The 113762-nt window shown below is 62.6% G+C and carries 106 protein-coding genes (2 of these 106 running past the window's edge); 53 read left to right on the forward strand and 53 right to left on the reverse strand.

The annotated features are described in order from the left end of the window. On the reverse strand, window positions 1–1062 hold the 5' portion of the coding sequence (locus tag HBO12_RS01525; RefSeq protein WP_170041232.1) for a PhoX family protein. 969 nt of this gene lie to the left of the window's left edge; 1062 of the gene's 2031 nt are visible here — the first part of the coding sequence; its start codon is at window positions 1060–1062; the stop codon falls past the left edge of the window. A 232-nt stretch (window positions 1063–1294) separates the two neighbouring features. Between HBO12_RS01525 and HBO12_RS01530 the strand changes: the two genes are divergently transcribed. From HBO12_RS01530 to HBO12_RS01615, 18 genes are all read left to right on the forward strand, one after another. Next, on the forward strand, window positions 1295–2947 hold the full coding sequence (locus HBO12_RS01530; RefSeq protein WP_170041233.1) for a bifunctional UDP-sugar hydrolase/5'-nucleotidase: 1653 nt from the start codon (window positions 1295–1297) through the stop codon (window positions 2945–2947). Beyond that, window positions 2920–3363, forward strand: a complete 444-nt coding sequence (locus HBO12_RS01535) for a pilus assembly protein PilZ (protein ID WP_170041234.1) — start codon at window positions 2920–2922, stop codon at window positions 3361–3363. The genes HBO12_RS01530 and HBO12_RS01535 overlap by 28 nt, the downstream gene beginning before the upstream one ends. A gap of 7 nt (window positions 3364–3370) precedes the next feature. After that, a complete protein-coding gene (gene gspD / locus HBO12_RS01540) occupies window positions 3371–5320 on the forward strand; it encodes a type II secretion system secretin GspD (protein WP_463671598.1) in 1950 nt (649 codons plus the stop codon). A gap of 5 nt (window positions 5321–5325) precedes the next feature. Further along, window positions 5326–6774, forward strand: a complete 1449-nt coding sequence (locus HBO12_RS01545; RefSeq protein WP_169953306.1) for a GspE/PulE family protein — start codon at window positions 5326–5328, stop codon at window positions 6772–6774. Next, complete coding sequence (gene gspF / locus HBO12_RS01550; protein ID WP_170041235.1) at window positions 6774–7976, forward strand: type II secretion system inner membrane protein GspF; 1203 nt, start codon at window positions 6774–6776, stop codon at window positions 7974–7976. Before HBO12_RS01545 ends, gspF begins: the two co-directional genes overlap by 1 nt. A gap of 29 nt (window positions 7977–8005) precedes the next feature. Continuing rightward, a complete protein-coding gene (gene gspG / locus HBO12_RS01555) occupies window positions 8006–8464 on the forward strand; it encodes a type II secretion system major pseudopilin GspG (RefSeq protein ID WP_371128903.1) in 459 nt (152 codons plus the stop codon). A 2-nt stretch (window positions 8465–8466) separates the two neighbouring features. Then, window positions 8467–8916 carry a type II secretion system minor pseudopilin GspH gene (gspH, locus tag HBO12_RS01560; protein ID WP_169952998.1) on the forward strand — a complete coding sequence of 150 codons (450 nt, stop codon included), beginning with the start codon at window positions 8467–8469 and terminating at the stop codon, window positions 8914–8916. Next, entirely contained in the window at window positions 8913–9278 is a 366-nt protein-coding gene (locus tag HBO12_RS01565; protein WP_169953000.1) for a type II secretion system protein, read from the forward strand. Before gspH ends, HBO12_RS01565 begins: the two co-directional genes overlap by 4 nt. Continuing rightward, window positions 9275–9865 (forward strand): prepilin-type N-terminal cleavage/methylation domain-containing protein, encoded by a 591-nt coding sequence (locus tag HBO12_RS01570; RefSeq protein ID WP_169953002.1) that lies wholly within the window; start codon window positions 9275–9277, stop codon window positions 9863–9865. The genes HBO12_RS01565 and HBO12_RS01570 overlap by 4 nt, the downstream gene beginning before the upstream one ends. Before the next feature lie 14 nt (window positions 9866–9879). Continuing rightward, window positions 9880–10989, forward strand: a complete 1110-nt coding sequence (locus HBO12_RS01575) for a GspL/Epsl periplasmic domain-containing protein (RefSeq protein ID WP_169953003.1) — start codon at window positions 9880–9882, stop codon at window positions 10987–10989. Continuing rightward, window positions 10986–11417: a type II secretion system protein GspM gene (gspM, locus tag HBO12_RS01580; RefSeq protein WP_170041236.1), complete on the forward strand. Its 432-nt coding sequence runs from the start codon at window positions 10986–10988 to the stop codon at window positions 11415–11417. The genes HBO12_RS01575 and gspM overlap by 4 nt, the downstream gene beginning before the upstream one ends. Further along, window positions 11414–12085 carry a type II secretion system protein N gene (gspN, locus tag HBO12_RS01585; protein WP_170041237.1) on the forward strand — a complete coding sequence of 224 codons (672 nt, stop codon included), beginning with the start codon at window positions 11414–11416 and terminating at the stop codon, window positions 12083–12085. The genes gspM and gspN overlap by 4 nt, the downstream gene beginning before the upstream one ends. A gap of 46 nt (window positions 12086–12131) precedes the next feature. Beyond that, window positions 12132–12350 (forward strand): hypothetical protein, encoded by a 219-nt coding sequence (locus tag HBO12_RS01590; protein WP_262376872.1) that lies wholly within the window; start codon window positions 12132–12134, stop codon window positions 12348–12350. Window positions 12351–12354: 4 nt separating this feature from the next. Further along, window positions 12355–14256, forward strand: coding sequence for an acyl-CoA synthetase (locus tag HBO12_RS01595; protein WP_170041238.1), 1902 nt, complete (start codon window positions 12355–12357; stop codon window positions 14254–14256). A 126-nt stretch (window positions 14257–14382) separates the two neighbouring features. Next, window positions 14383–16947: a bifunctional diguanylate cyclase/phosphodiesterase gene (locus HBO12_RS01600; protein ID WP_170041239.1), complete on the forward strand. Its 2565-nt coding sequence runs from the start codon at window positions 14383–14385 to the stop codon at window positions 16945–16947. Between the two features lie 80 nt (window positions 16948–17027). Beyond that, window positions 17028–17969 carry a transcriptional regulator FeaR gene (gene feaR, locus HBO12_RS01605; protein WP_170041240.1) on the forward strand — a complete coding sequence of 314 codons (942 nt, stop codon included), beginning with the start codon at window positions 17028–17030 and terminating at the stop codon, window positions 17967–17969. Window positions 17970–18082: 113 nt separating this feature from the next. Beyond that, window positions 18083–20182, forward strand: coding sequence for a PQQ-dependent dehydrogenase, methanol/ethanol family (locus tag HBO12_RS01610; protein WP_170041241.1), 2100 nt, complete (start codon window positions 18083–18085; stop codon window positions 20180–20182). Window positions 20183–20268: 86 nt separating this feature from the next. Beyond that, window positions 20269–21114: a transporter gene (locus HBO12_RS01615; protein ID WP_169953013.1), complete on the forward strand. Its 846-nt coding sequence runs from the start codon at window positions 20269–20271 to the stop codon at window positions 21112–21114. A 10-nt stretch (window positions 21115–21124) separates the two neighbouring features. Here the strand turns inward: HBO12_RS01615 and HBO12_RS01620 are convergent, their stop codons facing one another. Continuing rightward, window positions 21125–21460: an ArsR/SmtB family transcription factor gene (locus tag HBO12_RS01620; RefSeq protein ID WP_169953015.1), complete on the reverse strand. Its 336-nt coding sequence runs from the start codon at window positions 21458–21460 to the stop codon at window positions 21125–21127. Between the two features lie 57 nt (window positions 21461–21517). Between HBO12_RS01620 and HBO12_RS01625 the strand changes: the two genes are divergently transcribed. Continuing rightward, window positions 21518–22609 (forward strand): NADH:flavin oxidoreductase/NADH oxidase, encoded by a 1092-nt coding sequence (locus tag HBO12_RS01625; RefSeq protein ID WP_170041242.1) that lies wholly within the window; start codon window positions 21518–21520, stop codon window positions 22607–22609. A gap of 105 nt (window positions 22610–22714) precedes the next feature. On the opposite strand, the gene HBO12_RS01630 is transcribed toward HBO12_RS01625, so the two are convergent. After that, window positions 22715–23260 carry a hypothetical protein gene (locus tag HBO12_RS01630; protein WP_169953021.1) on the reverse strand — a complete coding sequence of 182 codons (546 nt, stop codon included), beginning with the start codon at window positions 23258–23260 and terminating at the stop codon, window positions 22715–22717. A 281-nt stretch (window positions 23261–23541) separates the two neighbouring features. Between HBO12_RS01630 and HBO12_RS01635 the strand changes: the two genes are divergently transcribed. Next, window positions 23542–24711: a p-hydroxyphenylacetate 3-hydroxylase oxygenase component gene (locus HBO12_RS01635; RefSeq protein WP_170041243.1), complete on the forward strand. Its 1170-nt coding sequence runs from the start codon at window positions 23542–23544 to the stop codon at window positions 24709–24711. Window positions 24712–24774: 63 nt separating this feature from the next. Then, complete coding sequence (locus tag HBO12_RS01640; RefSeq protein WP_169953026.1) at window positions 24775–25716, forward strand: p-hydroxyphenylacetate 3-hydroxylase reductase component; 942 nt, start codon at window positions 24775–24777, stop codon at window positions 25714–25716. Between the two features lie 4 nt (window positions 25717–25720). Here the strand turns inward: HBO12_RS01640 and HBO12_RS01645 are convergent, their stop codons facing one another. Continuing rightward, a complete protein-coding gene (locus HBO12_RS01645) occupies window positions 25721–26614 on the reverse strand; it encodes a LysR family transcriptional regulator (protein WP_169953029.1) in 894 nt (297 codons plus the stop codon). 131 nt (window positions 26615–26745) lie between these two features. On the opposite strand from HBO12_RS01645, the gene HBO12_RS01650 reads away from it, so the two are divergent. Next, entirely contained in the window at window positions 26746–27171 is a 426-nt protein-coding gene (locus tag HBO12_RS01650; RefSeq protein WP_169953031.1) for an ester cyclase, read from the forward strand. Window positions 27172–27224: 53 nt separating this feature from the next. Here the strand turns inward: HBO12_RS01650 and nfsB are convergent, their stop codons facing one another. The 4 genes from nfsB to HBO12_RS01670 form a co-directional block, all read right to left on the reverse strand. Further along, window positions 27225–27878, reverse strand: coding sequence for an oxygen-insensitive NAD(P)H nitroreductase (nfsB, locus tag HBO12_RS01655; RefSeq protein ID WP_169953034.1), 654 nt, complete (start codon window positions 27876–27878; stop codon window positions 27225–27227). 86 nt (window positions 27879–27964) lie between these two features. Further along, window positions 27965–28276 (reverse strand): putative quinol monooxygenase, encoded by a 312-nt coding sequence (locus tag HBO12_RS01660; RefSeq protein WP_169953036.1) that lies wholly within the window; start codon window positions 28274–28276, stop codon window positions 27965–27967. A 127-nt stretch (window positions 28277–28403) separates the two neighbouring features. After that, the gene (locus HBO12_RS01665; RefSeq protein ID WP_170041244.1) at window positions 28404–29297 is read right to left on the reverse strand and encodes a glycine betaine ABC transporter substrate-binding protein; all 894 of its coding nucleotides are present in this window, start codon (window positions 29295–29297) and stop codon (window positions 28404–28406) included. A gap of 47 nt (window positions 29298–29344) precedes the next feature. Then, on the reverse strand, window positions 29345–30508 hold the full coding sequence (locus tag HBO12_RS01670; RefSeq protein WP_170041245.1) for an L-dopachrome tautomerase-related protein: 1164 nt from the start codon (window positions 30506–30508) through the stop codon (window positions 29345–29347). A 316-nt stretch (window positions 30509–30824) separates the two neighbouring features. Here HBO12_RS01670 and HBO12_RS01675 point away from each other — a divergent pair, with 316 nt between their 5' ends. Both HBO12_RS01675 and HBO12_RS01680 read left to right on the forward strand, forming a co-directional pair. After that, the gene (locus HBO12_RS01675) at window positions 30825–31784 is read left to right on the forward strand and encodes an AMP-binding protein (protein WP_170041246.1); all 960 of its coding nucleotides are present in this window, start codon (window positions 30825–30827) and stop codon (window positions 31782–31784) included. A gap of 92 nt (window positions 31785–31876) precedes the next feature. Then, window positions 31877–33310: an FAD/NAD(P)-binding protein gene (locus tag HBO12_RS01680; protein WP_170041247.1), complete on the forward strand. Its 1434-nt coding sequence runs from the start codon at window positions 31877–31879 to the stop codon at window positions 33308–33310. Here HBO12_RS01680 and HBO12_RS01685 read toward each other — a convergent pair. The 9 genes from HBO12_RS01685 to HBO12_RS01725 all read right to left on the reverse strand — a co-directional run bounded on the left by HBO12_RS01685 (window position 33284) and on the right by HBO12_RS01725 (window position 42786). Next, window positions 33284–34216, reverse strand: a complete 933-nt coding sequence (locus HBO12_RS01685; protein ID WP_170041248.1) for an ornithine cyclodeaminase family protein — start codon at window positions 34214–34216, stop codon at window positions 33284–33286. The genes HBO12_RS01680 and HBO12_RS01685 overlap by 27 nt on opposite strands. Before the next feature lie 7 nt (window positions 34217–34223). Beyond that, complete coding sequence (locus HBO12_RS01690; RefSeq protein ID WP_169953048.1) at window positions 34224–34760, reverse strand: MaoC family dehydratase; 537 nt, start codon at window positions 34758–34760, stop codon at window positions 34224–34226. Next, window positions 34757–35620 carry an HpcH/HpaI aldolase/citrate lyase family protein gene (locus HBO12_RS01695; protein WP_170041249.1) on the reverse strand — a complete coding sequence of 288 codons (864 nt, stop codon included), beginning with the start codon at window positions 35618–35620 and terminating at the stop codon, window positions 34757–34759. Before HBO12_RS01695 ends, HBO12_RS01690 begins: the two co-directional genes overlap by 4 nt. A gap of 1 nt (window position 35621) precedes the next feature. Further along, window positions 35622–36788 (reverse strand): MFS transporter, encoded by a 1167-nt coding sequence (locus HBO12_RS01700; RefSeq protein WP_170041250.1) that lies wholly within the window; start codon window positions 36786–36788, stop codon window positions 35622–35624. A gap of 43 nt (window positions 36789–36831) precedes the next feature. Then, entirely contained in the window at window positions 36832–38016 is a 1185-nt protein-coding gene (locus tag HBO12_RS01705) for an aminotransferase class I/II-fold pyridoxal phosphate-dependent enzyme (RefSeq protein WP_170041251.1), read from the reverse strand. A gap of 143 nt (window positions 38017–38159) precedes the next feature. Then, window positions 38160–39419 (reverse strand): efflux RND transporter periplasmic adaptor subunit, encoded by a 1260-nt coding sequence (locus HBO12_RS01710; protein ID WP_170041252.1) that lies wholly within the window; start codon window positions 39417–39419, stop codon window positions 38160–38162. Next, a complete protein-coding gene (locus HBO12_RS01715) occupies window positions 39409–40890 on the reverse strand; it encodes a TolC family protein (RefSeq protein WP_170041253.1) in 1482 nt (493 codons plus the stop codon). The genes HBO12_RS01710 and HBO12_RS01715 overlap by 11 nt, the downstream gene beginning before the upstream one ends. After that, entirely contained in the window at window positions 40883–42082 is a 1200-nt protein-coding gene (locus tag HBO12_RS01720; RefSeq protein WP_170041604.1) for an ABC transporter permease, read from the reverse strand. The genes HBO12_RS01715 and HBO12_RS01720 overlap by 8 nt, the downstream gene beginning before the upstream one ends. Next, window positions 42079–42786 (reverse strand): ABC transporter ATP-binding protein, encoded by a 708-nt coding sequence (locus HBO12_RS01725; protein ID WP_169953061.1) that lies wholly within the window; start codon window positions 42784–42786, stop codon window positions 42079–42081. Before HBO12_RS01725 ends, HBO12_RS01720 begins: the two co-directional genes overlap by 4 nt. Before the next feature lie 354 nt (window positions 42787–43140). Here HBO12_RS01725 and HBO12_RS01730 point away from each other — a divergent pair, with 354 nt between their 5' ends. Beyond that, window positions 43141–43896, forward strand: a complete 756-nt coding sequence (locus HBO12_RS01730; RefSeq protein ID WP_057445041.1) for a TetR/AcrR family transcriptional regulator — start codon at window positions 43141–43143, stop codon at window positions 43894–43896. Window positions 43897–44038: 142 nt separating this feature from the next. Here the strand turns inward: HBO12_RS01730 and HBO12_RS01735 are convergent, their stop codons facing one another. After that, window positions 44039–45103 carry an FUSC family protein gene (locus tag HBO12_RS01735; RefSeq protein ID WP_170041254.1) on the reverse strand — a complete coding sequence of 355 codons (1065 nt, stop codon included), beginning with the start codon at window positions 45101–45103 and terminating at the stop codon, window positions 44039–44041. A gap of 139 nt (window positions 45104–45242) precedes the next feature. Next, window positions 45243–46868, reverse strand: coding sequence for an NADP-dependent glyceraldehyde-3-phosphate dehydrogenase (locus HBO12_RS01740; protein ID WP_170041255.1), 1626 nt, complete (start codon window positions 46866–46868; stop codon window positions 45243–45245). A gap of 140 nt (window positions 46869–47008) precedes the next feature. Between HBO12_RS01740 and HBO12_RS01745 the strand changes: the two genes are divergently transcribed. Continuing rightward, complete coding sequence (locus tag HBO12_RS01745; protein ID WP_169953067.1) at window positions 47009–47872, forward strand: Dyp-type peroxidase; 864 nt, start codon at window positions 47009–47011, stop codon at window positions 47870–47872. Between the two features lie 28 nt (window positions 47873–47900). Here HBO12_RS01745 and HBO12_RS01750 read toward each other — a convergent pair whose 3' ends face one another. Beyond that, a complete protein-coding gene (locus HBO12_RS01750; protein WP_170041256.1) occupies window positions 47901–48422 on the reverse strand; it encodes a DUF3087 family protein in 522 nt (173 codons plus the stop codon). A gap of 150 nt (window positions 48423–48572) precedes the next feature. Between HBO12_RS01750 and HBO12_RS01755 the strand changes: the two genes are divergently transcribed. Next, entirely contained in the window at window positions 48573–48779 is a 207-nt protein-coding gene (locus HBO12_RS01755) for a DUF6021 family protein (protein ID WP_346266481.1), read from the forward strand. Window positions 48780–48853: 74 nt separating this feature from the next. Here HBO12_RS01755 and HBO12_RS01760 read toward each other — a convergent pair whose 3' ends face one another. Further along, window positions 48854–49096, reverse strand: a complete 243-nt coding sequence (locus HBO12_RS01760; RefSeq protein WP_169953073.1) for a DUF6555 family protein — start codon at window positions 49094–49096, stop codon at window positions 48854–48856. Window positions 49097–49256: 160 nt separating this feature from the next. Between HBO12_RS01760 and HBO12_RS01765 the strand changes: the two genes are divergently transcribed. The 5 genes from HBO12_RS01765 to HBO12_RS01785 all read left to right on the forward strand — a co-directional run bounded on the left by HBO12_RS01765 (window position 49257) and on the right by HBO12_RS01785 (window position 54194). Then, window positions 49257–50090 (forward strand): arylamine N-acetyltransferase family protein, encoded by an 834-nt coding sequence (locus tag HBO12_RS01765; protein ID WP_170041258.1) that lies wholly within the window; start codon window positions 49257–49259, stop codon window positions 50088–50090. A 148-nt stretch (window positions 50091–50238) separates the two neighbouring features. After that, window positions 50239–50991: an outer membrane beta-barrel protein gene (locus HBO12_RS01770; protein WP_170041259.1), complete on the forward strand. Its 753-nt coding sequence runs from the start codon at window positions 50239–50241 to the stop codon at window positions 50989–50991. A gap of 154 nt (window positions 50992–51145) precedes the next feature. Then, complete coding sequence (locus HBO12_RS01775; RefSeq protein WP_170041260.1) at window positions 51146–51511, forward strand: c-type cytochrome; 366 nt, start codon at window positions 51146–51148, stop codon at window positions 51509–51511. Between the two features lie 74 nt (window positions 51512–51585). Beyond that, entirely contained in the window at window positions 51586–52914 is a 1329-nt protein-coding gene (locus HBO12_RS01780) for a D-arabinono-1,4-lactone oxidase (protein WP_170041605.1), read from the forward strand. A 68-nt stretch (window positions 52915–52982) separates the two neighbouring features. After that, complete coding sequence (locus HBO12_RS01785; RefSeq protein WP_170041606.1) at window positions 52983–54194, forward strand: DSD1 family PLP-dependent enzyme; 1212 nt, start codon at window positions 52983–52985, stop codon at window positions 54192–54194. A gap of 56 nt (window positions 54195–54250) precedes the next feature. Here the strand turns inward: HBO12_RS01785 and HBO12_RS01790 are convergent, their stop codons facing one another. Further along, complete coding sequence (locus tag HBO12_RS01790) at window positions 54251–55189, reverse strand: SphA family protein (protein WP_170041261.1); 939 nt, start codon at window positions 55187–55189, stop codon at window positions 54251–54253. A 225-nt stretch (window positions 55190–55414) separates the two neighbouring features. Here HBO12_RS01790 and HBO12_RS01795 point away from each other — a divergent pair, with 225 nt between their 5' ends. Further along, window positions 55415–56452: an AraC family transcriptional regulator gene (locus HBO12_RS01795; protein WP_170041262.1), complete on the forward strand. Its 1038-nt coding sequence runs from the start codon at window positions 55415–55417 to the stop codon at window positions 56450–56452. A gap of 57 nt (window positions 56453–56509) precedes the next feature. Next, window positions 56510–57331: an aldo/keto reductase gene (locus HBO12_RS01800; protein ID WP_169953085.1), complete on the forward strand. Its 822-nt coding sequence runs from the start codon at window positions 56510–56512 to the stop codon at window positions 57329–57331. A 37-nt stretch (window positions 57332–57368) separates the two neighbouring features. Here the strand turns inward: HBO12_RS01800 and HBO12_RS01805 are convergent, their stop codons facing one another. Together HBO12_RS01805 and HBO12_RS01810 are read right to left on the reverse strand one after the other, a co-directional pair. Further along, window positions 57369–57707 (reverse strand): DUF6388 family protein, encoded by a 339-nt coding sequence (locus tag HBO12_RS01805; RefSeq protein WP_169953087.1) that lies wholly within the window; start codon window positions 57705–57707, stop codon window positions 57369–57371. 32 nt (window positions 57708–57739) lie between these two features. Further along, a complete protein-coding gene (locus tag HBO12_RS01810) occupies window positions 57740–57952 on the reverse strand; it encodes a hypothetical protein (RefSeq protein WP_346266482.1) in 213 nt (70 codons plus the stop codon). Between the two features lie 432 nt (window positions 57953–58384). On the opposite strand from HBO12_RS01810, the gene HBO12_RS01815 reads away from it, so the two are divergent. The 3 genes from HBO12_RS01815 to HBO12_RS01825 all read left to right on the forward strand — a co-directional run bounded on the left by HBO12_RS01815 (window position 58385) and on the right by HBO12_RS01825 (window position 63016). Beyond that, window positions 58385–60487, forward strand: a complete 2103-nt coding sequence (locus HBO12_RS01815; protein WP_170041263.1) for an EAL domain-containing protein — start codon at window positions 58385–58387, stop codon at window positions 60485–60487. A gap of 478 nt (window positions 60488–60965) precedes the next feature. Continuing rightward, a complete protein-coding gene (praB, locus tag HBO12_RS01820; RefSeq protein WP_169953093.1) occupies window positions 60966–61475 on the forward strand; it encodes an alkane oxidation protein activator PraB in 510 nt (169 codons plus the stop codon). A 98-nt stretch (window positions 61476–61573) separates the two neighbouring features. After that, window positions 61574–63016, forward strand: a complete 1443-nt coding sequence (locus tag HBO12_RS01825) for an outer membrane protein transport protein (protein WP_169953096.1) — start codon at window positions 61574–61576, stop codon at window positions 63014–63016. A 159-nt stretch (window positions 63017–63175) separates the two neighbouring features. Here HBO12_RS01825 and HBO12_RS01830 read toward each other — a convergent pair whose 3' ends face one another. The 11 genes from HBO12_RS01830 to HBO12_RS01880 all read right to left on the reverse strand — a co-directional run bounded on the left by HBO12_RS01830 (window position 63176) and on the right by HBO12_RS01880 (window position 72161). Then, window positions 63176–64636 (reverse strand): cytochrome D1 domain-containing protein, encoded by a 1461-nt coding sequence (locus HBO12_RS01830; RefSeq protein ID WP_170041264.1) that lies wholly within the window; start codon window positions 64634–64636, stop codon window positions 63176–63178. Next, window positions 64633–65466: a uroporphyrinogen-III C-methyltransferase gene (gene cobA / locus HBO12_RS01835; RefSeq protein WP_169953101.1), complete on the reverse strand. Its 834-nt coding sequence runs from the start codon at window positions 65464–65466 to the stop codon at window positions 64633–64635. Before cobA ends, HBO12_RS01830 begins: the two co-directional genes overlap by 4 nt. 67 nt (window positions 65467–65533) lie before the next feature. After that, window positions 65534–66712, reverse strand: coding sequence for a heme d1 biosynthesis radical SAM protein NirJ (gene nirJ, locus HBO12_RS01840; protein WP_169953103.1), 1179 nt, complete (start codon window positions 66710–66712; stop codon window positions 65534–65536). A gap of 14 nt (window positions 66713–66726) precedes the next feature. Beyond that, window positions 66727–67245 carry a siroheme decarboxylase subunit beta gene (ahbB, locus tag HBO12_RS01845; protein ID WP_170041265.1) on the reverse strand — a complete coding sequence of 173 codons (519 nt, stop codon included), beginning with the start codon at window positions 67243–67245 and terminating at the stop codon, window positions 66727–66729. Further along, window positions 67220–67663 carry an Lrp/AsnC family transcriptional regulator gene (locus HBO12_RS01850; RefSeq protein ID WP_169953107.1) on the reverse strand — a complete coding sequence of 148 codons (444 nt, stop codon included), beginning with the start codon at window positions 67661–67663 and terminating at the stop codon, window positions 67220–67222. Before HBO12_RS01850 ends, ahbB (HBO12_RS01845) begins: the two co-directional genes overlap by 26 nt. Further along, window positions 67656–68171, reverse strand: coding sequence for a siroheme decarboxylase subunit beta (gene ahbB / locus HBO12_RS01855; RefSeq protein WP_169953109.1), 516 nt, complete (start codon window positions 68169–68171; stop codon window positions 67656–67658). The genes HBO12_RS01850 and ahbB (HBO12_RS01855) overlap by 8 nt, the downstream gene beginning before the upstream one ends. After that, window positions 68168–68626 carry an Lrp/AsnC family transcriptional regulator gene (locus HBO12_RS01860; RefSeq protein ID WP_169864180.1) on the reverse strand — a complete coding sequence of 153 codons (459 nt, stop codon included), beginning with the start codon at window positions 68624–68626 and terminating at the stop codon, window positions 68168–68170. Before HBO12_RS01860 ends, ahbB (HBO12_RS01855) begins: the two co-directional genes overlap by 4 nt. Window position 68627: 1 nt before the next feature. Further along, entirely contained in the window at window positions 68628–69800 is a 1173-nt protein-coding gene (locus HBO12_RS01865; protein WP_170041266.1) for a cytochrome D1 domain-containing protein, read from the reverse strand. Next, window positions 69797–70123, reverse strand: a complete 327-nt coding sequence (locus tag HBO12_RS01870) for a c-type cytochrome (RefSeq protein ID WP_169953114.1) — start codon at window positions 70121–70123, stop codon at window positions 69797–69799. Before HBO12_RS01870 ends, HBO12_RS01865 begins: the two co-directional genes overlap by 4 nt. A gap of 16 nt (window positions 70124–70139) precedes the next feature. Continuing rightward, on the reverse strand, window positions 70140–70454 hold the full coding sequence (locus HBO12_RS01875) for a c-type cytochrome (RefSeq protein ID WP_170041267.1): 315 nt from the start codon (window positions 70452–70454) through the stop codon (window positions 70140–70142). Between the two features lie 24 nt (window positions 70455–70478). After that, window positions 70479–72161, reverse strand: coding sequence for a nitrite reductase (locus HBO12_RS01880; protein ID WP_169953118.1), 1683 nt, complete (start codon window positions 72159–72161; stop codon window positions 70479–70481). A 188-nt stretch (window positions 72162–72349) separates the two neighbouring features. Between HBO12_RS01880 and HBO12_RS01885 the strand changes: the two genes are divergently transcribed. Genes HBO12_RS01885 through HBO12_RS01895 form a run of 3 tightly spaced genes read left to right on the forward strand, consistent with a single transcriptional unit; the run spans window position 72350 to window position 73894 of the window. Continuing rightward, window positions 72350–73126, forward strand: a complete 777-nt coding sequence (locus HBO12_RS01885; protein WP_169953120.1) for a CbbQ/NirQ/NorQ/GpvN family protein — start codon at window positions 72350–72352, stop codon at window positions 73124–73126. Beyond that, window positions 73110–73676, forward strand: coding sequence for a cytochrome c oxidase subunit 3 (locus HBO12_RS01890; protein ID WP_170041268.1), 567 nt, complete (start codon window positions 73110–73112; stop codon window positions 73674–73676). The genes HBO12_RS01885 and HBO12_RS01890 overlap by 17 nt, the downstream gene beginning before the upstream one ends. Further along, window positions 73673–73894, forward strand: a complete 222-nt coding sequence (locus tag HBO12_RS01895; RefSeq protein ID WP_463671599.1) for a cytochrome C oxidase subunit IV family protein — start codon at window positions 73673–73675, stop codon at window positions 73892–73894. The genes HBO12_RS01890 and HBO12_RS01895 overlap by 4 nt, the downstream gene beginning before the upstream one ends. Window positions 73895–74899: 1005 nt before the next feature. Here HBO12_RS01895 and HBO12_RS01900 read toward each other — a convergent pair. From HBO12_RS01900 to HBO12_RS01910, 3 genes are all read right to left on the reverse strand, one after another. Further along, a complete protein-coding gene (locus tag HBO12_RS01900; RefSeq protein ID WP_170041270.1) occupies window positions 74900–76756 on the reverse strand; it encodes an ABC transporter ATP-binding protein in 1857 nt (618 codons plus the stop codon). Then, on the reverse strand, window positions 76749–78515 hold the full coding sequence (locus HBO12_RS01905) for an ABC transporter ATP-binding protein (protein WP_169953129.1): 1767 nt from the start codon (window positions 78513–78515) through the stop codon (window positions 76749–76751). The genes HBO12_RS01900 and HBO12_RS01905 overlap by 8 nt, the downstream gene beginning before the upstream one ends. Window positions 78516–78629: 114 nt before the next feature. Further along, complete coding sequence (locus HBO12_RS01910; RefSeq protein ID WP_169953132.1) at window positions 78630–79862, reverse strand: acyl-CoA dehydrogenase family protein; 1233 nt, start codon at window positions 79860–79862, stop codon at window positions 78630–78632. 351 nt (window positions 79863–80213) lie between these two features. Between HBO12_RS01910 and HBO12_RS01915 the strand changes: the two genes are divergently transcribed. The 8 genes from HBO12_RS01915 (at window position 80214) to HBO12_RS01950 (ending at window position 89224) form a co-directional block, all read left to right on the forward strand. Next, window positions 80214–81257 carry an ABC transporter substrate-binding protein gene (locus tag HBO12_RS01915; RefSeq protein ID WP_169953135.1) on the forward strand — a complete coding sequence of 348 codons (1044 nt, stop codon included), beginning with the start codon at window positions 80214–80216 and terminating at the stop codon, window positions 81255–81257. Window positions 81258–81272: 15 nt separating this feature from the next. Further along, complete coding sequence (locus HBO12_RS01920; protein ID WP_170041271.1) at window positions 81273–82004, forward strand: class II aldolase/adducin family protein; 732 nt, start codon at window positions 81273–81275, stop codon at window positions 82002–82004. Between the two features lie 160 nt (window positions 82005–82164). Beyond that, complete coding sequence (locus HBO12_RS01925; RefSeq protein ID WP_169953139.1) at window positions 82165–83352, forward strand: LLM class flavin-dependent oxidoreductase; 1188 nt, start codon at window positions 82165–82167, stop codon at window positions 83350–83352. 2 nt (window positions 83353–83354) lie between these two features. Beyond that, window positions 83355–84911: an ABC transporter substrate-binding protein gene (locus HBO12_RS01930; RefSeq protein ID WP_169953141.1), complete on the forward strand. Its 1557-nt coding sequence runs from the start codon at window positions 83355–83357 to the stop codon at window positions 84909–84911. Next, on the forward strand, window positions 84904–85974 hold the full coding sequence (locus HBO12_RS01935) for an ABC transporter permease (protein WP_170041272.1): 1071 nt from the start codon (window positions 84904–84906) through the stop codon (window positions 85972–85974). The genes HBO12_RS01930 and HBO12_RS01935 overlap by 8 nt, the downstream gene beginning before the upstream one ends. Next, window positions 85971–86807, forward strand: a complete 837-nt coding sequence (locus tag HBO12_RS01940; RefSeq protein ID WP_169953145.1) for an ABC transporter permease — start codon at window positions 85971–85973, stop codon at window positions 86805–86807. The genes HBO12_RS01935 and HBO12_RS01940 overlap by 4 nt, the downstream gene beginning before the upstream one ends. Further along, window positions 86804–88582, forward strand: coding sequence for a dipeptide ABC transporter ATP-binding protein (locus tag HBO12_RS01945; protein WP_170041273.1), 1779 nt, complete (start codon window positions 86804–86806; stop codon window positions 88580–88582). Before HBO12_RS01940 ends, HBO12_RS01945 begins: the two co-directional genes overlap by 4 nt. Window positions 88583–88765: 183 nt before the next feature. Then, entirely contained in the window at window positions 88766–89224 is a 459-nt protein-coding gene (locus HBO12_RS01950; RefSeq protein WP_170041274.1) for an REP-associated tyrosine transposase, read from the forward strand. 32 nt (window positions 89225–89256) lie between these two features. On the opposite strand, the gene HBO12_RS01955 is transcribed toward HBO12_RS01950, so the two are convergent. The 6 genes from HBO12_RS01955 to HBO12_RS01980 form a co-directional block, all read right to left on the reverse strand. Further along, window positions 89257–90345 carry an LLM class flavin-dependent oxidoreductase gene (locus HBO12_RS01955; protein WP_169953152.1) on the reverse strand — a complete coding sequence of 363 codons (1089 nt, stop codon included), beginning with the start codon at window positions 90343–90345 and terminating at the stop codon, window positions 89257–89259. Window positions 90346–90357: 12 nt separating this feature from the next. Then, complete coding sequence (locus HBO12_RS01960; protein ID WP_170041275.1) at window positions 90358–92919, reverse strand: TonB-dependent receptor plug domain-containing protein; 2562 nt, start codon at window positions 92917–92919, stop codon at window positions 90358–90360. 129 nt (window positions 92920–93048) lie between these two features. Then, window positions 93049–94605: an ABC transporter substrate-binding protein gene (locus tag HBO12_RS01965; RefSeq protein WP_432754218.1), complete on the reverse strand. Its 1557-nt coding sequence runs from the start codon at window positions 94603–94605 to the stop codon at window positions 93049–93051. A 4-nt stretch (window positions 94606–94609) separates the two neighbouring features. Beyond that, on the reverse strand, window positions 94610–95812 hold the full coding sequence (locus tag HBO12_RS01970; RefSeq protein ID WP_170041277.1) for an LLM class flavin-dependent oxidoreductase: 1203 nt from the start codon (window positions 95810–95812) through the stop codon (window positions 94610–94612). Between the two features lie 13 nt (window positions 95813–95825). Continuing rightward, window positions 95826–97049 (reverse strand): alpha/beta hydrolase, encoded by a 1224-nt coding sequence (locus HBO12_RS01975; protein ID WP_170041278.1) that lies wholly within the window; start codon window positions 97047–97049, stop codon window positions 95826–95828. A gap of 14 nt (window positions 97050–97063) precedes the next feature. Next, window positions 97064–98122 carry an ABC transporter substrate-binding protein gene (locus tag HBO12_RS01980; protein ID WP_170041279.1) on the reverse strand — a complete coding sequence of 353 codons (1059 nt, stop codon included), beginning with the start codon at window positions 98120–98122 and terminating at the stop codon, window positions 97064–97066. A gap of 403 nt (window positions 98123–98525) precedes the next feature. On the opposite strand from HBO12_RS01980, the gene HBO12_RS01985 reads away from it, so the two are divergent. After that, window positions 98526–99602, forward strand: a complete 1077-nt coding sequence (locus tag HBO12_RS01985; RefSeq protein WP_169953164.1) for a sigma-54 interaction domain-containing protein — start codon at window positions 98526–98528, stop codon at window positions 99600–99602. A gap of 131 nt (window positions 99603–99733) precedes the next feature. On the opposite strand, the gene HBO12_RS01990 is transcribed toward HBO12_RS01985, so the two are convergent. The 9 genes from HBO12_RS01990 to HBO12_RS02030 all read right to left on the reverse strand — a co-directional run bounded on the left by HBO12_RS01990 (window position 99734) and on the right by HBO12_RS02030 (window position 109209). Next, window positions 99734–101047, reverse strand: coding sequence for a carbohydrate porin (locus tag HBO12_RS01990; protein ID WP_170041280.1), 1314 nt, complete (start codon window positions 101045–101047; stop codon window positions 99734–99736). A 192-nt stretch (window positions 101048–101239) separates the two neighbouring features. Next, complete coding sequence (locus HBO12_RS01995) at window positions 101240–102010, reverse strand: SDR family NAD(P)-dependent oxidoreductase (protein ID WP_170041281.1); 771 nt, start codon at window positions 102008–102010, stop codon at window positions 101240–101242. A gap of 71 nt (window positions 102011–102081) precedes the next feature. Next, on the reverse strand, window positions 102082–103140 hold the full coding sequence (gene rhaT / locus HBO12_RS02000) for an L-rhamnose/proton symporter RhaT (protein WP_170041282.1): 1059 nt from the start codon (window positions 103138–103140) through the stop codon (window positions 102082–102084). Between the two features lie 42 nt (window positions 103141–103182). Continuing rightward, complete coding sequence (gene rhaM, locus HBO12_RS02005) at window positions 103183–103503, reverse strand: L-rhamnose mutarotase (RefSeq protein ID WP_170041283.1); 321 nt, start codon at window positions 103501–103503, stop codon at window positions 103183–103185. Next, complete coding sequence (locus HBO12_RS02010) at window positions 103503–104387, reverse strand: amidohydrolase family protein (RefSeq protein ID WP_170041284.1); 885 nt, start codon at window positions 104385–104387, stop codon at window positions 103503–103505. Before HBO12_RS02010 ends, rhaM begins: the two co-directional genes overlap by 1 nt. 69 nt (window positions 104388–104456) lie before the next feature. Continuing rightward, window positions 104457–105890 (reverse strand): aldehyde dehydrogenase, encoded by a 1434-nt coding sequence (gene aldA / locus HBO12_RS02015; protein WP_170041285.1) that lies wholly within the window; start codon window positions 105888–105890, stop codon window positions 104457–104459. A 10-nt stretch (window positions 105891–105900) separates the two neighbouring features. Next, window positions 105901–106701: an HpcH/HpaI aldolase family protein gene (locus HBO12_RS02020; RefSeq protein WP_170041286.1), complete on the reverse strand. Its 801-nt coding sequence runs from the start codon at window positions 106699–106701 to the stop codon at window positions 105901–105903. Window positions 106702–106712: 11 nt separating this feature from the next. Beyond that, window positions 106713–107897, reverse strand: coding sequence for an L-rhamnonate dehydratase (rhmD, locus tag HBO12_RS02025; protein WP_169953174.1), 1185 nt, complete (start codon window positions 107895–107897; stop codon window positions 106713–106715). Window positions 107898–107913: 16 nt separating this feature from the next. Continuing rightward, window positions 107914–109209 carry an MFS transporter gene (locus tag HBO12_RS02030; protein ID WP_170041287.1) on the reverse strand — a complete coding sequence of 432 codons (1296 nt, stop codon included), beginning with the start codon at window positions 109207–109209 and terminating at the stop codon, window positions 107914–107916. Window positions 109210–109331: 122 nt separating this feature from the next. Between HBO12_RS02030 and HBO12_RS02035 the strand changes: the two genes are divergently transcribed. The 4 genes from HBO12_RS02035 to HBO12_RS02050 form a co-directional block, all read left to right on the forward strand. Further along, window positions 109332–110276 (forward strand): LysR family transcriptional regulator, encoded by a 945-nt coding sequence (locus HBO12_RS02035; RefSeq protein ID WP_169953178.1) that lies wholly within the window; start codon window positions 109332–109334, stop codon window positions 110274–110276. Between the two features lie 107 nt (window positions 110277–110383). Next, entirely contained in the window at window positions 110384–110902 is a 519-nt protein-coding gene (locus HBO12_RS02040) for a sigma-70 family RNA polymerase sigma factor (RefSeq protein WP_169953181.1), read from the forward strand. Next, a complete protein-coding gene (locus HBO12_RS02045) occupies window positions 110899–111834 on the forward strand; it encodes a FecR domain-containing protein (RefSeq protein WP_169953183.1) in 936 nt (311 codons plus the stop codon). The genes HBO12_RS02040 and HBO12_RS02045 overlap by 4 nt, the downstream gene beginning before the upstream one ends. Before the next feature lie 174 nt (window positions 111835–112008). Next, a protein-coding gene (locus HBO12_RS02050) for a TonB-dependent receptor (protein WP_170041288.1) crosses the window boundary here: on the forward strand, window positions 112009–113762 show its 5' portion. It continues 637 nt past the right edge of the window; only the first 1754 of its 2391 coding nucleotides appear in the window; its start codon is at window positions 112009–112011; its stop codon lies beyond the right edge, outside the window.

Consider the following 113762-nt stretch of genomic DNA (forward strand, 5'->3'; position numbering starts at 1 on the left):
GCGGAAACGGCCGAGCGCGGTGCGTTTCACCGCACGGGTCGCGGCGTTGTACGGGTCGATCTCGACGATGTAGCCATAGGTGCTGGCTTCGTTGCGGTAGTCATCGGTGGCCGTGGCGCCGCTTGGGGTGACGTTGAAACGGCTGAACTCGCCGTTCACTTCGCTCGGGTCACCCGCGACGCTTTCCCAGCGATAGTTGCCGTTGCTGGTGCCCACGCCGATGCGCACCTGGTCGGCCGGGCGGTTGCCGCTGCGGTTGACGAAAATCCCTGGCCAGTTTTCTTCGCAAGTCAGGTACGTGCCCCACGGCGTGTAGCCATTGCCGCAGTTGTTGTTGGTGCCGCGGGTCTGGGTGCCGGTCGGCGAGAACTTGGTCTTGACGTGCTCGGTGCCTTTCATCGGGCCCGCCAGGTCCATCAGCGTGGCCGAGGTGAAGCGACGGTTCAGCGGGTCGTTTTCCATCACCTGCCAGCGGCCGTTGACTTTAGTCACGCGCATCACGCCCGCGCCGTGGGCGTTGATTTCCTTGCGCACTTCTTCCACCGGGCGTACGCCGCCGATCAGGGTCGCGCCGTTGGGGTGCAGTTCGGACTGTTCGATGTACTCGTGGTTGATCGCGATCAGGCCGTCAGTGGAGCTGCCATTGATCGGGAAGAAACGCATGCCATCGTGGTTCATGCCGACCGAGTTGGCCTGGTCGGTCGAGGTATTGGTGCCATCGCTTTTCCACGGTGCCGCATTGCTGTTGAGCGGCGTGCCCCATGGCGCGAGGATGTGCGCGGTGTAGCCGGCGGCCACGGTGCAGCCGTCGGTGCGCGAGCCGGGGATCGAGTTGAAACCCAGCTTCAGCGCAGGTTTGGTGGGCTCAGTCGGGGTGTCGTGGTCAGAGCCACCGCCGCTGTCAAAGCAGCCCGTCAGGCCGGTGCCGGCAATCATGGCGATCGCGGCGCCGAGTCCGCCCCGTACCACACTGCGGCGGCTCAGGTAGGCAGTGAGTACCGATTCCATCGGCTCATTGAGGCTCAGGTTGCGATTCTGGTTGTCGCCAGTCTCTCGACTCATTTCATCAGGTCCTTTGTAGATCACGATTTTTGAAAGGAGCCCGAACTCTAAGAGTCGAATGTGATGATTCGCGGTCGGTTTTGTTAAAAATGTATTTAAGTGTATTTCTTTTATTTCCTTTTGTTACAAGGATGCATATTTCACTCCTGTTAAAAAACTGACATTAAACCGTCATTAATTGACCCCCACTATGCCGCCCTTAAAGCAGAGTTAGCCCTAGGGTGAGAGAACAATGGCTTCAATGGTGCGGCGCGATGTATTGGGATGGATGACGCTGGGGGCCTGTGCGCCGTGGCTGGCCGGCTGCTCTAGCCTGGGGGCTGCGGCGGGGCCTGCAGACAGCCAGCCGGTCGACCTGCTGTATATCGCCGACACCCTCGATGCACGCCTGCCGGGTCGCCCGGTGGTGCCCGCCACACGCCTGGGGCCGGCGACACGGATCGGCCAGGCGCCGTGGATCACCGGGGCCAATGCGCGTTTTCGCCAGGCTGACGGTAGCCAGTTGGATGGCCTGCTGGATGCCTCCTTAAGTGACGGTGTGCAAACCGGTGGCTACGCGGTACTCGGTGCCGTGTTGCAACGCCTGCGTGATGAGGCAGGGCCTGAGAATAGCCTGACCCTGGAAAACGGCCAGTGCTGGAACGGCAGCGGCCTGGCGTACCTGACCCGTGGCCTGTCCGGGGTCCAGGGCAGCCAATTGCTCGGCAGTGAAGTGCGGGTCAGCAGCGATGAACGCGTGCTGTGGCCCGAACAATGCCAGGGCCTGTATCAGCAATTCGGCCACCCGGTACTTGGCGCCGGGCTGGCCAGCGCCAGTGCGCAACGCCTGGCCACCCCAGGCATGCAGGTGTTCCGCCGGGGCGGCGTGCGCATCGCCGTAGTCGGCATCACCGACCCTTATGCGCGGGACCAGCAAGCCTCCTTGAAACAGTGGTTGCACAGCCTGCAACCGGTGCTTGCCCAGGCCCGTGAAGAAGCCGACCTGGTGGTGGCCCTGGCCGATGTCGGCACCGGGCCGGGGTTCTGGCTGGCCGAGCGCCTGGGCCAGGTGGACTTGATGTTGTGCGCCCGTGGCCAGGACCTGTGGCCGCAGCCGGTAGAAATCCTGCAAAGCACCGGCAAGCGCGTACCGGTGGTGCTGGGCGGGACCCGGGCCAGCGGCGCCTTCCGCATCCGCTGCCAGGCGCAGGCGGGGCAATGGCGCTTCGATGCGCGCTTCTTTCCCGCCCAGGCCAGCGCGTTGGACGCTACCGCCCAGGCCCACGCCCAGCGCCTGCAACCACGCTTGCAACAACAGCGCGCCGCCCACGCCGCCTGGCTCGACCAACCCCTGGCCAAGGCCCCGGAAAACCTCTGGCGCCGCGATGTGCGCGCCGGCAGTTGGGATCGCCTGTTGCACCAGGCCCTGGCCCGCGAGCCCAAGAGCGCGGTGCTGCTGCCAGGCCTGCGCTACGACAGCCCCCTGGCCCGCGGCCAGATGATTACCCGCGAACACCTGATCAGCCTGAGTGCCAGTTACCCAGCGCCGGTCGTGGATGTCCCGGCGCAGCAGGTGCGCCAGGTCCTGGAAAACGGCGCCGAGCAACTGTTTGGCGAGCCACTGCTGCTGGATAACAGCCAGGACCTGCCGCGCTGGCTCGGCCAGCCCTGGCAGGTCACCTATAGCCCTGGCGGCAAGCGGGTCAGTGAGTTTGCCGAACCGCTCGGCACCTGCCGCACCTTTGGCCTGGGCTTTGCCGCCGATGCCGGGCAACCGCTGTGGCAACACCTCGAAGGCTGGTTGCGCGAGCAGCCGGCGGACTGGCAACTGGCGCCGTTGCAACTGCCAGATGTGCGCTATGTGCAGGGGCATCCGGGATGGCATCCACGGAGCCTGGTCAGTTGAGCCGTGGGGGCAACCTGTTGCTGGCAACACTGCTGGCCTGGCTCGCAGCGCAATGTGTGTTGCAACTGTGGCACGGCATCGCCCAGCCGGTCGTGCCTTACGCGCCAGCGGCGCCGGTTGCCGACTTGTTGAGCAGCCACTGGACACCGCGCCAGGCACCCAGCGACGACCTGCCGTTGACCACGCTCAAGGTCGATTACCTGGGCAGCCTCAAGGCCACGCCGTTGCGTGCCACGGTCCTGGTGCTGCGCTATCAGCAACAAGAACGCACGCTGACCCTGGGTCAGCGCCTGGCCCCGGGCATCGTCTTGCAGGACATCGATGAACGCGGGCTGATTTTCGACAATCAAGGGCAGCGCGAGCGCTTGCCATGGCCGACTGAGCGACCGGTGATCGGCCTCAAGCGCAAGGAATGAACCGACGATGCACATGATCAATAAATGCCTGGGCCTGAGCGCACTGTGCCTGGCCTTGAGCGTGACCCCGGCCCACGCCGAAGAAGCGCCGGCCTTGTATGAAGTGAACTTCATCGACACCGAACTCACCGACTTCATCGACAGCGTATCGCGCATCACCAACACCACCTTCATCATCGACCCACGGGTCAAGGGCAAGGTCACGGTGCGCAGCCTGGATATGCTCGGCAGCGAGGCCATCTACGACATCTTCCTCGCCCAGTTGCGCGCCCAGGGTTTTGCTGCGGTCAACCTGCCCAATGGCAGCGTGAAGATCGTGCCGGACCAGGCCGCGCGCCTGGAGCCGGTACCGGTGGAGTCTGCGCGCCAGGCCGTGCAAGCCAACGATGGCATGGCCACCCGGGTATTCAGCGTGCGCAACGCCGCCAGTGAACAGATGCTCAATATCCTCAAGCCGCTGATTGACCCTCGGGTGGGAGTGATCAGCCCGTACCCGTCGGCCAACCTGTTGGTGATCACCGACTGGCGCAGCAACCTCGACCGTATTGACGCGCTGTTGCAGCAACTCGACCAGGTCAGCCAGGAACCCCTGGAAGTGCTGCCCCTGGTCAACGCCGGCGCCAACGACACCGCGCAATTAATGACCCGCCTGTTGGCCCGCGAGCAGGGCGCCGATGGCGCGCAGGTGGTTGCCGACCCGCGCAGCAATGCGTTGCTGGTGCGCGGCAGTGCCGACAGCCGCCAACGGGTGCGTGCGCTGCTCAAGCAATTGGATCAGCCGCAGACTGCCTTGCGTCCATCGAATACTGTGGTGATGTACCTGCGTCATGCCAATGCCGCCGAAGTGGTCAAGGTGTTGCGCGGCTTGAGCCAGGACACCCCAGGCGCCGGAGGCGAGGGCGTGCCCACGGAAGGCGCGCCCAAGCAGATGGCGGTCAGCGCCTCGGGGATTCGCATGGAGTCTGAGGAGGGCACCAACGCCGTGGTGATGGTCGGCCCGGACAGCGAAATCGCCGCCTACCGCACCATCGTTGAACAACTGGATATCCGCCGCGCCCAAGTGGTGGTGGAAGCAATCATCGCCGAAGTCTCCGACACCCGCGCCCAGGAGCTGGGCGTGCAATGGCTGTTTTTGGGCGACTCCTTTGGCGGCGGCGCGGTGAACTTCACCAACGGCGGGACGAGCATCGCCGGCCTGGCGGGCGCCGCTGCCAGCGGCGACACCGCAGGCCTGGGCAAGCTGTTGGCCAATGTACCCGGCGCCACCGCAGGCTTTGGCAAGCTCAACGGCGGCGGACTGAACTTCCTCGCACTGCTCAATGCGCTGAAGAGCGAAAGTGGCTTCAACCTGCTCTCGACCCCGACCCTGCTGACCCTGGACAACGCCGAAGCATCGATCCTGGTCGGCCAGGAAGTACCGTTTGTGACGGGCTCGGTAACGCAGAACAACACCAACCCCTACCAGACCATCGAGCGCAAGGAAGTGGGGATCAAGCTGCGGATCAAGCCGCAGATCAATATCGACAACACCGTGCGCCTGGACATTGTGCAAGAGGTCTCGTCGATTGCCGACAGCACCGGCGCCAGCGATGTGATCACCAACAAGCGCGAGATCAAGACCAAGGTCATGGTCGAAGACAACGGCCTGGTGGTGCTCGGCGGGCTGATCGGCGACGAGGCCAAGAACAGTGACCAGCGTGTGCCGTGGCTCGGCGATATCCCTGGGGTCGGGCGGCTGTTTCGCTCCAACGCCAGCCAGCGCACCAAGCAGAACCTGATGGTGTTCATCCGCCCGCGGATCATGCGCGACGGCGAGACCCTGGCCCAATTGAGCAGCGAGAAATACCGCAACCTCAAGGTCAACTCGAACCTGGCATTGCCCGCGATCTCCGATAACAACGCCTTGCTGCGCCTGTTCCCGGCCAGCCGCGAGCGCCTCGACGAGGGCGTGTGGTGAGTACGTTGTTGCCCTATCGACTGGCGCGCCAGGCGGGCTTGGCGCGGGCTCCGGGTGCGCAGGGCTGGACCCTGTGCCTGCGCGAGGATGTCGACACCGACGCCTTGCAGGAAGTATTGCGCGTGCATGGCCTGCCGACGCTGGTCGAGCACCTCGACCCGGCGCAATACGAACTGCGCCTGGGGGCCTTGTACCAGGCCGGCGAGTCGGCCACGGCGGCGTTGATCGAGGGCATCGGCGAGCAGGTCGATCTCGATAGCCTGATCAACGAACTGCCACGGATCGAAGACCTGTTGGAGAGTGACAACGAAGCGCCGGTGATCCGCCTGATCAACGGCCTGTTCGCCGAAGGCCTGCGCTTGCGCGCCTCGGATATCCACATCGAGACCTTCGAGCAGAGCCTGGTGGTGCGCCTGCGGGTGGACGGCCATCTGCGCGAAATCCTGCGTCCGCCACGGGCCTTGTCGGCCATGTTGGTGTCGCGGATCAAGGTCATGGCGCGCCTGGATATCGCTGAGAAGCGCCAGCCCCAGGACGGGCGCATCACCTTGCGCTCCGGCGGGCGCGAGGTGGATATCCGGGTCTCGACGTTGCCTGGCATCCACGGCGAGCGCGTGGTAATGCGCGTACTGGACAAACAGGCCAACCTGCTGGACCTGAACAACCTAGGCATGCCCGCTGCCGTCGAGCAGGCCCTGCGCGCTTGCCTGTCGCGGCCCAACGGGATCTTGCTGAGCACCGGGCCCACCGGCTCGGGCAAGACCACCACGCTGTATGCCAGCCTCAATGCGCTGAACGACGGCTCGTGCAACATCCTCACTGTCGAAGACCCGGTGGAATACGCGATTACCGGCATCGGCCAGACCGCGATCAACCCGCGCGCCGGCATGACCTTCGCCAGCGGCCTGCGGGCGATCCTGCGCCAGGACCCGGACGTGATCATGCTCGGCGAAATCCGTGACCAGGAGACCGCACAGATCGCCGTGCAGGCCAGCCTTACCGGGCACCTGGTGCTGTCGACGCTGCACACCAACAGCGCGGTGGGCGCCGTCACGCGGTTGCGCGACATGGGCATCGAGCCCTTTTTGATCGCCTCCAGCCTCAAGGGCGTGATGGCCCAGCGTCTGGTGCGGCGCCTGTGCCATTGCGCAACGCCGGCGCCGTTGCAGGCCGCCGAGCGCCAGTTGTGGCCGGAGCTGGCGACGCTGGATCAGAGCTTTCACCCCCAGGGCTGCGACGACTGCCAGGGCAGTGGCTACCACGGGCGGATCGGCCTCTATGAATTCATCACCCTGGATGCCGGCTTGATCAGCCTGCTGTACGACGGCGCCAGCGAAGCGGCCATGCACGAATACCTCGCCGACAAGCGCCAGAGCCTGACCGCCATGGCCACCGAATGCCTGCGCCGTGGCGAAACCAGCCTGGAGCAGGTCCTGCGTGCGGTGCGCGACTGATGCCGACCTACCGCTACCAGGCGCTGGACCTGCGCGGCAATCGCCGCAAAGCCAGCATCCAGGCAGAAAGCGAGCGCCATGCCCGGCAACTGCTGCGCGAGCAGGGCCTGTTTGCCCGTGAGTTGCAGGTGCAGGGCGCAAGCCTGTCGAGCCCGCGCGGGCAACGCTTGAACCATGGACAGCTGTGCGAGTTGACCCGCCAGTTGGCCACGCTGTTGAGCGCCGGCATCCCCTTGGTGGATGCCTTGGCCACCCTGGAACGCCAGTTGGCGGAACCGGCGATTCGCAACCTGCTGGTGGCGGTGCGCGGCGCCCTGGGCGAAGGCTTGAGCCTGGCCCAGAGCCTGCGCCGCCAGGGTGGTCAGTTCAATACGCTGTATTGCGCACTGGTCGAGGCCGGCGAGCGCTCGGGCAAATTGGCGCCGGTGCTGGAGCGGTTGGCCGAGCACCTGGAACAGGTGCAGAAACAACGGCACAAGGCGCGCACGGCGTTGATCTACCCGGCGGTGTTGATCCTGGTGTCGCTGGCGGTGGTGATCGGCCTGATGACTTTTGTGGTGCCCAAGCTCACCGAGCAGTTCAGCCACACCGGGCAAAGCCTGCCGCTGATTACCCGGGTGCTGATCGGCGCCAGCGAGGGCCTGGTGATGCTCGGCCCGTGGTTGCTGGGGCTGGGCTTGCTGCTGGCGCTGGGCGCGCGGGTGTTGCTGCGCCAGGCGGTATGGCGTTTGCGTCGCGACAGCCTGGCGTTGCGCTTGCCACGCATTGGCGTGCTGCTGTCGGTGCTGGAAAGCGCGCGGGTCTCGCGCAGCCTGGCGATTCTGCTCGGCAGTGGCGTGCCGTTGCTCGAGTCCCTGGAGGTGGCCACCGCTACGGTCGGCAACCGGCAGATCCACCAGTCCCTGGTAGCGGTGCGTGCACAGGTCGAAGGCGGTGTGACCCTGTATCGCGCCCTCAGTGCCAGTGGGCATTTCCCGCCGATGCTGCTGAACATGGTCGCCAGCGGCGAGGCCAGCGGCACCTTGCCCGACATGCTGGAGCGCGTCGCCGACAACCAGGAGCGTGGGTTTGCGCGCCAGGTCGACCTGCTGCTGGCGTTATTCGAACCCCTGATGATTCTGCTGATGGGCGCGGTGGTGCTGTTCATCGTGCTGGCGGTGCTGTTGCCGATCATGCAGCTCAATCAGGGCCTGAGCCTTTGAACAGACAACCTGAAAACGGAGAACATGAAATGGAAAAGCACGCCATGCCTGGCAATCGTGCGGTCAAGCGTCGCGAACGCGGCTTCACCCTGATGGAAATCATGGTGGTGATTTTTATCATCGGCCTGCTGATCGCGGTGGTCGCCCCCAGCGTGCTTGGCAGCCAGGACAAAGCCATGCGCCAGAAGGCCCTGGCCGACCTGGCGACCCTGGAGCAGGCACTGGACATGTACCGCCTCGACAACCTGCGGTTCCCCACCTCCGAGCAGGGTTTGCAGGCGCTGGTCAGCAAGCCGAGCCTGGAGCCCTTGCCGCGCAGTTGGCGTGCCGACGGCTACATCCGCCGCCTGCCCGAGGACCCATGGGGCAATGCCTATGGCTACCGCACGCCTGGGCAGCATGGGCGGGTGGATCTGTTCTCACTGGGAGCCGACGGCCAGCAAGGCGGCGAAGGCACCGATGCCGATATCGGTAACTGGGACCTCTAGGCATGCAGCGCAGTCGCGGGTTTTCGCTCCTGGAAATGCTGGTGGTGTTGTTGATCGTCGGCTTGTTCAGCGCCCTGGGGGTGGCCTATCTGGATGCCGGCCAGGCGCCGATGCGCCAGGCCCTGGCTCAACTGGCCAGCGAAGCGCGCAGCCAGGCCGCCCAGGCCCGGCATGCCGGGCAGTTGCTGGGCTTGCGCTGGAACGGTCGCAGCCCGGAGTTTGTGCGCTGGCAGGCCGGGCGCGCAGCGCCTGGGTGGCAGGTTCAAGCGTCGCGCGGCGCACCCTGGCCAGCCGGCTTGCAACCTGACTGGCCGGTGAGCCGCGAGCCCCAGGTGATGTTCACCCCATCGGGGCTGGCCCGCCCGGTATCACTGACCTGGCGCTGGGCCGAGGGCCGCGAGCGCTGGCAATGGCAAGCAGACAACACCTTGCATATCGCGACCCTGCCATGAAGCGCCAGCGTGGTTTTACCTTGCTTGAAGTCATGGTCGCCCTGGGGATTGCCGCGTTGATGGCGGTGATGGTCAGCCAGCTGTTGCGCCAGCGCATCGCTACCCACCAGGCCGTGGCGCAACATCGCCTCGGCAGTTTGTGCGCACGGGAGCTGGAAACGCGGTTTGGCGTGGAGCAGTACTGGCCGCAGATCAATGCAGTGAGCGGCGAGTTGCGCCAGGGGAATGCCACCTGTCATTGGCAACTGACCCTGGGCAATACCGGGGTCAATCGCTTGCGCCGGGGTGAGTTGAGCTTATTTGCCGATCCCCAGCAGCGTCAGCCCCTGGGTCAGTTCAGCCTGTTCCTGGTGCGTCCATGAAGGCGGCGCAGCGCGGCTTGACCCTCATCGAGCTATTGGTGGCGATGGCCCTCACGGCGGTGGTCGGGGTGTTGCTGGCGGCCTTGGTCAATGGCTGGGTCAAAGTGCGTGAGCGTCTGGAGGAGCCGGGCAGCGAACCTCAGGTATTGGAGTTCTGCATGGCCCTGGAGCGCCGCTTCGACGCCTTGGTGTTGCGCCAGTTGTACGAGCAGCGCTTGCCCCTGGACCTGGCCTGGCTGGAGTGGCAGCCGAGCCTTGGGCAACTGCAGTGGGTGGCCCTGGGCGCCTGGCCGCCGGCAGAGGGCGCGTCGCGCGTGCAACGCCAGCGCCTGCTGTTCGATGCGCGCCAGCAGCGCTTGAACCTGTTGGTCTCGGCCGACCTGTACGCCGCCGACAAGCCGCGCTGGGAACTCAAGGCGTCATTGGCGCCGGTCGAGCGCGCCACATTCAGTTTTTACCAGGGCACGCGCTGGCTGGCCTTTCCTTCTACTGTTGCCGCCCAGCCCAATCGCGGCGTGCGGATCGAGTTCGAGCACCATGGAGCCCCTTATGTCTGTACTTTCGCCTTGCCCGATACCCAGCCATGAGCCGGAGCGCAGGCATGTTTGAGCGTCTGCGGGCCAAGCCACGGGAATGGTTGCTGGTGCGCCCGCCGGCCACCGCCGAGGGCCGCTGGCAGTGGTTGCACTACAGCGCGCAACAGGCTTGCGCAAGCGGCACCTGGCCGCCACCGTCCGCACTGCTGCAACTGCCGGGCGCCTTGATTATTCCAGCGCTCGATTGCAGCCATTTCTGCCTGCCGGCGCCGCCGGGGCTCAAGCGTCACGAATGGCCGCAATTGTTTGAAGAATATGCGCAGCAGCCCGCCGAAGCGTTGCTGGTCAGTTGCCTGTCCCGCGAGGCCGGGCAGTTGGAGTTGTTGGTGATGCATCGCGAGCAGGTCCAGCAATGGCTGGCCGAGTGTGCTGCGCTGGGGCTGCACATCACCCATGGCTGGGCGGATTTGCAGTTGTTGCCGCCAGCAGAGCCAGGGCAGGTAGTGGAGTGGCGGCGCGAATCGGTGCGCTACCTCAAGGCGCATTCCCGGCAATGGTTGGTGTGGCCGCCGGTATTGGGTGAGCGCCTGCCCCAGGCCTGGCGCGACCTGCCTGGCGAGACCCAAGAGGGCGACTGGCCGTCACGCCTGGCGCGCCTGGAGCAGTTGCCCAGTGTGCTGGAAGGCACGCGGGGGCCGCGCACACGGGTGACTCGAGCGCCACTGATGAGCGGCGTACAGCGCCGCTTGCTGCTGGCTTGCGTGGCGCTGGCGGCGTGTTGGGGCGCGGTGTATCTGGTGCAGAGCCTGCGCCAGGTTGATGTTTGGAAAGCCCAGGTCCGGGCGCTGGCCGGGCCTGCCAACAACCCGCAACAGGCGCGCGTGGCGCTGGCGCGAGTGCAGGGCGAGGCGAGCGACTGGCAGGTGCGCCAGCAACAGATCGTCGCCCTGGAGCAGGCGCTCTCCGGCTGGCTGCAACAGCAGCCAGGCTGGTCGGTGTCGCGCATCGAGTTTGACGGCAGCCGTTGGCGCCTGGCCTTGCGCGGCAATGGCCCCCGGCCGCTGCCCGGCGAATGGCAGGCCATGGCCCAGGCTGCCGGCGCGCAATGGACTGACGAGGCGCAAAGTGTCGCCGGTCAATTGCACCTGAGTTTTGATCTGGGAGAACAACCATGAAAGCCCGGATGCAGGAGTACCTGGCCCACTTCAACCAACTGCCGCCCAAGCGCCGCTATGACCTGTTGGCTGGCTGGTCGACCGTCGTGCTGTTGCTGCTGGTGCTGTTGACCCGGCCGCTGCTGGCGGCCTGGCAGGATGCACGCCAGTGGCAGGCGTTGGCGCAACAGGCCGGCGCACTGGTACCGCCAGCGGCGTTTTCCAACGAACAGTGGCAGGCCCTGGCGGTGTCGCGCCAATGGGTGCTGACCCGCGTTGAACAGCAAGGCGATCGCTGGCAATTGCAAGGCGAGCTGCCGGGGCCCCAGGCCCTGCAACTGCTGCTGCGGACGGTGCAGGAGCAGGGTGGGCGACCCGTGCAGTGGAGCCTGGAGCAGGGTGGCGGCCAGGGCTATGCCTTCAGCCTGGAAGTGGCGGCGCGGCCATGAGTCGCGCGGTGATCCTGTGGGCGATTGTGGTGTTCAGCCTGACCGTGCTGCTGGAGCTGCCGGCCGCCTTCGTTGCCCGCCAGCTGCCCTGGCCGACCGGCTGGCAGCCCAGCGGCGTGGTGGGCAGCCTGTGGACTGGCCGCGCAGCGCGCGTCGGTGCCCTGGCGCCGGTGGACTGGAACATCCGTCCGTGGGCGGCGCAGGTGAACCTGGGCTTTGCGCAACGCATCTGGGAGCTGTCGATCCATGGCTGGCCGTGGAACTGGCAGGCGCAACTGGCCCCGCGTGCGGTCAGCGCCTTGCCGCCACCGATGTTCGTGCTGGACGGGCGTTGGGACGGGCGATTGCAGGTCAATGGCGCCGGAGCGGGTTGCCGTAACACCGACGGTGAATTGCTGGGGCACGACCTGGCGCTGTTGAGCCCGTGGCTGGTCAAGCTGGGCAATACCCGGATCGAGTTGCAGTGCAGGGATGGCCTGCGATTGCTGGCGGACCTGCAACTGGCGGCCGAGCACCATTTCAAGATCCAAGTCGACTCCCAGCGCGTGCAGGTGGACGGGCAGATTGAACCGGGGGCCGCCGTGACCCCGTTGCTGGTGCAGGCGCGGTGGCTGCAACCGGCTGCACAAAGCTTCAGCAAGGTGCTGGGTAAACCGTTAGTCCAGTAGGCGCCGTTTTGCCGGGACTCGAGCCGACCTTTGGCTACATCCCCACGTGGCCCAGGCGGTAGGGCGCCTGGTGCAGTTGGGCGTGCATGTCGAGGCCGACCCACTGGAGTTGTGCAAAACCGTGGTCTACGCTGGGGCCTTGGATTTGGCAGCGCAACTTTGCAGTGAGCAGAAGGGGTTGCTGGATCCGGGTCTGCTGCGTTTCACCGAGCAGTGCCAGCACACGACCCTGGCGCCCTTTGTAAAAAACACGGAAGAACATTAAACCCATGAACAGTCCTGTTTCCCTTGCCCGGTTGAGCGACATCCAAGTCTTCGAGCAACAATACCCGTTGGCCGAGCGCGACTTGCCTGGCAGTACCTATGAGTTGTTGCAGCGTGCCGCCGAACGCTTTGCCGATCTGCCAGCCTTGTGTTTTCTACCGACGGGCAGCATCGAGGATCAGCCCTGGCGTATCAGCTATGCCGAGCTTTTTGCCAAGGTCACACAAACCGCCAACGCCTTGCATCGTCTGGGCTTGCGCCCGGGCCAGGCGGTATCTTTCCTGCTGCCTAACTTGCCGCAGACGCACTTTGTGATTTGGGGTGCAGAGGCGGCGGGGATCGTCAATGCGATCAACCCGTTGCTTGAGCCTGAGCACATTGCAGAGCTGATCCGTGCTTCCAATACCTCGGTGCTGGTCACACTGGCACCGTTCCCCGGTACCGACCTATGGCAGAAAGTGGCGGCCCTGGCAGACTTTTTGCCACAGATGCCCACGATTGTGACGGTCGACCTCGCCAACCTGTTGCCGGAGCCGCAACGCAGCGCTGTAAGAGCCCAGCGGCCACCGATGCCCGCAGGCGTCCTGGACTTCGATGAACTGCTAGCCGCCGCCCCGGCCGATCACCTGGAAAGCGGGCGGGTTATCCAGCCGGACGATATCGCCTCCTACTTTCACACGGGCGGCACCACTGGCACCCCGAAACTGGCCCCCCACAGCCACTTCAACGAAGTGGCGATGGCCAAGATCATTGGCTTGCATGGGCGCTACGTACCGGACGACGTGCTGCTATGCGGGTTACCGCTGTTTCACGTCAATGGGGTGATGGTCACCGGTCTCGCCGCATTCCATTACGGAGCCCAGGTGTTGCTGGCCGGGCCCCAGGGTTACCGTAACCCGGCCTTGATCAAGGACTTCTGGAAGCTGGTGGAGCGCTACCGGGTCAGCAGTTTCAGTGGGGTGCCCACCATCTATGCGGCACTGCTGCAGATCCCAAATGACGGTATCGACGTTTCCAGCCTGCGCTTTGCGCTCTGCGGTGCAGCGCCAATGCCGGTGGAACTGATCCGCCAGTTCGAAGCCCGCACGGGGCTGCGCATCATCGAAGGTTATGGCTTGACCGAAGGCACCTGCGCCACGGCCTGCAACCCTTATGAGGGCGAGCGCCGGCCCGGTTCCATTGGCCTGCGCCTGCCGTATTGCCAGGTCAAGATCGTGGTGCTCGACAGCGCCGGCAACTATTGGCGTGACGCCGCGACCGATGAGCCGGGGACCCTGTGCCTGCGCGGCCCGACGGTGTTCAAGGGCTATCTGCAAGCGGACAAGAACACAGGTATCTGGCTGGATGGTGACTGGTTCAATACCGGCGACCTGGGGCGCATCGATGCCGATGGCTATATCTGGCTGACCGGTCGCAGCAAGGATCTGATTATTCGCGGTGGCCATAATATCGACCCGCAGATGATCGAAGAGGCGCTGCATCGCCATCCGTGCGTAGCGCTGGCCGCCGCAGTCGGCAAGCCGGATATCAGGGTCGGGGAACTGCCGGTGGTGTATGTGCAGCTCAAGGCCGGCGAGCACGCTAGCGAGGCCCAGTTGCTGGAGCACGCCACACAGCACATTCATGAACGTGCGGCGGTGCCCAAGAACATCTGGTTGGTGGAGCAGATTCCGCTGACCGCCGTGGGCAAGACCTTCAAGCCCGCTTTGCGCCTGGATGCGATCCGGCGGGTGTTCGAAGATGAGGTGTGGCAGGTCGCGGCGGTAAGCCGGGTGGAAGCCCACAGTGACGAGCGCCACGGGCAGCGCGTGGATATTCATGTGCCAAACCTTAGCGCGATCCAGCGCGAGCAATTGGATCAGCGCCTGGGCGGGTTTGCCGTGCGTTATGTGGTGCATTGCGCATAGGGCGGTTATCGGGCTGTTCGAAGCGCAAAAGTTGTCTATCGTCTATGGGCAGGCAGTCGCGCACCTGCGTGTGCGTCGTGTGGTTTTCGGTGCGGGTTGTTAGGGCGCCCTGGCGCCTGGAGCGCTATGGAAAAGCTCAACGTTGGCCCCAAGTCGTCGCTGGAAGGCAAGGTTTCCAATCTCTCTACCGCACGGGCTTATCTGCTCGCCTGTTCACTGCTGCTACTGGCCATGTTTTTGTTGGTCGGGGTGCTGCTGGTGTCCATCGCCGATCATCTGAATCAGGATGCCAGCGAGCACAGCCGGATCGATATCGAAAACGCCTTGCTGTCGGTTGAGCGCATCGCCGCCTCTACGGTCAAGGACTACGCGTTTTGGGGGGACGCCTACACACACCTGCATCAGCAGGTGGATGTGGATTGGGCGTTTGGGCGGCAAAACCTGGGTTCGACGCTGTTTGCCGACCTGGGTTTCGAGGGGGTGTTTGTTGTCGATCCCACGGGCCGCACGGTGTATTCGGTGGTTGACGGCCAGTTGCAGACCGTTGCCGTGCAGGATTGGCTGCACATACCCATCGAGCCCCTGCTGGCCCAGGCCCGGCAGGCTGCCGCCAACAGCCAGTCGGTGACCCGGCTGGTACAGGCCGACGGGACACCGGCGGTGTTGGCCGCCGCAGCGCTGACGCCTGGCACCGATCCGAGCGTGAAGGCCGATAGCGGCCCGGCCTCTGTGTTGATCTTCATTGCCAAGCTGGCGCCGCAACGCTTGGCCGCATTGGGCCAGGACTTTGGTGTGCAGGGTCTGCAGGTTGCCCCGGCTGGCAGGGTAGCGGCGGGCGCACCGAGCCTGAGCCTGCGGGACAACGCCGGCGTTGTGCAATGGACCTCGGACGACCCGGGGCACCAGTTGCTGGTGCTGGTCGTGCCGCTGGTCACGTTCGCCGGCCTGATCTTCGCCCTGATGGCCTGGGTTATCCAGCGCCGCAGCACCGCCGCCGCGCGGATCATGGACAGTAACTACGCCACCCTGCAAGCCAGTCGCGCGGCGCTGGTGGTCAGCGAGGAGCGCTTTCGCGATGTGGCCGAAGCGGCCTCCGACTGGATCTGGGAAGTGGATACCCACTTGCGGTTTACCTACCTGTCGGAGCGTTTCGACGTGATCACCGGCCTCAAAGGGGCCAACTGCCTGGGGACGGCGGCGGATGAGCTGCTGGCCTCGGATCAGGGCCTGTTGTCCAGCTGGTTCAAGGACCACGCCCATCGCCCGAATGCCATCGTGCAGTGCAACTACCTGTCGGGTGAAGGCGAGCCGCGTATCTGCCGGTTGTCGGTGCGCGAGATCCCCGGCCAGGGCTATCGGGGCACCGCCAGTGACATCACCGAAGAGGTCGAGGCCCGGCGGCGTATCGAGTACCTGTCGCAACACGATGCCTTGACGGGCCTGGCCAACCGTACGCGCATGCAGGAATTTCTCGAGGGCAAGCTCAAGGCGGTGCCGACCCTGGAAAGGCCGTTGGTGATGCTCAGTATCGACCTTGACCGCTTCAAGCCGGTCAATGACTTGCTGGGCCACGCCGCTGGCGATGAGGTGCTTAACCAGGTGTCCCGGCGCTTGCAGGGCTGCCTGCGCGGTGACGACCTGGTGGCGCGCATTGGGGGCGATGAATTTATGTTGGTGGTGGCGGGCATGAGCTCGCAGTTGGAGGTGGAAGGCCTCTGCCGGCGGCTGATCGACTGTATCGAGCTACCGTTTCATATCACCGAGCATGAAGTGTTTATCAGCGCCAGCATCGGCATTGCCATGGCGCCGGCGGATGCGACCCTGGCCGAAGAGCTGCTGCGATACGCCGATATCGCGCTCTACGAAGCCAAGGAAAGCGGGCGCAATACCTGGCGTTTTTATGCGGGCGACATGAACGCACGCATTATCGAGCGGCGCCAGCTGGAAGCCGATCTGCGCCATGCGATCAAGAACGGCGAACTGCGCCTGGATTTCCAGCCGCGCTACCGTATCGAAGGCAAGCGCCTGGCCGGCGCCGAGGCCTTGGTGCGCTGGCAGCATCCGCGGCGCGGGCTGCTGGGTCCTGATGTGTTTATTCCTATCGCCGAAGAAACCGGGCTGATCCTGCCATTGAGCAACTGGGTGCTGCACGCGGCCTGCCAGGCAGCCGCTGGCTGGCCTGACGATGTGATGATCTCGGTCAACCTGTCCTCCACCGAGTTCCAGCGCGGGCACTTGGTGGCGCGGGTCAAGGCGGTGCTGATGGAGACGGGCTTGAACCCGGCGCGACTGGAGTTGGAGTTGACCGAAAGTGTGATGCTCAACGACGAAAAGGTCGCCTTGAGCACCATGCAAGGCCTCAAGGCCCTGGGTGTGCGCCTGCTGATGGACGACTTTGGCACCGGCTATTCGTCGTTGAGTTATCTGCGTTCATTCCCCTTCGACGGGCTGAAGATCGACCGCAGCTTTGTTGGTGGCCTGACCGCCAGCGGTGGCGATCAATCGATCATCCAGGCGATTGTCGGCCTGGGCCGCGCGCTCTCGCTGACGGTGACCGCCGAAGGCGTGGAAACCATCGACCAGCTCAAGGCACTGAAGGATGTGCAGTGCGATGAGGCGCAGGGTTTTTACCTCAGCGTGCCGGTGAATGCCCAGGCAATCAGTGCGTTGATCACCGGTCGCACTGACTAGCAGCCCCTTGCCCTGCTTGCACTGACCGCATATAGATAATATGTTAACAATATAACTATAAACGGTCTGTGGGAGGGGGTATGCCTGCTTTGTTGAACCCTTGCGTTGAGTTCGCCAACTGGAATCGTGACTTGCGTGCGGTATGCGGCAATTTCAGCACCGCACGTTCAGATCGACACAGTCTGTTCATTGGCAGCGTCCACGGCCAGGACGTGTGTGGCCTGGAGTTGGCGCATATCCGCACCAATGCCGGGCTGATCAGCCGCCAGCACACCCACGGCGATGGGGACGATGACCGCCACTGTTTTCTGATCCTGCAGGGCAGCGGCCATCAGCGCATCCGCCAGCAGCACCGGGTAATCGATCTGGGGCCGGACGATATCGCCCTGGTGGACTCGGCCCAGGCCTTCGAGATCGAGCCCCAGGGGCTGGTGCAAAATACCTCGGTGCATCTGTCGCGCGCCGAGGTCGCCCGGCAATTCGGCCAGCAGCGGCTGTTTGGCAAGCTGGCGCGCAATAGCGTCGCCACCCATACGATTCGTGCACTGGTGCGCTCCCTGGAGGACGCGCAACTGAGTGAAGGTTATGGCGGCGAGAACGATGGCTCGGCCGTAGAGCAGGCCTTGATCGGCCTGGCGGCTGCCGGCCTGGACGAGCGCGCCGAGGGCCAGCCGGGCTTTGCCTGCGTGAGCCATAACGATATTTATGGCCTGGCCACGCGCCTGGTGGAAGCCTCCCTGCAAGAGACCGACCTTGGCCCCGAATACCTGGCGCGGCACTTGAATGTCTCGGTGCGCCAGCTTTACCGGTTGTTCGAGCAGCGCCATGAAAGTATTGCGCGCTACATCCAGCAACGCCGCCTGGAGCGGGTGGCACAGGACCTGCGCGCCCGCGATTTGCGGCATGAGTCGATCACCCAGATCGCCTTCAAGTGGGGGTTTGTCGACGCCGCGCATTTCAGTCGGGCGTTCAAGCGGCATTTCCAACATGCGCCCCGGGACTTTCGCCAGCAGCCGGCATAGGCAGCGTCTTGGCAGGGAATGCCAAGGGCTTTGGCAGCCTCAGTCAAGTGGGCGGGCGTGGCAGGCCCTCTAATAGAGTGGCCAGATCCGATTAATGTTGGAGAACAATAACAATGAAAATACGCAGCCTGCGCCTAGGCATGCCTTTGCTGGCGACCGCATTCGCCACCCTGGCCCTGGCCGGCCCGGCCCAGGTCGATGGGCCGCGCATCATCGCCGCCGACCGTGAGCCTGGTAACTGGATGAGCCACGGCCGCACCTACGATGAGCAACGCTACAGCCCGTTGGACCGCGTGAATGCCGGTAATGTCGGGCAGTTGGGCATGGCCTGGACCACCAAGCTGGATATCGACAGCGGCACCGAGGCCACGCCGCTGGTGGTCGACGGGGTGATGTACACCACGGGGGCCTTCAGCATCGTTTATGCGATCAATGCCGCCACCGGCGAGTTGCTGTGGAAGTACGATCCGAAAGTACCCGCCGAAAACCTCAGCCAAGGCTGCTGCGGCCCGGTCAATCGCGGCGTGGCAGTGTGGCAGGGCAAGGTCTATGTGGGCAGTTTCGATGGGCGCCTGATTGCGCTGGATGCGGGCACTGGCCAGCCGGTGTGGAGCGTCGACACCATCATCGATCGCAGCAAAAGCTACTCCATCACCGGCGCGCCGCGCATCGTCAAGGGCAAGGTATTGATCGGCAACGGCGGCGCCGAATTCGGTGTGCGCGGCTACGTCACCGCCTACGACGCCGATACCGGCAAGCAAGTGTGGCGCTTCTACACTGTGCCGGGCGACCCCAAGCTGCCAGCGGAAAATGCGGCGATGGCCAAGGCCATGAGCACCTGGGATGGCGACGGTTGGGTCAAGTGGGGCGGTGGCGGCACAGTCTGGGACTCGATGGCCTACGACCCGCAACTGGACCTGCTCTACGTGGGGACTGGCAATGGCTCGCCGTGGAACTATCGGTTTCGCAGCAATGGCAAGGGCGACAACCTGTATGTGTCGTCGATCCTGGCGCTGCGCCCGGATACCGGCGAGTACGTCTGGCACTATCAGGTCACCCCGCAGGACCAGTGGGACTTTACCGCGACCCAGCACATGATCCTCGCCGATATCCAGATTGAGGGCAGCGTGCGCAAGGTGATCATGCAGGCGCCGAAAAACGGCTTCTTCTATGTCCTGGATCGCACCAACGGCAAACTGCTGTCGGCGAAGAACTTCGTGCCCGTGAATTGGGCCAGTGGCATCGACCTGCAAACCGGGCGGCCGATCCTTACCGGCGCAGCGGACTATTCCAAGGAGCCGAAGGTGGTGCAGCCGAGTTTCCTCGGCGGGCACAATTGGCACCCCATGTCCTACAGTCCGAAGACCGGCTACGTGTACATTCCGGCGCAGTACACCCTGGCCGAATTGAAGGCGGCCAAGGCCCCGCAGTTCTTGCCGAATAAATCGGTGGTCAACTTTGGCCTGGATGTGCCGGACCTGCCGGAAGACCCGAAAGCCCTCAACCAGATCCGTGATGCCTGGAGCGGTGAGCTGATCGCCTGGGATCCGGTCAAGCAAGAAGCTGCCTGGAAGCAACCCTACGTCAGCGCCGGCAACGGCGGCACCCTCGCCACGGCTGGCAACCTGGTGTTCCAGGGCACGGCCGATGGGCGGGTGGTGGCCTACCGCGCCGATACCGGCAAGCCACTGTGGGAGCACCGGGCCAACTCCGGCGTGATGGCGGGGCCGGTTACCTATACGGTCAACGGCGAGCAGTACGTGGCGTTTTCCGTGGGTTGGGGCGGGATCCTGCCGCTGCTGACCGGCCCGCTGACCAACAAGGGCAAGGTGCGGGCCGAGTCGCGGGTGATTGCCTTCAAACTGGGTGCCACAGGCCAGCTGCCACCGCCCAAGGCCGCGCCAGTGCTGCCGACTACCCGCCAGGTACTCACGGCGACACCGGCGCAACTGGCCCAGGCCCGTGACATGTTCAACGGCCTGTGCGCCGGCTGCCATGGCCTGAACGCGATCAGCGGCGGGGTGGTGCCAGACCTGCGTTACCTGGATGACAACAAGCATGCGGCATTTCCAGCCTTTGTCAGCGGCGCGTTGATCAATAAAGGCATGCCGAACTTCTCCGACATTTTGCAGCGCGAAGACATGGAGTTGCTGCGCCAATACCTGGTCAAGCGTACCCAGGATCTGCAGGCCGATCTCAGCGCCGTTCACTGATCCCGTTTATCTCATGTGTGCCAGGCGACGCCTTTGGGCGGCGCCATGGCCGAGTGTTGCCTCCAATAACAATAACGGTACTTGCCATGAAAACACTTAGCATCCTGACCCTGCTCTTGAGCCTGGTTCCCTTGGCCCACGCCGACGTCAAGCCGGACCCCGGCGACTACACGGCCTTGCCCCAAGGCACCGATGTGGTGGTGCTGTACCAGCAGAACCCGCGGGGTGACAAGGTTTACTCCGGCGGCAAGAAAGTCGCCGACAACCTTGACCTGGACATGACCGTGGGCGTGTTGCGTCTGATCCACTTCACCGAGTTCTTCAACACCGGCCTGACCTGGGACCCGCAGATCGTGATTCCCTTCGGCTACCAGAAGATCGGCGCCAGCGACAGCAAGAACTCGGGGTTGGGCGACATCACGTTTGGCGGCACGGTGTGGACCATCGCGGACCTGGCCAATAACGAACATCTGGGTTGGTCGGCGTTTGTCACCGCGCCCACGGGCAGCGACAAGAACCAGGGATTTGCCCTGAGCAGCAACCGTTGGGCCCTGGATTTCCAGGTGGGCTACATCAAGGGGCTGACCGACAAAATCACCTGGGATGTGATTGCCGAGACCGAGTTCTACGGCGAGCAGCGCGCCACCGATGCCAAGAAGGACCCGCTGCTGCAACTGCACAACCACCTGCGCTACAACTTCACCCCCGAGACATATGCGGCTGTGTCCTATCGCCACAATTGGGGCGCACGCGAGACGCTGGACCATCAAACCCTGGCCACCAGCCGCAGCAATGGCACGCTGGGCTTTACCGTGGCCACGATGTTGGGCAAGCAAGTACAGGTATTAGGGCAATTGATGCATGACACATCGGTGCGCGAAGGGGTGAAGATCGATAATTCGCTGCAGTTTCGCCTGGCGTATTTCTACTGAAACCGGGGCCTTATTGTTGGGAGAGGATGCTCTCAAGCAACCCTGGAAATCGCTCAGCCAACACATCGGCCCGCAACGAGTTCATATGGGTGGTGCCCACGCTGCGCGTATGCACCAGCCCGGCGTCACGCAAAACCCGGAAGTGGTGAGACATGCTGGACTTCGGCCGCCCGCCGTCCAGCTCGCCGCAACTGGCTTCTTCCACCCCGGCCAGGCAGCGCACGATGTCCAGGCGCACAGGGTCACTCAACGCGTAGAGCAGGCGTTCAAGGGTCAGGTCTTCGGGGGAGGGGTGTTTAAAGGCTCGCATGAAGCGAATGATAACAGGGCTGGCATTGATTACCATAGTTCGATTAAGATCGAACTATCGAATCAAACGTTACTCTCGTTTCAGGAGTTTTTCATGTCTGCATTATTCGAACCCTTCACGCTCAAAGACGTTACGTTGCGCAATCGCATCGCCATTCCGCCAATGTGCCAATACATGGCCGAAGACGGCCTGGTCAACGACTGGCATCACGTCCACCTTGCCGGTTTGGCCCGGGGCGGCGCTGGCCTGGTGGTGGTCGAGGCGACCGCCGTGGCCCCTGAAGGTCGGATCACTCCAGGTTGCGCGGGGATCTGGAGCGATGCCCATGCCCAAGCCTTTGTGCCCATGGTGCAAGCGATCAAGGCGGCAGGCTCGGTGCCCGGTATCCAGATCGCCCACGCCGGGCGCAAGGCCAGCGCCAACTGCCCATGGGAAGGTGACGACCATATCCCCGCAGACGACGCCCGTGGCTGGCAAACCCTGGCACCTTCGGCCATCGCGTTTGGTGCCAACCTGCCGAAAGTCCCCCAGGCCATGACCCTGGAAGACATCGCCCGGGTACAGCAAGACTTCGTCGATGCCGCACGCCGTGCCCGTGACGCTGGCTTTGAGTGGATCGAACTGCATTTCGCCCACGGTTACCTGGGCCAGAGCTTCTTTTCCGAGCACTCCAACCAGCGCACCGATGCCTACGGCGGCAGCCTCGACAACCGCAGCCGCTTCATGCTGGAAACCCTGGCGGCCGTGCGTGCAGTCTGGCCGGAAAACCTGCCGTTGACCGCGCGTTTCGGGGTTATCGAATATGACGGGCGCGACGAACAGACCCTGGAAGAATCCATTCAATTGGCCCGTCGTTTCAAAGATGGCGGCCTGGATCTGTTGAGCGTCAGCGTTGGCTTCACCATCCCCGACACCAATATCCCCTGGGGCCCGGCGTTCATGGGCCCAATCGCCGAGCGCGTGCGCCGCGAAGCCGGTCTGCCGGTCACCTCGGCGTGGGGTTTTGGTACGCCGCAGTTGGCCGAAGGAGCGCTACAGGCTGGTCATCTGGACCTGGTCTCCGTGGGCCGTGCACACCTGGCCGACCCACACTGGGCGTACTTTGCCGCCAAGGAATTGGGGGTGGACAAGGCCTCCTGGACCCTGCCGGCGCCTTACGCGCATTGGCTTGAGCGCTATCGCTAAGCTGTAGGAGCTGGCTTGCCGGCGATGGTCGTCAACGATATCACTGGGCACCAGGATGAATGCGGTGCCTGGTTTTTTTCGCCGGCAAGCCAGCTCCTACAATAACTACGGTTTCAAATTTCGCATTGACGCGAAGGATGTCGCTAGCCGGCGGTAAATCAGATCATCGTCCAGATCGATATCTCCATCGCCGTCGGCATCTTTTCGACTTGTGGCGATAATGCTGCGGTAACTCCAATATTGATCTGGATTTGCCGCGGTCACGGTAAAGTCAGGCCGGGTAAGGTCTCGGTTGCCTTTATTAAAGTGCATGATGTTGACATCTTTTACATTGCTGCCATCAAAGGCAATCAAGATACGGTCAAACAGTCGCTTGCCCTCATGGAATGGGCTCAATGTGACCATCTGCGTTACAAAGTTGGCGGCATTTATGTAATAGCTTCTATCCTCGTCGTCATGTTTTCCGTCGCCATCTGCATCATTGGTCCCGCCAACCGCGTCGTACTGCCAGTTGTCATTACTCGAATAGATCACTACGCGGGCATTGGGGGCATCCAAGTTATAATTGCCTTCGTCATAGCGAGACATTACAACTTCAGGGTTGCCAGCACCGTCCATATCTCTGAATTCATAAAGTTGTTTGTGGTTCATCTCAGCACCCAATCTTTTAAGTAACTGTCGATGCCAAGCTAAGGCTGGTGTGCCTTAAACGTCTACTGTCATATTTCACAGGTGTCTGCTTATCCAGTGACCTTTCATGACGGCCATGAAAAGTACAATCTTCCATCCGGAACGTGCATTTTGCGCTGCGACCAAGCGCCACATACTGGTCGCGTCGTTACGAACGTTCCCGGTTGTTTTAAGCCTCCTGTCCCGTGAGCGGGGTGCAGGCTGGCCAGGAATGGGGATATCCAATAATAAAGAGAGCACCCATGAAAAAGCCAAATCCTCTGCTGGAAGACCTCAAGTCGGTCTTGCCCACCATTGCTGCCAATGCCTTCACCGCCGAGCATGATCGGAGCGTGCCTGCCGAGAACATCGCGTTGCTCAAGGGGATCGGCATGCATCGCGCGTTTTTGCCAAAAAAATACGGTGGCATGGAAATTTCACTGCCGCAGTTTGCCCAGTGCATCGCGCTGTTGGCCGGCGCTTGCGCGAGCACCGCGTGGGCGATGAGCCTGCTGTGTACTCACAGCCATCAGATGGCAATGTTTGCGGCAAAGTTGCAGGACGAGGTCTGGGGCACAGACCCCGACGCAACCGCCAGCAGCAGTATCGCGCCGTTCGGTCGTACCGAAGAAGTGCAAGGTGGCGTGACCTTCAGCGGCGAGATGGGCTGGAGTTCGGGGTGTGACCATGCCGAGTGGGCGATCATGGGCTTTCGTCGCAAAAATGCCCAAGGCACCCAGGATTATTGCTTCGCCGTGCTGCCGCGCAGTGACTACACGATTCGTGACGACTGGTTTGCCGTGGGCATGCGTGGCAGCGGCAGCAAGACCTTGATCGTCGACCAGGCCTTCGTCCCCGAGCACCGTATCCAGAAGGCCAGGGACATGATGGAAGGCCAGTCGGCCGGCTTTGGCCTGTACCCCGACAGCAGGATTTTCTTCGCCCCGTACCGTCCGTATTTTGCCAGCGGCTTCTCTACCGTCAGCCTGGGGATCGCCGAGCGCATGCTCGAGGTGTTCCGCGAAAAAACCAAAAACCGTGTGCGTGCCTACACGGGTGCGGCGGTCGGCGCAGCGACCCCTGCACTGATGCGCCTGGCCGAGTCTACCCACCAGGTGGCCGCTGCCCGGGCGTTGCTGGAAAAGAGCTGGGAGGAGATCGCCGAGCACAGCGAACGCCACGAGTACCCCAGTCGCGGCACCCTGGCGTTCTGGCGGACCAACCAGGGCTACGCCACCAAAATGTGCATCCAGGCGGTGGACCGGTTGATGGAGGCGGCAGGCGGTGGCGCCTGGTTTGAATCCAACGAGTTGCAACGGCTGTTCCGCGACGCTCATCTCACCGGGGCGCATGCCTATACCGACTACGACGTTTGCGCACAGATCCTGGGGCGTGAACTGATGGGCCTGGAGCCGGACCCGGCAATGGTCTGACCGACCACTCTTTACCTATAAGAACAATCAGGGCAGGGCCATCGGCCTGCCCGGGAGTCTTGCATGTCTATTGAAAATCCAAGCAGCGCATTCGATACCCGCGCGTTTCGCCGCGCCCTGGGCAATTTCGCCACCGGTGTCACGGTGGTTACGGCGGCTGATGCCAGCGGGCGCAAAGTCGGTGTGACCGCCAACAGCTTCAACTCGGTGTCCCTGGACCCGCCGCTGATCCTGTGGAGCATCGATAAACGCTCGACCAGCCACGAAGTGTTCGAGACGGCCAGCCACTTTGCGGTGAACGTGCTGGCCGCCGATCAGATCGACTTGTCCAACAACTTCGCCCGGCCCAAGGAGGATCGCTTTGCCGAAGTCGAGTACCAGGCCGGCGAGGGCGGGGCGCCGATTCTGGCTGACTGCTCGGCACGCTTTGAGTGTGAGAAGTACCAGCAGGTAGACGGGGGTGACCACTGGATCATGATTGGCAAAGTGGTCGCGTTCGACGACTGTGGTCGCTCGCCCCTGCTGTATCACCAGGGCGCCTATTCCATGGTGCTGCCGCACACCCGCATGACCAAGCGCGAGGAAGGCCAGGCACCGAGCAGTCATTTCCAGGGCCGCCTGAGCCATAACCTTTACTACCTGATGACCCAGGCGCTGCGGGCCTATCAGGCCAGCTACCAACCGCGCCAACTGAGCACCGGCCTGCGCACCAGTGAGGCGCGGATGCTGATGGTGCTGGAGAACGACGCTGGCCTGAGCCTGGCCCAGTTGCAGCGCGAAGTGGCAATGCCGGCACGCGAGATCGAAGAGGCGGTGAACAACCTCAAGCGCAAGGCTTTGGTACGCGACGATCAGGAACGGGTCAAACTCACCCCCAAGGGCATCGACGAAACCGAGTCGCTGTGGACCATCGCCCGCGAGCAGCAGGACCAGGTCTTCAGCCAATTCAGCGATGAGCAATTGGAGACCTTCAAGACGGTGCTCAAGGCGGTGATCCAGCACTGATTGCTCAGTCCAGGTGCTGGAAATGCTTGACGATAAAGTCGATAAACACTCGGGTCTTGGCCGGCAGGTGGCGTCGTGAGGGATAGACCAGGTTGATTTCCAGGCGGGGCAGGTGCCAGTCGCACAAGACCGGCACCAGGCGCCCGGCGACGATATCGTCGTGTATCACGTAGGTAGGCTGTGCGAGGATGCCCAGGCCTTGCAGCGCCAAGGAGCGCAACAGATAACCGTCGTTGGACTCCAGCGCAGGAGTGACGGGTACGGTGATGGTCTGGTCGTTGCGCTGGAAAGTCAGCTCGTAGGGATCGCTGGCATAGGTGTAGAGCAACAGTGGGTGGTCAGCCAGGGCCTGTGGGTGTTCCGGGTGGCCGCAGCGCTCGAGGTAGTCTGGCGCTGCGGCCAGCAGGCGACGGGTGTCGGTCAGGCGGCGGATCACCAGGCTGGAGTCGGGCTCGCTGTCACGGGTGCGCAGGGCGACGTCGATGTTGTCGTCGATGATGTCGTGGTAGCGGTTCTCGGCCACGATATCCAGGCGCACATCCGGATATTGCGCCTTGAACCTGGGCACCAGCGGCAGGATGTGTTGCAGGCACAGGGACAAGGACGCGGTCACGCGCAACACCCCGGCCGGATGGTTTTTGCTTGCGCTGACCGCCTCGGTCGCACCTTGCATCGCCGTGAGGGCCGCCTTGGACTGGGTATAGAACGCCTGGCCGACTTCGGTGACGAACAAGCGCCGGGTACTGCGTTCTATCAGCCGCACGCCCAGGCGATTCTCCAAGGCCGCCAGGTGCCGGCTGGCGGCGGCACTGGACAGGTCCAGGGCGTCGGCGGCCTTGGTCACGCTGCCCAGTTCCACGACCTTTACAAACAACTCATATTCGGTCCAGCGATCCATCAGCATTGCTCCGCTGCGCGCAAGTGTGTTTTCCATCTACAGAGTTTTTCGGGTGTGTGGTGCCGGTTAACCTTTTTTTGCCCCAGGCAGTCTAGCCGTTGGGTGCAGGGAAAAACTTGATCGGAGTCGAAATGAGCAAGAATCTGGATACAGTGAAGAAGTACTTCAAGTATTGCGTCGATGGGAAGGATGTTGAGCGTGTCGCGCAGTTTTTTGCCGATGATGTGGTGGTTCATCGCCCCGATTGCCCGGCGCCTATCATCGGTGTCGAACCTTTCAAACAGGCCTTGCGCCTGAACGTCACCGAGCGCTACGACTCGATCGTGACCACCTTCCAGAAAGAGGTCGTGGCCGGCGATGTGGTGGTGGTAGCGCTGATGCATCACGCCAAGGGCTCGAACACCTGGCATGGCTTTGATGTGAGCGGCAAGGACTTGGCCTGGAGCGCGCTGACCTATTTTCGCTTCAATGCCCAAGGCAAGGTGGTCGAGGAAATCGTCGAGCGCAATGAGCTGTTCATGGCCAGGCAGCTCGGCATTTTTACCAACGGCGCCTAGCACTTTGCGCGGGGCTGCCGGGCCCCGCGCAAGCGCGCTGATTGTCACGGCGATCAGATAAAATCGAACAGAACCTGGGCAGGCAACCGGGACTTTGACAGGCGCGCGTTGAAGTCTTCGTTGCTGCGATAACCCAGGCTCACCACGACTGTGCTGGTAAACCCGCGTTCGCGCAGGCCCAGTTCGGTATCCAGCACCTTGCTGTCGAAACCTTCCATGGGTGTTGCATCAAGGTCCAGTGCCGCAGCCCCCAGTAACAGGGTACCCAGGGCCAGATACGTTTGTTTTTCCATCCAGTGCTGGACGTCCTTGAGGTCGTAGCGATGCAGGTTGACAAAGTTGCGTCGTCCTCGGTCCTGGCCTGCCTTGGCTTGCGCGTCGTGAAAGCGCCCATCGCTGGCCTCTTGACTGAGCAAGGCCTGCAGGTACTCCTCGGACATCTGGGTGCGGGTACACAGCACCAGCACATGGGAGGCGTCGAGGATTTTTGCCTGGTTGAAGCCAAAGGCACCTTCCACACTGTGGGCAATGCGCGCCTTAGCGTGCTCACTTTCAGCGATCACAAAGTGCCAGGGTTGCGAGTTGACCGACGAGGGACTGTTGCGCAGTTGTTCCAGCAAGGGCTCCAGGGTGGTTTTGGGAATCTTGCGTGAAGCATCGAAGAGTTTGGCGGTGTATCGGCGTTTGGAAAGCGTGAGCATGTCCATCATTAGATCCCCTCTGTTAGCTGAAGGTTTTGAATTGAGTTGCTGTGGTGTCCACCCCCTTGAAGCGGGGGTGGACCGGGCTGCTTTCAGGCAATGGCCTGGTAGAAATTCACTTGTGCCTCATCCAGGTAGGCGAGGATCTTCGCCGGCAGGCGCTCGGTAGGCTTGGCCGGGCCGAAGGCCTTGTAGAGGGTTTCAAAATGCGCGTGCAGGTCCTCGACGCTTTGCCATTGTTCATTGAGGAAAAACTTGTTGGGGTTCTCTTCGTCCTGGTGCCACTGATAGACCACGGCCTTGTCATGCTGGTGCGTGAGCTTTTGCGAAACGGCGGCTACATCACGAAAAAATTCGGCCTGTTTACCGGCTTTGATGGTGCCGCTGAACACTAGATAGAGCATGGTGGAATCCTCTTTGGTGGGGCATTGCAGAAAGCCTGCAACGCCAAGTTATTCCCCGTGGACAAAGGCTTGTAGCCCGCCCGTGGCGAATTCAGAATGCGTGAAGTGCATTGAAAGACGCGCCTGTTCAGGCCAGCGGCACCAACCAGCCACGCAAGGTTTGAGGGTGCCTTGCCAGCCAGTCGCTCGCGGCTTCGTCAGCCGACTGTTCGCCACGATTGAAGGCATCGTCGAGCTCGGCAACGATGGCGTTCGACAGGCGAACATTGTCCAGCACCTGGATCTCGGCGGTCGTCAGCAGCGCCAGGCGATCCTCGCGCGCCAGCAGTACGGCGCGGTCGACGCTGCCGAGCAAACCCTTGGGGTCCTTGAGGTCGCGGATGTGATAGCGATGATGCAGGAACTGTGGATGCCACAGCGGGACGATGCCCCATCGCCGCTGGCGATACAGGGCCTCAAAGGCGTCAATGCAATCATCCTGGGTGCCTGTACGGAACAGGTACCCGGCGCGGCCCAAGCCGTACTCGTCCATGATTTTCAGCGAGAACCGGGTAATCCCGGCGCCTGGCCCGATGCCCTGGATCAGTGGGTTCATCCGGGCGCGGACTTGAGGTTTGAGCAGGTCCTCGATGGAGGCCACTTCGTGCTCGCTCACGTAGTCAGGCACCCCCCACAATGCATAGGGCTCGTAATGCAGGCCCAGTTCACGGGTAGGCGTCACCGCGTCGATCGTCTGCTTGTAGATCCCGTGGCTGAAAGGAATCCAGGCTGAGGCAATCATGTCGATCGTGCCTTCGCGCAGTCGCTTGAAGTTGTCTTCGTGCAGGGCATATTGGCGCTCCACGGTCAGGCCCATGTGTTGCATGACCTGCGCAACTACCGCTGCAGTAGCGCGGTGGAACGACAGGTCGGTGACGCCCAGCCGTATACGCCGTGAGCCGTTGGCGATGTTGGCCCGGGCGAAGTCTTGATGGGTCACGGGCAGTTTTTTACCCGGACGCCTTGGTGTGGTTTTACCCATGGTTGTGCCTTCACGATGATGAGCGGTGAGGGGGGCTGGTCCGTTGCCTAGTGCGTGGGTGCCGGCGCCGCGTCAATCTTCACCCGCAGCAGGCTGTAGGGTTTCTGGCGCAGATCCTTGCCTGCGTGAAAAATGCCCTGGCGATGCAACTGGTTGGCCATGAAATACAGATAGCCGTCGGGGCCGATCGACAGGGTGTCGGGCCAGAGCACACGCGGGTCGTGGACGATGGTCTGCCACTGCCCATTCGCCAGGCGTTTGCGCACGCTGTTGTGTTCATAGTCGCCGGCATAGAGGGCTCCGGAAGCGTCTGCCTCAAGCCCATCGGAGGCGCCTTTTTCGCCAAGGTCCTGGACTGCCATGTCGAGCCGCGTTTCGCTGACCGAAGGATCACGCAGGAGCGCGGTCGGTACCGAGTACAGATGGCGGCTGGACAGCGGGCAGAAGTACAAGGTCTGGCCGTCAGCCGACAGGGCGATGCCATCGGACGCTACTGCAAAGGGCCGGGTGCTGCCGTCGGCGTTGCGAACCTGCAAGACCTGGCCTTCGACCTTGGGTACGAAGGTCGGGTCTACGGAGGTCGAGGTGGCGCCACTGAGGCGGCGGATGGCGGTACCGCTGGCAATGTCCATGACGATGATCGCCCCGGGACCGCTGAGCGAGGAGTCGGTGATATAGATCACGCCTTCGTCCCCCACCCGAAAGTCAAAGCGCATGTCGTTGACGTAGGTGCTGGGCAGCATCACGTTTTTCGGGAAGACCAGGGTCTTGACCACTTTATTGCTGGCCAGGTCGACGGCCACCAGCTTGGCGCCGCCTGGTATTGGCGATGCGAAGCCGGGGGCGGCAGTATCCAGGATCCAGATACGCCCGCGACCATCGGCCACCACACTTTGCACGCTGATAAAACCCTTGGCCGGGTCGTTCGGGTTGGCCTGGTTCATCGCCAGGTCAGGATAGGGCACGACCTTGCCATCGCGCAGCTCCGCGACGGTAAACGGCACGGCATCGCCCCATCGTGGAAAGTTGACAAAAATCCGCCCGTTTTCGGCAACGCTGACGCCAGTGGGCATGGCGTCGTGGAAAGCGAACACCTGCTCGATGACGCCAACGGTTTGTTCACTGGGCAACGATGAGCGCTGGGCCGCATGGCTGTCGAGGGCAATCGTCAGGGCCAGGGCCGACCAGATAAAAGGGTGCTTGAGGTGCATGAAGAGCTCCAGGATCAGCAGGTAAGGGCGCGTTGTGGCCCATGGTGTGCGTTCCCGGCATGTGGAAAAAGCCACTAATGGCGCTAACAGTTTCATCGCAATCGAGAAAGTGCAGGTGTTGTTTGCCAGCCAACAGTCAATCAACAGTTTGCTGGTTTACGGGGCAGTGGAGTGTTCACGGGGCCATTGCGATGCAAGGATTCAAGGGGTTTTCAATCTTGGCGTGACTCCTGCAACGGCGCTTGCCTGGCTGTTTAACGCAAGACCGCGGAGCACGGACCACCGCACGCGCCTTCCAACGATAGGAGCAGTCCCTATGAGCGTGCATAAACTACGACCAGCGCAGGCTGTGAAATGGCCCGCCGAGTGGGTAGCGGGCCTGCCCGAGGCCCTGGAGCAATTGCAGCGCTGGGCCCAGGTCCTCCCGTTGCACTGCGCGTTGCGCCACAAGCGGCATGGCCGGTGGTATGCCTGGCGCTGGATCGATGCCCTGCGTGATGTGGAGCGCCTGGCCGATGGGCTGCGCCAGCACGGGTTTGGCGAGTATTCGCGGTTGGTGGTGAGCGGGCCCTTCGAGCCCAATCTGTTGCTGCTGGCCCTGGCGGCCCAGGCCATTGGCGGGCAGGTGTTGACGCTGTCTGACACCCTGCAACCCAGTGCGCTACACGGGCAAATCTGGCGGGTGCGCCCCAGCCATGCCTATGTCCCGGACCGTCAGCAGTTGCAGCATTGGCTCATGGTCGTCGGTAGCAGCGCCGCCCCGCAGGTGTTGATCAGCGATCAGCAAGTGCCTGGCAGCGAGGTAGTTGGCTTCGCCCGGCTGCTCGGCCCGGTGGAGGCGCTGCAACGCCTGAATCGTTGGTGGCAGCCCAGCGGCGAAACCGCGTTATGGAGCGAGGAGGGCACGCACTGGCAAGGTGGCCTTGCGGTGCTGTTCGAACAATGGCTCAACAGCGGCCAGGGCCTGGCTTTTGCGCAAAGTCCCGGCTCTGCCCGGCGTGACCGCAGCGAGGTGGCGCCCACCGGTTTGCTGTTGTCGCCGGCCAGGTTGCAGCACCTGGCTGACGAGATCCAAGGCAGCCTTGAGCCCCGCAGTACCTGGCGCCGGCGCTTGCACGACTGGGCCCTAGCCCACCCGCAGAGCGGCCTGCACCAGTTGATCAGAAACCAGCTGCGACGGCGCCTGGGTTTGCAGCGGTTGCAGTTTATCTGGCAGGCCTCCAGTGTGCGCCAAGGCGGTCAATGGCTGGATGAACTCAAACGCGATAGTGCATGATCGGGCAATGCGTCACACGGCGGCGTCCCAGGTGTTGGGCGCCAGGCAATTGGCATGATATTTATCCGGGCATACGGTAAGGGCGCATTTACATGAGTGAAACCGAACGCGGACAGGCGACAAAGGCCATCCGCAACGCCGATGTGCTGATCATCGGTGGGGGGCTGAGCGGCACGATGCTGGCCGTGCAGTTGCTGCGTTTGCCTGGCACCCGGCAGATTCTGGTGATCGAGCCGCGCCCGGAGCTTGGGCGCGGTGAAGCCTATAGCGCGGTGGAGCTGGGACACACCCTCAATGGCAACGCGGCGCGCATGAGCGTGGACCCGGACAACGCCGATGACTTGACCCAGTGGTTGACCGAGTACATCGCCGCCGGCGGCTGGCCAGAGTCGGACCAGCAACATGTGCCTGTGAGCGAGCTGTTCCCACCCCGGGGGATTTTTGGCCTGTACGCGCAGCAGCGCCTGGCGCAGGCCCGGGCGGGGTCGGCGTCGACGGTGGAGCATGTTCGCGCCGAGGTCGTCGACGTGCAGGTGGAGCCGGTGGGTGTGCGCCTGACCCTGGATGACGGCCAGCAATTGCGCGGCGCCCAGGCGGTACTGGCCACGGGGATGTTCCCCGCAGCGCGCACGCCACAAACCCAATCCAGCGGCTTGAATGCGGCGGCGGTTGACCCGTGGGATGTGCAGGCGATGACGCAACTGGACCCCCAGTCGACGGTGCTGATCATCGGCTCCGGCCTGACCATGGTCGATGCCGTGGTGTCCCTGGAGCAGGCCTGCCATCGCGGGCCGATCGAGATCTTTTCGCGCCATGGCCTGTTGCCCCATGTGCGCCGACAACCACCGGCCTGGGCGGATTTTCTCGCTGAAGATCACCGCCTGCGCAGCCCGCTGCAATTACTGCGGGCAGTGCGCCGTCAATGCCACAGCGCCCAGGCCCAGGGCATCGACTGGCAAGCGCCACTGGACACCGTGCGTGCCCATATCGGCCGTTTGTGGAGCCAGGCCAGCGAACGCCAGAAACGCCAGTTCGTGCGCCATGTGCGGCCATGGTGGGAGAGCCATCACCATCGCTCGCCACCCCTGAGTGCGGAGTTGGTGGCGCGGTTGCACGAGCAAGGGCGCCTGCGGATCCACGCTGCGTCGTTCCTGGGCCTGGAGCCCACAGTAAACGGCGTGGTGACCCTGCGCCTGCGCCGTCGGGGCGAACAGCACATCACCCACGTCAGTGGCGCGGCGTTGATCAACTCCAGCGGGATCGAATATGACTGGCGCCGCGTGGCCCGGCCTTTGCCCCGGCAACTGCTGGCACGCGGCTTGATCAAACCCGGGCCATTGGCGTTGGGGATTGCTGCGGATGCCTCGGGGGCGGTGCTGGACGCGCAGGGAGTGGCCAGTGAGCGACTCTTCGCCATGGGCCCACCGCTGCGTGGGATGTGGTGGGAGAGCACGGCCGTGACGGATGTGGCAATCCAGGCCAAGGCACTGGCATGTCGTTTAGGAGCCTCCGCTTACCACCTTTAGCTTCTTCAGGATTGCGATGCAGATGCACGCGTCCTGAAAAGCCGTCCCGACCGAAGAAAAAATCGTGGTCTCGCGTTGGTGAACGGCATACTGGCTGTTCAGCATTTGAGCAATGGATATTGAGTTTTGGTGATAATCCCCAGCCTCTTCAATTGCAGCTTTTCGATCCTCCACCATTAAGATCGCCCGGTGCAGAAGCTCCAACGGGAACTCACGCGACACCAGTGTGTGCTTGCCTATCGCGTTTATATGGGCGCCCTTTGCTACGTCGCAGGCAGAGAACAAGGGGGCTGCGCAAGTGGTCGCCGTGCAGATGATGTCGGCGCCTGAGACTGCCTGGCGCACGCTATGGTGGCTGATGTATTCAATCTCACGGACGAACCGGTTTTTTGCCTCAGCTATAAAACGCTCTGTACTTGCCTGGCTTGTAGAGCAGACGGCCACCTGCTTTACCTTTCTGACGCTCAACACAGCCTCAAATACCGCCATTGCCTGAGCACCTGCGCCGATGACGGCAACTTTTTTGGAGTGGGCCATTGCCAGCAAATCAGTCGCCAATCCTGCAGTGGCACCGGTGCGTAGAGCGGTTATGGCTGCTGCATCCATTTGGGCTTTTATCTGCCCTGTAGCGCCATCTTGTATAACAATCACTCCACCTATAGATGGTCGTCCATAGGCTTTGTTGAGCAAGTGATGAGATACAATCTTCACCATAAATAGATTGTGAGCGTGAGAGTAGTAGGGCATTACTCCAAACGTTGCATGTTTATCCTGGACTCTCACGATAGTTCGCGCAGGGTTGTTGTCGCTTGAACTGCTGTATGACCGATAGTTTTCACGGAGTACGTCAATTGCCTCTTCCATACTGAGGGTGTTTTTTATCAAAGACTCATCGAGGATTTTCATAGGCCACTCACCCCAAGGGTACTTGGTCGAGAGCAATCAGAAAGCTGCGCTCGTAGGATAAACATATTTGCCCGTTGGCCTTGAGCCCTTTTGTCCGGACCGTAACTATGCCTTGCCCGGGGCGACTGGCGGAGGGGCGTTTGTGGATGACTTCGCTTTCTGCATACAAGGTATCGCCAACAAAAACCGGGGCTATCAGACGGACATTATCCCAGCCCAAATTGGCAATTGCTTTCGCGCTCGTGCTCGCCAGGCTCATCCCGCCAACAATTGAAAAGGTCACCAGGCTCGATACCAGTATTTGCCCAAATTCGGTTTGTTTTGCATATTCTGCATTGATGTGGGTGGGGTGGTTATTCATACAGATTAACGACATCCAGACGTTATCCGCTTCTGTCACCGTGCGGCCTGGCCGGTGTTCAAATATGTCGCCAATGATAAAGTCTTCGAAGCCAAGCCCATGATCCTCACGATAGCGTCCGGGACCGACTTTGGTTAGTTTACTTAGTGCCTTGCTGCCGGGGAGCGATTGATTGATGTTCATGCTGGCTTCCTATTGGTTCTTGAGAGCGATTCGTTAATTGCCAAAAGCCTGCGGGCCATGATTTCGAAAGGAGGGCCGAGCATTTCCCCATCTAAGGTGGATATTGCTGTTATTGGTTCGGCTGCTTCGAGGCATTTGATAATGGCTCGTGCTTTTTTCAGTTCGATTGCCGTCGGGGTAAATAATCTATTTATCAGTTCTACCTGAGTTGGGTGAATGGCAATTTTCCCCGAATAGCCAAATTCTTTGGCCAGTTCGATTTCTGCTCTCAGCGCTTTTTCGTTGTTCAGTTTGAAACAGGGCGAGTCAATGACCATTAGCCCCATGCTGAGGGCAGCGATGGCTATATCGCACTTGATTTGGGTAAGTGCGCGCTCTGCGATTTTGAAATTGATCTCTGATGAGAGGTCAGCGCTACCTAAAATCAAGCCGCGCAGGCTTGTTCTTTCATTGATAATAGCGTCGATGCAACGCAATCCTTTTAACGTTTCGATGATTGCAAAGGTTTTTACTCGTTGGCCAGTAGCGCATGTCAATTCATTCAGGACTTTCAGTTCGCCGGCTGACTCTACTTTGGGGATGATTAAATATTCGGGGGTGATGTTGTGGTCCAACAAGAAAATCAGGTCTCTGATGCCTTCGGATTTGGTGAGTGTGTTAACTCTTATCGCTAGATTGCGTCGGTTGCGAATAGAGTGGTCCAATGCCAGCAGTTGCTCGCGTGCAAATTGCTTTTTGCACATGGGGACTGAGTCTTCCAAGTCCAGTAATACGATGTCGGCTTTAGATTCAATGATTTTCCGTTCTATATGCTTTTGGCTCGCGGGCATGCATAGCCAACTTCTAGTCAATGTGTCCATATCAAGCCTCTCTTTTCAGAATGAGAAGTGCCGTGACTACACCAAGTCCACCGAGGCATGCCGTGAGCAGTGCCACAGTTTGAATACCGTAAGGGATAAAAAAAGTCGCAAGAGCGCCAAATGTTAATGCTACCAATTGTTGTAGGAAGCTAAATAGCATCATTGGGTTGGCGCCGGGTAACCCGTTTACTGCCATGGCTGCTGTACATGGGTAGAGCGTCGCCTGGGCGTACCAAATAACCAAGTAGCCGCCAATAACCAAGTGGATTGACATGTTTTGCCAGGCGGCCAAAAACAACACGCTGCTCGAGGCGACTAATAGGCAGGCGCCAAAAATTGATAATTGGCAAACACTGACAGCACTCAAGGCTCGCCTTACAGTGAATGCACCTAAGTAATAGGCCAGCCCCAGCCACAAACCGAAGGTGCCATAGTCGGCGCTATTCCAGCGGAAGTTGGAATGAAATACGTACGCTCCGATACCTTGATAGACAATAAAAATCCCATAGCCGCAGCCTCCTAAAATGACGGGTAGATAGAAGCTGGGCTGGGTTGCAATGGCATAGTATTTCGGCGTTAATGCGGATTCTTTTACTAGTGTGTCCAGTTTGTAAAGGTGGCTGCGTATGTTAAGCGCTAGTGCGCTGATAAGTATCACTGCGATGATCATTAGGCATGGCAGCGCAATCCAGTTAAGGCTTGACACCAGGAAGCCGCCCACTACTTGCCCGCCGATAAGTGCAAGAATAAATGAATAGGATAATACAGACAGGTTTTTCGCAAGGGCCGCCCCTGATGAGATGTCCGTTAACAGTGCCCGGCCGATCAGAGCACCTCCACCAGCACCTAAACCTTGCGTGAATCGGGAGAAAAAGAATGCCTCGGGGCCAAAACTGAATAAAGATAGTGCGCTACCTATGAGTAAGATTGCGCAGCAAACGAGAACTGCAGTGTAGCGCCCGAAACTGCTAATGAGGCGTGACATAAAAGCTATCGGTAGTACAGCGCCACCCAAATAAAATAGTAGGATTTTATAACCCTTTGCTTCTTCTATATTTAGTTGCGGGGCGAGTTGGGTTGTTGCAGGTATATACAGTGTTACACCAAGCTGGGCGATTATGGTCGTGCAACATGCGAGAAGGAGTACCCGCTGGGTGGATGATGACATGTAAATTCCCTTTATTACGACGTCCTAAGGTACGGGGTTGCATCTACAGCATTGAGTTTACCGCTGTGCAAAACTGTTTTAAGTCGTCTGAGGCCAGGTTTGCCCTGAGCATGACGCGCAGGCCTGGAGTTGATCTGGGAACGACAGGATAAAATAACGGTGAGGTATAAAACCCAAGCTTCATGAGTTTTGTCGCAGTGGTGATTGCATGTTGCTCATCACTCATGGGAATCAACCTGATAGGTAATCCATCTCCTGCCAAGGTGGTCTTGATGTGTGTGTCGAACAGTTGGATATTGGTCGTCAATTTGTTTTGCAGGCGTTGCAGTTCTGTGGATTTATGTATTTTTGCGGACGCGATGATTGCACCTAAGCCAGCTGTGTTGATTCGTTGGGACCAAGAGAGAGGGCCGCCAAATCGCAATAAGGCTGATTTGCTAATCGACGCATCAAAGAAGATCGCCCCGCCAGATGCACCAAAGCCCTTGTTCAATGATGCAATTATCATGGTATTGCTGTTGAGTGCGCCCATTGTATTGAGAACTAATCCGCAGCCATTTACGCCCTGTGCCGACAGGCCATGAGCTTCGTCATACAGAACAAATAAGCCGTACTTGTCTTGCAGGGTCATTAGTTCCGATATATTGGCGCATCCTCCCGTGCTATAGACGCCATCCGCGATGTAAGCAACCCGTTGCTTTTGCTTGCAGCAGTCTTCCAGGAAGTTCAAGTCATTGTGCGGTGCTGTCATGACTTCGGATTCATCTGCACAAACGGCCTTCATCAAGCTCAAGCAGAAGTGTGCGGATTGGTCAAAGACCATTAGCGGCGGGATATTTTGTGTAAATACACCTGCAGCAAGTAAAGGAAGCATTGCTGCGGCGGCTGAAGCGCATGAGACCGTCGTCAGCACCTCGACGGAAAACAGATCTGATAGTGCAAGTTCTGCCTCTTCCAATAGAGGTAAACAAATTCGAACGCGGGAAGTGGAGGAGTTTAAGGTTTGCGACGAGTCTAGTGCAGTTATTGCGCCCTTCAAGATTTCGATATTGGAGTCCAGACCAAGGTAGGAGTAAGAGCACATGTTTATGAATTTGTGGTCATCGACTTGCATGAAACCGTCACCGAGGTTATCGGCGACAATTGCGCTCATTCGGGCTTCTTGTGTTCGACTCCAAAATAAATCACCGCCGGCCAGCATTTTTTTGATGTTTGAATAACGATTCATATTGCGCACCTGTCGCCCAAGGCAAAACGGATGACCATACTTTTCTAAGGAGTATTTTTTTACAATATGTTATGAGGCGGTAATTTTCCTGTATTTGCGTAGGCAAATTCCTCAAATGTTTTTCCGGCACCGTGCACAGGGCTTCACAAGCCCGTTTTGATAAACCCAGGCTTGAGCCCGAACACTTCCACCCCTTGGGCTGTCGATTGTCCCGTGGTGATTTTCACCCGCTCCACCGGCTGGTTCATGGCAGCCCGATATTGCACCGAAAGTCCGTCGTCCCCCTGGCTGATCGCCTGGGCCGGCACGATGATCGCCTGGGCATTGTTGTAGGTCACGATGGTCAGGCGTGCGCTCATGCCCAGGCGGACCCTTTGCAGCTGTTTCTCAGTCAGTTTGGGTATGGACAAGGTCACCGGGAATTGCGCACTGCCCTGGCTGTCATTGGCGATCGCCAGGCCGCTGACCACGCTGACTGAGCCGCTCAGGCGCTCGCCATCAAACCCGTCGCCCATGACTTCCACCGGCTGGCCCTGATGCAGCTGGTTGATATCCAGTTCCGAGACTTTGGCAACGATTTTCAGGCGTTCGATATTGGCCAACCCGAACAGCACCTGGCCCTGGCTCACCTTGCTCCCCGCCTGTACCGGCGCGTTGTTGCTGGCGCCGCCTTGGGGGGTGGAGCTGCCCGGTGGGGGCACGACGATCCCGGAAAACGGCGCCTTGAGCTCCTGGCCGTCGAGCAGTTTGCGCAGGGCTTCGTACTTGACCGTGGCATTGGTCAGCTCCATATCCGCAATCTGGCGGTACTCGCCCTTGCCCTGTTCGAGGGCCGTTTGCAGTTCACTGCGCGCGGCGATCAGATCCAACTGTTGCTGTTGGGCCTGTTGCTTGAGGTCGTCCAGTTCGTTGCGCGGGATGATGCCGCGCTTGAACAGGCTGTCGCTTTCAACCAGTTTGCGCTGGGTGTTGTCGGCACTCATTTGCGAGGTGCGCAGGCTGCGCCGGGCGCGGCTGACGGTGGGGCCGCTGACCCAGTCCTGCATTTCCTGCACGGTACGCCGGGCCTTGAGCTGCGCGGAGAGCGCTTCGCGCAGTTGTACTTCCAGGGTGGCCGGGTCCATGCGCAACAGGACCTGGCCGGTTTCGACCCGCTGACCCTCTTGCACCAGGTTGGCTTGCACGTTGCCATCAAAGGGCGCGGTCAGGATGACGGTGGCTTCCGGTTCGATCTTGCCGACTAGGCCGATCTGATGCACCAGGACGTCGCTCTTGACCTCCTGCCATTGCTCGGCCGTAGCGGTCTGGTTGGCGGCGGGCGTTGTGCGACTCAGCAGTACGAATCCGCCCGCGCCCAGCAGTATCAACAGTCCAGCGCCCAGCAGGGCTTTTCTAGTAGTCATTAAGGGCAATTTCCCAACTTTCCAAGGTCATGCCCAGCGTCAGGTCGAGCTGGGTCTGCGCATTGAGGTAAGCAATCAGGGCGTTGAGACGGGCGTTCTCGGCGTTGCGCAAGTCCGCTTCGAAGCTCAGCACCTGGAAGTTGGTGGAGCGCCCGGCGGCGAGTTTGTCGCGCTCGATCTCGATCTTGCGCCGGGACAGGTCCACGGCCCGCTGGGCAATTTCATACTGGCGCCAGCGGGTGCCAAGGTCGCGTACCACGTTATTGACGCTGCGCTCCAGTTCCTGGCGCGCGTCGGTGATCAGGATCGCCTGGTTTTCCACATCGACCCGTGCGCGGACTTCGGCCTGGCGGGTACTGATATCGCCGATGGGAATGCGCACCTGGACCCCGGCGTAACTGTCCCAGCGGCGGTTGCTGGTGCTGCCGGCGTCGTTGTCCGTGTTGGCCCGGATCTGATTGGCGCCGCCCACCAGGTCGACCTGCCAGCGCCCGGAATCCTTGGCCAGTACCAGGTTGAGGTCGGCCTGTTGGCTGCCCAGCAACGCCTGGAGATATTCGGGCTGCTGGTTTTGCGCGAGGTTGAAGGCCTCGCGCTTGTCGATATCCATGCGGGTGGCTTCCAGGGCTTCGGTGGCACGGATCGGGGTCGCCAGGTCCAGGGCCAGCAGGCGCAGTAACGCCAGGCGGCTCATGTCCAGCTGGTTCTGGGCTTCCTCGACCCCCAGTTGCTGGGAGGCGATGTCGGCCTCGGTCTGCACGATTTCGAACTCGGCCATGCGCCCGGCATTGATCAGTGCCTTGTTTACGTCCAGCAGGGTGTTGGAGCGCTTGAGCGCTTCCTGGGTGATGCTCAGTTGCTCCTGGGCACGCAGCAAGTCGCGGTAGGTGGCGATGATCTGGCTGATGGTCTGTGCGACGTTGGCCTTGAGGTTCAGGCGGTTGGCCTGCTCGGACAGGCGTGACAGGCGCAGCGGGGCGGTGGTGGCGTCCCAGCCGGCGCCGCGCATCAGCGGCTGGATGATGGCCAGGTCCAGGCCATCGCTGCGGTAGCGTCCGGCGCGGTTGGCGTTGTTCAGTTGCTGGGTCCAGCCCATGCTCAGGCGGGTGCCGTACTCGCCGAGCAAGCTGGTGGTAGGTGACAGGTTGGCATTGCGGGCGCGGTCGTCGCTGCCTTGGGTGGTGCGGTAGGTACTGTTGAGCACCAGCTTGGGGTTGAAGGCATCTTCGGCCACCCGCAGGTCGAACTTCTGCGCCACCCGTTGCAGGTACGCGCTGCGAATCGCCGGGTTGTTGCGCAGGCCCAGGTACACCGCGTCGCCCAGGGTCAGGGTAGTGAGCTGGGCATTGAGCGAGACACTGCGCTCATAGCCGCTGCGCGTGGTGGTCGGCGCTGAAGGGCGGATCACGATATCGGCGGCCACGCAGGGCAGGCTCACCAGGGCCATCAGCCACAACAAGGGCTTATTCATCGCGCAGGGCCTCCACCGGCTGCAAGCGTGACGCCGAAACGGCCGGGTAGATCCCAAAAAACAACCCCACCAGCAACGTACTGCCCACTCCCAGGGGCAGCGCCAACACGGCCAGGGAAAACTGCCAGCCCGACAGCCAGGCGTATAGATAGGCTGCCCCCATGCCCAGTACCGCGCCACACAGTGCGCCGACGGCGGTGAGGGTGACGGCTTCGAGCAGGAACAGGTTGCGGATGTCGCGCTGGCGAGCGCCAAGGGCCATGCGGATGCCGATTTCCCGGCGGCGTTCCGAGACATTCATCAGCATCACATTCATCACGCCGACCCCGCCGCCCACCAGGGAGATGGCGCCCAAGGCCAGCAGCAGATAGGCGAATGTGCGGCTTTGCCGGGTCATGCCGTCGATCATTTGCTGGGGGATCTGGATCTCGACGGTGTGCTCCGTGAGTTGCGCGCCCAAGGCCTTGGTGGCGCCTGCCGCGATGCGCTCCATGTCCTGGCCGGCTGCAGCGCGCAGGACCACGCTGCCGACCTGGGGTGAGGAATAGATGCGCAGCATGCCTGGGGCAGGGATGAACAGTGACTCGTTGGTTTGCACCGGGATCAGCATCGACCGTGGCTGGTTCTGCAGGATGCCGATGATGAGGAACAGATAGTCGTTGACCCGCACCCGGTCGCCCAGGCGCAACGGGTCACCGGGCACGCTTAACGCCTGGGCGATCTGGTCGCCGATCACCGCGAAGGTTTCGCCGCTGTCGAATTCGGACAGGAAGCGCCCTTCACGCAGCACCAGGCGCATGGCGTCCTTGAGACCTGGGGTGCTACCAACCAAGCCGGCGTTGGTGGTGCGGCCATGAAAGACGACCGGCCCGCTGAACGAGGAAATCGCGCCGATGTGGGCGATGCCCGGCACCGCCTCGCGTACGGCTTGCAGATTGAGGCGGGTGGGCATATGCGCGGTGCTGTTGCCCTTGGGTGGGAACTGCGCCACCAGGGTGTCGGTGCCCATGTCCTTGAAAATCATCGCCGCATCTTCGGCGGCGTTATGCCCGATATTGATCAGCGCGACCACCGATGAACTGCCGATGACGATCCCCAGCAAGGCCAGGATCGAGCGCTTGCCCAGGGTTCGCAGGCTGACAAATGCTTCATGCAACAACTGGCTCAGGCTCTGTTCGACCCGCAGGCTCATACGCATTCAGCCTCATGGACCACGCCGTTGCGCACCAGGATCTGGCGCCTCAGGCGTGCGGCGATATGCGCGTCGTGGGTGACGATGATCAAGGTGACACCCTGCTCGCGGTTCAGGGCCAGCAGCAGGTCCATGATGTCCTGAGCGGTGTGGCTGTCGAGGTTGCCGGTGGGTTCGTCAGCCAGAATCACCGCCGGTGCGCCCACCAGCGCCCGGGCAATGGCCACCCGCTGGCGCTGGCCGCCGGACAGGTCGGCGGGGCGGTGGTGGGCCCGTTCGGCCAGGCCTACCTGCTCAAGCATATGCAGGGCCCGCGCCACCGATTCCTGGCGCGACACGCCGCGATAGGCCAGGGGCAGGGCGACGTTGTCCAGGGCGCTGAGGCGCGGCAGCAGGTTGAAGCTCTGGAACACAAAGCCGATCTGTTGGTTGCGGATCGCGGCCAGTTGATCTGGCGTTGCGTGGAAAATGTCATGGTCGGCGAAGCGATAGGCGCCGCAGTCGGGCAGGTCCAGCAGGCCGAGGATATTGAGCAGGGTGCTTTTGCCGGAGCCCGAAGCGCCGAGGATGCCGCAGCTGTCTCCACGGGCGATGGACAGGCTGACATCATTGAGAATGGCCAGGTGCTGTCCGGCCAATTGATAGCTTTTACCGATGCCTTGCAGGGAAATAAAGCCTGGGAGCGTTGGGGTATCTGTCATCATGACTACGCCTTGCGCTGCGGCAATCCGACCTGCTCCTGAAAATTTTTGTAACATCTTCAGGGCCTGCGTGGCAGCTGCCAACAGCTGGTTTTTATTCTTGTTTTAAAAATATTGTTTGAATAGTAACCGTGATCCAGCGGCTTCGCCAGCCACAGAGATAGAGCGGTTTTTCTGTTGGTAGAGCCGATACCGGTGGCTTGAAAACGCCCGGGCCAACCCTTGGCAAACCGTTGCGAGGGTAACCATCAGTGCGTTTGGATAGTATGGTGCAGTGTCACTACTTGCTTTCGAGCACCCGCCCCGGTATAAAAAATCAAATTTTTTTTTAAAACATATTTCCCCCGTGGAACTTATATGGTCGCGAAGAAACTCAGCGCTCCAAATGTAACCAAGACTCGACTGCTGGATGCGACAGAGGCTCTCTTCATCAAATACGGCTACGACGCCGTGTTATTGCGGCAAATCACTGAGAAGGCTCAGGTCAACCTCGCCGCGGTAAATTATCATTTCGGGGACAAGGACTCCCTGATGAAAACATTACTCATGCAACGCCTGGAGCCGCTCAACGAGCAGCGCCTGGAATTGCTTGCCCGCTGCGAGGCAGAGTCTGACGGCCCGCTCGATTGCGATACCTTGCTCGGCGTGCTGTTCGCCCCGGCCATGGGCCTGGAGCGCAGTGATCCGGCCAGCGGCGAAGGGCGCTCTTTCATCCGCTTCCTTGGCCGGGTCTATAGCGATACGTCGCCGTTTATCCAGGAATACCTCAAGGTCCACTACCAGCCGGTGTTCCAGCGCTTCTTTGAAGCCTTCGCCCTGGCACTGCCCGACCTGCCGCGCAATGAGCTGGGGGTGCGCCTGCAATTTGCCTTGAAGGCGATTTCCGGGGTGATGGCCGGCACCGAACTGCGCCTGCTGATGAACTCCATGAGCCTGGGGCGCCCGGCTACGGATGCGGAGGTGATGGCCAAGCTGATTACGCTAGTCTCGGCGGCCATTCGTGTACCGCAGCAAAGCCCGGAAGCCGAAACGGCGCTGGCGCGGGTGCTTGATACCCAGCGGGCGATTCGCGGCCAGTCTGCGCTGCCGGCAACGGGCAAAGTCGCGCGCTGATCAAATGGCGCGCAAAAAAAAGCCCGCTGGGGCGGCGGGCTTGATATGCAACGTTTGTAACGGATGAGGCTTCACAGTACGTCTGCGGATGTGAATAAAACGTGAAAAAAATGTGGATCCAATATTAATTCACAACGTTTTTTCAGATCTTCCACGCCTTGGCGCTTTTCGCCAACCGGGCGTGCATCGCGTCGACATTTGCCGCCAGTTGCGCGGTCAATAACCGATAGCCATCCAACGCGCTGTGCACTGGAGCCTCCAGGGGGGCTTGAGGATCAGGCGCAGCAAGGCTGGTTCGTTCCAAGCGTTGCGTGGCTCCGGATTGTAGGGCTCGCGCCATCCCGATCAACTGCACGCGAATCTGCCGATGCTCGGCCTTGAGTGCCAGCTGCAAGCGCGCCATCGCCTGTTCATCCCGTGGATCGGGGCGCGTATTGCCGAGGATTTCCAGGGTGCTGATGCACATCCGCAGGTGGCGTTGGATCGCATCCAGCTCGGTCATGGAAATCCGCACCTCCTTGGACACCGAGGGCATCAGCGAACGCAGTTGCAACATTGCCGCATTCAAACGATTGAGCAGCTTGAGATGCTCATCATCGGTAACCGATTGGCCACTGATGATCCGGCTGTAGATCGCGGCGCAATCGCGCAGGGCGCTGGCCAGGTTGTAGCGCCAGGAATACACCGCATACAGCGGCAGGGCGAAGGAAAACGCCAGGGCCAGGGCAATGCCGATCAAAATGTCGACCGTACGCCACAGGCCATCGGACAGCGGGTTATCCCCGTGGCCGGCGACGATAAATACCGTGATCCCCGATAGCAACGCGGTGTACCCACCCTTGCCGATGGCGTGATAGGAAAAGAAGCCACACACCACCGACATCAACAGGTACGTCAACAATGGCTGGCCGAAGTACGCCTGTTGCGCTACCAGCAACAGGCCCACACTGGCACCGATCAGCGTGCCGTAGGCCCGTTCCACGGCTTTCTTGCCGATATTGCCGTGGTGCTGCAAGCCGCCAATCACCACCAGCATGGTCACCGAGGCCCATTCACCATGGGGCAGATTGATACCGGTGGTCAGCAGGATGGTCGCGAGCAGGCCGATGGAAACCCGTACGGCGTGGATCAGTTTGGCATGGCGATAGCGGCGATACGGGTCGAGCAGGGGCCGCAACAGGCGGCGGGCGAAGGGCGGCAGATTCATCGGGCTTAAGCAGGCCTCATCTTTAGATGTTATGCGGTCCAATGTGGGAGCTGGCTTGCCTGCGATAGCATCACCCCGGAGCAACTGATACACCGAGGCGCCTGCATCGCGGGCAAGCCCGCTCCGACATGGGAGCAGTTTAGAAAATATAGTCGGTGGTCAAGAAGCTCGACGCCCGGTCGCGAATGATATCGCTGATCAGTGCTTTGTTGTTGTCCTGGAACTTGGTTGCCACCAGGGTGCGAATCGAGAACACCCGCAGGGCGTCATGCACCGACAGCGTGCCCTCGGCCGAATTCTTGCGGCCATTGAACGGGAACGTGTCGGGGCCGCGCTGGCATTGGGCGTTGATATTGATCCGGCCCACCTGGTTGGCGAAGGTGTCCACCAGGCGCCCGACGTGTGCCGGGTCGGTGCCGAAGATACTCAGCTGTTGGCCGAAATCCGATTCCAGGACGTAGTCGATCACCGTGTCCAGGTCGCGGTAGGGCACGATCGGTACCACCGGGCCGAACTGCTCCTCGTGATACACGCGCATCTGCGGGTTCACCGGGTACAGCACCGCCGGGTAGAAGAACGAGCCACGGCTGGCACCGCCGTTGGCGTTCACCACCTTGGCCCCGTGTTGCACGGCATCGGCCACCAGGCCGTTGAGATAATCCACCTTGCCCACTTCCGGCAGCGGCGTCAGTGAGACGCCGTCCTCCCATGGCATGCCCGGCTTGAGGGTGGCGAGTTTCTGGTTGAATTTCTCGATGAAGCGCTCGACCACTGACTCATGCACAAACAGGATTTTCAACGCGGTGCAGCGCTGGCCGTTGAAAGACAGCGAACCGGTGAGCGCTTCGTTGACCGCGTTATCCAGGTCGACCTCTGGCAACACGATGCCGGGGTTTTTCGCATCCAACCCCAGGGCTGCACGCAGGCGATGGGGGCGCGGGTGCAGCTTCTTCAAATCACTGGCCGCCTTGTTGGTGCCGATAAACGCAAAGATATCCACCTTGCCGCTGGCCATCAGCGCACTGACGGTTTCCCGCCCGCTGCCGTAGATCACATTGATGACCCCGGCCGGGAAACTGTCGCGGAACGCTTCCAGTAACGGGCGGATCAATAGCACGCCGAGCTTGGCCGGCTTGAACACCACGGTGTTGCCCATGATCAGCGCCGGGATCAGCGTGGTGAAGGTTTCATTGAGCGGGTAGTTGTAAGGGCCCATGCACAGCGCCACGCCCATGGGCACGCGGCGGATCTGCCCCAGGGTGTCCTGTTCCAGCTCGAAGCGGCTGGAACGGCGGTCCAGCTCCTTGAGGGCGTTGATGGTGTCGGTGATGTAGTCACAGGTGCGGTCGAACTCTTTCTGTGAATCCTTGAGGTTCTTGCCGATTTCCCACATCAGTAGTTTCACCACGGCATCGCGCTGTTCGCGCATGCGCCGCAAAAACGCCTCGACATGCTGGATCCGCTCGACCACCCGCATCGTAGGCCATTGACCCTGGCCACGATCATAGGCCCGCACTGCGGCGTCGAGGGCGAGCAGGGCGGTTTCGGCGTCCAGCAAGGGCGTGCTGCCGATAATCACTGGCGTGTCGCCGTCAGCGCCCGCCAACTGGACCGGGCTGCGCACCTGGGCCAAGGGACCGTTCCAGATGCGCAACTGGCCGTCGACCAGGTAGTCGCGCTGTTCGATGGGGGCGGCGAGGCGAAATTGCTCGGGAATGTCATTGGCGGTGGGAAACAGATTGGCAAGCAGGTGATTGGTGGTCATGTCGCTACCCCTGGAGTGGTTGCACAGCTTGAGTCAGAGATTCCTCCATCCGAGGGCTCTGTTGCAAGGCTTACACGTATTTCCCTACGCACAGTGGGGCTGTGCCGGGTAAACTACGCGGCTTTCTTGAAGGAGTTCATATGAGTCAGTACCAGCCGGGCATTCTTGCCGCACCGGTGCCGTTGCAGGCACGCCATCTGTTTTTTGCCATCGAGTCCATCGACGCGGTGCCGGCTGCGCTCGACGCGCTGGTACAGTTGGCCGACTCGGCAGTGGTGGTGGGGTTGGGTGAGCCGCTGGTCAATGCACTCGGCGCTCGCATCGAAGGGCTGCGCAGCTTCCCACACGTTTCGGCGCCGGGTGCCAACAACCCGTCCACCCAGCAGGCGCTGTGGTGCTGGCTGCATGGTGAAGACCGTGGTGAATTGCTGTTGCGCAGCCGGGCCTTTGAAAAGGCCCTGGCGCCGGCGTTTCGCCTGGTGCAGATGACTGAAGGTTTCCGCTACAAGACCGGTTTTGACCTGACCGACTACGAAGACGGCACCGAAAACCCCCACGACGACGCGGCAATCGAAGCCGCCGTCGCCGGCAGCGGCGCCAGCTTTGCCGCGATCCAGCAGTGGCAACATGACCTGGACGGGTTCGCCGCCTTACCGGCCGAGGAGCGTGACCACATCATCGGGCGTCGCCATGGCGATAACGAAGAGCTGGACGACGCCCCCGAGTCGGCCCACGTCAAGCGCACCGCCCAGGAGAGCTTTACCCCCGAGGCCTTTGTGGTGCGCCGCTCCATGCCCTGGGCCGAAAACGGCCAGGCGGGGTTGATGTTCCTCGCGTTCGGCCATTCCTTCGATGCCTTTGAAGCCCAGTTGCGCCGCATGAGCGGCCTGGAAGACGGGATTGTCGACGGCCTGTACCGCATCAGCACGCCGTTGACCGGTGGTTACTACTGGTGCCCGCCACTCAAGGACGGGCACCTGGACCTTAGCGCGATCTGCGCCTGACCCGCTTGCCGCCGAGAGCGGCTAGCGATCAGTTGTCTTTCAAGGCCTTCAACCACGCTGGATCCAGGCGTGTTTGCTCGGCCTTGATCCCCAGCGCCTTCATCTGCGCCTTATGTTTCTCGACCTCGGCGACCAGTTGTGCCTGGGCGCTGGTATTGGCGTCCAGCTCGTGCATTTGCGTCAGCCCCAGGTGATAGAACCGCAGCAGCTTCATCGCTGTCGGATCGTTGGCCTGTACCCGCTCGGTCACCTTGTGCATCACATTGGTCACCCGCATCAGGCTGCGCTTGAGCTGCCAGCCATAGATCGCCGGCGCGAGCCAAGCCTGTGACCAGAGCGGGCCACGTACCAGGGCGATGGTCAGCACCACACCCGCCACCACACCGCCGACATTGAAGCGAAAGTTGTCGCCGCCAGGCTCGCCAAACAACATCACCGCCAGGCTCGACAGCAGCATGGCCAGGGCGATGAAGATCACCGCGACGATCAACGTGCTGCGGCGGGTCTGCTGGCGATAGGTTTGCGGATCGACAGGTTTGATCTCAAACATGCGGGGTGCAGTCTCCATGAGCTAAGTAGGGGTATTGCGCGGCGCGGCATCTTCTCACGGTTTGTCGACGGGCGTGAGAAAGTTGAACGATGGCGGTCGGGGTTTTCTCTAAGAAGTGTGTGCATCGTGAGCAAAGCGAAGGAGATGGCTGTGACTGAACAATCGAAAAAGCCCGCTGGCCCGCATTCCTCGGAACACGCCAGTGACCAGCACGACCTGGATTTTGATCCAGACTCCCCGGACGTGGCCGACCCGCAGGTTGACCCCGTCGGCCCGGCCATTGCCCCGCGGGACAAGCAGCATAAAGCCGGCAAGCAGCCGGCCTATGACCCCCTGGGCAACCTGAAACCCAAATAGCCCCCACAACTGTAGGCGCCGGTTTGTCGGCGATGAGGCCCTTTAGCTATTGCCCGTCGCCGACAAACCATCCCCTACAAATGCTTGGGCGCGAGCCAAGTAACCTCTGTGATGCCGTATTTCTCCGCCCATGGCCGGGTAGTCTTCTTGGTGCGCTCATGGCCAGGACGGCCAATACGCCCGACATGGGCCACTCCCGCATCACAGCTGGCCCAATGCCATGCCTCGGCGTTGTTCATCACCTCCGCCCGCACCACAAAGGACTTGGGTTCGCCGTGCAGCCTGTAGTGGATGGTGTAGATCGTTGCCGTGCCCATATTGCCTCCCTGTTTTGATATGGAGTTGATGCAATTAGGTTCAGAAAGGTTCAGAAAGTTTGTGCCACATCCCTACGACCCATTGCCACAGATCAGTATTGGCAGCGGCAACGGTTACGGGTATTAGTGGAACCTTCGCCCCGCGCCCAAGGATCGCGCCATGTCCCAGGATTCACCGAGCCTGACCCACAGCCGCCTGTACCTGCAACGCCTGGGGTATGACACCCCGCCCGCGCCCACATTGGCGACTCTGGCGCAGTTGCAATTGCGCCATATCAGTACCTTCGCCTTCGAGAACCTCTCGGTCCTGTCACACCTGCCGGTGCCCCTTGACCTGGCCAGCATCGAGCAAAAAGTCCTGTTCGACGGGCGGGGGGGCTATTGCTATGAACTGAACCAGATGTTCCTGGCCTTGTTGCAAGAGCTGGGCTTCGAGGCGCGAGGAATCACCGGTCGGGTGGTGATCGGCGGGCCGCCTGATGCGCATACCGCGCGCACCCATCGCCTGAGCCTGGTGACCCTTGAGGGTGTGCGCTACATCAGCGATGTCGGGTTTGGTGGCATGGTGCCAAGCAGCCCCTTGCAACTGGACAACCTGGCGCCACAGGCCACCGCCCATGAGCCCTATCGCCTGACCTTGAATGCCGGCAGCTACACCCTGTGGGCCCAGGTAGGCGAGGAGTGGCGTGGGCTGTACGTGTTCGACCTGCAGTCGCAGTCGCACTATGACTATGAAGTGGGCAACTGGTATGTCTCCACTCACCCCGACTCGCCATTTCGCAGGCAGTTGAAAGTGGCGTTGATCGCACCGGGGCTGCGCCGCACCTTGAACAATGGCAACTACGCGGTTCATCACCTGGGCCGCGACAGCGAGAAACGCACGATCAGCGATGTCGACGAACTGTTGGCGCTGCTACAGCAGGCGTTTGGTTTGCGCGTACCCGAACACCCGCAACTACGCCTGCGACTGGCGCAAATATTGGCCCAGACTTGATGCGAATTTGTATAGAGGCTTGATCTAGAGCCTTCGCTGAAGCGTTTTACCTCCGAATCCAAGGCAAATTAAATCGAACCTTTTGCAAAACAGGGGGTTCGAACCGATTCCTGAATAATTTGCCCACCTCAAAAGGAGATGTAAAACGATGTCCAGACTATTCGGAAAAATCCTCAAGAATTCTTCGGTCCTGGCCCTGGTTGCCGCGCCGGCCGTGGTCTTTGCTGCACCGTCCACCGACCCGATTTCCACCTTCGGTATCCTGGGCAGCTACAACGACTTCAAGCTCGAAGGCGGTAGCGAAAGCGAAAAGGACCATATGCCGCAAGCCGGGCTGTTCTATAACTTCGGCAACAAGCTGACTGCCGAATCCGGCTTCATCTACCAGGCCGGTGTAGACGCCAAGTTCGGCAAGAAAAGTGACAACAAGCTCAAAGACGGCCAGGCCGATCTCGATCTGGGCTGGCGCGCCGCCCTGGATGCGCGCAACTTCGTCGATGTGCTGGTCGGTGGTGGCTACAGCTGGACCCGTTATGAGCCGGACTCTGGCGACTACGACATGAAACTCACCAGCAAGTCGCCGTTTGCCAAGGCGGCGGTGGGTTACAACCATCAGTTCGACAGCATGACCATGCGCGTCGAACTGGGTGCGCGCCAAACCCTCGACGGCCGCGCCAAGCTCAAGGTCGACGGCATCGGCAGCGACACCGTGGACCTCAAGGACCGCACCAATCCCTACGCCGAAGTCAGCCTGCTGATGAACCAGAACGGCGACCTGCCAGTGATGGCAGGCCTGTATTACACCCGCACCGAGTACAAGCTCGATGAGGATTCCGAAGTAGCCGATAACACCAAGCTCAAGCGCGATGAGTACGGCTTCAAGGTCGGCCTGGCGTTCTAAGCCAGTTGTCGCGGGCGCCGGCGGTCTGTGATGGAGCGCCGGTCGCCCGACCCTGTCCGCCCAAGCCCCCCTTTGTGTCCCCCAATACCCTCAACACCGCGCCGCCACTGACTTAGTGTGAACCCTGCTGTTCACACAACAAGAGAGGGTGGCTATGTGGTCTACAACCCCCCGTCGCATAGGGTTGCTGCTGGCCTTGCTGGGCCTGCTGTCAGCCTGTAACGACAAACCGCAACATCCCCCGCCCGCCACGGCGAGCAACGCCGTGCCCACCGACCTGGCGCTGGCCCGGCTCTACGACACCAGTTGCAAACTCTGTCACGCCAACCCTGCATCCGGCGCGCCACTGACCGGCGACAGCCAGGCCTGGGCCCCACGTGTTGCCCAGGGCGCAGACACGCTGCTGGACCATACCCTCAACGGCTACCACGGCATGCCGCCGATGGGCCTGTGCATGCAGTGTTCCGAGGAGCAGTTCCTGGGGCTGATCAGCTTCATGGCCGGTGTTCACATTCAATAATAATGGGGTAGGTGATGGTGCTTTCACGCAGGCAACTGTTGCAGCGCTCGGCCGCAGTCGGCGCGTTCCTGGCAATCAGCAGCAACCCGGCGCTGGCCCAGTTGGCCCGGGCGCCGCGCTTGATCCCGTGGCGCAACTGGTCGGGTGCACAAGCCTGCCTGCCCCTGGAGCGCCTGGCGCCCAAGGACCTGGATGAGTTGGTGCAGGTCATCCGCCACGCCCCGGGCAAGGTCCGCCCGGTGGGTTCGGGCCATTCATTCAGCGCCTTGGTACCGACAGATGGCACGTTACTGTCGCTGAGTTTTTTCAATGGTTTGCTCGATCACGACCCCGGCAGCCTGCAAGCCACCTTTGCCGCCGGTACGCCCATGTCCCGTATGGGGCCTGCGCTCAAGGCGGTCGGCCAGGCGCTGCCGAACATGGCGGATATCGACTACCAGACCCTGGCCGGCGCCATTTCCACCTCGACCCATGGCACCGGGGTCGGTTTTACCTCGTATTCCGCCGGTGTCAGCGGCCTGCAACTGGTGACGGCCCAGGGCGAGGTGCTGGAGTGCGACGCTGGGCGTGAGCACGAGGTGTTCAACGTCGCCCGAGTGTCCCTGGGCGCGCTTGGCGTGGCCACCCGCGTGCGCATGCAAAACCGCACGCCTTACCGCCTGCGGGAGCGCCAATGGATCGCCCGCACCGAGGAGCTGTTGGAGGACGTGGCAAACAACACCCGGGAGAACCAGCACTGGGAGATGCTGGTGGTGACCCATTCCGACTACGCGTTGTCCATCGCCCTCAACGAAACCAGCGAAGCCCCGACCCCGCCAATCGACCCGGCAGAGGCGGGCGGCAATGAGTTCGTGTCGATTATCGAAAACCTCGACAAATATGCCAGCGACTTCCCCGCAACCCGCCGCACACTGCTCAACAGCCTGCGCTATTTCGCCAGCTTCCAGGACCGGGTGGCCGAATCGTTCGAGGTCTACGCCAACGTGCGCAATGTGCGTTTCAACGAGATGGAGTATTCGGTGCCCGCCGAACATGGCCCGGCCTGCCTGCGGGAAATCCTCAAGTTGATCCGCGACAAGGACCTGCGTACCTGGTTTCCCATCGAGTACCGCTACGTCAAGGCCGACGATATTCCCCTGAGCATGTTTGAAGGCCGCGACAGTTGTTCGATCTCGGTGCACCAGCACTACACCATGGACCATCACAACTTCTTCGCCGCGGTCGAGCCGATCTTCTGGAAATACGCCGGCCGGCCGCACTGGGGCAAATTGCATAGCCTCAATGCCCGCACCTTGCAGGGCCTGTATCCGCGCTGGAATGAGTTCGCGCGGGTGCGCCAGGCCCTCGATCCCGGCGGCAAGTTCCTCAACGCGCACCTGTCATCCATCCTGGGAGTTGCCTGATGAACCGCAGAAACTTCATGGCCGGTACCCTCGGCGCCGGAGCCTTGCTGGTGGCGGGCGCCGCGCTGCTGCGTCCGGCTGACCGGGGCGCGCCGTACAGCGCGTATTTTCGCCAGTTGAACCAGCAGCTCAAGGCCCATGGGCCGATGCGTCCGGTGTTGCTGATTGACCTGGATCGTCTGGATCACAACATCGACATCGTGATGCAATCAGTGCGGCGCGGCGGCAAGCACCTGCGGCTGGTGGAAAAATCCCTGCCTGCGCCGGGGCTGTTGGCCTACATTGCCCAGCGCGCCGGCACACAGCGCCTGATGTCGTTTCACCAACCCTTTCTGAACCATGATGCCCAGGTGTTCCCCGACGCCGATATCCTGCTGGGCAAGCCGTTGCCGGTGCGCTCTGCCGAGCTGTTTTATCAAGGGCACCAGGGGCCTTTCGACCCCGCCCGGCAATTGCAGTGGCTGCTGGATACGCCACAGCGCCTACAACAATACCTGGCGCTGGCCCAGGGCCTGGGCACACGGCTGCGGATCAATATCGAGCTGGATGTGGGCCTGCATCGCGGCGGTATCAGCGACAACGCAGTGCTGGGGCAGATGCTCGGACTGATCAGTGCGCATCCCCAGCATCTGGAGTTTGCAGGGTTCATGGGCTATGACCCGTTTGTCGGCATGGGCGTGCCGGGCATCCTAGGCTCGCCCCAGGCGTTGTTCGACAAGGTCATGCAGCGTTACCACGGTTTTGTCGACTTTACCCGCCAGCAGTTTGCCGCGTTGTGGCGTGATGGCCTGACGCTCAATACCGCTGGCAGCCCCAGCTATGGGATGCATGAGCAGGAGCAGTTGAGCAGCGAAGTCTCTGTGGGCACCGCCATGCTCAAACCGACGCATTATGATTTGCCCTCCCTCAGCGAGCACGTCCCCGCGGCCTACATCGCCACGCCGGTGCTCAAGAGCACCGGCGCGGTCAACATCCCGGCGCTGGACGACAAGTCCCGGTTGTTGTCTTGGTGGGATCGCAACCAGCGCGCGACGTTCTTTATCTATGGCGGTAACTGGATGGCTGAGTTCGAGTCGCCCCTGGGGCTGCAAAGTAATGGCTTGTATGGCCGCAGCTCCAATCAGGAGATGGTCAATGGTTCGCCGGGGGTTGGCTTGAACATCGACGATCAGGTGTTCTTGCGCCCGACTCAGACTGAGTCGGTGCTGTTGCAGTTTGGCGATCTGCTGGCGGTGCGCGGCGGCAAAATTGTCGACAGCTGGCCGGTCTACACGGGTTGAAACTGCGCACGCCTGTGTAGGAACCGGCCTGTGGCAAAGGCCTTGTTGCAGGGCGGCTACAACGCAAACGGGATCGTTAGCTTGGCCCACAACATGTCGCCTTGCGGCCGGTTCTCTACATCAAATTCCTTGGCCCAGCGGATCTCCGCACTGGCGTACTTGAGAAAGGTGAAGTACACCGCCGGCCCCACCGCAAACACCTGGCCCCGCACCCCATCGTCGACGTCTTCGCCGTAGATAGTGGTGACAGTGCGCCCGTACTGCTTATCGTCAGTCGTCTGCTTGAGATAGTAGCCATTGATGCCCAGGCTGACGTTGTCGCTCACTTTGTAGCTGGCCGAGTAGTCGAAGTGGAAAATCTGCCCGGAGCGGTAGTCGGTGTCGTGGTTTTCCTGGTTGAAGCTGTAGGTGGTCTTGATCGACAGTTCAGTGCGCTCGTTGGGTAGCCATGTCACCGACACCAGCGGCTTGTAGGTGTAGAAGTTGTTGCTGGTGTTGGCTAGGCGCGAGGCATCGTACTCACCGGTAGGCACAGTGATTTCCACGGCGGCGCCCAGGGTCAGGTTTTTGCCCAGGTCCCACAGGATGATCGGCGCGATGGTGGTGTCGCCCATGCTTTCGCGTTGGTCCGACATGCCGAACAGCGCCACTTGTTGCTTGAGGTATGGCTGGGCAATGTAGCCGCCTAGCCGCCCGCCAAACACCCGCAGCGGGCTCAGGTAGTCCAGGCGCGGGATGATCGCGTCCGAGCGGATCTTTACCTGCGCTACTTTGCCCCCCAGGGAGCTGATGTCCAGTTTCGTCGCTTCATAGTGGTTGTAGTAAAGGTTGAAGGCGAACATGTGGTCCGGCAGGTGATCGACATCCAGGGGCAGGATGTAAAAGCCATCGGTACCGGGACCGATATTGTCCACGCCGCCCTCCGTGGCCAGGGTCGGCAGGCTGATAAGGGCCAGGGCAAGGGGCAGGGGGGCAAGCGCGCGGGTTGGGTTCATGGCTGGGCTCATTATTATTGTTGGATGAATGCACCGGCGGCCCTCATCGCAGCCGCGCCCATAGAAATAAGCCCTTGGCGCCCCAGTGGGCAGGGTATTGGCGGCCACATAAGGGGGCTTTGCCGGACACCGTTCATTCAGAGTGCGGCGAGCCTTGCAAGCACCTATGATTGTCAGGATGTTTCTAAAACAATAACCGGGCATAGAGTCGGGAATCGCAGATCCATGCACAGCAAAACCGTTGATCCACACTACGAATTGGCGCTGGTGTCGCCTTTTCTCCTGCAGACCCTGGGGCAGGTCGTGGCGCAAAAGGGCGCCAATGCCGAGCATCTGTGCCGTGGCCTGGGGTTTACCCTGGCCGACCTGGAAGACCCGGCGCTACGCATTTCCTATCGCCAGGCGGTGGCGATGATCCAGCGTGCCCTCAAGATCCTGCCCGAGCAGGGCCTGGGCCTGTGTGTCGGCAATCAGAACGTGCTGGGCACCCTGGGCCTGCTGGGGCATGTCATCTCGTTGTGCAAGACCTTGCGCGATGCCTTTGCCGTGGGCGAGCGCCACCAACACACCTCCGGCGGCATCGCCACCTCACGCACCCATGAAGGTGCGCAGGAGGTCATGGTGGATGTCGAATGCCTGTTGCCCTATGCCGAGGTCCAGGTGTTTGCCGCCGAGGAGTTCTTCGCCAGCCTCATGATCTACGGTCGCACCCTGGTGGGCAGCGAGTTCAAGCCATTGCGCATGGAATTCATGCATGCGCCGCCGGTGTATGCCGGCGAGTACCAGCGTTTGTTCGGTGACGATGTGCGCTTTGGCTGCCTGCATAACCGCATGGTCCTGGAGACCCGGTGGCTTGATGTGCCGTTGCCCAACCACCATGCCCTGGCATTGCGTCAGGCCCTTGGCCTGCTGGAACTGGAAAGTGCCGAACTGCACCGCAAAATGGACCTGATCCAGGCGGTGGAACGCGCCATTTCCCGCGACTTGCAGGGCAGCCAGCTAGAAAAAGTTGCCCGTGACCTGAACATGAGCGGGCGCACCCTGCGCCGGCGCCTGACCGACCATGGGCTGACGTTCGAAGCCTTGCTCGAACAGGTACGTCGCTCCCGCACCATGGGGCTGCTGGGCAACCCCGGGTTGTCCATCGAGCGTATTACCCAAGAGGTCGGCTACAGTGACGTACGCAGTTTTCGCCGAGCGTTCAAGCGCTGGACGGGGCTCAGCCCCAGTGCGTTTCGGGGCATGCCCACGGATTTGCATTGAACCCCGCAGCCCGCTCAGTGCCACATTAGGGCAACGCACACTTATCTGGAGGTTGGCATGCGCACCATCGATCTGGCGGGTACCCCGGTTCCGGTCATCGGCCAAGGCACTTGGCGTATGGGTGAAGACCCTGGACAGCGAACGGCACAAGTCGCTGCGCTGCAACTGGGCATCGACGAAGGCATGACCCTGATCGACACCGCCGAGATGTACGGCGAGGGCGGTGCTGAAGAAGTGGTCGGGCAGGCGATCCAGGGGCGCCGCGAGCAGGTGTTCCTGGTCAGCAAGGTCTACCCCCACAACGCCAGCAAAGCCGGGATTCCCCGCGCCTGCGAGGCCAGCCTCAAGCGCCTGGGTACCGACCACATCGACTTGTACCTCCTGCACTGGCGCGGGCAATACCCCCTTGCAGAAACGGTTGAAGCCTTTGAACGGCTGCGTGACGCCGGCAAAATCGGGCGCTGGGGTGTGTCCAACTTCGACGTCTCGGACCTTCAAGAGTTGGCATCACCTGCCTGCGCCACCAATCAGGTGCTCTACAACATCGAACAACGCGGCATCGAGTTCGACCTGTTGCCCTGGTGGCAACAACACAACCTGCCGTTGATGGCGTACTGCCCAATCGCCCAGGGTGGACAGCTGCTGGCCAGCCCCACCCTCAAGCAGATTGCCCGTCGCCATGGGGTGACACCGGCCCAGGTTGCCCTGGCGTGGGTATTGCGCCAGGACGGCGTTATCGCCATCCCCAAGGCCGTGACCCCCGAGCACGTGCGTCTCAACGCGGCGGCGGCCAGGCTGGTGCTCGACGAGCATGACCTGGACGCCATCGACCGGGTATTCGGTGCGCCGATACGCAAGCATCCGCTGGCGATGGTGTGATGTCGCGACGCGATGCCGTTTTCGCTGCCCGCAAAGGTTACCCGCTACGGTCAGCCAGGCCATGTAACTGACAGTACTCAGCCCACTCCAGGCCTGCCATCTGGGCCACTTCCTTATGCACTTCCAGGCGCTTGGTCTCGAACTCCTGCGGCGACTGGCTGATCAGCTGCAGCGTCAGCTCCCAGGCGAACAGGTTCTGCGCCTCGGCCTCGGCCTCAAAGGCTTCGTGCAGGCGTTCGGCACGGTATTGGGCCATGGTTTCGCGCTTGGCCTGGGCGGCCAAGGGGTTCAGCGTGTCCAGTTCGGCGCGCAACTCGGGGCGCTGCTCCAGGAAAATATCCAGGGCAAGCCGAAGGTTTTCGCCAGGTTCAGACAAGGGGTTACTCCAGCAGTACAGGTTGCCCGACCTCAGGACGAGGCTTGTTCGTAGCGGCTCTTGCGGCGGGCGCGTTTACGCAGGCGATTGGCCGTCCACTGTTGCAGCGGATCGAGCATAAAGAAAAACAGGTACGCAGCGAGCACCAGGGTCAAGTCGACCCAGGTTTTGCTGATAGGCCCTTCGACGGCTTCGACCGCGGCCTTGATCAAAAACAGTACGGCGACCCCACACAACCAGAGCACTACAGTGAAAACCAGAGGTCGTGCGCGATTTGAAATCCTGCGTTGCATGTTCAATACATCTCCCTGAGATCCCTGGGGCAGTCGGCGTAGCGACCCCTTGGGTGTAAAAGTGGTCCGTGGCTCGAGTCGTTCGATACCGGCCTGGGGGTCGACAGACCCACGAAGCTGATGACCTGTGCGGGCTGCAGTTGGTTCCGAAAACCTGCTCCAGACGCGTGGGCGCAAGGCCCGTAAGCGCACTATTGTTTCAAAAAGCGTAGGAAATTACACCCTTGTCTGCACGCCAACTGGCCCCGCAAGACGGCGCATCGCCGCCAGACGCGGCAAAGTCCTTTCATTTTCGCGGCCTGCACGTGTAGCGTTAAGCCATCGTTGAAGACTCTGGTCGAGGGGCTGGCCCCGCTGGGATGGCCCCAGGGCAAGGAGATAATCATGGCGCAAACGCTGTTCAAACTCTTCTTCACCCGGCGCCTGGCGGCTTTGGCGAGCACAGAGTCGTTGCGGGCCATCCGCGAAGGCTTGCTATGGATCTTGCCGTGCCTGCTGATTTCGGCAGGGTTCCTGCTGTTGTCTGAATGTGCGCGTATCCTCGATTTTCCCCCGCCGCTGGTGGCCTTCCTGGCGGGCCTGCACGCCAAGATCAGTTCAGTGATCCCGCTGCTGGTGGCGGCTTCCATCGGCTATATGCTGGCGATCCAGCACCGCTTGCCACAGTTGCCGGTGGCCTTCCTGTGCCTGGCGCATGTGGTCATTGCGACCTTTGTCCTGCGCGATTATCCACGGGCGTCGGCAACCTTCGTTCTGTTTATTGCTATTGCTTCGCCACTGATCAATGTCCCGGCGATTGCCTGGCTGCATCGGTGGCGCTGGACCCGCCTGGTCAACGAAGACCTGGTGGGGCACAACCTCAAGGGCACCGTCAACATGGTGGTGCCAGGGGCAATCACCGCATTGCTGCTGGTGGTGATCTTGTCGTTGCTGTTGCAGGTACCCCATGTGGTGCAGTTCCAGGGCCCGGTAATGCTTGATGCGTTGCAGTCGCCTTATGGCAGCGGGATGTTTGTCACGGCGATCAACTCGCTGCTGTGGTTTTTTGGCATCCATGGTGTGTATGCGATGCAACCGCTGTTTGACGCACTGGACCAGGCCGTGGTGCTCAACAGCACGGCGCTGGCGGCGGGGGAACCGATCCGGTACCTGTTGAACGGCGGCCTGCTGGGCTGCTTTGCCTTTATTGGTGGCGCTGGCGGTTCCCTGTGCCTGTTGCTGGCGATCCTGCTGTTTTCCAAGACCCAATCCATGCGCCTGCTGGCAGTGGCCAGCCTGCCGCTGTCACTGTTCAACGTCAGCGAAGTGTTGCTGTTCGGCCTGCCGATCATCCTCAACCCGCGCCTGTTCATACCCTTTTTAGCCGTGCCGGTGATCAACACGGTATTGGCGTTACTGGTAGTGCAGGCCGGCTGGGTCTCGCCTGCGGTGGCCAGCGTGCCATTTACCGCGCCGGTGCTGCTCAATGCCTACCTGAGCACCCAGGGCGACCTGGCTGCGGTGGCGTTGCAACTGGTGCTGCTGGGCTTGGGCACGCTCGTCTATGCGCCCTACGTGCGCGCGATCCATCGCCAGGCGCAAGAGGGCGGTACGGTTTACCTCAAGTCATTTGACATGACCTTTCACGGGCTCGAAGAAAAAGGCCGCCTGCTGGAACTGGACCCGGTGCTGGCGTCGCACAAGGCGCTGGCACGCCAGGCCATTGAATTGAGCAGGATCCAGCAGATCAGCGACTACGAGTTCTACCTGGAGTACCAACCCCAGGTGTCCTCCCTGACGGGCCTGTGCACTGGCTGCGAAGCACTGATGCGGGCCCGCGATGGCCAAGGCAAGGTGCATTCGCCCTGGGAGTTCCTCCAGTGGCTGGCCCAGGCCCGGTTGATGCCGGACGTGGACTTGTGGGTCGCCTCCCAGGCCGTACGCCAATACCTGAAGTGGCAGAAAATCGGCTTTGCGCTGCCAATCACCATCAATGTCTCCAGTGCCACCCTGACCGCCCCGGCGTATGGCCGGCAATTGGTGCAAATCCTGTCCCAGGCCAACGGCCAGGTGTCGGTGGAGATTACCGAGGATGCGCTGGTGGGCGACATTCAGATGACCCGGCAGATGATCGAAAAACTGCAGGGCATTGGGGCCAAGGTCTATATCGACGACTTTGGCACCGGGTTTTCCGCGCTGAGTTATCTGCACCAGTTCCCGGTGGACTTCATCAAGATCGACCGCAGCTTTGTCGTGGCCCAGCAGGACCCCAAGGGCGCCCAGGTATTGATCGGCATGTTGCGCTTTTGCGAAGCGCTGAACCTGGGAGTGGTGGTTGAAGGAGTGGAAACGGCCGAGCAGTTGGCCTTTGTGCAGTCGGGCAGGGGCCACGCCGGGGCAGAGCTGATTATCCAGGGCTGGTATTTCAGCAAAGCATTGCCCTGTGACGGGGTACAAGACTTTGTGCGCAAATGTGCGGCCAATGGTAATGCGCAGGCCGGCGTATAAGTCCTTCTACATATAACCCACGTATTGAAGTGTCCGTTTTAATGGGGCTTCCTACTGCATACACAGCTAATTCGTAGGACTAGTCGCAAATGGAAAATGCCCTCTGGTGTGCGGCGTTTTTTCAGGTAGATTATTTAATACGAATTTTGAAAAAGAATTTTAAATTGAAACTTACTTAATGGCTGTGTCCTTGCTCAGTGTCTATGCCTTGGTTTTTAGTGCGGCAGGCATGGCAGTTGAGGCGCGCAAGGATTTTAAGTTACACCTGCGCAAAGTTTGGCTTTTAGTGATCTGCCGATTAATCATTACGGCGGACTCAATGCGGCTTTGACTCGGGAAGTTGTTGCTTAAACAAGTGTAAGTATATCGTTAGTTGAATTTGACTTTGGCTGGAAAGAGCGTCTTGCGGTTTACCGTGGGCGCTTGATCATGGCCATTATCCCGGCGACTTAGTTCGCTATTTATGTGAGGAAAAATAATGAAAAGCTTGAAGACCCTCGTTTGTATAAGTTCCTTTGCTCTGCTGTTTGGCGCAGCTTCCATGGCCAGCGCTGTGTCGATCACCCCGGAAGGCCCGTTTACCACTGATCCAGGCACCATTGTTGTAACGTCGCCATCTTCCCTGGGAGCTCCCATTTCGTGCGGCATCGTGTTCGGCGGCAATGTCAGCGGTGGTGTCGCCACCGTGACGTCGGCCACGTTGACCGGCGGTGGCCTGTGCAATCTGCCGAAGCTGAAAAACATTCCGTCTCCTGGCTGGGTGTTGACCGCCACCAGCTATAACGCGAGCACCGGCACCGGCACTGGCACCGTGTCAAACGTGGGCTGGACCGTGGCATTCCCGGCATCCAACTGCGGCGCGGGTACGTTGAATGGTGAATGGGACCAGGCGACCCGCACCCTGACCGGTAAAAACCAACCGCTGTCCGGCAACTGCGCCGTCCAATCCCTGAGCGTCAGGGTGCCGACGCTCAGCGTAGGGCCGTGAGCAACTCACTCTCTGGTGCAAAGGGCTGATCACCCGTGAAAGGCAGGCGCCTCGATAGAGGCGCCTGTTGTACGGCGGATAACAAAAAGGAGTCGAGCATGAGTGACAAGAAGCAGCAGGCCCGGGTATGCCTCGGCCTGGCAATGTGGGCTGGGCTGATGGCCGGGGGCAGTCAGGTCCAGGCGGGCGCATTCATGACGCCGACGGCCAGTACTGCCGGCTGGGGGCGGGCGTTCGGTGGAGGAGCGATGTTCCAGAACGATCCCTCGGCGGCCTACAACAACCCGGCGGCGATGGCATTCATTGACCAGAGCATCTCGCAGTTCACCCTCAACTACGCCGACATCGACATCAAATACAAAGGCTCGGCACATGACTACATGGGCAATCCGGCGTCCAGCACGGTGTTCGACCCGGACACTGGCCTCACGACGTCCACCCCCCGTACCGGCAACGGTGGCCAAGGCGGCTTCGACGCCTGGGTGCCGAGCGGCTTTGTGGTGATACCGCTCAACGAGCGCTTTGCCTTCGGCCTGAGCCAAGTGGTGCCCATGGGCGCACGCACGACGTGGGACGAAGACTGGAAAGGCCGCGACTTTGCGGTGGACACCAAGATCGAAACCGTGGGCCTGACCGGTTCGTTATCGTTCAAGGTCAATGAGCAGTTTGCCGTGGGCGGCGGTGCGATTGTGCAGCACACCAAAGGCTTCGTGAGCCAGAACGTCGACCTGTATGCCGCCGCCGCGCAGTCGCCGGACCTGGGCAACATTCCCTTTCCGGCCGGCCAGGGCAGCGCCTTGATGCGGGTCAAGGTCGACAACACCTCCCTGGGCTGGTTTGCCGGCATGGCCTGGAAGCCGACGTTGCACGACACCTTCGGCCTGAACTACCACGCCAAGATCAGTAACAAGCTGGAGGGTAAATACAATATCCACGCCGATGCACTTTCCAGGGACCTGATGACCACCCCGGTACTCGATGGCAAGACCCTGGTCGAACTGGCCTATCCGGGCCTGCATCTGTATCCCGGCGGTGCCAATGCCTCGGCACAGTTGGACATCCCGGCCAATGCGTCCCTGGACTGGGTCCACCGGTTTTCTGAGCGCTTGACCCTGGGCCTGAGTGCCACCTGGACCCAATGGTCATCGTTCAAGGCGCTGACCTTGAAGTCGGATGGCAGCACCCTGGTATCGATTCCGTACAACTACAAAAACACCTGGACGTACGCCATCGGTGGCGACTACGCCCTCACCGACGACTTCACCCTGCGCAGCGGCGTAGCATTTGACCAGACCCCAACCCCCAACTCCACCCGCGACCCACGGATCCCGGATGGTGATCGGGTATTTGCGTCCCTGGGTTTTGGCTACCACATCCGGGCGATTCCGGGCTTGAGCATCGACGGCGCTTATTCGCGGCAGTTTGTGCAAAGTGTCAAGCTCAAGACCAAGAACATTGACCGTCTTGGCGCCGCGTCGCTAGAGGGAAAAGCCCAGATCAAAGGCGAAGTGCTTAGCCTGGGGGCTACCTACGCCTTCTGAGCGAGATCCCCTGCGAGAACGGGCTAGCCAGCTCCTACAGTGGGTCGGTGGTGTGGCCAAGCAGATCCCCTGTGGGAGCGGGCTTGCCCGCGATAGCTGCAGCCCACTCACCATCCCTCTTGGCGGGTACACCGCTATCGCCAGTCACCCACCCCCACATCAATGTGAAGTCCCCTCAGCAAACTCGATCTTGTTCCCCACGTTGTACTTGCCCGAAGGCTTGTTCATGGGAATCCGCTTGACCTCCTGCAGCGTCTGGCTGTCATACACGATCAACGCACCCTCGCGATCCCAGATGCTCAACAGCAGGTAACGCCCATCCCGGGTGAACTCCACGTGCGCCGCCGTCTTGCCCGGCATGGGCCGCAAGGTGTGGGCGATTTCCAGGGTCTGCTTGTCGATCAAGTGGATCGCATCATTGCCGGGTGCAAAAAACACATCACTCCACACATAGCGCGAGTTGCTGTGGCTGCGCATAAAGAACCCCGGCCCGAGGGTGGGGATCTGTTTGATCAGCTTCCAGGTCTTGAGGTCCAGCACCGAAATCTGCCCCTTGCTGATATTCGGCGTGGCAAACACCCACTGCCCGTTGCGCTGCCAGTAAGTCCCCGAGCCCAGGTGCGGCATGCCGGCCAGCGCAATGTCGGTGACCACCTGCCCGGAGTCGAGGTCGATCACTTGCCCGCCGCCGGCCTTGCGCGAGGTGGCGAGCAGTTGGCGATAGTCAGGTGAAAAGGAAAAGTCATCGAGCACATCCTGGGCCTGGATGCGCCGGGGTTCGAAGCTCGGGCTGGGCGCCGCATAGGACAACTCCCAAACCTCATTCACATCCTTGAGGGCGACGATAAAGCTGTTGCGCGGAGGAGCGGTGTACACCGCGCTGACCCGCGAGTTTGTCGGTAAGGTCTTGACCAGCGACAGATCGCGCGCATCCAGCACCACCAGGTTGCCCGGCAGGTAATTGCCCACCAGCACCCAGCGCCCGTCCTTGCTCACCGCGAGGTTGCGGGTATTGAGCCCGGCGCGGACCTCGGCGATCAACTTGAGGTTGTGCAGGTCATACAGGCTGATCCAGCCGTCGCGCGAAGCAAAGTACACAAAACGCCCGTCCGGAGAAAACTTCGGCCCGCCATGTACGGCAAAGTGCGAGGCAAAGCGGTCGAGCACTTCAAAGCGGTCACCGTCGAGAATATCGATGTGATGGTCGCCGGACTCCACCACCACAAACAGGTTCAGCGGGTCGGCGTGGTGTTGCGGGGTGCTCGGCAGTTGGCTGAGGTCGGCCAATTGGCGATGGCTGCTACGGATATCCTGTTCGTTCCAGGTCGCGGGGGTGGCCGGCGGCTGTTGCAGAAAACTCACCAGGGCGTCGATCTGTTGCGCCGTCAGCAGCGGCGCGAATGCCGCCATCTGGCTGGCCGGGCGGCCGTGTTCGATCACCTGGCGCATCTCGGCCGGCTTGATTCGCCCCAGGCTCTCGGGCAACAACGCCGGGCCGCTGCTGCCGACCCGGTTGAGGCCATGGCAGCTTTGGCAATGCTGCTGGTAATCGGCGGCGGCATCCGGTGCGCCGTGGGCGGCGCTGGCCCAGAGCAGCGGCACCAGCCACAGGCGTTTCATACCGCCACCCTGGACGCCGCGAAGTGGCCGGGCACAAGGCTGGCGGGGTAGTGCAGGGCGGCGTCGGCAAACAGGTCGACCACCTGCCCGATCACCGTCAAGGTCGGCACGCCGGGCTCGCACATCAGCGCCAGGGCTGGCAGCAGGCGCAGGGTGCCGCGATGCACCTGCTGGTCGGCGCGGGCGCCGTTGCAGATCAGCGCCGCTGGCGTGTCGCCGGGCAGGCCGGCACCGATCAGGCGCTCGGCGATCATCGCCAGGTTCGACAGGCCCATGTAGAACACCAGGGTCTGGCTGCCGTCGGCGAGGCTGTCCCAGGGCAGCTTCAATTCGCCGTCGCGCTGCAAATGCCCGGTGACGAAGCGGCACGAGTTGACCAGGTCACGATGGGTCAGCGGGATGCCCGCATAGGCGCTGCAACCGGATGCCGCCGTGATGCCGGGCACCACCTGGCACGACACACCTTGCGCCAGCAGGTACTCCAGCTCTTCGGCACCGCGGCCAAACACGAACGGGTCGCCGCCCTTGAGCCGCACCACCCGCTGCCCCTGCTGGGCCAGTTCGGCCAGCAGTTCGTTGATCTGCGCCTGGGGCAGGCTGTGATAACCGCTGGCCTTGCCCACGTAATGCCGGGCGCAGGTCAGTGGGATCAGGGCCAGCAGATCGGCACTGATCAGGCGATCGAACACCACCGCATCGGCCTGCATCAGCAGGCTCCAGGCGCGCAGGGTGAGCAGGCGCGGGTCACCGGGGCCGGCGCCGACCAGGGCGACTTCGCCGGGGTGGAAGGGGCTGTGCAGCACGGAGGGTAATGCGTGGGATGAGTGCATGAGACTTCCTTGGTTCATCATCAGGTTGGCGGCCCCCGGTTGTGTCACCAGGTGGCCGGCCGGTGGTTCAGCGTGCCGAGCAAGGAATCAAGGTGGGCGGTGTACGGGCGATCTCTGCATCGCTGAGGTAGCAACCGGGGTCCGGGCCCCAGAGGTCGCCGTCGGCCCAGGCGCGGGTGCGCGTGTTGCCGTTGCAGATCCCCAGCCAGCGGCACTCGGTACAACGGCCACCGATCTGGCGTGGGTATTGGCGCAGGCGCAGCAGCAACGGGTCGGGGCGCTCCAGCCAGATCTCGCGGAACGAGGTGTGGCGCACATTGCCCACCGAGTATTGCCACCAGTAAGTGTCCGGGTGCACTTCGCCGGTGTTGTCGATATTGGCAATGCCGCTGCCCGAGGCATTGCCGCCCCAGGCATGCAGCAGGTGTTCAAGTTGCGGGTAGTGTTCCGGCAGGTGCTGGTGCACCCATTGCAGCAACAACACGGCGTCGGCGTCGTTGTTGCCGCTGACAAAATCACTGGCCACGCCATTCTGGATGTCGTCCCAGGCCTGCTGGAAAATCATCAGCATGGCCTCGCGGCTCATCTGCTGGTGCGCGTCCAGTTGCCGGCTGCGTTTGCCGCGCCCACTGTAGTTGAGGTGCGAGAGGTAAAACTTCTGCACATCGTATTCCCGCATCAAGGCCAGCAATTGCGGGAGCTGCGCGTGGTTTTCCTGGGTCAGGGTCGTGCGCAGGCCGACGCGGATACCCGCCTGGCGGCACAGGTTGATGGCGTGCATCGAGCGCTCGAAACTACCTTCGCATTGGCGGAATGCATCGTGGGTGGCCTTCAAGCCATCGATGCTGATGCCCACATAGTCAAAGCGTGCGGCGGCGATCTGCTGGATGTTGCCTTCATCGATCAGCGTGCCATTGCTCGACAGCGCAACAAAAAAGCCCTTGGCACGGGCATAGGCGCTGAGTTGGAACAGGTCCTCGCGCAGCAGGGGTTCGCCGCCCGAGAGAATCAACACCTTGACCCCGGCCTCGTGCAGGTCATCGATCACCTTCAGTGCGGCCTCGGTGTCCAGTTCATCGCGGAACACGCTGTCGGCGCTGGTGGCATAGCAGTGCTTGCAGGTCAGGTTGCAACGGCGCAGCAGGTTCCAGATCACCACCGGCGCGCGCTGGCTGCCCGGTTTGGCGCTGCGCGGTGGTGGGCATTGACCGGCCAGGGTGCGCAGGTAATGACTGATCCTAAGCATAAGATGTTCCTTCTTCAGCGCGCACGTGCAGGAGCGAGGGGAGAGCTCAGGCGCAAGCCGGTTTTTTTCAGGATGCGACTGCTCACCAGCATCTCGTCCGCCCGGTTGGCATCGCCCAGCAGGAAGCGCAGGTGTTCGCGGTAACTGTCGATTTCTTCACGGCTGCGCCCATGCACCATGGCGAACAGGTTGTACGGCCAATCCGCGCGCCGGGGGCGGCGGTAGCAGTGGCTGACAAAGGGCTGGGCGCCGATCAGTTCGCCCAGGCGCGGCATCTGTTCGTCGCACACATCCCACACGGTCATGCCGTTGTGGCGGTAGCCCAGGCGATAGTGATTGGGCACGGCGGCGATCCGGCGGATGGCGCCTTCCCCTTGCAGGCGCTTGAGCAGGTCCAGGGTCGATTCGACGCTGATACCCAGTTGCTCGGCGAGCCAGGTCCAGGGGTCTTCCACCAGCGGCAGGCCGGCTTCGGTCAAATGGATCAGGCGCTGGGCCAGGTTCTCGTCAAACCGGGAAATACAGGCCGACATGGTAGGTTTGCTCCTTGGGCAGGTTAAGCACCTCAAGCCCGGTCAGGGTGTGGATATGCGCTAGGGTCTGGTCGAGGTCGTCGCAGGTTGCGCAGGCCAGCACAAACCACATGTTCCAGGGATGCTCGCGCCGGTAGTTGTGGGCCACTTGCGGCAGGTCGTTGAGTTGCGCCGCGACCTCTTCAAAACGTGATTCGGGCACCGCAAGGGCGGCCAGGGTGAACGCGCCCCCCAGGCGCTCGATGTCGAACATCGGCCCGAAGCGCGTCAGCACGCCGTCTTCGAGCAGCAGGTGCAGGCGGTCGAGCAACGCGTCGGGCGTGCTGCGTAGCTCATCAGCCACTGCCTGCCATGGGTCACGCACCAGCGGCAGGCCCCGTTGCAGGCGATTGATCAGTTGCCGGTCGAGTTCATCCATGGGCCCACACCTGTGACGGCGGCGGCGCAAAACGCCCGCCGCATTGCTTGAACATGCGCGTGCTGAATAGCAGGTGGTGGGGCAGGTCGCTGAGCAGATGCTGTTGCAGCAGCGCCTCGATCTGCGCCTGTACCGCTGCGCGTTCACGCCCGTGCACCATGCAGAACAGGTTGTAGCGCCAGTGCGGCAAGCGCCGTGGCCGCTGGTAGCACAGGGTGATGCCCGGCGCGCGGCCCAGGCGCTGGCCGACTTCATCGATCAGTGCATCGGGCACATCCAGCACCAGCATCGCATTGGCCACATAGCCCAGGGCGCGGTGATTGAGCACCAGGCCGACGCGGCGGAACAGACCCTGTTCCTGCCATTGCTGCATCTGCTTGAGCACTTGCAGGTGATGGGCTCCGATCTGCTCGGCGAGGTCTTCATAGGGCCGCGACACGCGCGGCAGCCCACGCTCCAGGCACTGGCGCAGGTCAAGCAATTGTTCATGGTTCAGCGGCGCGATCACGGGTGGACTCCCAGGGCGAAACCCAGGTCGATGCGGTAGGAGGTGAGCATGGGCAGGTCCAGGGGGATCAGGCCGGTGTCCTTTTCCAGCTCTTCCAGGATCTGTTCCAGATGGCGGCGATTAGGCCCGGTCAGCACAAACCACAGGTTGTAGTGATGTTCGCGGGCGTAGTTGTGATTGACCTCGGGGTAGCGGCTGATGCGCGCCGCCACTTGCTCCAGGCGCTCGGCGGGCACCGCCAGGGCGGCGAGGGTACTGGCGCCGGCACGGCTGTGATCGAACACCGGCCCGACCCGCGACAGCGCGCCCGCCAGTTCCAGGCGTTGCAGGCAGGCCATCAGCTCGCGCTCGCTGCAGCCCAGGGTTTGCGCCATTTCCAGGTAAGGCTCGGCACACAGCGGCATGCCGTGTTGATAGCGGTCGATCAGGCGTGCGGTCAGTTCATCCAGTTCCATCTCAGTACCCCATTTTTTGCGCGCGGCTGCTGAAGAATATGCCGCTGGGGCTGTCGGCCGGCAGGGTCTTGAGCAAGGTCAAACGATAAGGATCCCAGACCTGCACCTGCTGGCCGTCGCGAACCGACAACCACAGCTGCTCACCGCGCCCGGTGAATTCCATGTGCAGCACACCGGGGCCGGGGCGCAGGTCCGCGACCACCTGGTGGGTTTCACTGTCGAGTACCTGCACCCGATCGTTGTCGGGGTAGGCGAAGTTGACCCACAACTGGCGCCCATCAGGCCGTGCGGTGACAAAAATCGGCTGGCCGGCCACGGCGATGGCGGCGGTCTGCTGCCAGGTGCGTGCGTCCATCACCAGCACCTGGTGCCGGCCCACGGCGGGCACGAACGCCTGGTTGTCGGCCACGGCCCAGCCTTCCAGATGCGGCATCTTGTACACCGGCAGTTTTTCCTGGCCGCGACCGTAATCGGCCAGCACGCGCTTGACCCCCAGTTCGGGGTGCCACAGGTCGAGCTGGGCCATGCCGTCCTCGCCAAACAAACCGGCCATGTAGTAACGGCCATCGGCAGTGATCAGCGCGTCATAGGGCTGGCGGCCAATACCGCTGAAGCGGGTGATGGCCGGGGTGTTGCCCTGGCTGAAATCGGCGCTCCAGATCTCGTCGGTATCAAACAGGCTGAACACAAAGCGCTGCCCTGGCGCATCCACCAGGCCCACCACCCGCGAGCGTTTGCCGTCGGCCACGGGCGTGGCCGGGATATCGGCCACCTGTTGCAGGGTCACCGCGTCGAACACCTTGACCCCGCCCGGCTGGTAGTTGGAGACCGCAATCAGGCGCCCATCCTGGCTGATCGCGCCACCGATGCTGTTGCCGCCCTGGATCAGGCGTTGGTCGATGCGCTGGGTCAGCAGGTCAACCTTGGTCAACCCGCCGTCCCGGCCAAAGAGGTAGGCGTAGCGCTGGTCCCGGGAGAACACCGCCGAGGCGTGGGACAAATCCCCCAGCCCCTCGACCCGGGCCAGGCGCGCCTGGTGGCTGCTGTCGATAATCAGCAGGCTGCCGCTGGCACGTTCTACCACCAGGCCCAGGTCGCCGGTGCCGCGTAGCGGTGGCTGGACACAGGCCGTGAGCAACAGGCCGGCAATGCACACAAACAGGGGACGGATCATGGCGCAGGGGTTCCTTGCAGGAGGCGATCCACCAGCCAGGCAATTTCGCCGGCATTGAGCAACGGCGCCCAGCCAGGCATCGCCAGGGCAGGGCGGCCATAGGTCACGGTGGCAATCAGGGCATCGCGGGTCTGCCCGGCCAGGGCTTGGGGCGTCAGGGCCGGGCCCAGGCCACCGGTCAGATGCAGGCCGTGACAGGCCCCGCAGTCCTGGGTCAGCAGGTGTTCCAGCTGGACCTGGCGCGCAGGCGCCGGTGCTCCGTGCACCGGCGCGGGAATGAGGAAAAGCAACGCCATGGCCGAACCGATCATCGAGACTTGCATGGCGTGCTCCTTGTGCTTATTTCAGGCTCAACACCCATTGGGCGAGGGTCAGGGCTTCGGCATCGGTGACGGGGTTGGCCGGCATCGGAATCGGTCCCCAGTTACCCTGGGTACCGTTCTTGATGTGGCTGGCCAAGGTTTTGTCAGCGTCCTTGACGCCGGCATTTTTTGCCGCGACTTCCTTGAGCGCCGGCCCCACCATCTTGCTGTCGACGGTGTGGCAGGCAGCGCAGGGTTTGCTCTTGAACAGCGCCGCACCATCCTCGGCAACGGCCGTGGACAGGCTCAACGCCGCGCCCAGGGCCGCGAGTGCAAGCAGGATATTTTTCATTGGGTTGCCTCTTGTTGATGAAGCTCAATAAATGTCGAATTGGGTGTTGTAGACATTGAACTTGCCGGTCGGGGTAATCAGGCGCTTGTCCTTGATCACGTTCTTGAGCTTGAGGGTCTTGTCATCGACCACCACCAGCGCCGACTCCTCTTCCTGGCCGTTCCACACCGAGAACCACACTTCATCGCCCGCCTTGTTGTATTCCGGCTGCACCACGCGCAGGGCGCCTTGCTTGATGCCCGACCATTGGGCAATCGGCAGCACGGTGTAGCCGGCGTCGAGCTTGTCGATATTGAACACGGCCACCGACTGGCTGAGCTTGGTGTCGGGGTTGAGGGTGGTGTCGACGTACAGGTGCCGCGAGTTGGGGTGGGTCTTGATAAACAGCGAGCCACCGCCCTGGCCATTGAGCGAGGTCACCTGCTTCCAGGCGTACTGCGGATGCTTGACCGGGTCGGTGCCGATCACCGAAACCCCACCGTCACCCAAGTGGCTGGTGGCCCATACCGGACCATATTGCGGGTGCACAAAGTTGGCGCCACGACCGGGGTGCGGGGTCTTGCCCACATCCACCAGGGCGGTGAGCTTGCGCTCCTTGGAGTCGATCACCGCGACCTTGTTGGAGTTGTTCGCGGCCGTCATGAAGTAGCGGTGGGTGCTGTCCCAACCGCCGTCATGCAAGAAAGGCGCGGCGTCGATGGTGGTGATGGTGAGGTTCTTGATGTCCTGGTAGTTGACCAGCATCACCTTGCCGGTTTCCTTGACGTTGACGATGAACTCCGGCCATTCGTGGGAGGCGATGATCGCCGCCACACGCGGTTCCGGGTGGTACTCCTGTTTGTCCACGGTCATGCCACGGGTCGAGACGATTTGCTTGGGCTCCAGGGTCTCGCCGTCCATGATGGTGAACTGCGGCGGCCAGTAGGAACCGGCAATCGCGTACTTGTCTTCATAGCCCTTGAACTTGGAGGTCTCCACCGAGCGGGCCTCGATGCCCACCTTGATCTCGGCGACCTTGGTCGGCTCGGCGGGCCACAGGTCGATCATGTCGATCTTGGCGTCACGGCCGATCACCAGCAGGTAGCGGCCCGAAGCGGAGATCCGCGAGATATGCACGGCGTAGCCGGTGTCGATGAGTTTGACGATTTTTTTGCTGTCGCCGTCGATCAGGGCGATTTTGCCGTCGTCACGCAGGGTGACGGAGAACAGGTTTTCCAGGTTCAGCGTGTTGAGCTGCTTCTTCGGGCGATCTTGGGGCTTGACCAGCACCTTCCAGGTCTTGAGGGTTTCGGCCATGCCCCATTCCGGCGGCGTCGGCGCGGTGTGCTGGATGAAGGTCGCCATGCTGGTGATCTGCGCCTTGGTCAGCGCATTGGAGGTGCCCCAGTTCGGCATGCCGGCGGGGGAGCCGTAGGTGATCAAGGCTTCCAGATACGCCTGGCCCCGGGCCTGGGTGATGTCCGGGGTCAGCGGCTTGCCGGTGGCGCCCTTGCGCAACACACCGTGGCAGCCGGCGCAGCGCTCGAAGTAGATCTGCTTCGAGGCATCGAACTCGGCTTGGCTCAAGTCGGGTGCGCCGGGGCTCTTGACCATGGCCGTCGCCGGTGCAGGTGCAGCCGCGAAGGCCTGCGTTGAGAGGGCCAGGGCCAGCGCGCAGCTGAGCCTGGCCAGCGTCAGTACGAAGGGTGTTTTGTTGCGAGTCAGCATTCCATCTCTCCTCAGGCAAGACCTTTGCGATCCGGGTAGAACGCAGGTTCTTAGTGCCAGCAGAGACTATGTCGCGGCGGGTGAATGACCGCTTGACGGCGATCAAGTTTGCCTTGAGTACGGCTTGCCAGGTTGTCGCAGGGCCCCGTAGCGTGGCCGTCAAACCCGTTGCCCATGCAAGGTGCACCATGACCGAACCCTTCTACCAAGCCGTCAACAACGAGCATGAGTTGTTCGAACACGCCTGGCGCCACCGCATGCCAGTGTTGATCAAGGGCCCCACCGGCTGCGGCAAGACCCGCTTCGTCCAGCATATGGCTCATCGCCTGCAACTGCCGCTGTACACCGTGGCCTGCCACGACGACCTCAGCGCCGCCGACCTGATCGGCCGTCACCTGATCGGCGCCCAGGGCACCTGGTGGCAGGATGGCCCGCTAACCCGCGCGGTGCGTGAAGGGGGTATCTGCTACCTGGACGAAGTGGTCGAGGCGCGCCAGGACACCGCCGTGGTCCTGCACCCGGTGGCCGATGACCGTCGCGAGCTGTTCCTGGAACGCACGGGCGAAGTCCTCAAGGCGCCGCCGTCGTTCATGCTGGTGGTGTCTTACAACCCCGGTTACCAGAACCTGCTCAAGGGCATGAAACCCAGCACCCGCCAGCGCTTCGTGGCGATGCGTTTTGGCTATCCGTCGCCCCTGGAAGAAGAACGCATCGTCGCCCGCGAAGCCCAGGTAGACAGCGCCCTGGCGGCCCAGGTGGTACGCCTGGGGCAGGCCTTGCGCCGGCTGGACCAGCATGATCTGGAAGAGGTGGCGTCGACGCGCCTGCTGATCTTCACCGCGCGCCTGATCGCCGCGGGCATGCACCCGCGTGAAGCGTGCATGGCGTGCCTGGCTGAAGCGCTGAGCGATGATCCGCAAACCGTTGCGGCCCTGATGGACGTGGTTGATGTTCACTTCAGTTGAACGGCGCCTGCCGGGCGACCTGGCGATGTGGTTCTTCATCCTCGCCGAACTCTCGGTGTTTGCGCTGCTGATCCTCGCCTTTGCGGCGGCCCAGATGCTCCAGCCCCAAGCCTTTGCCGAAGGCCGCGCACAGCTGGATACCTCCACCGGCCTGGCTATGACCCTGAGCCTGCTGACAGCCGGCCTGCTGGCGGCGTTGGCGCAGCAACAACGGCTTGCCGGCCAGCCTCGGCGGGCAAGTGGGTTATTGCTGTTGGGGCTGTCGGTGGCGGTGGTGTATGTGTGGATCAAGCTTGGTGAGTACGGGCACCTGGCCGCTGCCGGACTGGGGCTGGAGCACAGCACGTTCTTTACCCTGTACTGGATTCTGACCGGGTTTCACTTCCTGCATGTCCTGTTGGGGATGGTGATCCTGGCATGGCTGGCGTTGCACTGCTGGCGTGGGGCTTATGGACCGGGGCGCCAGTCGGGGTTCGAGTCAGGGGTGCTCTATTGGCACATGGTGGATCTGGTATGGGTGGTGTTGTTTCCCCTGGTGTACGTGTTGTGAGGCTGCTGGCCTGCTGGGGCGCGTTGGTGCTGCTGAGCGTAGGCACGGTCATGTCGGGCGCTGCGGGGCTGTGGTGGATAGTGGTGTTGGCAGCAGTGGCCAAGGCCTGGATGATTACCGATGGGTTTATGGAACTGCGGCATGCGCCCCTGGGGTGGCGGGCCGCGATGTTGGCCTGGCCGGTGGTGTTGGTGATGGGGATTGTGGTGATGCATTAAGGGCGCACATTTATCGAAACTGCCGCGCCGCTTACCTGTGGGCTTGCCCGCGATAGCAATACATCAGCCGAAGAACATACTGCCTGACCCACCGCCATCGCCGGCAAGCCAGCTCCCACATGTGATTTGTGGTGTGTCCAAATTCTCTACCCAAGCTAGCGTCCCCTGTAGGAGCGGGCTTGCCCGCGATAGCAATACATCAGCCGAAGAACATACTGCCTGACCCGCCGCCATCGCAGGCAAGCCAGCTCCCACATGTGATTTGTGGTGTGTCCAAATTCTCTGCCCAAGCCAGCGTCCCCTGTAGGAGCGGGCTTGCCCGCGATAGCAATACATCAGCCGAAGAACATACTGCCTGACCCACCGCCATCGCCGGCAAGCCAGCTCCCACATGTGATTTGCAGTGTGGCCAAATTCTCTACCCAAGCCAGCGTCCCCTGTAGGAGCGGGCTTGCCCGCGATAGCAATACATCAGCCGAAGAACATACTGCCTGACCCACCGCCATCACCGGCAAGCCAGCTCCCACATGTGATTTGTGGTGTGGCCAAATTCTCTACCCAAGTGAGCGTCCCCTGTAGGAGCGGGCTTGCCCGCGATAGCGGTACATCAGCCGAAGAACATACTGCCTGACCCGCCGCCATCGCCGGCAAGCCAGCTCCCACATGTGATTTGTGGTGTGGCCAAATTCTCTACCCAAGTGAGACCCCCCTGTAGGAGCGGGCTTGCCCGCGATAGCAATACATCAGCCGAAGAACATACTGCCTGACTCACCGCCATCGCCGGCAAGCCAGCTCCCACATATGATTTGCAGTGTGGCCAAATTCTCTGCCCAAGCCAGCGTCCCCTGTAGGAGCGGGCTTGCCCGCGATAGCAATACATCAGCCGAAGAACATACTGCCTGACCCGCCGCCATCGCCGGCAAGCCAGCTCCCACATGTGATTTGTGGTGTGGCCAAATTCTCTGCCCAAGCCAGCGTCCCCTGTGGGAGCTGGCTTGCCCGCGCCTATATCACCGTTTCCGCCACGGAAACCACTCCTTGCGCGCCTCGCAGATACGACTGGTACAACGCCGCATACGCCCCCCCTTGTTCAATCAGCTGCCGATGCGGCCCAAGCTCCACCACCTGTCCATGCCGTACCACCGCAATGCGATCCGCATCCCGAATCGTCGCCAGGCGGTGGGCGATGATGATTGCCGTGCGCCCCTCGCACAACCGTCGCAAGGCCCGCTGGATGCGCCGCTCGGTATGGATATCCACCGCCGACGTCGCCTCGTCCAGCACCAGCACCGCAGGATCCGCCAGGTACGCACGTACCAGGCACACCAGTTGCCGCTGGCCGTGACTCAGGTGTGCACCCAGTGGGCCGACTTCGGTGTGATATTGATGGGGCAGTCGCTCCAGCACTTCGTCGGCGCCCAGTTCGCGGGCTGCGGCGATCAGTCGGCTGTCATCGGCGTCCGGTGCCGCCAGGCGCAGGTTGTCGAGGATGCTGCCGCTGAACAACACGTTGTCCTGCAGCACCACCCCGACGTTGCGCCGCAGGGTGTGTTGCGCCAGTTCGCGCACATCGATGCCGTCAAGCAGCACCGCCCCCGTCTGTACCTCGTAGAAGCGCGTCAGCAGTTGCACCAAGGTACTTTTGCCATGCCCGGAAGGGCCGACAATCGCCAGCACTTGGCCGGCGGGGATGTGCAGGTCGAGATTGTTGATCACCGGTGCCTGCGCCCCCGGCGTATAGCTGAACCCCACCCCCTGGAAGTGCACTTCACCCCGCGCCCGCGCCAAGGTGGCAGGCGCGGCGCAGTCGGTGATCTGCGCCCGGGTATCGAGCAGCAGGAAAATCCGCTGGGCACTGGCCGACCCCGTGGCGTAGCGCTCGAACAGGTCGGACAGCTCCTGCAACGGCCCGAGGAACAAGAACACATAAAACAGGCTCTCCGCGACCTGGCCCACGGTCACATCACCCGCCGCCAGGCCATAGGCGCCCACCAGCAACAGCACGGCAATCCCCGCCGAGCTGAGCAGTGCGGTAAACGGCGCAAACCAGCTGGAGCGCAAGCTGCCGCGAATCAAGGCCTGGTTGAAGTCATCCAGCAGGCCACGATAGCGCCGCAGGTTCGGCCCTTGCTGGGCGCACTGTTGCAACAGGCGTGCGCCGCTGACGCTTTCCACCAGGTGTGCGGTAAAGCGGCTGCGGTTTTCCGCGACCCTGGCCCAGTTGCGCTGGGATATCCGCTTGAAGCTCCAGGTCGCCAACACCAGCAGCGGTACCGTCGCCACCAGGCTGAGGAAGAAGCGCGGGTCGATGCGCCACAGCATCACCGAGGCCAGCCCACACCGCAGCAGGGCCCCGAGCAGTTCCGGCGGGCCCTGGATCAGCAGCGGTTCGAGGGCATCCACATCGCGATCGACCCGGGAAATGATGCGCCCGGCCCGGGTCTGGTCGAAGTAGCTGACACTCAAGCCCTGGACATGGGCAAACACCCGCACGCGCAGGGCGTTGAGCACCCCAATCGCCGCGCCCCCGGCGATGAACTGCGACACCCCGGCCAACAGGAAACGCAGCAGCCAACTGGCGGCCAACCCGAGGCCCAGCCATAGCACCAGGCGCTCATCCAGCAACCAGTGCTCGGCTTGTTGTACCAGGCCGCGGTCCAGCAGTTCACGCACAAACCAGGGGCGCAGGAACACGGTGAACACCAGCAGCACTTCAATGCCGATCACTGCCAGGATCTGCCGGCGGATCGGCTGCAGCAACGGCAGCAGGCGCTTGAACATGCTGCGGTCCAGGGCCTTCTTGGCAAGCATTTCTTCGATTTCGATATCGCTCAAGGCTTTGCCGGCGATTGGATTAGCCATGGTCGATCCCTAGCAGGTCGCGGTAGTGCGCGTTGGTGTGTTGCAGCTGGGCATGGGGTCCCTCGGCGGCGATCTTGCCGCCTTCGAGCATCAGCACCCGGTCGGCCAGGAGGATGGTCGAGAGCTTGCTGGAGATCACCAGCACCGTGGTGCCGCGCAGTTGCCGCAGGTTGTGCAGCACCAGGCGCTCGCTGATTGCATCGAGGGCGCTGGTGGCGTCGTCCAGGCACAGAATGTCTGGCGCACCGAGCAGCGCCCGCGCCAGGCACAGGCGTTGACGCTGACCGCCCGACAAGGTGACGCCGCGATCGCCCAGGGGGGTTTCCAGGCCCTGGGGCAAGCGCTGCAAGACGTCATCGGCTGCTGCCATGCGCAGCGCTGCGTGCAGTTGTTCATCGGTGGCGCTGGGTGCGCTCAGGCGCAGGTTGGCCGCCAGGCTGCCGGCAAACAGGAAACTCTCCTGAGGCACCACATGCACGCGGCGACGCAACTGTGCGAGGTTCAGGCTGCGGATATCCTGCCAACCGTCCTGCGCCGAACCCAGCAGCACGCGCCCGGCACTGACGTCGGTCAGGCGCGGCAACAGGCTGGCCAGCAGGCTCTTGCCGGTACCGGTGGCGCCCACCAGGGCGACGATTTCCCCAGGCTGCAAGGTCAGCGAGCAATCCTGCAAAATGTCGCGGCCACCCCCCGGAGCGCTGACGCTGACGTGCTCCAGGCGCAAGCCCAGGGGGCTGGCGGGCAGGCTCGCGCTGCCGTCGCCAATCGCCAGCGGCGCGTCGAGCAACTGCCAGATGCGTTCGGCACTGGCCCGGGCGTCGGCGAAGGTCTGCATCACCCGGCCAATGCCCTCGATACGAAATACCAGGGTGGTGGCGATCAGCAGTGAGGTCACCAGTTCACCGATGTTCAACTGCCCGGCCGCCACCAGATGGGCGCCGTACACCAGGATCCACACATGGCCGAACGCGACCACCGCCTGGGGTAGGGGGATGCGTGAGCTGGAATAGGCCAGGGCCTGGCGTGCGAGGCTGGCAAACACCGCCACCTGGCTGGAGAAGCCGTTGATGCGCTGCTGCTCCAGGGCAAATGACTTGATCACCCGCACCCCACCGATGCCTTCGCTCAGGTCCTGGTTGACCCGGTCGTAGGCCGCGCCCACGGCGCGATCCAGGCTCACCAGGCGCTCGGTCTGGCGCACGAAAATCCACAGGCCGGTGACGGTCAACAGCAACGGCACCAGGCCCAGCAGCGGGTGATACCAGCTCAACAAGCCCACCGTGGCCAGCACCACCAGCGGTGTTTCCACCACCTGGCGCCAAAAGCTGATCAGCGCATCGCGCACCTTGTCGGCATCGCGGGTGGTACGGGTGATCATCTCGCCCATGCCGTGTTGCCAGTGATAGCCCAGGTGCAGGTTCTGCACCTGGTCGAGAATGCGCTCACGCAGGCGCGTCAGCAGCTCCTGGCTGAGCACCAGGGACAGCACGCTGGCCGCGTATTGCAACACCCCGCGCCCCAGCGCCACGGCCAGCATCAACCCCAGCCAGTACCAGCCAAGGCTGGCGTCGAGGCTGCCATCCGCCTGGCGTACCACCGCGTGCCCGGCGCTGACATCGTTGACCGCATGGCCGATCAGCCACTGCTGCCAGACCAGCCCGAGGTTGATCGCCACATACAGCGCGGCCACCAGGCAGAAGCGCCAGGGCATCTCCCGGTAGATCGCCAGGCTGCGTAAAAGAGGATGTTTTTCGCTCATGAAAAGCTCAATCAGAACCCTGTAGGAGCCGGCTTGCCAGCGATCGGGCCCGCAAGCCATGCGCCGGTTTCAAGGGCGCCATCGCCGGCAAGCCGGCTCCTGCCAGGGAGGGGGTTAGCGGGTGGTAGCGCCCTGGGTCTGCTTGGCATTGAGGATCGCGGTGTATTCGCCCGGGTCCACGCCGTTGAGGTAGTAGTTGCCCACGTGGTGCAAGCGCCAGCGGATCGGGTCATGGGTGGTGTGCACCCGGGCATTGCGCCAGAAGCGGTCCAGGTTCCATTTGCTCAGGGACGAGCTGGCGCCCAGCAGCGAGAAAATATCACTGGAGATCTTCAGCGAAGCAGCGTCCGAATGCGCCCGCGCAGTGGCCACCGACAGGATCAACTCGTCTTGCAACTCCTTGTTTTCCGGGTCCAGTTCATGCTGGTCGAACACCCGCGCGGCGTCGCGCAACAGTGACTCGGCCGCGCGCAAGGCTACGGCGTACTCGCCGACCTGCTTGATGATGTGCGGTTCTTCATTGGCGTGGTCCACGCCGCTTTCCACCCATGGCCGGGCGTTGTGCTTGAGGTAATCGACGGCGGCGCCCAGCGCGCCGGCCGCAATCCCGGTGTCGATAGCGGCGTGGAGGATCTGCGGGAAGGTCAGCCCGGTGCGTTTCATCGGGCCCTTGCGTTGCGAGACGAAGGCTTCGTCCAGTTCGATAGCGTCAAAGCGCACGGTACCACTGACCGAATTTTTCTGGCCGAAGGCCTCCCAGTCATCGAGCAGGGTCAGGCCCGGGGTATTGCGGTTGAGCAGCACGCTGGCGCCGCCATCGTCACTGGCTGCGGTCAGCGAGATCCACTCGGCGAGGTAGGAACCGGTGGAGTAGAACTTGCTGCCATTGAGCACCAGCTTGCCGTCGGCGCGGCGTTCGACGCGGGTCTTGAGGGCGAACTTGTTTTTCCCGCCCACTTCCGCCAGGGCGTTGCCGAAACGTTTGCCGGCCAGTACATCGGCAATCAGTCGATCGCGCACGGCGTCGCTGTAGCCGCTGAAAATCCCGCGCAGCATCACGTTATGGATTTGCAGCAACTGGCCGACGCCGCCATCGGCCACCGAGACCAGGCGTACGGTTTCGACGATGGTCTGCACCGAGGCACCCAGCCCGCCAAAGGCCTTGGGCACGCCGATGGCGGTCAGGCCGCTTTCGGACAACAGCTGGGCCTGGCGCCAAGGCAGTTGGCCGTTTTGCTGGGGGTCGGCGGCGATCCGGGCGATCTCCAGGGCGATCTCCCGGGCGACGGCGATGGCCTCAGCCTCGCTGTGCAGTTGGCGCGTGGGTGCCTGTTCAAACGTGGTCATTGCTACTCATCCTTATGCTAGATCCCGCCCCCTGTAGGAGCCGGCTTGCCGGCGATGGCGTTATCAAGGACGCCATCGCCGGCAAGCCGGCTCCTACAGGGGAGTGCGGTGTTGAAGGGGCTTGAGCAAGTTCTGCGCCAACGCCTAAATGCGGGCTTGCGACGGGCGGGGTGTTGCTGGAGCAGCAGCCGCGTCACGCCTGCTGCTGGGTCAGCAGCAGTGCTGTTGGCAGGCCAGCAGCCCTCTGCCTGACGTTTGCGCCAAGCCCTTGCGCAGCGGGGCTTTGGCCATTTGGCACGGCCTCTGCAATAGCTCCCGGCAACTGCCTTGCCCAATTCAATGGAGCTGCCTATGACCCTTTGCGCTGTCTTGCCCACGCCCACCCTGGAGCAGATCTGGTTCACCCGTTGCCCGGTGCCGACCGCTTCCGGGATCGCCTACAAGCTGGGTTGGTTGAGCGAGGAATTCGCCGCCGACGGCCTGCCGGTCGCCACATTGCAGGAGGCTCGTCAACTGGGCCGTCACCATTACGATCACGACCTGCCGGGGCTGTTTCGCGAAGGCGGCAACGTCCCGGCATTGGCCGCCCGCGCGGGTGGTGCACCAAGCCGGCTGATCGGCCTGACCTGGATTGAAGAGTGGCAAACCATCCTGGTCCGCCCGGACTCCGGCATCAGTCGTCCCGCAGACCTCAAAGGCAAGCGCCTGGCGCTGCCGGCCTGGGGCGACAACCGTCCCGGCAGCATCGCCCGGGCCATGAGCCTGCATGGCTACAAAGGCGCGCTGAGCCTGGCCGGCCTGGGCTTTGACGATGTACAGCTGGTGGAAGTGGCGTTGCAGGACCAACAACAGGCGCCTGACCCGCAGCAGGGTTTGCAGCGCCTGTGGTCCGGCCTGGATTACCTGGTGCGTGGCGAGGTGGATGCGGTGTACGTCAAGGGCGCATCGGCCGCCGATGCCGCGCGCCGCCTGGGGCTGGTGGTGGGCATTGACCTGGACCTGATCGCCGAGCCGCGCTACCGCATCAACAACGGCACGCCACGCCCGATCACGGTCCACCAGGACCTGCTGGACAACCATTTCGACCTGGTGGTGCGCTTCCTCGCGCAAACCCTTGGCGCCGCCGACTGGGCGGCGAATAACCGTGAGGCCCTGAACGCCATCCTCGAAGAAGAAACCCGCGCCGGCAGTGCCGGTGTGGCCGAGGCCTATCGCGGCGACTTCCACACCACATTGGCGCCGGATTTGTCGGCCCAGCGCCTGGAATTTCTCGGCGTCCAGAAAGACTTCCTCTACCTGCACGGCTTCCTGGAGCGCGATTTCGCCATCGCCGACTGGGTCGACCCGCGCCCCCTGCAAGCTGCCCATGAACTGTTGGCCAAGCGCCGCGCCTGAACCTGGAGAAACCCCATGACTGCGATTGTCCTCGCTCAACCCATCAGCCAGCCCCTGCAAGACTTCATCGACAAGGTGCTGCTGGAAGCCGAAGAGGCCTTCACCGTGTTCCGCGAAACCAACACCATCACCGCCAATGGCACGGTCGGCTTTGTCGAGCGCGTACCCGGCGAAGAGCTGCTGGTGTCCGTCAACTACGGTGGGCCCTGGAACTACCGCAAGCCGCTACAGGCCTCGGTCAGCGACTTTGCCGGCAACCTGATCTACGGCAATGGCAAGGGCGGGGCAGGGCGCTACACCAAGCTGTTCGTGCAGCACCCGGACGTGACCACCGTGTCCCACGTGCACTCGCCGTACCTCGGCGCCTGGGCCCAGACCCACCGCACCTTGCCGTTCCACTACGTGCCGGTGCAGCGTTACCAACTGGCCCGCGAGCTGCCGGTGTACATCGACCGACGCCAGCAGGAAGTGGACTTCATCCTCGACAAAATCGCCGAGAACCCTTTCAACCTGGCGATCCTCGAAGCCAACGGCGGCGCCACGGTGTGGGGCAAGCAGGGCCTGCGCGCCACCGCAGAATTCATTGTGTTGCTGGAGGAGGGCGCGCAACTGCAATTGCTCGCCGACGCCCTGGGTGGCTCCCGCGCCTACGGCCCTGGGGTGCTGACCCAGCAATGGAAAATGAGCGGCCTGTATGAGCAAGCCACGGCCCTCGGCCTGGTCCCGGCCATCGACCGCCGCACCTGACCCTTGTGGGAGCTGGTTTACCGCTATCGCCGGCAAGCCGGCTCCTACAGTGGGCCGGCGTCGCATCACCTTTGTAGGAGCTGGCTTGCCAGCGATGAAGCCGGTATGCCGAACGCCGATTGCCTGGCGTTTTATAGAATTTTTTCAAGGATGCTTTGCCATGGCTGTAAAAATCCTCTGGTACCTCACCACCCCCGATGGGCCATACCCTTGGGAGCCCGAAGGCCGCTGGAAAACCGACTTCGAACACCTCAAGCAGTTGGCCATCGCCAGTGACCGCCTGGGCTTCTACGGTTCGCTGCTTGGCTCCAGCCCCAACGAAAGCCTGGTGGTCGCCGCTTCGCTGATCGACGCGACCCAGCGCCTGCGTTTTCTGGTGGCGCAACACCCCGGCGAGCTGTCGCCGGCGGTCCTGGCCAAGTGGGCGTTGACCTTCGACCAGTTCTCCAACGGCCGCCTGCTGTTCAACGTGGTCAACGGCAACGACGCCGGCCTGGCCACCCTCGGCGTGCATTACCCCCACGACGAACGTTATGCCTTCAGCCTCGAATACTGGAGGGCGTTCCAGGGTTTCTACGCCGGCGATACCAGCGGTTTCGACGGCCAGTACGTCAAGCTCGCCCCCCGTGCCCCCGGCGCCGCCAATCATCCTTTGGGTGGCTGGCATCCGCCGCGCCAGAAACCCGGGATCCCCTTGTGGGGCGCCGGTACTTCCGGGCCCGGCGTGGCCCATTCGGTGCAGTTGCTCGACGTCTACCTGAGTTTTGCCAATACCCCGCCCAAGCTGGGCGACAAGTTTCGCAAGGTGGCCGCCGAAGCCGCAAAAATCGGCCGCGAACTGACCTTTGGCACGCGCCTGCAAATCATCGTGCGCGAGACCGAAGAAGAGGCGTGGGCCCACGCCGAGAAACTGCTGCAACGCACCTCGCTGCAAACCGCACGCAACGCCATCGAACGCCAGTTGCCGGCTGGCGTCAGCTTCGATGAGTTCCACAGCGACGATCCACAGACCCAGCGCAACCTCGAGACCATTCGTGCGGGCCGCCTACCCACCGCCCGCGACCTGGAGATCTACCCCAACGTATGGCTCGGCCCAAGCCTGTTTGGCTTCAATATCCTCGGCCCTGCGGCGGGCACTTACCTGGTGGGCAGCGCCGAGCAGGTTGCCGAGCGTATCCGCGAGTACGAGGCCCAGGGTACCTCGGCCTTTATCCTTTCCGGTTTCCCGCTGATTGACGAAGCGCACCGCGTGGCGGACCTGTTGTTCCCGCTGCTGGAGCTGGACCACGGCTTTGACGTGCCGCGTCTGGGCGTCACCCACAAGCTCGTGCAGCTGGATGAGGCCTGAGTATGGGTGATGGATTTTCTCGCCGAGCCTTCCTCGGCAGCAGCCTGGCGCTGGGCGGCGGTTTGCTGCTCGGTGGCTGCGACGCAGGCCCGGCCAGCCAGGGCGCGGTGCTGCTGTCGAGCAAGCCGGTGAGTGGCGGACGCCTGCGTATCGGCATTATAGACGGCGACCAGTCCGGCAACCTCGATGCCCACAAGCCGGTGGGCGGCGGGATCATCCGGGGCTGGGCGCTGTACAGCAAGTTCTGGGAATGGAACACCGACGTCAGCACCCGCCTGGCCCTGGCCGAATTCGCCGAGCCGAATGCCGATGCCAGCGCCTGGACCATCCGCATCAAGCCGGGCCTGGAGTTTCATCACGGCAAGACCATTGGCGCCGATGACATGCTGTTCTCGCTGCTGCGCCTGACCGATCCCAAGCTGGCGTCACCGTTTGCCGGGCTGGTGGGGGCGATTGACCGCAATGCCTTGCGCAAGCTCGATGAGCGCACCATCGAAATCCGCTTCAAGCAGGGGCAGAGCTTTTTCCCCCTGGATGAAACCCTGATCAGCTTTGGCGGCATTGTCCCCACCGACTACGACCCGGTGACCAACCCGGTCGGCGCCGGGCCCTACAAGCTCAAGCGTTTTGTTCCTGGCCAGCGCTCGCTCTACAGCCGCTTTGAAAACTACTACAAGCCCGGCCAGCCATACGCCGACGAGCTGGAAATCATTGAATTCAAGGATCAGGTGTCGCGCGTCGCAGCCCTGCGCGCCGGGCAAATTGACGTCGCCAGTGGGGTGCAGGCTGAACACAGCGCCTTGCTCAAGGCTGATGCGCGGTTGAGCCTGTGTGTCTCGCCAAGTACCTCGTTTACCGGCTTGAACCTCAACCTGGCCAAGCCACCGTTTGACGATGTGCGGGTGCGCCAGGCCTTCCGCTTGTTGGCCGATCGCCAGGAACTGGTGGACCGTGGCCTCAACGGCTTTGGGCGAATCGCCAACGACCTGTATTCGCCCCACGACCCGACCTACAACCACACGCTGGCCCAGCGCCCGTATGACCTGGAGCAAGCGCGTTCACTGCTGCGCCAGGCCGGGCAAAGCGATCTGCGCGTGGAACTGACCAGCACCCCGGGGCCCGGCGTCAATGCGGCACTGGTGTTCGCCCAGCAGGCAAAAAAGGCCGGGGTCGAGGTGCGCGTGACCCAGGTTGACGGCGCGGTATTCAACGGCCCGCAGCGGGAACAATGGCAAGTGTCGCCCGGCTCGACCCCGGCCCGGGGTTTCCTGGCGTCGGCGTTGCACAACGACGCGCCCCTGGCGATCTACAACCGCAGCAACTTTCATGACCCCCGTTTCGCCGACCTGTACCGCCAGGCCCTGGCCCAACCCGACCTGGCGCTGCGCAAAGGCCTGGTGCACGAGGCCCAGCAGATCCAGCACGAGCGCGGTGGCCTGCTGATCTGGGGCTTCAACGATGTGCTGGATGCCGCCTCGGTACGGGTTGGCGGGCTGGGCCCGGAACAGACTACCTTTGCCTCCTGGCGCTTTGATGAGTTGTGGTTGAACCATGTCTGAGTCGTCCTGCGTCACCCCACACCGCGCCCCACGTACACCGGCCTGGCTGTCCTGGTTTATCGGGCGCCTGGGCTACGGCCTGCTTACCGGCTGGGTCATCAGCCTGGTGGTGTTTATCGCCACCCAGGCACTGCCATCCGACCCGGCGCGGGTGATCCTCGGCCCGGATGCGCCGCTGGAAAGTATCCTTACCCTGCAACGCCAACTGGGCCTGGACCAGCCGATCCTCTGGCAATACGTGCGCTGGCTGGGCGCCGCCTTGAGCGGTGAACTGGGGGTGTCGCTGGACTCCAACGCGCCGGTGGCCAGCATCCTCTGGGGGCGGTTTGGCTACACCCTGGCGTTGCTTGCCGGGGTGATCGCGCTGGTGGTGCCGGCAGCCCTGGTGCTTGGCGTGTCCCTGGCTTTGCGCCGGGACAGCACCCTGGACCGCTGGAGCCTGTCGCTGTTGATTTTCCTCAAGGCCACGCCGGGGTTTCTCCTGGCCATCGGCCTGGTGCTGCTGTTTTCCATGCCCCATATGGGCTGGCTGCCGGCCGTGTCGATCCTCGATCCGGACCTGTCGCTATGGCGCCAACTTAAGTTCCTGATCCTGCCGGTGTTGGCCCTGAGCCTGTCGGCGCTGCCTTATCTGACGCGCATGGTGCGCGCGGCGCTGATTGACGCGCTGGAATCCGACTACGTGATCGCCGCGCGCCTGCGCGGCATTCCCAGGTGGCGCATTGTCTGGTGCCACACCTTGCCCAATGCCCTGGTGCCGGCGATCCAGGGTGTGGCCCTGACCCTGCGCACGCTGATCGGCGGCGCGGTGCTGGCCGAGGTGATCTTCAGCTACCCCGGCATCGGCACTGCCCTCAATGCGGCGATCCAGATGCGCGACCTGCCGATGATCCAGGCCATTGTGCTGGTGATCACCCTGGCGGTGGTGCTGATCAATCTGCTGGCCGACCTGTTGACGGTGCTGCTGACCCCCAAACTGCGCACGGCCCGCCGTGTGACCATGATCCAGCGCAACCGCCGGGGCATTACCCCGTGGTGGCGGCGCTCCCGAGGTGATGCATGACGACCCCTGGCACTTGGCGCTGGCTGGCTGAACCCCAGGCCCGCAAAGGTTTGGTGATTACCCTGCTGGTGGTGGCCGTGGCCCTGGTCGGCCCCCTGTTGGCACCGCACGGCCCGACGGACATGGTCGGCCCGGTGTACGGTGCGCCGGCCGGTGGGGCCTGGCTGGGCTACGACTTTCTTGGTCACGATGTGCTGTCGCGCTTGCTCAGTGGCGGCCTGTCGGTGTTGTGGATGTCAGTGGCCGCGGCGGTCATCGCCCTGGCCATCGGTACCACCCTGGGCTTGCTCGCGGGCCTGTCGCGGCGGCGCCTGGATCAGTTGATTACCTGGTCGGCAGACGTCTGCCTGGCGTTTCCCGACCTGATCCTGGTGCTGTTGATCGTGTCGATGCTCGGGCGTGCGCCCTGGCTGATTGTGCTCACGGTGTCGATCGCGTTCATCCCTGGGGTGATCCGCCTGGCGCGGGCCAGCGCGGTGGCCGTGGCGGGGCAGGAGTTTGTCGAGGCGGCGCAGATGATGGGCTATTCCCGACGGCGCATTCTGTTCCAGGAGATCCTGCCGAACATCCTCACGCCGTTGTTGGTGCACTTGGGCAACATGCTGACCTGGGGTGTAGGCATGCTCTCGGGCCTGAGCTTCCTCGGCTATGGCGTGGCCCCGCCGACGGCGGACTGGGGCCTGATGATCAACGAAAACCAGGCCGGGCTGCTGGTCCAGCCCTGGGCCGTGCTCGCGCCGGCGCTGCTGATCGGCGTATTCGCCTACGGCACCAATATCCTCGCCGAAGGTATCGGCCGCAGCAGTGCGCGGATGGGAGAAAAACAGCCATGAACGCCATTACCGAAATCGACACCCGGGTGTTGCAGGTCCAGGACTTGCGGGTGGAGCTGCCGGGCCAGGTGGATGTGGTGTCCGGGGTGTCCTTCACCCTGCAGGCCGGTGAAATTCTGGGCCTGGTGGGGGAGTCCGGCTCGGGCAAGACCACCCTGGCCACGGCCTTGCTGGCCCATGCCCGGCGCGGCGCACGCATCGTTGGCGGGCAGGTGCAGGTGGCCGGCCAGGCCTTGTTGGAGCTGCACGGCGAAGCCTTGCGCCAGGCCCGTGGCAGCCTGATCGGCTACGTTGCCCAGGACCCTGCCACCGCGCTGAACCCGGCGTTGCGCATTGGCACATTGTTGGCCGAAACCCTGGCCGCCCATCAACGCCCTCTCGATCGCGCCACACAACAGCAGCGCATTGCCCAGACCCTGGTCGACGTGGGCTTGCCCGGCGACCATGAGTTCCTGCGGCGCTTTCCCCATCAATTGTCCGGTGGTCAGCAACAGCGGGTGATGCTGGCGCTGGCCTTCGTCCTGCGCCCGCGCCTGATTGTGCTGGATGAGCCGACCACGGCCCTGGACGTCAGCACCCAGGCGCACATCCTCGCCACGTTGCGCCGGCTGTGCAAAAGCCAGGGCGTGGCGGCGGTGTATGTGTCCCACGACCTGGCGGTGATCAAGGATCTGGTGGACCGGGTGATGGTCATGTATGCCGGGCGTATCGTCGAATCCGCCAGCCGCGCCGCACTGTTCAGCCTGCCGTCCCATCCGTATACCCGAGGCTTGTTGGCGGCGATCCCCGATGTGGCCGGGCGCCGCGAATTACAGGCCATCGCCGGCCACGCCCCAGCGCCTGGGCAACGCCCCCAGGGCTGTGGTTTCGGCCCGCGCTGCGCGCGTTTTGGCCCACGTTGCGCGCTGGCCGAGCCTGCGTTGCAGGCGTTTGCGCAGGGTCACACGGTGGCCTGTTTCGACCCCCATGACCAACCGCCGCAGGTCATTGCCCTGACACCGATTGCCGACAGTCATGGGCAAACCGCTGCGCCGTTGCTGGAGATATCCGGCCTGAACGTCGCCTATGACCGCCAGGTGTTGTTCGAGGTGTCGTTGCAACTGCGCCCGGGCGAATGCCTGGCGCTGGTGGGTGAGTCGGGCTCCGGCAAGACCAGCCTGGCCCGGGCCGTCGCCGGTCTTGGCGAGAACGCCGAGGGCGAGCTGCATTATGCCGGGCGCCCCTTGCCCCTCCAGGCGAGGCAACGGGACGCGGGGCTGCGCCACCAGATCCAATACATCTTCCAGAACCCGTACCGCGCCTTGAACCCCCGGCAAACCGTGTACCAGACCCTCAGCGCACCGCTGCAGCACTTTTTCGCGATCAACGGCCAAGCTGCCCGCGAACGAGTGCACGGCGTGCTCAAGCGTGTCTCACTGGCAGCCTCGGTGGCCGACCTGTATCCCCACAGCCTGTCGGGCGGCGAACGCCAGCGCGTGGCCATTGCCCGGGCCCTGCTGTGTGAGCCGACCCTGCTGATCTGCGATGAAATCACCTCGGCGCTGGATGTCTCGGTACAAGCCTCGATCCTCGACCTGCTGCGCCAACTACAGCGTGACGGCTTGACGTTGCTGTTCGTGACCCACGACCTGGGCGTGGTACGGGCGATTGCCGACCGGGTGCTGGTGCTGAAAACAGGGCGGGTGGTGGAGCAGGGCGCGGTGGACCAGGTGCTGGACCAGCCCCAGGCGGCGTATACCCGCACGTTGCTTGAGCATTCGCCGACATTGGGCTGATGGGCACCGCTGCGCGGTGATCGCCGGCAAGCCGGCTCCTACAATGCAAATGCATACTCCTGTAGGAGCCGGCTTGCCGGCGATCGCGCCCTCACGGACACATCCTGCGTCAATGCCGCACCTCACTCTTGCATTCCCCGCACTAGCCTTTCCCTTCTGTATTTCCAACAGGAGGACAAAGGATTGTCCACACTTCCTCACGCTAAAAATCTGCGCAATGGCCGCTATTCTCAATCTGGTCAGATCTACCTACTTACCGCCGTCACTCAACATCGCGCACCGGTCTTTGCCGACTGGTGTGTTGGCCGATTGGTTGTGCATGAATTTCGCCACGCACAGATCGAAGGCCTCGCCGACTCCCTGGCCTGGGTGGTGATGCCTGATCATTTTCATTGGCTGATCGAACTCAAGCAAAGCACTCTCCCTGCGCTGATGCTTGCCACCAAATCCCGCAGCGCTCGCGCGGTGAACACGCGTATGGGCCGGTCAGGTCGGTTCTGGCAGAAGGGTTTCCATGATCGAGCGATTCGCCGTGAGGAGGACCTTGCGACAGTCGCCCGCTACATCGTCGCCAACCCGTTGAGGGCCGGGTTGGTAACGCGGGTGCATGATTATCCGTTGTGGGACGCGATATGGGTTTGAATCTACCGACGCAATCGCCGGCAAGCCGGCTCCTACAATGCATATGCGGCTTGCCGCCGCCGTACTTCTTCACGCACCGCCGGAATGATCCAGCGTCCGTAATCCACTGTGTCGTACAACGGGTCGTATCCCCGGTTGAGAAAGGTCGTCACTCCCAGGTCCACATAGTCGAGCAACGCCTGGGCCACGGTTTCCGGGGTGCCGACCAGGGCGGTGGTGTCGCCGTAGGCACCGACAGCGGTGGCGGTGGGCATCCATAGGGCGCGGTCGTGGCGGTCGCCCTGGGCGGCGGCGGCCAGCAGGCGTTCGGAGCCGGTGCCCTTGATCCGTTTCTGCCACGGGCTGCCTGCGGCAAACTGCGGGTTGGCCTTGATCTGCGCGAGGATCTGCTCGGCCCGTTGCCATGCCAGTTCCTCGGTCGCGCCCAGGATCAGGCGCACCGACAAACTCACCCGTGGCGCCTGCACCCCCGCCGCGCTGGCGGCGGCCTTGAGCTTGCCGATCTGTTCGGCGACGCCGCTCAACGGTTCGCCCCACAGCGCGTAGAGGTCCGCATGCTTGACCGCAATCTGATAGGCAATGTCCGACGAGCCGCCAAACGAGATTGGGATATGGGGCTGCTGCAAGGGCTTGACCGGCGAGAACGCGCCCTTGATGTTGAAGTACTCGCCCTCGAAGTCGAACGGCTCTTCGGCGGTCCAGGTGCGCCGCACAATCTCCAAGTACTCATCGGTGCGTTTGTAGCGCGCGGTCTTGTCCAGCAGGAAGTCACCTTCCTGGGGTTCGGCGGTGATCCCGGTAATCGCGTGCAGGCGGATTCGCCCGCCACCGGTGGTGTGATCCAGGGTGGCGAATGAGCGGGCGGCGACCGTCGGCGGGGTCAGGCCCGGCCGGTGGGCGATCATGAAACCCAGGCGCTCGGTGTGGGCCGCCGCATACGCGGCGATCTGCAAGCTGTCGGCGCTGCCGGGGCCGCTGGCGATCAGCACGCGGTCAAAGCCCGCATGCTCATGGGCGCGCGCATGGTGGCGGATAAAATCGAGGTCAAAGTCGGGGCTGCGAACGCCACGGGTCTCGGACCACTGGCGAGGGAAAATCATGCCGACAAATTCAATGGACATGGGGTGCTCCGGTCAGAACTGATAGTCGACCTGGGCCAGCAGCGTGCGGCCAGGCATGGGTTGCAAAAAAGTATTGGTGGAACCGGCCAGGCCGCTGACGAAGTTCAGCTCGTTGGTCAGGTTCAGCACGCGCAAGGTGGTGCTCCACTGCGGCTGGCGGTAGTACACGGCAAGGTCGAGGTTGTATTCGTTGGGGATCTTCACGGTCTTGCTCAGGTTCAAGTACCAACTGCTGGTCCACCAGCCGGACAGTTCGGCACCCAAGCCTGAGTCGAAGCGATAATCCACATAGCCACTGGCGGTGTATTCGGGGATCTGCACCGCATCAAAGCGCCCGGACGCGCGCTGGTTGAGGCTGTTGTTATCGCCAAACACGGTGCCGTTGTCGGGGATGAACCCGGCGGAGGCAAAGCCGGCCTGGGAGGTGAATTCGTTGTAGGCATTGAGCTTGGACAGGTTCAGGCCGCTGCGCAGATGCTCGTCGGGCTGGTAGCGCACGGTGGCCTCGACGCCTTTGATGATCAGCCTGGCAATGTTGTTATTGCTGTCGGGCGCCTGGTCCCGGGCCTGCTTGAAGGCGGCCAGGGTCATGAACAGCTCGTTGGGCACGGCCTCGACCTTGACCCCCACTTCGTGCAACACGCTCAGGCTCTGGAACGCCAGCGGGTTGAGCTGGTTGGCGCCAGTGCCGCTGCCCCAGCCCAGGCCGTTGGAAAAGAACCCGGTGTTGACGGCCAGCGAACGGTCGAAGGTGTAGTAGAGCGTGGTGTTGTCCGTGGGCTTGACGTAGGGGCTGAGCTGGAAGGCAAACAGGCGGTAGTTGTCGCTGTCCTGGCGCCGATTGCCACCGGCCAGCACGAACGGGTTCTCGATCTCGGCTTCGATCCAGCTGCGGCTGGCGCCGATATTCAAGCCCAGGTAATCGCCATATTTGAGGTTGTGCTGGCTGAACAGGGTTTTGGTGACCCAGGTGCTTTCGGCGGTGTAGGGCGCTACCGACTCGGCGTACAACCCATGCCCGGCCGGGAACATCGCCGGCAGGCTCAACCAGCCGTAGTAGTTGGAGTATTGCGCGACGCCCGGTTGGCCGATCCACGCCCCATTGCCGCCGGCCGGGTTGGCACCGGTCAGGCCCAGCAGGTCGCCGGGGTTCTTGCCGGACGGGTTTTGGGTCAGGTCATAGGCGTTGATGGTCGAGCCGAAGCTGTTGTTGGCGGCAATCGACTGGTTGGACTCACGGCGGTAAATCAGCCCGCTGTTGCTGTCATCGCGCAGGGTCCAGGGGCCGAGGCGGGTTTCATTGCGTGAGCGAAACTCAAAGCGGTTGTCGAAGATATTGTCCTTGGACTGCACCTGGAACGCGCCCACCGCGTCGGTGGTGTCCCGGGAGCGCTGGTAGAACGTGCTGTTGGCGACGGTGATGGTCGGCGACAGGTCGGCCTCGATGCGCAGTTGGGTGGTAAAGCGCCGGGAGCTGCTTTCGTCCTCCTTGCGTTGCCCGGTTTGCGACGATAACGAGCGTTCGCCATTGCCTGCCAACGTGGGGTCATATACCCAGCCGCGCAGGCTGCCGGGGTTGGCCTGGGTGTTGGGCGAGGCATTCTGGAAGCTGCCGTCGACCACGGCGTATTGGCCCTGGGCATTGCGCTGGCGCTGCACCCAGCCCAGGGTCGGGGCATCGGCGGCCCCCGAGGCCAGGACCGGCGACCACAGGGTGTTGCCGTTCTGGATAATCGGCGTGGCGCGGCCGGCGTAATACTTGCCGTGGTCCACCAGGTCCTGGGTTGCGCGGTTCCAGCCGTGGGTGATGTTGTAGTCGTAGTAATCGTCGTAGCTGGCGTTCCAGTCCACCCGCACATTGTCATTGCGCCAGGCCAGGGCACCGTAGAACGCGTCGAAATTGTTGTCGACGTTGTCGTAGAAGTCCTCCTGGCGCTGCTTGGTGATACTCAGGCGATAGGCCAGGTTGTCGCTGAGCGGGCCGGTGTTATCGACACTGAACTTGCCGCTGCTGCGTGAGGTGCCATCGGGTATCCACGAGCCCACTTCGCCGCTGAGCCTGGTCTTGAACTGGTTGAAGTCGGGTTTCTTGCTCAGGTAGTTGACGTAGCCGCCACTGCCGGACACCGAGCCATAGGTCACCGACGAAGGCCCGGCGACGATATCGGCGCCTTCATAGGCGTTGAAATTGGCCGGATGGCGCACGCCATAAGCGCGTTGGCCATCCTGGAACACTTCCGAGCCCTGGGCGCGGAACTGCGGGGCAATCCCGGCGTTCTGCCCACCGCCGCGGGTGATGCCGGGGGCATATTTGACCAGGTCGTCGGCGCTGCGGATCGAGTCGTTGGCCAACTGCTCGGCATTGATCTGCACAACTGAGCGTGGCGTGTCGAGCACCTTGGTTTCGGTGCCGCCATAGACCGAGGTCGGTGGGCGGGTGGGCAGGGCGTCGTCCTCGGACGCGCTGGCACTGGCCTGCACGGTTACGGTTTGCAGTTGGGTATCGGCGGCAAAGGCCTGGATTGGCAGGCCTGCCGCCAGCAGCAGGGGTAAACGCAAGGCGATAGCGTGCATGGCAAAAATGCCTCATCAAAAAATAAAAGGATGGCCCCCTGTAGGAGCCGGCTTGCCGGCGATGAGGCCCTTGAGGTTTGCTGTGTTTTCAAGGACGCCATCGCCGGCAAGCCGGCTCCTACAGGGGCGTCAGGCGCTGTCTTTGAGCCAGAGTTTTTCAAAGCGCCAGGTGCTGAACAGCGACTCTTCGGCCTGTGCGCCGCCAACGCGGGTGGACACGCCGTCGAGCAGGTCGGCATAGCCCCAGATCAACATGCCACCGCGCTCGTACTGGATCTGCTGCACCTGATGCACCAGTGCCTTGCGTTTTTCCAGGTCGGGCTGGGCCATGGCGGCCAGGAACAGTTCGCTGAACTGCGGGTCGTGGAAGTGGGTTTTATTGGACACTGCAAACGGTGCATCGGTGTGAATCGCACTGGCGAGGAACGGCGCGCCGATGCTGCCGCCGGTGCTCAGCGCCCAGTCGTTTTTCTGCGGGCCCTGGAAGGTCGCCAGGTCCACCTGCTTGACCTTGAGGGTCACGCCAATGCGCTTGGCTTGTTCGGCCAGCACCAGGGCCGAACTCAAACCGGTGCCGGGCGTGGTGATCAGCTCCACTTCAAGGTTCTCCTGGCCCGCTGCCTTGAGCAGTTGCGCTGCCCGTTGCGGGTCGTAGGGGCGCGGGCCGAGGCTGTGGTTGAAGGTCGGGTCGCTGGGCGCATACAGGTCGTTGGCCACCCGGCCCTGGCCGTTGAGGGCGCGGCGCACCAGTTCTTCGCGGTCGGCCATCAGGCGCAAGGCTTCGCGCACCCTGGGGTCGTTGAACGGCGGCTTGTCCAGGTTCATATCGAACGACAGCCAATTGCCGCTCACCGATTTGATCACCTGCAGGCGCGGGTCCTTGGCCAGGATCGGCAACTGCTCGGTGGGCAGCACGTTGGCCATGTCGATCTGCCCGGCGCGCAGGGCGGCCAGGCGTGACACCTGATCCTTGAAGTCGATGATTTCCAGCTCGTCGGCGTAGGGCTTGCCGTCCTTGTAGTAGTTCTCGAAACGGGTAAACAGCGAGCGCTGGCCGGGGGTGAAACTCTTGAGTTTGTAGGGCCCGGCACCCACCGGGTTGGTGACGGGGTGGTAATCCACCGGCACGATCCCGCCGAAGTTGACCCAGGTTTCCGCCAGCGGCAGGTAGCTGCGCCCGTCGCGAAAGCTCAGGCGCACGGTACGGTTGTCGAGCTTGACCAGGTTGTCGCGGTCCACCCAGTGCAACAGCGCGGCATAGGGCGAAGCCAGCTGCGGGTCGGTGAGGCGGCGGATCGAGAAGATCAGGTCATCGGCGTCGATGGTCTTGCCATTGTGAAACTCCAGGCCCGGGCGCAGGCGCAGGGTCCACGCGCTGGCGTCGGCATTCGGCTCTGCCAGCTCGGCCAGGGCCAGGCGCGGTTGCATCTGCTCGTCCCATTCCCACAGTTTGCTGTACAGCGCAAAGCCGCGCACGATGCCGCTGCCAATGGGCTTGTGGGCATCGAGGTTGCCGCTCTGGTTGCCGTCGAGGATCCCCAGGCGCAGGCGCCCACCGTAACGCGGCTGGTCATTGGCAATGCCGGCTGCCGGTGTGTCGGCGGGACCGCAACCGGCCAGCAGCAGGCCGCCGCCGACGGTGGCGCTGTAGCCGAGAAAGTCCCGGCGGCTGAGCAGTAAGGTCATGGTGTCAGGCTCCGCCATTGGCCGAGTGCAGCGCGCGCACGGGTTCCGGGGCGCGGCTTAGTTCGGCACGTTCATTGCGAAAGTGCGGCAGGATGTGCTCGCCCAGGCGATAGGCCTCTTCCAGGTTCGGGTAGCCGGCAAGGAAGAACAGGTCGATGCCAATGGCGTTGTACTCACGGATCCGCGCCACCACGTTCTCGTAGCTGCCCACCAGCGCACAGCCAGGCGGGATGCCGATGTAGCCGAAGCCAGTCCACACATTGGGATGGATAAAAAAGTCCTCGAAGCCCTGGGTTTCGTTTTTCTCGGCAAAGCCTTGCTCGTAGCTCAACTTGCGCGCGGTGCGCAGGCCCGCGTGGGCGGCCACGGCCTTGACCGCGCCACGGGCGATGCCCTCGTCGAAGAAACGCTTGGCTTCGGTGCGCGCCAGTTCCTCGGTTTCGCGGGTGATGACGTCAATCGATAGGCCAAAGCGGATATCCGTGCGCCCCCACCTCAAGGCGCGCTCGCGCAAGTCTGCGATCAATGCCGCGATTTCGTCGGGATGCTCGGCGCGCATCAGGTAGAAATCGGCATGCTTGGCGGCAAACTCGCGGGCGGCGATGGACGAGCCGGCGGTGCAGATCAGCGGCAGCTCGGCCTTCTTCAACGGCCCGCGCAGCCCGCCACCATCGGCCTTGTAGAACTTGCCGTCGTAGTGGAAGGTCTCGTTGTGCCAGTAGCCCTTGACCACATCCATGAACTCGGTGGCGCGCTCATAGCGTTCGTCGTGGTCGCTGAAATCGCCGACCTGGCGCTGGATGGCGTCCGAACCGCCGTTGATGATGTTCCACACCAGGCGGTTGCCGGTGGCGCGCTGGTAGGTGGCAGCCTGTTGCACCGCGACCCACGGGGTGTAGTGGTAGGGCTGGAACGCCGTGACAAACTGCAGGGTGCGGGTTTCCCGGGCCAGCAGCGAGCACACCGTCCACGGTTCTTCGCCGGTGGGCGCGTTGACCATCAGCGCGCCGCCAAAGCCATTGATTTCGGCGGCCTTGGCGATTTGCCCGAGGTAGTCGATATAAGTGAAGTGATCGCCGACGCTGAAGCCGGACACCGCGCCGGTACTGGCGCCGCCCCGATGCCAGTCGCCACGGTTGCGCGGGTCGCCGGGCAAAAACTGGGTCTCGCCGTGCAGTGGCAGGCGGGTGAAGAATTCGATGCTCATGAAAACCTCCGGCTTATTGCACGCTGGGATTGCAGATCGGCGTGATCGGTTGGTCGTTGATGACCTTGTGGGCGAAAGGCACGGAGTCCTTCAGCGAGGCATTGACCGTCGGGCTATGGCCCAGACCCTTGTACAGGTGGCCCTCGACGATGGAGCCGGCTTTGCACGCGTCCTGCATCAGTGCCACTTGGGTGGACGCCGCCGGGGTCTTGTCCTCGGCGCCGGTGCCGATAAATACCGGCTGTGCGGTTTTCAGGGTGGGGTACGACACTTGCGCCAGCCACGGAGCGAGCTGCTTGCCCTGGTAGTCCTTCTTCGCGTTGGCCGGGGTCAGGCCGATGCCTTCGACGTCGCTGACCAGCGCCGCCAGGCAACTGGTGCGCGCCTGCTCGAACAGCGGCAGGGCCTTGTCGGTATAGAAGTCCCGGGGGTCGATGCTCGGGTCATATTGCTGGGCCGCGAGCAAGGTATAGAAGCCGTAGGCCAGGGACGCGTCGACCTTGTTGGGGTCCTGTTCACCCACGTTTTTCGCGCCGACGGTGTAGATCACCCCGGTGCCGATGCTGCCCTTGACCCCAAGGTCGGGCGCATAGGTGGCGGCATATGCGGCCGAGGCAAACGCGCCGGCGCCGCCCTGGGACTGGCCGACAATCAGCACCTTGTTCGCCAGCCCAGGCACGCCCGCCACCACGGCCTTGGCCGCATCGAGAATGCCGTAGGCGGCCATGCGATTGTTCAGCAACGGATGCCCGCCGGGGACGCCCAGGCCCTGATAATCGGTGGCGACCACGGCAAACCCTTCATCCAGCCAGCGGCTGAGGTACTGCACGTCACGGTACGAACGGCCCTGCCACGACGGCGCGCACACATCAGCGACCCCGACCGTGCCATGCCCCCAACTGGCCACCGGCCAACCGCCGGCCGGAGCCTTGCCCTTGGGCAGGAACAGGGTGCCGGAGACCACCACCGGGGTTTTGTTGTCGATGCCATCGGTGGAGGTATAGAGAATGCGCTGGGCACTGGCGGCATTGGGCAGGCTCAGGGTTTTTTCCAGGGGTTCGCTGCGCAGCAGTTTGCCGGGGGTGGCCGGGATGACTTTTTCCCAGGTGTAGAACGCCGAGACACGGCCATCGCCTTGCAGTGGGTCGGGCTTGGGCGCGTGCACGTCGGCCGCCAGGGCGCTCATGGACAGTGCCAGGATGCTGAGGCCGAAGGCGAAGGAGCGGGGCAGATTCATCGGTAATTTCCCTATCAAGGTTGGGTGCTGACCTGGCCACGCAGGGCAGGCCAGTAGTCGGTGAGTTGCAGGTCGATCAGGGCCTGGCGGGTAAAGCCGGTGGCCAGGGACGGGCTGATGTCGTAGTGGTCGCGGATCAGGTGGTTGGCCAGGGCGTAGGCCGTCAGCGCCTGGTAGTGGGCCTTGAGCTGCGCGTCGCTTTTCGGCGCCCAGCGTTCTTGCCAGGCCACCGGGTCGTCCTGGTCGTCACGGCGCAGCACGCTTTCAGCGGTGCCGGCGCGCGAAGACAATTGGTAATAGGCGTCCTGGTTCTGCGTCTGGGAAATCCACCAGGCAGCCTTGACCCAGGCCGTGGCGAGCAATTGGGTGATATCCGGGTGCTGCTGCACAAAGGCGTCGGTGCCCCACAGGTCGGAGATCAGCCGCCAGTCGTTGCTGCCTTGCTTGGTCGACCAGATGATCTTGCCCACGCCTTTGTCTTCCAGGGCATAGGCCTCGCTCAACAGCACCGCTGCATCGACCTTGCCGGCCGACACCGCCGCCGCGCCGACTTGCGGGTTGAGGTTGGCAATCTTGAAGTCGTCGAGCTTGAGGCCCTTGCTCGCCAGGAAGTTACTGAAGGCAAACTCCCAGGGGCGGCCACGGTGCAGGGCCAGGCGCTTGCCCTTGAGGTCCTCGATGCTGTTGGCGCTGGAGCCGGCGGGCACCACCAGGTAGATGTTATTGCCGCTGCCGCCGGGCACGATCAACTTGCCCGGCACGCCACCGGCTCCGGCGATCACCGAGGGCAGGTCACCGCGCACGGCGAAGTCCAGGGTGTTGTTGCTGAAGCCTTCGTTGATCTGCGGGCCGGCGCCGGCGTGGGGCAGGGCGATCCATTGCAGCTTGATCCCGCGCTCGCGCAGTTGCGTTTCCAGCCAGCCATCCTCGATCACCCGCCCGGCGATCCCACCGAATACCGGCTTGCCGCCCTGGGTGTAGGCGACGATGGCGATTTTTACCGAGGCTGGCGGCTGCGCCAGCGCGAGCGTGCTGACCAGCACAGCGAACAATGCGGCGATCCATTTATTCATCGAAATTCCCCTGCCAATTTGAAGACCTGCCCTGGTAGAAGCCCGGCTTGCCGGCGATGAGGCCGTTGAGCCTTGCAGCGTTTAACCGCACGCCATCGCCGGCAAGCCGGCTCCTCCAGGGGAGGGTGTTGGCAGGGAGAGAGCAGATTGCATGCCAGCGTCGCTCGAATTCCCTCAGAGCCCCAACAACCGTGGCCTGTAGCGTTTGGCGCGGGGCGCTGGCGCACGCCCGGTTGTTGATGGATAGACAGGCAACTGCTGGCCGGTTGCTGCTCCAGCAGCAGCCGTGGCGTGCAGTGTTGGTATATGCGAAATGGGAATATATAAATACGAATTAATAATTAAATGGTCTAGAAAACTTCATGCACTATTGAGCACGCGCTTTTATTGCCAGGAATGCACCATGTCGTTGATCACTCATCCCAATGCCCGCGAATTGACCAAGTCGGTGCGTGCCACCGTGCTGGTGTTCAAGGACCCGCGCTCCCAGGAATTGCTGGCGCGGATCGAGCGCCTGGCGCCCAGCGAGGCCAATACCTTGATCATTGGCGAAACGGGCACCGGCAAGGAACTGGTGGCGCGGCACATCCATAACCTGAGCCGGCGCGGCCGCGAACCGTTTGTGGCGGTGAACTGCGGGGCCTTTGCCGAAACCCTGGTGGAGAGCGAGTTGTTCGGCCATGAAAAAGGTGCGTTCACCGGCGCCACCACCCATAAGGCCGGTTGGTTCGAAGCGGCCAACGGCGGCACGTTGTTCCTCGATGAAATTGGCGATTTGCCGTTGAACATGCAGGTCAAGTTACTGCGGGTGTTGCAGGAGCGCGAAGTGGTGCGCCTGGGCTCGCGCACGCCGATCCCGATCAATGTGCGCCTGGTGGCCGCCACCAACGTCAACCTGGCCGACGCGGTGGTCGCCGGGCATTTTCGCGAGGATCTGTTCTACCGCCTGCACGTCGCGACCATCCGCCTGCCGCCACTGCGCGAACGCCCCGGCGACATCCTGCCCCTGGCGGAGTTTTTCCTCGAAGAACATTGCCAGCGCCTGGGCTACAACCGCGCAAGCCTGAGCCCGGAAGCCGAGCGCAAAATGCTCGAGCACAGCTGGCCGGGCAACATTCGCGAACTGGAGAACGCCATCCACCACGCCTTGCTGGTGTGCCGCAACCAACGGGTGCAGCCTGCGGACCTGCACCTGGTGGACATGCGCTCGTCCGGCATCCGCCAGGACGAAGCCAACCACGCCCTGCCGGCCCCCAGCGGCCCGGTGGACCTGGAAGCGGCGCTCAATGCACTGTTCGAGCAGAACATCCCGGACCTTTACGAGCACATTGAAGAAACCGTGTTTCGTGCAGCGTATCGCTACTGCCATGGCAACCAATTGCAGACCGGGCGCTTGCTCAATATCAGCCGCAATATCGTGCGGGCGCGGCTGGAGAAGATAGGGGAGTTGGGCAAGCCGGCGTTGCTTGAGGGGCAGTGATGAGGTTGGGCCGCCTGGCAGCCGAACCTGTGGGAGCGGGCTTGCCCGCGATGGCGGTATTGGTTGACTGACCGCTATCGCTGGTAAACCCGCTCCTGCAAGAGGGATGCAATTTTGCATTCCCCCAGCCCTCAGAAATCGGCAATAAACTGCACCCCACCCACCACCGCTCCACGGGTTTGCGTCACCCCACCCGGATATTTCACATATTGCAGGTTAGGCCGCACCATCAGCCATTGGGTGGCCTGCACGCCGTAGTTGACCTCGTAGCTGTATTCGCGCCGCTGTTCAGGCAGATCCCCTATGCCCGTCACACCCGTGCGTGCGTTGAGTGCCTGGGTGTTGTCGGTATAGCGGTCACTGACCTTAAGTTTCGACGCACCGACGCCAAAAGTGTCATGCGGCCGCGCGTCGAAGGGGCCTCGGTAGATCAGGCCGACCTGCACCAGGCTCTTGATCATGCTTTTGTCCGGGTCGTTCATGGCAAGGTTGGCAAACACGTTGAGCCCGCGTTTGTCGTTGCCATCGACAGTGGTCAGTTGCTGTTGGCCCGACAACCACCAGCCGGCATTGCTCGAATACATCCGGTAGGGTTTCTGGCTGCTGGCTGCATAGTTGCCGTCAGCGTCCTTGAGCATGTCCTGGGTGTCGGCATTGGCGTAGTAGTAGCCGGCGTGGTATTCCGAACTGAGGCCGCCGATGCGCCCCTTCCAGATGGCTTCGACAGGGAAGCTGGTGCCTTGGGAGCCGCTGATGAACGGCTTGAAGCCATTGCTCGCCTCGGCGTTGCCAGGGTTTTTGTCGTAGGCGCCAACCTGCACCGCGAACACGTCGGTGAACTGGTATTTGGCACGCACCGCCCATTGGCTGATGGGGAAACTGTTCCACACGCCATTCCAGTTGCCTTCCTGGGAACCGCACAGGGTCACGTTCTGGAACTCGCAGGGGAACTGGTCAAAGTCCTCGCCATGGCCGAAGCGCCCCAGTTTCACGGCCAGCTTGCGCTCGAAGAACTTCTGCTCGTACCAGAACTGTGACAGGCGCCAGGCATTGCCGCCGCCGAACACTTCCATGGTCGAGGTCAGGCCGGTGGCGTCGGGGTGATGTACGCGGTCATTGGTAATGTCCTTGCCATGGCGCTCGCCGATGCCGATGCGCAAGGTTGCGTCCTGCCAGCCCCAGAGTTTTTGCAGGTCCATGGTTACGCCGAGGATCAGTTGATCGCTCCAGCGCGCAGTCATATGGGAGTCATAGCCGCCGCCGAGGTTGGAGCCCACTTCGCCGACGTATTTGAGGGTGAAGTCATAGCCCTGTTCGGCGAGCTGCGGGCGCAGGCCGTTCCAGTCGCCGAGCATGGCCGGGGAGCCAGGGTCCAGCAGGCCGGCGCTCAGGGCGCAGGTGGAAACCGTGCTGCATAGCAGGGCCAGGGGGAGGTTGATGCGCATGAGTGCTCCTTGGTTTTATTGTTGTTATCCGGGGTAAAACACAAATTCCAGGTACACACAGACCTCCAGTGTGGGAGAGGGCTGGCTCGCGATGGCGGTGGTTCAGTGATGAATCGGCTGACTGACACACTGCTATTGCGAGCAAGCCCGCTCCCACATTGGATCTTTGGTGTGTGGGGGCGGTGTCGGGGGTTACTGCAAGTTGACGAACAACCCGCCATCCACCAGCAACGAGGCGCCGGTTACGTAGCGCGCCATGTCCGAGGCCAGGAACACGATCGGCCCGGCGACGTCGTCCGGTTCGCCCAGGCGGCCCAGGGGTGTGCGGGAGGCCATGTAGGCGAGTTTTTCTGCGTCAGCCAGGTCTTGCTTGTTGATGTCGGTGGCGATGGTGCCCGGCAGTACCGAGTTGCAGCGAATGCCATAAGGCCCCAGGGCGATGGCGCAGGATTGCATCAACGAATGCAGGCCGGCCTTGGTCGGGGTGTAGTGGGTCTGCATGCCGCCACCTACCAGGGCGCTGATGGAACTGACGGCAATGATCGCGCCGCCACGGCCCTGGTTCTTCATCTGGTTGGCCGCCGCCTGCACGGCGAAGTAGGCGCCGTTGAGGTTGGTATTGACCGTCTTGAGGTAGACCTCGCGCGGCATGTCGAGGAACGAATGGAACGGGCAGATCCCGGCGTTGTTGACGAACACATCGACACTGCCGAAGGCCTCGACTGCCCCCGCCACCAGCTTGTCGCCGGTGTCCGGGTCGGCGGCATCACCGCCTACTTCAATGGCCTGGCCACCGAACGCGCGGATCTCCTCGATCAACGACAGCGCGGCCTGGGTGCCTTGCGTGCTGGCGCTATGGCCGATCACCACACGGGCGCCCTGGCGTGCACATTCGCGGGCGGCAGCGCGGCCGATGCCACGGGAGGCGCCGGTGATGATCACGGTTTTGTCTGCTAGCAACATGGGAAATCTCCTGGAAAAAATATAACGCTGTTGTAGGAGCAAGCTCGCCCCGACAAAAAGGCATTGCGGCCTCAGCCGAGGTAATTACCGTAGCCAACCATGGCAATGGCGCCGAGGATCACCGCGATCCCGGCCACCAGCACGCCCTTGTTGGCCGTGCTGGTGCCGTGCCATTCGCGAAAGTAGAGGCCCCAGCAATTGGACACAATGATGATGAAAGACATGTGCAACACCCACGAGCTGGCGTCGTTCTGCAGGCGGCTTTCGCCCATGCCGTAGAAAAAGAATTGCAAGAACCACAAGGTCCCGGCGCACGCCACCAGCAGGTAGTTGCGCAATAGCGGGGCGTTGCGGTCGGTGTAGTTGTGGAACGTGCGGTTGCGCCAGTTCAGCCACAGGCACCAGATGCCGTTGGTGGTCAGGCCACCCCACATGATCACCATGAACGTCACGTTGTTCTGGAACAGGCTGTTGGCGCCATGTTCCACGGCGGCGGCGGCCAGTGGGCGCCCGGCGGAAATACCGTAGCTGAAGCAGGCGCTCAACACCCCGGAAATCACCGCCACCAGCATGCCCTTGCCCAGGGCGAACTCGCTGACGCTGGCGAACTTTACCGCCTGGGACACTTCCCGTTCCTTGATCAGCCCGGCCTTGCCGCACACCGCGATGCCGATCAGCGACACGGCCACGCCCCACAGCACCCAATGCCCGCCTTGTGAGGCAAGCATCGAGGTCAGGGTGCCCTCTGTCTCGTGGGTGAACAGGTCGCGGTACAAGGCGGGCATCAGGGCGCCGAGGGCCGAGGTCAGGCCCATGATCAGCGACATGCCCAAAGACAGCCCCAGGTAGCGCATGGTCAGGCCGAACGTCAGCCCGCCGATGCCCCACAGCACGCCGAACATATAGGTCCAGAGCAGGGTGCTGGTGTCGGCGTTGCGCAGGATTTCGACCCAGCTGGGTACGGTCAATTGCGCGGCAATCAGCGGCACGATCAGCCACGACACCAGGCCGCCGGTGATCCAGTAGCTTTCCCAGGCCCAGCCACCAACTTTTTTGTAGGGGATGTAGAAACTGCCGGAGGCAAAGCCACCGATCAAATGCAGAATCACACCGAGGAGAATGATTTCCACGTGTTCGAATCCTTTTTATTGTTGTGATGAGGAGCCAATGGCTCAGTCGGGCGTAAGGCTGAACATCGGTTCAAGATCCACGCTGACCGGTGCGTTATCCGCGTGGCTGGGCATGATGTCTTGCATGTATTGCCACCAGCGTTGCATCAGCGCGGTACCGGGCAGGGCGTCCAGGCCGTGCTCATCGGTATGGGTCAATACGGCGAACAGCGCGTTGGTGGACGCGTCGAGGAAGATCCGGTAGTCCAGCACGCCGGCATCGCGCAGGGCCTGGGCCAGTTCCGGCCAGATCTGCTCATGGCGCCGGCGGTACTCGGCAGCCATGCCGGGGTTGAGGTTCATGCGAAAGGCACGGGTCGGCATCAGAGGCCTCCAGGTGGCAGTGTCGGGCTGTAGATACGCACGGCGTTGTGCAGGAAGAATTTTTCCTGCACGGCCTGGGGCTGATCAGCCATGCAGCGTTTGACCAGGCCCAGGGTGGTGGCGAAATCGGCCAGGTGGTCGCTGTTGGGCCAGTCGCTGCCGAAGAAGCAGCGGTCTTCGCCAAACGCGTCCCACAGCACGGCCAGGCGGTCGTTGTAGAACGCGGTGTCGACGATCAAGCCGTCGGGCCCGTGCTGGGGGATTTCTGCCAGTTTGGCGAACACATTGGGCCGTTCGGCCAAGCGCAGCAGGTCGGCGTGGTAGGCCGCTTCCTGGCCCGCAGGGACCTGGGCATTGGGCAGGTGATCGACAATGATGCGCAGCTGCGGCAGGGCGTCGCTCAGGTGCAGCAGGCCCTTGATCAATCGTGGCTCAGGGTTGGCGCTGTCCAGGCACCGCCCGCAATCGGCGAGCTGGCGCAGGCCGTCGATGAACCCTGGACGGGTTTGGTCCACCAGCAAATCACGCTGCCACAGGTTGCCGTAGCGCAGGCCCAGGAACAGCGGCTCGTAGGCGAGCGCGGCAAGGTCGCCGGCAAATTGTGGGTGCAGCGGGTCGAGATTGCCGACAAAGCCAAGCATCCGAGGGTCACTGCGCAGGGTTTGCAGCAACCAATGGTTGTCGTCGCGCCACGGGCTGGCTTCCACGGCGATTGCGCCGATCACCTGGTGTTCGGCGGCCAATGCCCAGTAATCCTCGGGCAGATGCGCGGCGTACAAACGGTTGCCCGGCTCGGGCCACGGGATGCCCTGGGGGCGGCGTGGGTCGAACAGGTGCAGGTGGCTGTCGATGATCGGGCCGTTGTAGAGGTTGGCAATGCTCATTGCGTAATCCTTGTTGGAAGGGGTGGTTGTTGGGGCCGGCACTCGCGTGTCGGCGCCCGTTGCCCCACCTCAGCTCTGCAGGTACACCACATGGGTATGGGTGTATTCGTACAGGCCGTGCTTGCCATCGGCGCCGCCGATCCCGGATTTGCGCACGCCGGCATGGAAGCCCTGCATCGCCTCGAAGTTCTCGCGGTTGACGTAGGTTTCGCCAAAGGCCAACTCGCGCACCGCATGCATGGCCTTGCCCAGGTCACGGGTGTAGATCGAGGAGGTCAGGCCATAGTCGCAGTCGTTGGCCAGGGCGATGGCTTCGTCGAGGTCGTCGATGATTTGGACGGGCAGCACCGGACCGAAGATTTCTTCGCGCATGATATCCATGTCGGCGCGGCCACCGGCCAATACCGTGGGCTGGAAGTGAAAGCCTGCGCCGAGGTCGGCAATCTGTCCGCCCGTGACCAGGCTTGCGCCCTGGGCGAGGGCGGTGCGCACCTTGCGGTTGACGTTGTCCAGGCCCTGGCGGTTGATCAGCGGGCCCATCTCCACATCGGCCTGGGCCAGTGGGTCGCCGTAGCGGGTGGCGGCCATCGCCGCGCTGATGCGCTCGATAAACTGGTCGGCGACGCTGCGCTGCACGTACACCCGTTCGGCGCAGTTGCATACCTGGCCGCTGTTGATGATCCGCGAATCACGGATGGCCTTGACCGCCAGTTCCAGGTCGGCATCGGCCAGGACAATCGCCGGCGCCTTGCCACCCAGCTCCAGGTTGAGCTTGGTGATGTTGGGTGCTGCGGCGGTCATGATCCGCGAGCCGGTGGCGACGCTGCCGGTAAAGCTAATCATGTCCACGCCCTTGTGAGCGGTGAGGGCGCCGCCGACCTGGCCGTCGCCACACACCACGTTGAACACCCCCGCCGGCAGGTCGGTCTCGGCCACCAGCCGGGCGAATTCAAAGCAGTTGTTCGGCGTTTCTTCGCTGGGCTTGATCACGATGGTATTGCCGGTCAACAGCGCCGGGGCCATCTTGCGGGCGATGAGGAAGAACGGGAAGTTCCACGGCAGGATCCCCGCTACCACGCCCAGGGGCTTGCGGAACAGGAAGATGTTTTCGTTGGGCCGGTCGCTGGTGATGATCTCGCCTTCGATGCGGCGCGCCCATTCGGCCATGTAGTCGAGGTAGTCGGCGGTGAAGTTGACTTCAACCTCAGCCAGGCTGCTGATCTTGCCCTGTTCCAGAGTGATGGTGCGGGCCAGGTGGGCGACGTTTTCCCGCAGCTTGGCGGCGATGCGCCGCAAGTGCCCGGCGCGTTCGATGGCCGGTTTGCGCGCCCAGTCCTGTTGCGCGGCGCGGGCGGCGGCCAGGGCCTGGTCGACATCCTCGGCAGTGGCGGCCGGCACTTTGGACAGCAGCGCGCCGGTGGCGGGGTTGAGCACGTCGATGTGGGCGCTGCTTGGAGTAAAGCGGCCGTTGATGAAGTTCTGGTAGACCGGAACGGATGACATGGCAGGCTCCTCAGTATGTGCGCGACGGCGCTTTCGCGTCGGCGGCAGGGCGGTAGCGGGCAAGGGTGCTCAGGGCGCTCTGGCGCAGCAGGCTGATATCGATCGCCACCGCAATGAAGCGACAGCCCCACGCCTGGTAGCGGCGCGCGTCTTCTTCATTGGGCGCGAGGATGCCGCAGGCCTTGCCCGCCGCCAGGGTGGCGTTGACCGCGTGCTGGATGCGTTCCTGCACTTCGGGGTGGCCAGGGTTGCCCGCATGGCCGAGGCCGATGGACAGGTCGGCGGGGCCGATAAAGACCGCATCCACCCCTTCGACTGCGGCAATCGCCTCGACGTTTTCCACGCCCAGGCGCGACTCCACCTGCACGATCAGGCACAGCTCCTGGTGGGCGGTGGTGAGGTAGTTCTCGACGCCATCCCAGCGCGTGGCGCGGGTCAGGCCGCCGCCCACGCCACGTATACCGTGGGGCGGATAACGCATGGCGCGCACCAGGGCCTGGGCCTGCTCGGCGGTTTCGACCATGGGGATCATCAGGGTCTGCGCGCCGATATCCAGCAGTTGCTTGATCAGGTTGGCATCGCCGCTGACCGCACGCACCACGGGCGCGGTGTTGTAGGGCGCCACCGCCTGCAATTGGCTGAGCACACTGGGTACGGTATTGGGCGCGTGCTCGCCGTCGATCAGCATCCAGTCGTACCCGGTACTGGCGAGGATTTCCGCGCCGTAGCCGCTGGCGAAACCGGCCCAGATCCCGTATTGGCTGGCGTCCTGGCGCAGGCCGGCCTTGAACGCGTTATGAGGCATGTGCATGGCGAGGCTCCTTAGCGGTTATATGGACGATGCAGTTGGCAATCAGGGTTCAGGTCTACGCCGAAGCCTGGCTTGTCGAGCACCGACAAACGCATGCGGCCATTGACCGGGACCGGTTCGCCGAGCAGTTGCGGGTGGAACATCGGCACCACTTCATCGGCCTTGGGCGCCATCATCAAAAATTCGGCAAACGGGCTGTTCTGGCGGGTGGCGACGAAGTGGTAGCTGTAGACCGAGGAACCGTGCGGCACCACCATGGCGTTGTGCGCATCGGCCAGGGCGGAGATTTTCACCAATTCGGTCAGGCCGCCGCACCAGCCCACATCCGGCTGGATAATGTCGCAGCAGCCCATTTCCAGGAGCATGCGAAAGCCCCAGCGGGTCGCTTCGTGTTCGCCGGTGGTGACCAGCATGCCCTTGGGCACGTTATTGCGCAGGGCCGCATAGCCCCAGTAATCGTCGGGGGACAGGGCCTCTTCAATCCATTTCAGGCCGTATTCGTGGGCGCCAATCGCCAGTTTGGTGGCGTAGTTCAGGTCCAGGCTCATCCAGCAGTCGAGCATCAGCCAGAAGTCCGGGCCGACCCGTTCACGCATGCTCGCCAGCTCTTCGAGGTTCTTGCGCAGGCCTTCCTCACCTTCGGCCGGGCCGTGGTGCAGGGGCATCTTGCCGCCGATAAAGCCCATCTTCTGCGCCAGGTCCGGGCGCGCGCCGGTGGCGTAGAACTGCAATTCATCGCGCACCGCGCCGCCGAGCAATTGATGCACCGGTTCCTGGCGGATCTTGCCGAGCAGGTCCCACAGCGCCAGGTCGACCCCGGAGATGGTGTTGATCACCAGGCCCTTGCGCCCGTAGTACAGGGTGGACTGGTACATCTGGTCCCAGATTTTCTCGATATCGGTCACCCGCGCGCCCTCAAGGAAGCGCGCCAGGTGTTTCTCGACGATATAGGCCGCAGGCTCGCCGCCGGTGGTCACGGCAAACCCGACAGTGCCGTCGCTGGCTTCTACTTCCACGACCAACGTGCCGAGCACGTTGATGCCGAAACTGCGGCGGCTCTGGCGGTACTCGGGGTATTTGCTCATGGGTGTGGCGATGTGGTCGTCGATCCAGTGGCCGTCGGCCTGGTCGTGGTAATCCGCGCCGCCGCCACGCAAGACAAAGGCGCGCACGTGTTTGATGGTGATGTTGCCCATGGTGTGACTCCTGGAGTTAAACAGTGGCCGGCGTGTTCGACGCTGTGTGGCCGGGGGAGTGGATACCCAGCACCAGCAATGCAGCCAGTACCGTGGTGGCAGACAGTAGGTACAGGCCGGCTGCCGGGGAGTGGAAGGCGGTTTCCGCCCAGTTTTTCAGGACCGGCGCGATAAACCCGCCCAGTGCGCCAAAGGAGTTGATCAGGGCAATGCCCGCCGCCGCCGCGCTACCGGCCAGGTAGCTGGAGGGGAACGTCCAGAACACCGGCTGCACCGCGATGAATCCGCTGGCGGCAAAGCACAGGGCGAGCATGCCCAGCAACGGGTTGGCGAAGGTGACCGAGCAGGCGATGCCGGCGGCGGCCATCACCAGGGTCAGGGACGCGGTACGCCGGCGCTCGCCGCTGCGGTCCGAATAACCGGGGATCCACCACGCGGCGAACAGCGCGCAGACCCAGGGAATCGCCGAGACCAACCCGACCATCAGGCCGACCTTGGTGCCGAGCAGGCCACTGACCTGGGTTGGCAGGTAAAACACCACGCCGTAGACACTGGCCTGGATCAGCAGGTAGATCAGGCACAGGTACAGCACCGACGGCTGGCACAGCACGCCGAGCAGGCTGCGGCCATGGGAGCCTTTGTGCTGGTCTTCTGCATCCAGCAGGTCCTGGATCTGGCGGCGCTCTTCAAGGCTCAGCCACTTGGCGTCGGCGGGGCGATTGTCCAGGTACCAATAGGCCCAGATGCCCACCGCCGAAGCCATCAGGCCTTCCACGGCGAACAGCCACTGCCAGCCGTGCAGGCCGCCGAAGCCGTCCATTTCCAGGAGCAGGCCAGACAGCGGGCTGCCAAAAATAAAGGCCAGGGGCGCGCCAAAATAGAAGAAGCCCATGGCCTTGCCACGCGCGGCCTGGGGAAACCAATAGGTGAGGTAGAGGATCACGCCGGGGAAAAACCCGGCTTCGGCCACGCCCAGCAGGAAGCGCAGGATGTAGAAGCTGGTTTCGTTATGGGCAAACACCATGGCCGCCGAGACCAGGCCCCAACTGACCATGATCCGGCACATCCACAGGCGGGCGCCGACGCGATGCAGGATCAGGTTGCTCGGTACTTCGAGCAACGCGTAGCCAACAAAAAACACCCCGGCGCCAAAGGCGAAGGCGGCGTCGCTCAGACCGGTGTCGGCCTGGAAGGCTTGTTTGGCGAACCCGACGTTGGCGCGGTCGAGGAAGGCCATGATGTACATCAGCAGCAAGAAGGGCAGGAGCCGCCAGGAAATCTTGGCGAGCAGGGACGCGGGCAGGGTGGTCATCTGGAAATCCTTTTGTAAGGCTTTGTTCTTATGGGCCGGACTGTACGGCGGCCGAGCAATGCGCTACAAATCGAATCTCGCTTACAAGCGATAACCTCAGGGTATCGATAACAAGGAAAAAAATGAGTAGTCCGCTGATTTCCCGCAGCCTGTTCAACCGCCTGCGCTATAAGCATCTGCATATGCTGGTGGCCTTGAGCTCCAGCCAGAACCTGCACCGTGCCTCCCAGGCCCTGAACATGTCGCAGCCGGCTGCCACCCGCATGCTGCGCGAGATCGAGGACATGTTTGCCTGTGACCTGTTCGAGCGCCTGCCCCGTGGCATGCGCCCGACGGCGCTGGGCAAGGAGTTGATCCGTTTTGCCGAATCGGCCCTCAGCGGCCTCGACCGCTGCGCCGAAGACCTGATGGCGCGCCAGCAGGGCGGTTATGGCTACCTGGCAATCGGCACCATCATGGGCGCCGCGCCGGACCTGGTGATGGACTCGATTGCGCAGATCAAATCCCTCAACCCGCAACTGCGCATCCGCATCATGGGCGACACCAGCGACCAGGTGATCCAGTTACTGGAACAGGGGCGCATCGACCTGGCCATCGCCCGGCGCAACGCCGCCACCGACAGCGAGCACTACAGCTTCGAGCCGCTGGGCAACGAGCGCTTGCTGGTGGTGGTGCATGCCGGGCACCCGCTGGCGCAGCGCGCGAGCCTGCCGTTGGCCGAGTTGGTCAGCGACTGGCCGTGGATCCTGCAACCGGAAAGCAGCCCGGCACGCATCGGTTTTGACGAAGCGTTGCAGCACCTGGCCCTGCCGCTGCCGGCGGACATCATTGAATGCAGCTCGGTGTATTCCATGCAGCAACTGATCCAACTGACCGACGCGATCATGGTGCTTTCCGAAAGCGCACTGCGCGATTACCTGAAGATGGGCCTGGTGGTGCAGTTACCGGTGGAGCTGGAGGTGACGCTTGCGCCATTTGGCATCTTGCTGCGCAAGGGTGAACCGGTGAGCCGTGAGTTGGGGTTGTTTATAGATTTGCTGCGTTACAAGGCCAGGGCGCTTGATTAACCGCCTCCGCCCGTCTATCCGGGAAAAAGAACATGGTATGCGCCAGGGATATTAAATAGAATGAATCTCATTTGAGACTCACTCGCGCCGCCCAGGGTTCGCTTGCCATGAATGATGCTGTATCGCCAACGATCACCGCCGAACCCAGCCTGAGCACCTTGTACCGCGACCACCGCAGCTGGCTGGAAAGCTGGCTGCGCCGGCGCCTGGGCAATGCCTGGGATGCTGCCGACCTGAGTCAGGATACGTTCCTGAGGGTACTGGCCAGCGCCCAGCCGGTGGCGCAATTGCAGGAACCACGGGCCTATCTGGTGACAGTGGGCAAGCGCCTCCTGGTCAATTTTCATCAGCGCCGCAGCCTGGAGCAGGCGTACTTGAATGCCCTGGCACGCTTGCCCGAAGACTGCGCTCCCTCGCCGGAGCAGCGTTGGTTGCTGCTGGAAACCCTGCACGCCCTGGACGAACTGCTCGACGGCCTGGCGGCCCCGGTGCGCCGGGCGTTCCTCTGGAGCCAGCTCGAAGGCCTGGGCTATCGGGAGATTGCCGAGCGTCTCAAGGTTTCGGAACGTACGGTCAAGCGTTATATGGCCCAGGCCTACGAACATTGCCTACTGGTGGAACTGTGAGCCGCACCGCACCGGATGTAGCGCGGGCAGCCGCGCAGTGGTTGGCGTTGCTGGAATCCGGCACGGCCGGCGAGCGTGACCATGACGGTTTGCAGCAATGGCGCGACAGTCACCCCCAGCACGAACAAGCCTGGCAAAAGGCGCAGTTGCTGCGCCAGCGGTTTGCCGAGTTGCCATCCTCCCTGGCCATGGCCAGCCTCGACCGCCCGCAACCTGGCCGGCGCGCGGTGCTCAAGCGCGCCCTGGGCGTGGCGGCACTGGTGCCGGCGGCCTGGTTGCTCAGTCGCCAGTTGCCCATCGACGTGTGGCGTGCCGACCTGCATACCGCCACCGGCGAGCGCAAACGCGTGCCGTTGGCCGATGGCAGCGCCCTGCAACTGAACACCGCCAGCGCGGTGGATGTGGACCTTCCTCGGCGACGCCTGACCCTGGTCGATGGCGAGATGGCGCTGAATGTGCCTGGCCCGTCGGCGCTGACCGTACACACCCGCTATGGCCAGGTCATCGCCAGCCAGGCCGAGGTTTGCGTGCGCCAACTGGCGGACGCGTGCCTGGTGTCGGTGCTCAAGGGCCAGGTGCAAGTGCAAGATGGATCGGGGCGTAGTACCTGGCTGCACAGCGCGCAACAAATACGCTTACAACCGTCGGGGTTGGGCGCGCCGCTGCCGTTCGACGTGCTGCAACTGGGCTGGCGCGATGGGGTGCTGACCGCGCAGAACCAAGGGCTGGGCGATTTCCTGCGCGAGCTGGATCGCTATCGCCCGGGCGTGCTGCGTTGGGACCCGCGCCTGGAAACCCTGCGCGTGACCGGCAGCTTCCGCCTGGACGACACCGACCGCATCCTCAGCCTGCTGGCCACCACCCACGGGCTACACGTGCAGTTCCGCACCCGCTATTGGGTCACGCTGGCATCGCGCAAAACTCCGGTTTGACCAGCCCCCAATGTGGGAGCGGGCTTGCCCGCGATCGCGGTGCATCAGTCACCCCATGTATCGACTGACACTCAGCCATCGCGGGCAAGCTCGCTCCCACAGGGTAAGACCGTGTCCCTTTTTTTCGTCTCGCCTGTCATCCAAGGCAAGTGAACGAAAACAGAGAGCCTTTTAATGCCCGTCGTCCCGCCATCGTTGTTGCGCCTGAGTCTGGTGCTGAGCCTGAGTGCCAGCCCGTTGTTCATTCCTGTGAGCTGGGCCGAGGACGCGGCCCGGCGCAGTTACCAAGTGCCCGGCGGCAGCCTGGGCAGTGCCTTGACCCGCTTTGCCGGGTTGGCCGGGGTCAATCTGTCGGTGGACCCGGCCCTGGTCAGTGGCCGCCAAAGCGCCGGGATCTCTGGTGAGTTTGCCGTCGAGGAAGGTTTTGCCCGGCTGCTGCAAGGCTCAGGCCTGCAATTGCAGGCAGTGGGGGAGCGTGCCTACACCCTGATCCCCGCCCCCCAGGGCGATGCCTATCAGTTGCCAGCCACCTCGATTCTTGGGCTGGCGAACACACCCGTCGCCCAAACCTACGCCGGTGACCAGGTCACGCGCAAAGGTGCGCAGGGCATGCTCGGCGACGGCGATTTTATGGATACGCCGTTCAACCTCACCTCCTATACCGCCAAGGCCGTGAAAAACCTGCAGGCGCGCACCCTCGGCGAGATGGTTGCCAGTGACCCTTCGGTGCGCATCACCAACCCGGCGGGTGGGCGTTTCGAGCAGTTCTCGGTGCGCGGTTTCAGCTTGTTCAACAGTGATGTGTCCTACGGCGGCCTGTACGGCGTGCTGCCGACCTACGCCATCGACATGGAAATGGTCGAACGCGTCGATATCCTCAAGGGCCCCGGTGCCTTGCTCGGTGGCATTGCGCCCCGGGGCAGTATCGGCGGCGGGATCAATATCGAGCCCAAGCGCGCCGCCGACACACCGCTCACCGAGTTCACCGGCAGTTATGCCTCGGCCGGGCAGTTCGGTGGCGCGGTGGATATCGGCCGGCGGTTTGGCGATGAGCAGCAGTTTGGCGTGCGCTTCAATGGCGTGAAGCAAGCCGGCGATACCGAGTGGGACCATCAGGAGGTTGACCGCGAAATGACGGTGATCGGCCTCGACTATCGCAAGGAGCGGGTGCGCCTGTCCCTCGACCTCGGGCGCCAGGAACGCACCGCCGATGCACCCCAGGAACGCGTGGAGATCGCCAAGGGTAGCGTGATGCCCAAGGCCCGCGATATCCGCGACAACTTCGCCCAGTCCTGGACCTATTCCCATACCAAGGACACTTTTGGCGCGGTGCGTGGCGAGTTCGATGTCAGTGATTCACTGATGGTCTACGCCGCTGCCGGCGCACGCAAAGGCAACTACGACTTCCTGCGCCATGGCGTGCAGGCGACCCAGAGCAATGGCGACTTCACCGTAGTGCCGCGCAGTTTCCGCCGCGACGAAGACGTCAAGACCGTCACTGTCGGTGCGCGCAGTTGGTTCGACACCGGCCCGGTGGGGCACACCCTCAATGTCAGCCTCAATCAGTTCAACATGGATTTCGACAATGCCGGCGAGCGCTACACCCCCGGCAAGAGCAATCTCTACCACCCGGTGGTCTTGCCCCACCCAGGCCAGGCTGTGCGCTGGGACACCAGCACCCACACCGAAAACCGCTTCACCAGCCTGGCCCTGGCCGACACCCTGGCGTTGTTCGATGAGCGCGTGCTGCTGACCCTCGGCGCGCGCCTGCAAAAGGTCCAGGTCACCTCCTGGAGCAACGGCATCAAGGATCAGCCGGAGTACGACGAACAGGCGACCTCGCCGGCCCTGGGCCTGGTGGTGAAAGTCACCGACCAGTTGTCCCTGTACACCAACTACATGGAGGGCTTGAGCCAGGGCGAGACCGC

This window comes from Pseudomonas sp. WS 5059 (assembly GCF_012985525.1).
Classification (GTDB): domain Bacteria; phylum Pseudomonadota; class Gammaproteobacteria; order Pseudomonadales; family Pseudomonadaceae; genus Aquipseudomonas.

Coding starts and splice junctions, on each gene's coding strand:
- gspG (WP_371128903.1), top strand. CDS start 8,006: ATGGAAAAGCACGCCATGCCTGGCAATCGTGCGGTCAAGCGTCGCGAA.
- HBO12_RS01625 (WP_170041242.1), top strand. CDS start 21,518: ATGTCTGCATTATTCGAACCCTTCACGCTCAAAGACGTTACGTTGCGC.
- HBO12_RS01960 (WP_170041275.1), bottom strand. CDS start 92,919: ATGCACGCTATCGCCTTGCGTTTACCCCTGCTGCTGGCGGCAGGCCTG.
- gspF (WP_170041235.1), top strand. CDS start 6,774: ATGCCGACCTACCGCTACCAGGCGCTGGACCTGCGCGGCAATCGCCGC.
- HBO12_RS01910 (WP_169953132.1), bottom strand. CDS start 79,862: ATGACCACGTTTGAACAGGCACCCACGCGCCAACTGCACAGCGAGGCT.
- gspD (WP_463671598.1), top strand. CDS start 3,371: ATGCACATGATCAATAAATGCCTGGGCCTGAGCGCACTGTGCCTGGCC.
- HBO12_RS01690 (WP_169953048.1), bottom strand. CDS start 34,760: ATGAACATCAATCAATCGCTCCCCGGCAGCAAGGCACTAAGTAAACTA.
- HBO12_RS01890 (WP_170041268.1), top strand. CDS start 73,110: ATGTTCACTTCAGTTGAACGGCGCCTGCCGGGCGACCTGGCGATGTGG.
- HBO12_RS01795 (WP_170041262.1), top strand. CDS start 55,415: ATGCACAGCAAAACCGTTGATCCACACTACGAATTGGCGCTGGTGTCG.
- HBO12_RS01925 (WP_169953139.1), top strand. CDS start 82,165: ATGGCTGTAAAAATCCTCTGGTACCTCACCACCCCCGATGGGCCATAC.
- HBO12_RS01745 (WP_169953067.1), top strand. CDS start 47,009: ATGAGTCAGTACCAGCCGGGCATTCTTGCCGCACCGGTGCCGTTGCAG.
- HBO12_RS01760 (WP_169953073.1), bottom strand. CDS start 49,096: ATGGGCACGGCAACGATCTACACCATCCACTACAGGCTGCACGGCGAA.
- gspN (WP_170041237.1), top strand. CDS start 11,414: ATGAGTCGCGCGGTGATCCTGTGGGCGATTGTGGTGTTCAGCCTGACC.
- HBO12_RS01975 (WP_170041278.1), bottom strand. CDS start 97,049: ATGAATCTGCCCCGCTCCTTCGCCTTCGGCCTCAGCATCCTGGCACTG.
- HBO12_RS01945 (WP_170041273.1), top strand. CDS start 86,804: ATGAACGCCATTACCGAAATCGACACCCGGGTGTTGCAGGTCCAGGAC.
- cobA (WP_169953101.1), bottom strand. CDS start 65,466: ATGCACTCATCCCACGCATTACCCTCCGTGCTGCACAGCCCCTTCCAC.
- HBO12_RS01645 (WP_169953029.1), bottom strand. CDS start 26,614: ATGGATCGCTGGACCGAATATGAGTTGTTTGTAAAGGTCGTGGAACTG.
- HBO12_RS01665 (WP_170041244.1), bottom strand. CDS start 29,297: ATGGGTAAAACCACACCAAGGCGTCCGGGTAAAAAACTGCCCGTGACC.
- HBO12_RS01970 (WP_170041277.1), bottom strand. CDS start 95,812: ATGAGCATCGAATTCTTCACCCGCCTGCCACTGCACGGCGAGACCCAG.
- rhaM (WP_170041283.1), bottom strand. CDS start 103,503: ATGCCGACCCGTGCCTTTCGCATGAACCTCAACCCCGGCATGGCTGCC.
- HBO12_RS01730 (WP_057445041.1), top strand. CDS start 43,141: ATGGTCGCGAAGAAACTCAGCGCTCCAAATGTAACCAAGACTCGACTG.
- HBO12_RS01940 (WP_169953145.1), top strand. CDS start 85,971: ATGACGACCCCTGGCACTTGGCGCTGGCTGGCTGAACCCCAGGCCCGC.
- HBO12_RS01720 (WP_170041604.1), bottom strand. CDS start 42,082: ATGAGCCTGCGGGTCGAACAGAGCCTGAGCCAGTTGTTGCATGAAGCA.
- feaR (WP_170041240.1), top strand. CDS start 17,028: ATGCCTGCTTTGTTGAACCCTTGCGTTGAGTTCGCCAACTGGAATCGT.
- HBO12_RS01660 (WP_169953036.1), bottom strand. CDS start 28,276: ATGCTCTATCTAGTGTTCAGCGGCACCATCAAAGCCGGTAAACAGGCC.
- HBO12_RS01640 (WP_169953026.1), top strand. CDS start 24,775: ATGTCTATTGAAAATCCAAGCAGCGCATTCGATACCCGCGCGTTTCGC.
- HBO12_RS01635 (WP_170041243.1), top strand. CDS start 23,542: ATGAAAAAGCCAAATCCTCTGCTGGAAGACCTCAAGTCGGTCTTGCCC.
- HBO12_RS01875 (WP_170041267.1), bottom strand. CDS start 70,454: ATGAAAAATATCCTGCTTGCACTCGCGGCCCTGGGCGCGGCGTTGAGC.
- HBO12_RS02010 (WP_170041284.1), bottom strand. CDS start 104,387: ATGAGCATTGCCAACCTCTACAACGGCCCGATCATCGACAGCCACCTG.
- HBO12_RS01980 (WP_170041279.1), bottom strand. CDS start 98,122: ATGAATAAATGGATCGCCGCATTGTTCGCTGTGCTGGTCAGCACGCTC.
- nfsB (WP_169953034.1), bottom strand. CDS start 27,878: ATGGACATGCTCACGCTTTCCAAACGCCGATACACCGCCAAACTCTTC.
- HBO12_RS01900 (WP_170041270.1), bottom strand. CDS start 76,756: ATGGCTAATCCAATCGCCGGCAAAGCCTTGAGCGATATCGAAATCGAA.
- HBO12_RS01650 (WP_169953031.1), top strand. CDS start 26,746: ATGAGCAAGAATCTGGATACAGTGAAGAAGTACTTCAAGTATTGCGTC.
- praB (WP_169953093.1), top strand. CDS start 60,966: ATGAAAAGCTTGAAGACCCTCGTTTGTATAAGTTCCTTTGCTCTGCTG.
- ahbB (WP_170041265.1), bottom strand. CDS start 67,245: ATGTCGGCCTGTATTTCCCGGTTTGACGAGAACCTGGCCCAGCGCCTG.
- HBO12_RS01860 (WP_169864180.1), bottom strand. CDS start 68,626: ATGGAACTGGATGAACTGACCGCACGCCTGATCGACCGCTATCAACAC.
- HBO12_RS01995 (WP_170041281.1), bottom strand. CDS start 102,010: ATGTTGCTAGCAGACAAAACCGTGATCATCACCGGCGCCTCCCGTGGC.
- HBO12_RS01735 (WP_170041254.1), bottom strand. CDS start 45,103: ATGAATCTGCCGCCCTTCGCCCGCCGCCTGTTGCGGCCCCTGCTCGAC.
- HBO12_RS01740 (WP_170041255.1), bottom strand. CDS start 46,868: ATGACCACCAATCACCTGCTTGCCAATCTGTTTCCCACCGCCAATGAC.
- HBO12_RS01750 (WP_170041256.1), bottom strand. CDS start 48,422: ATGTTTGAGATCAAACCTGTCGATCCGCAAACCTATCGCCAGCAGACC.
- HBO12_RS01915 (WP_169953135.1), top strand. CDS start 80,214: ATGACCCTTTGCGCTGTCTTGCCCACGCCCACCCTGGAGCAGATCTGG.
- HBO12_RS01535 (WP_170041234.1), top strand. CDS start 2,920: ATGGCATCCACGGAGCCTGGTCAGTTGAGCCGTGGGGGCAACCTGTTG.
- HBO12_RS01685 (WP_170041248.1), bottom strand. CDS start 34,216: ATGAAAATCCTCGATGAGTCTTTGATAAAAAACACCCTCAGTATGGAA.
- HBO12_RS01850 (WP_169953107.1), bottom strand. CDS start 67,663: ATGGATGAACTCGACCGGCAACTGATCAATCGCCTGCAACGGGGCCTG.
- HBO12_RS01725 (WP_169953061.1), bottom strand. CDS start 42,786: ATGATGACAGATACCCCAACGCTCCCAGGCTTTATTTCCCTGCAAGGC.
- HBO12_RS01705 (WP_170041251.1), bottom strand. CDS start 38,016: ATGAATCGTTATTCAAACATCAAAAAAATGCTGGCCGGCGGTGATTTA.
- HBO12_RS01670 (WP_170041245.1), bottom strand. CDS start 30,508: ATGCACCTCAAGCACCCTTTTATCTGGTCGGCCCTGGCCCTGACGATT.
- HBO12_RS01675 (WP_170041246.1), top strand. CDS start 30,825: ATGAGCGTGCATAAACTACGACCAGCGCAGGCTGTGAAATGGCCCGCC.
- HBO12_RS01905 (WP_169953129.1), bottom strand. CDS start 78,515: ATGAGCGAAAAACATCCTCTTTTACGCAGCCTGGCGATCTACCGGGAG.
- HBO12_RS01700 (WP_170041250.1), bottom strand. CDS start 36,788: ATGTCATCATCCACCCAGCGGGTACTCCTTCTCGCATGTTGCACGACC.
- HBO12_RS01990 (WP_170041280.1), bottom strand. CDS start 101,047: ATGCGCATCAACCTCCCCCTGGCCCTGCTATGCAGCACGGTTTCCACC.
- gspM (WP_170041236.1), top strand. CDS start 10,986: ATGAAAGCCCGGATGCAGGAGTACCTGGCCCACTTCAACCAACTGCCG.
- HBO12_RS02030 (WP_170041287.1), bottom strand. CDS start 109,209: ATGACCACCCTGCCCGCGTCCCTGCTCGCCAAGATTTCCTGGCGGCTC.
- HBO12_RS01825 (WP_169953096.1), top strand. CDS start 61,574: ATGAGTGACAAGAAGCAGCAGGCCCGGGTATGCCTCGGCCTGGCAATG.
- HBO12_RS01595 (WP_170041238.1), top strand. CDS start 12,355: ATGAACAGTCCTGTTTCCCTTGCCCGGTTGAGCGACATCCAAGTCTTC.
- HBO12_RS01770 (WP_170041259.1), top strand. CDS start 50,239: ATGTCCAGACTATTCGGAAAAATCCTCAAGAATTCTTCGGTCCTGGCC.
- HBO12_RS01530 (WP_170041233.1), top strand. CDS start 1,295: ATGGCTTCAATGGTGCGGCGCGATGTATTGGGATGGATGACGCTGGGG.
- HBO12_RS01630 (WP_169953021.1), bottom strand. CDS start 23,260: ATGAACCACAAACAACTTTATGAATTCAGAGATATGGACGGTGCTGGC.
- HBO12_RS01575 (WP_169953003.1), top strand. CDS start 9,880: ATGTTTGAGCGTCTGCGGGCCAAGCCACGGGAATGGTTGCTGGTGCGC.
- HBO12_RS02035 (WP_169953178.1), top strand. CDS start 109,332: ATGAGTAGTCCGCTGATTTCCCGCAGCCTGTTCAACCGCCTGCGCTAT.
- HBO12_RS01710 (WP_170041252.1), bottom strand. CDS start 39,419: ATGACTACTAGAAAAGCCCTGCTGGGCGCTGGACTGTTGATACTGCTG.
- nirJ (WP_169953103.1), bottom strand. CDS start 66,712: ATGCTTAGGATCAGTCATTACCTGCGCACCCTGGCCGGTCAATGCCCA.
- rhmD (WP_169953174.1), bottom strand. CDS start 107,897: ATGGGCAACATCACCATCAAACACGTGCGCGCCTTTGTCTTGCGTGGC.
- HBO12_RS01955 (WP_169953152.1), bottom strand. CDS start 90,345: ATGTCCATTGAATTTGTCGGCATGATTTTCCCTCGCCAGTGGTCCGAG.
- HBO12_RS01620 (WP_169953015.1), bottom strand. CDS start 21,460: ATGGTAATCAATGCCAGCCCTGTTATCATTCGCTTCATGCGAGCCTTT.
- HBO12_RS01830 (WP_170041264.1), bottom strand. CDS start 64,636: ATGAAACGCCTGTGGCTGGTGCCGCTGCTCTGGGCCAGCGCCGCCCAC.
- HBO12_RS01600 (WP_170041239.1), top strand. CDS start 14,383: ATGGAAAAGCTCAACGTTGGCCCCAAGTCGTCGCTGGAAGGCAAGGTT.
- HBO12_RS01790 (WP_170041261.1), bottom strand. CDS start 55,189: ATGAACCCAACCCGCGCGCTTGCCCCCCTGCCCCTTGCCCTGGCCCTT.
- HBO12_RS02040 (WP_169953181.1), top strand. CDS start 110,384: ATGAATGATGCTGTATCGCCAACGATCACCGCCGAACCCAGCCTGAGC.
- HBO12_RS01680 (WP_170041247.1), top strand. CDS start 31,877: ATGAGTGAAACCGAACGCGGACAGGCGACAAAGGCCATCCGCAACGCC.
- aldA (WP_170041285.1), bottom strand. CDS start 105,890: ATGTCATCCGTTCCGGTCTACCAGAACTTCATCAACGGCCGCTTTACT.
- HBO12_RS01885 (WP_169953120.1), top strand. CDS start 72,350: ATGACCGAACCCTTCTACCAAGCCGTCAACAACGAGCATGAGTTGTTC.
- HBO12_RS01965 (WP_432754218.1), bottom strand. CDS start 94,605: ATGACCTTACTGCTCAGCCGCCGGGACTTTCTCGGCTACAGCGCCACC.
- HBO12_RS01865 (WP_170041266.1), bottom strand. CDS start 69,800: ATGATCCGTCCCCTGTTTGTGTGCATTGCCGGCCTGTTGCTCACGGCC.
- HBO12_RS01920 (WP_170041271.1), top strand. CDS start 81,273: ATGACTGCGATTGTCCTCGCTCAACCCATCAGCCAGCCCCTGCAAGAC.
- HBO12_RS01935 (WP_170041272.1), top strand. CDS start 84,904: ATGTCTGAGTCGTCCTGCGTCACCCCACACCGCGCCCCACGTACACCG.
- HBO12_RS01570 (WP_169953002.1), top strand. CDS start 9,275: ATGAAGGCGGCGCAGCGCGGCTTGACCCTCATCGAGCTATTGGTGGCG.
- HBO12_RS01715 (WP_170041253.1), bottom strand. CDS start 40,890: ATGAATAAGCCCTTGTTGTGGCTGATGGCCCTGGTGAGCCTGCCCTGC.
- HBO12_RS01565 (WP_169953000.1), top strand. CDS start 8,913: ATGAAGCGCCAGCGTGGTTTTACCTTGCTTGAAGTCATGGTCGCCCTG.
- HBO12_RS01765 (WP_170041258.1), top strand. CDS start 49,257: ATGTCCCAGGATTCACCGAGCCTGACCCACAGCCGCCTGTACCTGCAA.
- HBO12_RS01880 (WP_169953118.1), bottom strand. CDS start 72,161: ATGCTGACTCGCAACAAAACACCCTTCGTACTGACGCTGGCCAGGCTC.
- HBO12_RS01815 (WP_170041263.1), top strand. CDS start 58,385: ATGGCGCAAACGCTGTTCAAACTCTTCTTCACCCGGCGCCTGGCGGCT.
- HBO12_RS01985 (WP_169953164.1), top strand. CDS start 98,526: ATGTCGTTGATCACTCATCCCAATGCCCGCGAATTGACCAAGTCGGTG.
- HBO12_RS01775 (WP_170041260.1), top strand. CDS start 51,146: ATGTGGTCTACAACCCCCCGTCGCATAGGGTTGCTGCTGGCCTTGCTG.
- HBO12_RS01615 (WP_169953013.1), top strand. CDS start 20,269: ATGAAAACACTTAGCATCCTGACCCTGCTCTTGAGCCTGGTTCCCTTG.
- HBO12_RS02020 (WP_170041286.1), bottom strand. CDS start 106,701: ATGCACATGCCTCATAACGCGTTCAAGGCCGGCCTGCGCCAGGACGCC.
- gspH (WP_169952998.1), top strand. CDS start 8,467: ATGCAGCGCAGTCGCGGGTTTTCGCTCCTGGAAATGCTGGTGGTGTTG.
- HBO12_RS01610 (WP_170041241.1), top strand. CDS start 18,083: ATGAAAATACGCAGCCTGCGCCTAGGCATGCCTTTGCTGGCGACCGCA.
- HBO12_RS01800 (WP_169953085.1), top strand. CDS start 56,510: ATGCGCACCATCGATCTGGCGGGTACCCCGGTTCCGGTCATCGGCCAA.
- HBO12_RS01695 (WP_170041249.1), bottom strand. CDS start 35,620: ATGGACACATTGACTAGAAGTTGGCTATGCATGCCCGCGAGCCAAAAG.
- HBO12_RS01930 (WP_169953141.1), top strand. CDS start 83,355: ATGGGTGATGGATTTTCTCGCCGAGCCTTCCTCGGCAGCAGCCTGGCG.
- HBO12_RS01870 (WP_169953114.1), bottom strand. CDS start 70,123: ATGCAAGTCTCGATGATCGGTTCGGCCATGGCGTTGCTTTTCCTCATT.